This is a genomic window from Nocardioides stalactiti (assembly GCF_014180715.1).
Lineage (GTDB): Bacteria > Actinomycetota > Actinomycetes > Propionibacteriales > Nocardioidaceae > Nocardioides > Nocardioides stalactiti.
The window spans coordinates 1-93,491 of the sequence record NZ_JACEFC010000001.1; the positions used below are offsets into that span (position 1 = coordinate 1).

Sequence of the window (93,491 nt, forward strand, 5' to 3'; positions counted from 1 at the left end):
CTGCGGCGACCGCCCTCGGCGACTTCAGCCTCGCCGGTTGCACCCTCTACACGTCCTGCGAGCCGTGCCCGCTGTGCCTGTCGGCCGCGCTCTGGGCGCGGCTCGACCGCGTGGTCTATGCCGCCGACCGCCACGACGCGGCGCGCGGCGGGTTCGACGACCGGGCGTTCTACGACCTCTTCGACACGCCCCGCTCGGAGTGGAGCGTGCCGATCACCGCCCACGCGGTGCCTGAGGGGTTCACACCCTTCGCCGCGTGGCTCGCGAAGGAGGACCGGGTCCGCTACTGAGACGTCGGCCCGCTCAGCGGGTCTGCGGCAGCAGCGCGAGCTGGCGGGACTGGGCGACCAGCCGGTCCTGGGAGTCCCAGACCTCGCAGTCCTCCTCGAACATGCCGCCGGCGACGTTGCGGGTGCGGTGCCGCAGCCGCAACCAGCCCGGCGCGGGCTTGGCCCGCACGTGGGCGCTCAGCTCGACGGTCGGTGCCCAGCCGGGAAGCCCGAGGTCGAAGGTGACGGGCGGCAGCGCGTCGACCGCCATCAGGAGCGAGAGCGGATCGGGCTCGCGGTCGTCGGCGAGCCGGAACCAGGCGCTGATCTGGCCACGGCCGCTCGGCTGGCCGAGCGCCCATCCCACCTCGTCGGGGTGGAAGAGCATGGCGAACCGCTGGGTGAAGGGCGCCATCGCCTTCACCTCGTCGGGTGCCATCGTGTTGGGCACGCACTGGTCACGCGGCGGGAGCACCACCGGCTCAGCCGTGGTCCGCACGTCGTCGGTCGGGAACGCGTCGAGGTCGCCGTAGGTCGCCAGCACGGTGAGCCGCACGTCCTCGCCCTGGCGCAGATCGGCCGAGACGGTGGCCGTCCGGCCTCCGACCCGCTGCGGCCGGACGACAGCCCGGACCGGACCGGCGACCGCCGGGCTGACGTAGTAGGCGCTGACGGCGATCGGGTCGGGGTGGCTCGGCAGCGACGCGCGGATCGCGTTGCCGATCAACGAGAGCTGGAAGCCGCCGTTGATCCCGCCGCCGACGCGCCAACCGTCCGACATCGTCCCGACGTGGTCGGCACCGTCCGGGGAGACGGTGATGTCGCGGTCGAACTCGGAGGGCGCGCCGGGCGGCGCGGTGAGGTCCGTGGTCACCGGTCGAGCGTACTGAGGCCCGACCCGGTCGTCGTACCGGCGACGAGCGCCAGCACCTCCACTGTGACGGAGACCGCAATGACGGCGGGTGCCTTGCCGGCGACCCCGGCGGCGGTCGGGTCACCGATCGGCGTACGGACCCGGCCGACCACCTCCGGGGAGTGCCCCAGTGTCGCGAGCTTGTCCTGGAACCGCACCCACTTCGCCGACGACCCGATCAGCCCGATCGTGGCCGGTCCCTCGGCGCGGAGGAGGGCGTCGAGGATCGCGAGGTCCTCGGCGTGGTCGTGGGTCAGGACGAGGACGTGGGTCCCGGGCGGCAGCTCGGCGACGACGAGCTCGGGCAGCACGGGCACCTGGTGGACGTGCAGGTCCGCCGGGCCCGACCGGAGCGGCGCCAGCCGTTGCTCGTCGAGCTGGTCGGCCCGCGAGTCGACCAGGTGGAGCTCGAGCTCGTGGCGGCTGAGCAGCAACCCGATCTCGAAGCCCACGTGCCCCATCCCGAAGACCGCGACTGCTGGCCGTACCGCGACCGGCTCGAGGAGCAGCGTCACCTCGCCCCCGCAGCACTGCACCCCGTGCTCGACGGGGACCTTGTCGGACAGGGAGTGGTGGTCGGTCATCGGCAGGACGGGTTGGCCGGACGCCATCGACGCCAGCAGCCCCCGCGCACGGCTGACGGCGGCCTCCTCGAGGTTGCCGCCGCCGACACTGCCCCAGGTCGCGTCCTCGGCGACGACGAGCTTGGCTCCGGCCTCCCGGGGTGCGTGCCCCCGCACCTCGGTCACCGTGACCAGGACGCACGGGACCCGGCGGTCCCGGCAGTCCTGCAGCGCGCGCAGCCAGTCCACGGCTAACGCCCCCGCGCCCGTTCGACCGCCCACCAGACCGCCTCCGGCGTCGCGGGAGAGGCCAGGTCGACCACCGTGCCCGGCTGCCCGAACGCCGCCACCGCCTCGCGCAGGGCCTCCCGGACCGCGAAGGCCAACATGAGCGGCGGCTCGCCGACGGCCTTGGAGCCGTAGACCACGCCGTCCTCGGTCGCCCGGTCGAGCAGGGCGACGTTCATGACGGGCGGCATCTCCGAGAGGCTCGGCAGCTTGTACGTCGAGGCCGCTTGGGTGGCCAGCCGCCCGCGGTGGTCGCCGTCGGAGGTGTCCCAGCGCAGGTCCTCCAGCGTGAGCCAGCCGACGCCCTGGACGAACCCGCCCTCGATCTGGCCGATGTCGACCAGCGGCGAGAGGCTGTCACCGACGTCGTGCACGATGTCGACCCGCTGGACCCGGTAGCCGCCGGTGAACCCGTCGACCACGACCTCGGCCGCCGCGACGCCGTACGCGAAGTACTTGAAGGGCTCGCCCCGCATCGTCGTCGCGTCCCACGACAGGCCCTCGGTCCGGTAGAACCCCGCGGCCCAGAGCTGGATCCGGTCGAAGTAGGCGGTGCGGACCACGTCCTCCCACGAGGCCGTCGGGCCCAGCTTGTCGCGGACCGGCACCAGCCGGGCGAGGATCTGGTCGCAGGCGTCCTTGACGGCAGCGCCGTTGAGGTCGGCACCCGAGCTCGCCGCGGTGGCCGAGGTGTTGGGCACCTTGTCGGTGCGCGTCGGCGCCAGCCGCACCCGGTCGATCGGGAGGCCGAGCGCAGTCGCCGCGACCTGGAGCATCTTGGTGTGCAGCCCCTGGCCCATCTCGGTGCCGCCGTGGTTGATGAGCACGGAGCCGTCCTTGTAGACGTGGACGAGCGCACCGGCCTGGTTGAACGAGGTGAAGTTGAACGAGATCCCGAACTTCACCGGGGTGAGCGCCAGCCCGCGCTTCTCGTGGGGGCTCGCGGCGTTGGCCTGCTCGATCTCCGCGCGCCGCGCCTCGACGTCGGCGGTCGTCAGCACCTGGTCCCATGCGCGCAGGACCCGTTCGGCGTGCCGCACCGGCTGGCCGTACGGCGTCGCCTGACCCTCGACGTAGAAGTTGCGGCGCCGCAGCTCGTGACCGGTCAGCCCGAGCGCCGGCGCGACCCGGCCGAGGATGTCCTCGATCACGAGCATCCCCTGCGGACCGCCGAAGCCCCGGAACGCCGTCTGCGACGTCTTGTGGGTGCGGGCGACCCGGCCGTCGACCCGGATGTTCGGGATCCAGTAGGCGTTGTCGATGTGGCACAGCGCTCGCGACAGCACCGGCTCGGAGAGGTCGAGGCTCCAGCCGCCGTCGGAGGTCAGCGTCGCGTCGAGCGCCTGCAGCCGACCGTCGGTGTCGAGGCCGACCTTCCACGACGCGTGGAAGCCGTGCCGCTTGCCGCTCATCGTCATGTCCTGCTGGCGGGTCAGCCGGACCCGCACCGGCCGGCCGGTCAGCCGCGCACCGAGGGCCGCGACGGCGGCGTACCCGTGCGGCTGCATCTCCTTGCCCCCGAAGCCGCCGCCCATCCGCAGGCACTGGACGGTCACCTGGTGGCTGGCCAGGCCGAGGACGTGGGCGACGATCTCCTGGGTCTCGGTCGGGTGCTGGGTGCTCGACTGGAGGAACACCTGACCGTCGTCGTCGATCGTCGCGAGCGCCGCGTGGGTCTCGAGATAGAAGTGCTCCTGCCCTGCGAAGTCGATCTCGCCCTCGAAAACATGGGTGGAGGCGGCGAACCCGGCGGCCAGGTCACCGCGCTCCATCCGCGGCCGGGCGCCCTGGAAGCTCTCCTGCTCGATCGCCTCGACCACGGTGATGACCGACGGCAGCGGCTCGTAGTCGACCTCGACGGCGAGCGCGCCGATCCGCGCCGCCTCGAGCGTCTCGCCGAGCACCCAGGCGACCGCGTGGCCGTGGAACATCACCTCGGTCGGGAACAGCGGCTCGTCGTGCTTGTTGCCGGCGTCGTTGACGCCCGGCACGTCCTCGCCGGTCAGGACCCGGACGACCCCGGGGACGTCGTAGGCCGGCTGGGGGTCGAGCCGGGTGACGAGCGCGTGCGCGTGCGGCGCGACGACCGGGTGGGCGTGGAGGACGTACGGCGTGTGCAGCGCGACGTCGTCGGTGTAGAGCGCGCGGCCCGTGACGTGGAGTGCCGCCGCCTCGTGGGCACGGGCTTCGCCGACGACGCCCCGGGTCCCCGTGCGGCCGGTGCTCATCGGGTCTCCTCGAAGAACTTCACCAGCGAGGTGCCGAGCATCGCCCGGCGGTAGTCGGCACTGGCGCGGTGGTCGTCGATGGGGGTCCCGGCCCGGGCCAGGACGGCCGCGGCCGATGCGACGACATCGGCCGTCCACGGCAGCCCGACCAGGGCGGCCTCCGCCTCGGTCGCCCGGACCGGCGTCGCGGCGACGCCGCCCAGGCCGATCGCCGCCCGCGCGACCACGCCGTCGGTGACGTCGACAGCGATCGCGATCGCGACGGAGGAGATGTCGTCGTAGCGCCGCTTGGCGATCTTGTGGAACGCCGTCATGGACGCCAGCGGCAGCGGCAGCCGGACGGCGGCGATGAGCTCGCCGGGCTCGAGCACGGTGGCGCGGTAGCCGGTGAAGTAGTCGGCGAGCGGCACGGTGCGGCGCCCCCCGGCGGACACCAGGACCAGCGTCGCGTCGAGAGCCAGCAGCGCGGGCGGCAGGTCGCCGATCGGCGAACCCGTCCCGAGGTTGCCCCCGATGGTGGCGCCGTTGCGGATGAGGCGCGACGCGAACTGCGGGAACACCGCGTCGAGCAGCGGGACGGCACCCTCGAGGCGGCGCTCGACCTCGGTGAGCGAGAGGGCGGCGCCGATCTCCACGTGGGTCGGTCCCTGCGTGACGCCACGCAGCTCCGCCAGGTGGTCGATCGCGACGAGCAGTCCGGGGCGGGCACCGCGCAGGTTGGCTTCGACGCCGAGGTCGGTCGACCCGGCCAGCGGTACGGCGCCGGGCTCGCCGAGCAGCGCGAGCGCCTCCGCGAGGGTGGCCGGGCGGGCGAAGCCCGGCAGCCGGCCAGGGGTCACCACCGGGGGCGGCGAGGTCGTCCGGAGAGAGAGGTGGTCACCGGCGGCGGGGACCCCCAGCGCCTCCGCTGCCTCGAGGATCGGCCGGTAGCCGGTGCAGCGGCACAGGTTGCCCGACAGTGCGTGCTCGTCGAACTCCACACGGCGGGGGCGGTAGTACTCCGCGGCCATGCTGCACACGAAGCCGGGCGTGCAGTAGCCGCACTGCGAACCGCCCCGGACGGCCATCTCCTGCTGGACCGGGTGGAGCGCGTCCGGGGTCCCCAGCCCTTCGGCCGTGACGACCTCCTGACCCGCCAGCGCGGCCGCCGGCACGAGGCAGGCGTTGATCGCCGTCCACTCGGTCGGGGCCTCGAGGCCGGGCCGGGCGACGAGCACCGAGCAGGCGCCACACTCCCCCTCGGCGCAACCCTCCTTGGCGCCGGTCAGGCCGACCGACCTCAGCCAGTCGAGGGCGGTGGTCGGCGGTTGGACACCGGCCAGGCTGCGGGCCGCGCAATTGACGATGACCTGCGGCTGCTCCTCCATGGGTGAACCGTACGTCGCGCCGCGGCGCGGGTCATCCGGATCGCGGGCCCGACCCGCCGTGTCGGACGTGTCGGACGAGGTCGAACAGGGTCAGACGCGGGCGAGGCGGCGGGTCACCCAGGCGAGCAGCACCTTGGTCTGCTGGACGTAGAGCAGGGCGAGCGACGGCGACCCTGCGCGCGGCAGGTGGGACGAGGCGTGGTGCATGAGGAACCTCCTACGACCGGACTGGCTCAGCGCCGGTACCCCGTATGACGTCCGAGCAGACCGGTTGGTTGCACGAGCGGCACGAACAGGGGGCCGCGACCTCAGCGGACGACGGGCAGGGTCAGCGTCTGGTCGTTGCCCGAGGTGATGGTGACGGGGGCCGGCTCGGTACCGCCCCGGTAGTTGATCGAGCCGCCGGCGACGATGAGGCGGATCCGGTGTCCCGGCTCGAAGCGGTGGACGATGCCCGGCAGGGTGACCGTGAACGGCTTGGTCACGTCGGGGACGCGCACCGGAGCCTCGAGCGCGTTGATGAGCCGCGCTTTGCCGTCAGGACCGACGTCGGCGACCTTCACGTACAGCACCAGCATCCCGATCTCCCCGAGCGCCTGGGTGACCGCCGCCGTCGGGGCACTCACCTTGAGCCGCACCTTCGGCGTACCGACCACGTCGACCGCGGCGGTCAGCGCGGGGGTCTGCCAGGCGGCGAAGGTGCCGGGCAGGTCGGTGACCTCGTTGACCGGCTGGCCGACGTAGCTGCCGAGCACGTCGAGGGTGTTGATGCCGGTCGGGAGACCGGCAGCCGTGGTGACGAAGGACTGCGCGCCGGGCTTGGTCGAGCCGGGGACCAGGTCGCCGGCGCCCGAGAGGCGATAGACCTTGCCGCTGCCGACGGGGAACGCCGCCGCCCAGCGATAGGCCGGCGCAGCGTTGCCGGTGTAGTCGACCCAGTCGCGGAAGTAGGCGAACTCCGGACCGGTGCTGACGTTGGCACCCTTGAGGTAGTGGTCCAACCAGGCGACGATCCGACCGGTCTCGTACTGGGCCGCCGGGTCCGGGTCGCCGAGGTCGATCTCGCCCGGCGCCGCGCCACCCGAGTGGCCCCACGACTGCCAGATCATCTTGACCTCGGTGCCCTGCCTCTCCAGCGCCTGGTAGGTCGCGATCGCCTCGTTGAGGTTGAAGAGCGTGTCCTTCTGGCCCTGGATGAGCAGGACCGGAACCTTGATCCGCTTGACGTACGACGCCACCGAGGCGTGCCGCATCGACGCGACGTCGCCGGGCTGGAGATAGCCCGTGGCAGCGCCCGCGACGAGCGCGGGGCACACGAAGTCGGCGAAGTTCGGGCACGGCACCACGTCCGGCGGGACCTGCTGGTTCTGCAGGTCACCGGTCATGCCGAGGGCCGAGAAGCCGAGGGCCCACAGCTGCTTGGCCGACCCCGAGCGACGGGTCGAGACGCCGGTCGTCTGGTCGGTGCCGTTGGGCGCGAGGCTGTAGCTCAGGTCGTTCCACGTGATGAGGGGGACGATCGTGTCGAGCCGGGCGTCGACCGAAGCGATCGCGAACTGGTTGCCGCCGCCGTACGAGCCGCCGACGGTGCCGACCCGCGGGTCGATCGCCCGGGCGACGCCGTTGTGGTCGCGCGCGTCCTTGACGACGACGTCGAGCCGCGGCGCGGCCTGGGTGTGCGCGGCGTCGGTGTAGGCGATGCCGGTCGCGCCGCCGAGGTAGCTGACGAGCTGGCTGCCGGCCTTGCCGTCCCAGTCGGGGTCGTCGAGCGTGATCTTGCAGCTCGACCCGCCGAAGCCGAGGCCGGAGTAGGACAGCACGACGTAGCCCCGGCTGGCGAACGCCTTGCCGAGGGCGGACTGGTCGTCCTTGGAACCGCCGAAGCCGTTGGTCGTCAGGATCGCCGGCACCCGCCGCCTCGGCGACGCCCCGGCCGGCACGTAGAGGTCGCCGACGATGTCGCAGACCTGGTTGCCCTGCGGGCCGACGAGCACCTTGAAGTGCAGGGTCGTGACCGTGAACGGCTCGGCCGCGGCGGCCGAGGACCCACCACCTGCCGGCACCAGGGCCAGGAAGGCGAGCACGAACGCAAGGAGGGCGGGCAACCGCAGACGACGCATGCAGGTCAAACGACCCGTCTGTGACGGTGGTTACGCGCGGGTAACCGCGCGCCCGCCCCGCCTCACCGGCGGACGTGGGGCGTGATGAGGGCGGTGCGGACCGACATGCCGAGGTCCCGGTGCCGCAACGTCGTGATCCGGCGGCCGGGCTGGACCGCGTCCTTGGGGTGGCCGCCGGCCTCGCCGAGCGCCGCCGCCGCAGCGTCGACGTCGGCCACGACGTGGGTGAGGCCCCACAGGCTCGACGGACCCTCGTTCGCGACGTCCGGGGCCCCGACGACCTCGAGGATCACCTCGCCGAGCCGGTAGAAGACCTGCCGCATCGGAGCGCCCCCGAGACTGCCGTCGCGCTCCCGCCGCGGCTCGAGGCCCACCGCGGCGAGGGCGGTGATGGTCCGTGCCAGGTCGGGCGAGAGCAGGACGACGTGGTCGAGGAGGGTCACCCCGTTGGGGTGCTCCCCCGGTTCCTCGGGCGCGGCGGCGGCGACCGTGGTGGGGATCCCGTCGACCTCGCGCAGGCCGTCGTCCACCCCGCTCAGGGCCCAGCCGACGACCCCGGTCCCGCGCTCGCGACCGACCAGACGGACGGCGACCGTGCCGACCCGGCAGGTCCCGTCCGCGTCCACCGCGAACCCGGCGGCCGTCCACGCCTCCGGCGGGTCGGCGACGACCAGCCCGGCGAGCGCGACGGTCACCGGAAGGAGAGCCCGACGTGCCGGTTGACGTCCTTGTAGAGCAGGTAGCGGAAGCGTCCCGGCCCGCCGGCGTAGCAGGCCTGCGGGCAGAACGCGCGCAGCCACATGAAGTCGCCGGCCTCCACCTCGACCCAGTCCTCGTTGAGGAGGTAGACCGCCTTGCCCTCCAGGACGTAGAGGCCGTGCTCCATCACGTGGGTCTCGGGGAACGGGATCGCGCCGCCGGGCTCGAAGGTGACGATGTTGACGTGCATGTCGTGACGCAGGTCGGCGATGTCGACGAACCGGGTCGTCGCCCAGGCGCCGTCGGTCCCCGGCATCGGGACCGGCGCGACGTCCTGCTCGCGGGTCACCAGCGGCTCCGGCACCTCGACCCCGTCGACGCGCTGGTAGGCCTTGCGGATCCAGTGGAACGTGGCCGCGTTGGCCCCCGGGTTGCGCAGGGCCCACGGCGTACCCGGCGGCAGGTAGACGTAGGAGCCCTCCCCCAGCAGGTGCTCGGTCCCGGCGAGGTTCAGCGTCAGCGAACCGTCGACGACGAACAGGACGGCCTCGGCGTCAGGCTCGTCCTCGACCCCGTCCGAACCGCCGCCCGGCGAGACCTCCACGACGTACTGGCTGAACGTCTCGGCGAAGCCGGACAGCGGGCGGGCGAGGACCCAGAGCCGGGTGGCCTCCCAGTGCGGGAGGAACGACGTCGTGATGTCGCTGAGGGTGCGCGCCGGGATGACGGCGTAGGCCTCGGTGAAGCGGGCGCGGTCGGTCGTCAGTGCGGTCTGGGGCGGCAGGCCGCCGCGCGGGACGTAGTAGGTCACCGGACACCTTTCCTCAGCAGCCGGCCCCGAGGAGAGTCACCGGCACCGAGAAGTATCGGCTCCCCACGCAACCACGTCTCGCGAACGACGCCACGGAGACGTCGACCGGCGTAGGGCGACACCGGGTTCTTGTGGTGGAGGGTCGCCGGGTCGACCGTGAACTCCTCGTCGGGAGCGAAGCGAACGAGGTCGGCATCGGCACCCACCGCGATCCGACCCTTGGCGGGCAGCCCGACCCGGTCGGCCGGTGCCGTCGCCATCCAGCCGACGACCTCGGCGAGCCCGTGACCGTGCTCCCTGGCCGCCGTCCAGACCGCCGGCAGCCCGAGCTGGACCGACGCGATGCCGCCCCACGCGGCGCCGAAGTCGCCGCCGCCCTGCTGCTTCAGCTCGACCGTGCAGGGCGAGTGGTCGGAGACGACGAAGTCGATGTCGCCCGCGCCGAGCGCCCGCCACAACGCCTCCCGGTTGGCGGCCTCGCGGATCGGCGGGCAGCACTTCAGCTCGGTCGCTCCGTCGGGCACCTGCTCGGCGGCGAAGGTCAGGTAGTGCGGGCAGGTCTCGGCCGTGATGTCGACCCCCTCGGCGCGGGCCGCACGCAGCATCGGCACCGCGTCGGAGCTGCTGAGGTGGACGACGTGCGCCCGCCCGCCGGAGGCCCGCGCCCGGTCGATGACCAGGCCGATCGCGGCGTCCTCGGCGGCGTGCGGCCGCGACGCCAGGAAGCCGGCGTAGTGCGGACCGTCGAGCGCCGCCTCGTCGAGGAGGTCGCCGTCCTCGGCGTGGACGATCATCAGCGCGCCGAGCCGTGCGGTCTCCGCCATCGCCTCCGCCAGCCCGTCCGGCGTGAGCGCGCCGAACTCCTCGACCCCCGAGTCGAGCAGGAAGCACTTGAAACCGAACACCCCGGCGCCGTCGAGCGCCTCCAGCTCGCCGACGTTGCCGGGCACCGCGCCGCCCCAGAAACCGACGTCCACGCGGACCTGGTCCCGCGCGACCGCCCGCTTCACGTCGAGGTGCTCGCGGGTGGTCGTCGGCGGGATCGAGTTCAGCGGCATGTCGATGATCGTCGTGACCCCGCCCGCGGCGGCGGCCGCCGTCGCGCTGGCGAAGCCCTCCCACGCGGTCCGCCCCCGCTCGTTGACGTGGACGTGGGTGTCGACCAGCCCCGGCAGCAGCACCTCGTCGTCGGCGACCTCGACGGTCCGCGCCGCAGCCTGCGGTTCGTCGTACGGCGTCAGGGAGACGATGCGTTCGTCGCGGATGCCGACACACACGGCCACCTCCGCGTCGCCCACGACCGCCCGGCGTGCGCGGACCAGGACATCGAGCACCGGGTCGGGCATCAGCAGAAGCCGGGCAGGTGGAGCCAGGCGTCGGGCGCCGGCGGGAGGCCGTCGCGGAGCACCTGGGCCTCGATCAGGCCGTAGGGCCGGTCGGCCGCGATGAAGACCTCGCCGTCGTTGGTCAGGCCGGGCACGTCGAAGCCGCTGAAGTCGACGAGGAAGTGGTGCTTGTTGGGCGCGGAGAACCGGATCTCCGCGATGCCGGGCTGGCTGTCGAGCACCGCGCCGCCCATCGCGTGCAGGGTCTCCTGGAGGGCGCGCGAGTAGGTCCCGGCGAAGGTCTCGAGCAACGTCTGCAGAGCCGCGGCGTGCGAGGCGTTCCAGTCGACGCCGTCGCCCCCCTCCGACAGGGTGTGCCGCCATCGGGCCACCAGGGAGGTGGCGAGGATCCGGTCGTCGGTCTCGGGGAGGGTCGTGAACTCGTCCTTGAGGAACCCCCGGAACTCCGAGTCGGTGGAGTTGAGGACCACCAGGTCGGCGATCCCCGACAGCACGCTCGTGTGCTCACGGCCGACGGTGACCACCGCCGTCCGGACGGCACCGCCGCGACGCACGAACGAGTGGTCGCCGATCCGGTCCCAGGCATGCTCCTCGATCCGGACCTGCGCGCTCGACGCGGCCGGGCACGCCTCGAGCAGCCGCCGGCCGAGCGCCAGCCCGTAGTCCTCGATCGAGTCGATCCCGTGGATCTTGGCGTAGGCGAAGGCGGTGTTCTTCTGGGTGTCGGTGGGCAGCACGTCGGCCTGGTCGCCGGTGATGTGCGCCGCCTCGAAGTCCCCGCGCAGCGACGTCGAGACGTTGAGGTCACGGATCTCGTGCCGCGGGGTGTCACGCACGATGCGCACCACGCGGTTCTCGGCCTTGCCGTACTGGTTGGCTCCGAGCACGTGGGCCATCAGGCCTCCTTGAATCGAGGGTGGGTGAACCGGAAGAGGTCGTCCCCGGTGAGACCGACGGCAGCCTGGACCTCGGCCGCGTCGACGGCACCGCTCTGCAGGCCGCGCAGGAGATACGACGCCAGCGCCCGCGCCGTGGCCGGCTCGTCCGCGATGCCGCCCGTCTCCTGCGCGAGGTAGGCCGCGAGCCGTTCGAGCGCGGGGCCCAGCGCCGCGCGGTAGAACGCGAACGTCGCGGCGTAGCGGGTCGGCAGCTGCCCGGGGTGCAGGTCCCAGCCCTGGTAGTAGCCGCGCTCGAGGGAGCGCCGCACCAGCCGGTGGTGGAGGGCCCAGGCGGCGGCCACGGCGTCGGCGTCGCCGACCGGGAGGACGTTGGTCGAGCCGTCGCTCAGGTAGACGCCGGTGCCGGCTGCGGCGGCCTGCATCACGAGCTTGGCGTGGTCGGCTGCCGGGTGCTCGAGCGACTGGTGCGCGGCGACGATCCCGCAGGACGCCGAGTAGTCGTAGGTGCCGAAGTGCAGGCCGCGCAGCCGCTCACCACCGGCGTGCACCATCCGCGCCACCAGCGCCGAGCCGTCGGGCCCGAGCACCGACTGCGGCGTCTCGACCTGGATCTCGAACCGCAGGCCGCCGTGGGGCAGGCGGAGGCCGTCCTCGACCAGGGCGCACGCGTCGACCATCGCCTCGACCTGGTCGAGACTGGTCACCTTGGGCAGCGTCACCGCCCAGCCGCCGAGCGTGCCGTCGGCCTCCTTCAGCGCGGCGAGGAACGAGGTCAGGGTCCGGATCGCCCGGCCGCGGGTCGCGGCCTCCAGGCACTTGATCCGGATGCCGCCGAACGGTGCGGACGTGTTGGCCGCGCGGCCCGCTGCCCACGCTTGTGCGGCGCGCACCACGTCGGCGTCCTCCTCGTCGTCCGCTCGGTCGCCGTACCCGTCCTCGAAGTCGATCCGGAGGTCCTCGACCGGCTCTCTCGCCAGCTTGGCGCGGACCCGGGCCACGACGTCGTCGTCCGCGACGAGGTCGGCGAACCGGTCGGCGTGCGCGTCGATCAGCGCCAGTGCCGCCGCTCCGTAGGACGGCACGAGATCGGCGTGGTAGCGGTCAGCCGGCACATAGACGGTGTGGACCGGCTGGCGATCGGGCCGCTCCCCCGGGAAGTCGGCAGCGAGCGCGGCGTCGGCGTCGGCGAGCCGGACGTCGAGCCGGCTCAGCACGGCGCTGGCGAGGTCGTCGGGCGTCATCCGCGCGGCTCCTGACCCTGCTCCTGGGCCTTCCGGGCGCGCCGACGGCGGTGCAGGATCGGCTCGGTGTAGCCGGACGGCTGACGCAGGCCCTCGAGGACCAGCTCGCGGGCAGCGGCGAACGCCTCGCCGTCGTACGACGGGCCCATCGGCTCGTAGTCCGGCCCGGCCTGCTGCTCGTCGACGACGTCGGCCATCCGGCGCAGGGCGGCCTCGACCTGGTCGACGGTGACGACGCCGTGGTGGAGCCAGTTGGCGACGTGCTGGCTGGAGATCCGGCACGTGGCCCGGTCCTCCATCAGCTCGGTGCCGTGGATGTCGGGCACCTTCGAGCAGCCCACGCCGTCGTCGACCCAGCGCTTCACGTAGCCGAGGATGCCCTGGAGGTTGTTCTCGATCTCCGCGAGCCGGTCGTCCTCCGACCACGACGTCGGGTCGCCGTACGGGACCGTGAGGAGGCGGGCGAGCCCCGAGCCTCCCGCGTCGTGGCGGACGGCCAGCTCCTGCTGCCGGGCGGCGACGTCGACCTGGTGGTAGTGGAGCGCGTGCAGCGTCGCAGCGGTCGGCGACGGCACCCAGGCGCACGACGCACCGGCTCGGGGGTGGCCGACCTTCTGCTCGAGCATCGCCGCCATCTCGTCGGGCATCGCCCACATGCCCTTGCCGATCTGGGCCCGCCCGCCCAGGCCGCAGGCGAGGCCGATGTCGACCGAGCGTTCCTCGTAGGCCTGGATCCAGGGCTCGGCCTTCATCGCCGCCTTGCGGACCATCGGCCCGCCGAGGGTCGAGGTACGCATCTCGTCGCCGGTCCGGTCCAGGAAGCCGGTGTTGATGAACGCGACCCGGCCGCGGGCGGCGTGGATGCAGGCGGCGAGGTTGGCCGAGGTCCGCCGCTCCTCGTCCATGATCCCGAGCTTGACGGTGCCGCGCCCGAGCCCGAGCAGGTCCTCGACACGGGCGAACAGGTCGTCGGTGAACGCGACCTCCTCCGGCCCGTGCATCTTCGGCTTCACGGCATACATCGCGCCCGTGCGTGAGTTGCGCAGGGTGCCCCGGCCCTGGAGGTCGACCAGGCTGCAGAGCGCGGTGACGACGGCGTCGAGGATCCCCTCGGGGACCTCCGCACCGTGCTCGTCGAGGACGGCGTCGGTCGTCATCAGGTGGCCGACCTGGCGGATGAAGAGGAGCGACCGGCCGGGGAGGACGACCGGGCCGTCCGGGCCGTCGTACTCCCGGTCGGGGGCGAGGGTCCGCGTGGAGGTCCGGCCGCCCTTGACCATCTCCACGCTCAGCGTGCCGCGGTTGAGCAGCAGCCAGTTGCGGTAGGCCGCGACCTTGTCGGCAGCGTCCACCGCGGCGATGGAGTCCTCGAGGTCCATGATCGTGGAGACGGCCGCCTCGAGGAGGAGGTCCTTCACGCCGGCCGCGTCGTCGCGGCCGATGACGTGGTCACGGTCGACCTGGATCTCGACGTGGAGGCCGTGGTGGACGAGCAGGACCCCCTCGGGCGCTGTCGGGTCGCCCCGGTGCCCGATGTACTGCGCGGGGTCGGCCAGGCCCGTGCCGCCACCCGCCAGCGCGACCCACAGCGCACCGTCGACGACGGCGTAGCCCTGCGCGTCGGCGTGGGAGCCGCCCGCCAGCGGGAAGTGCTCGTCGAGGAAGGCGCGGGCACGGGCGATGACCTCGCCGCCGCGGCGCGGGTTGTACGACGTCCCGCGCTCGCGGCCGTCGCCCTCCGGCACGACGTCGGTGCCGTAGAGCGCGTCGTACAGCGAGCCCCAGCGCGCGTTCGCGGCGTTGGCCGCGAACCGGGCGTTGAGGACCGGGACCACCAGCTGGGGGCCGGCCTGGGTCGCCACCTCGACGTCGACGCCCGCCGTCGCGATCGAGAACGTCTCCGGCTCGTCGACGAGGTAGCCGATGTCACGCAGCATCGCCTCGTAGACCGCCGGGTCGGTGACCGGGCCGGGGTGGTCGACGTGCCAGGCGTCGAGCTGCCCCTGGAGCTCCTCGCGGCGGGCCAGCAGCGCCCGGTTGCGCGGCGCGAGGTCGGCGAGGATCGCAGCGACGCCGTCCCAGAACGCCTGCTCCTCGAGGCCCGACCCCGGCAGTGCCTCGTCGCGCACGAACGCGTGCAGCTCCGCAGCGACCTGGAGCCCGCTGACCTCGACCCGATCCGGCATTGGCACAGACTAGACCCGGGGGTGGTGCCCTCAGACGGGTTCGAGCGCGGGCTCCTCGTCGCGCGGCTGCACCCGTTCGACCGAGATGACGATCGCGACCGCGGCGACGATGACGAGCCCGCCGACCAGCACCGCGCCGGTGATCGGCTCGGCGAGGATCAGCCAGCCCAGGAAGACCGCGACCACCGGGTTGACGTAGGCGTAGGTCGCGACCAGGCCGATCGGCGCGTTGCCCAGCAGCCAGACGTAGGCACTGAACGCGACCATCGAGCCGAGGACGACCAGGTAGGCCCACGCCCACCAGGTCTCGGCGCCGTACGACGCGGGGTCGGGCCGCTCGCCGCGGACCAGGCCGAGCCCGACCATCATCACGCCGCCCGTCCACATCTCGTGGACAGCGAGGACGAACGGGTTCTCCGGCAGCGTGAGCCGCGGCTGGACCCACGAGCCGAACGCCCAGAAGGCGCTCGCCGCCACGACCAGCACGGCCCCGCCGAGGGGCACGTCGCCCTGCTCGCGGCCACCGAGCACCAGCCAGGCGAGGCCCACGAAGCCGACGAGCACGCCGACCACGGACCAGGGGCGGGGACGGTCGCCCGACAGGACGCGGTAGGCGACGACGAACAGCGGGACAGCCGCGACGAGCAGCGCGGCGACGCCACTGGGCGTGCCCTTGCTCTCGCCGATGGCGACGAACCCGTTGCCGAGGAGCGGGAGGAGCAGCCCGAGGAGCGCCGCCCCGAGGAGCTGGGCGCGGGTGACGCGGAGGCTCGTGCCGCGCACCTTCAGCAGCGCGCCGAGCAGCAGCCCGGCGAGCACGAACCGGCTGCCCATCCCGGTCAGCGGCGGCATCTCCTCGACCACTACGCGGATCGCCAGGTAGGTCGAGCCCCAGACGACGTAGACGATGACGAGCGCGGCGACGACCAGCCCGACCCGTGCCCCTGATCGTCCTGTGTCCATGGTGCTTCCCGCCTGTCGTCTGCTCGGACCCTACGAGGGCACAACCCCCTGCTGCGAGCCGATATTGCGGTCCCCGGCGGCGATGGCAGGGAGTCGACGGAACCTGGCAGTCGAGCGTCGCTCGGCTCAGCGCACCTCGGCGAAGGCGACCCGGCCCCGGCCGGCTCGCTTGGCGTCGTAGAGAGCACGGTCCGCCGCTCGGTACAGGTCCTCGGGGGTGCCGTCGGTGTTCTGCGACGTGGCGACCCCGACGGACGCCCCCACGTCGATCGCGTGCCCGCCGACCACCATCTCCTCGCTCGTGAACGAGTCCAGGATCCGCCCGGCGACGACGACGGCGTCGTCGGGATCGGCGAGCATCACCGCGAACTCGTCTCCCCCGAGCCGGGCGACCAGGTCGTCACTACGCACGGCCGCCTTGAGGCGTGCAGCCACCTGCTGGAGGACGGCATCGCCGGCGAGGTGGCCGTAGGTGTCGTTGACGGGCTTGAACCGGTCGAGGTCGATGAGGAGCAGGGTCACCGGCAGGTCGCCGGCGCCCAGCCTTGCCCCGAGGCCGGCCATCATGGCCGCACGGTTGCTGATCCCGGTCAGACCGTCGGTGAGCGCCGAACGACGGGCGGTCTCGGCCTCCCGCTGCAGTCGACGTTGGTCGAGGATCGACAGGCGCAGCGCCCAGGCGAGGACGCCGAAGGCGATGAGGAACGAGCCCGGAAGCAGGACCTGGAGCCTGTCGATGAGGCCCTGCTGGTCGGCGGTGGCCGCGGTGACGTCAGCCCGGCGTCGGTCGATCATCGAGTCGAGCAGCGTCCGCATGGCGTCGAGCGCCGGCCCAGCGACGCGGTCGTCCGTCGGGGTGCCCGGGTCGCTCCGATCGGCGCGAACCTGGGCGACGTAGCGAGCGTTGAGGAGCGCGAGGTTGGAGATGGAGATGGCGTCGCGGCGCTCCAGGAGCGGCTGCACCTGCTCGACCAGGGGCGGGACGTCGTTCATCGCCGCGTCGAGCTCACGCCAGGTGTCGGGACCCGGATCACGTCGGTAGGCAGCCTCGGCGAAGGCCTCGGCCGCGATGCCGTCCCGGAGGGCGGCGAGCTGGGCGAGGGTCGCGCGCGTGGTCGTCACGTTCTCGTTGGCGTTGCCGATCGCCACGACGGAGGCGCCCGAGGCAACGCCGAGCCCGATCAGCACGAAGGCGATCACCACAGCGGTGAGATGGGCCCTGGCCACGGTCGGCACCTTTCGGTCGTTCGGGACATTACATCGGCATCGCAGCGCCTCAGGTGAACCAAGTGCTGACCGAACGTTCCTCCGTGAGGAATGTGACGCTGCCCGCCGCCCTGGTCGCGGTCCTCGTGCTCGCCGCCGGATGCGGAGGCTCCGAGGAGCCCGCGGACGGGGTGACCACGATCCAGGTCTGGGCACACGACGGCACTCCTGCGGAGCGGGCGGTGCTGGAGAAGCAGGTGGCGGAGTTCGACGCCGGACGCGATGACGTCACGGTCGACCTCCAGTTCTGGCCGGAGGGCGACTACAACGACCGACTCCAGGCCGCTGTCGCCGCAGGCACCGAGCCCGACGTGTTCGAGGTCGACGGACCACTGATCGACGGGTACCTGTACCAGGGCGTCGTGGCCCGGCTCGACGACCTGATCGAGCCTTCCACCCAGGCCGCGCAGCTCCCCTCCCTGGCCTCGCAAGGAACCCGCGACGGCCACCTCTACTCGGTCGGCCTCTTCGACTCGGGCCTCGGGCTGTACGCCGATCGGAGGGCACTGCGTCGGGCCCGCGTCTCCTGGCCGACGTCGATCGAGGAGGCGTGGACGGTCGAGGAGTTCGCCCGGGTGCTGCGCCGCCTCGCCGACGGGGACGAGGACGGGAAGGTTCTGGACGTCAAGCTCAACTACGGCGTCGGGGAGTGGCTGACCTACGGGTTCGCGCCCCTGGTCGCCTCGGCCGGTGGCCGGTTGATCGATCCGGAGACGTTGGACCCCCTCGGCGAGCTCGACGGGCCGGCGACCCGCCGCGCCCTCGAGGTCGCCCGGTCCTGGGCGTCGTACCTCGACCCGAACGGCGACGACGAGGCGTTCACGAGCCGACGAGTCGCGCTGTCCTGGGTCGGCCACTGGACGTACCGCGACTACGAGGCTGCGCTCGGCGACGACCTGCTCGTGCTTCCGCTTCCCGACCTGGGGAACGGCACGAAGTCGGGGCAGGGGTCGTGGTCGTGGAGCATCGCGACCGGGGACGAGCAGCGCCAGGAGTCCGGCGCGGCGCTCCTGGAGTACCTGCTCGCCGACGAGCAGGTGCTCGAGATGGCCGACGCCAACGGCGCGGTTCCCGGCACGACGAGCGCCCTGGCGTCCTCGGAGCTCTACACCGAGGACGGGCCGCTCCGCCTCTTCGCCGAGCAGCTGCTGCGCAGCTGTGGCAACCTCGCTCCGGGCCCGGTCTGCGTCACCGTGCCGCGGCCCAGCACGCCCGGATACGCCTTCTTGTCGGGACAGTTCGCTCTCGCGGTGTCCGCGGCCTTGGACGGTCGGGACGCGGGTCCCGCCCTGGAGGACGCCGCGCAGGCCGTTGCCGACGACGTGGCGGCGAACGCGGGCTACCGCTAGGCGCTGGCCTCGGCCAGGCTCTCTCGAGGTATGCCGCCGCGCCGACCGGGTACCGGAGCCGTGCGCTCGATGATCAGTCCTGCGCACCGCAACCTCGAAGGAGCACACCATGGCCATCGGTCTCGGCATCGTCCTCATCGTCGCTGGACTGATCCTCGTCCTCGACGTCGTCAACGTCGACACGACCGCCGTCGACACCGGGACCCTCGGCTGGATCCTCCTGGTCGCAGGCGCGCTCTCGATCGTCGTCTCCCTGATCGTCAACCAGCAGCGCTCCCGCACCACCGCTGTCGTCGAGGAGCGTCGAGTGCAGCCGCCCGCCTGACGCGCGGTCTGCAGCCCCGGCCGGGCGCTCCGGGTCAGCGCCCCAGCACCCGGCGCAGCCAGGACCGTTCGTCCTCCGGGTGGCCCGGACACCACTGCTCCGGCGGCACGGTCGCACGGACCTCCGCTACGTGGGCGCCGCATCCGGCCCAGGTGGTCTTGTCACAGGTGCGGCAGCGTGCAGGTCGACACATCGGAGACCTCCTCCCTCAGGACGCGGCGTCGCCGGCGTCGTGGGCGTCGGCGAACTCGCAGAACGCTGCGTAGGCGCGAGCGCCGTGGATCGTCGCGGGACCGCCGTGCATCAGGAAGGTCACGCCGATCGCCTCGGCTGCCTCCTGGCGCGTCGCGCCCGCACGCACCGCTGCCTGGGCGTGGGAGGCGATACAGCCGTCGCACCCTTCGACGACACCGATCGCGAGGGCGATCAGCTCCTTGGTCCGCTTGCTCATCTCGCCGTCGGCGAACGCCGCCTGACTGAGCTCGCCGAAGCCCTTGTAGACGTCCGGGATGGCCCGGCGCAGGTCCCGATGGAGGGGCGAGAGGTCGCGGAGGACCGCCTTGCCGTGGCTCGTCGTGCCCTCGGAGGTGTTCGTGGTGGTGGTCATGGTCGTTCCTTTCGTTTCAGCCGTGCGAGAAGGTGATGTCGGGGAGGATCCGCCGCAGCCACCGCGGGGTGGCCCAGGCCGCGCGACCGGCGACGCGGAGCATCACCGGCAGCAGGACCAGGCGGACGAGGAAGGCGTCGAGCAGCACCGCGACGCCGAGGATCACGCCCATCTCCTTGGGCGGGAGCGGACCGGACAGGGCGAAGGTGAAGAACACCGCGACCATGACGCCGCCGGCGGCGAAGATCACTCGTCCGGAGTGGGCGACGGCGCCGACCATGGCCTCGCGCGGGTCGCCCGACTTCTCCCAGTGCTCCTTGGCCGACGCCAGCAGGAACACGGTGTAGTCCATCGCGATCGCAAAGATCATCGCGAAGAAGAACACCGGCGCCCAGGCGTCGAGGAAGCCCTGGTGCTCGAAGCCGAGCAGGTCCGAGCCGTGGCCTTCCTGGAAGACCAACCTGGCCAGGCCGAAGGCTGCCGCCGTCGACAACAGGCTGGCCAGGGTGCCCAGCAGCGAGATCAGTGGCGCCTGCAGCGCGACGAGCAGCAACAGGAATCCGAGCACCAGCACCACGCCGATCACCAGCGGCGTCGACCGGTCGAGCTGGTCCTTGAGGTCGATGTTCTCCACCGCCGCACCGCCGACCTGGGCCGAGCTCGGGAGATCGGCCCGGAGCCGAGCGACGGTGGTCACCAGCGCCGGGTCGGACGGGTCGACCGTCGGCATCGCTTGGATCATCACCAGCCCTGATCCGTCCTGCGCCGCGACGGACGGGAGCACCAGGGCGATCCCGGCGTCGGACCGCAGCTCGCGGGAGGCCGCACGTGCCTCGTCGTCGGCGACGACGACCTGGAGCATGCCGGGCGCGCCCGGTCCGAAGGCGTCCTGGACCTGGTCGTACCCGATCCGCGCGTTCGCGTCCTCCGGGAGGACCTTGATCGAGGGCATGGCCGTCTGCACGCCGAAGATCGGTGCCGCCAGGGCGACCAGCACCACCAGCGCGCCGAGCCCCCAGGCGACCGGTCGGCGCCACAGCCGCTCACCCCAGGCCGCGAACCTCGGCGACCGGTGCTCGCCGGTGTGCACCCAGGGCAGGGCGAACCTGTTGATCCGCTCGTCGAGCGTGAACAGCACGATCGGCAGCAGCGTCAGTGTCGCCGCGAGGATGAAGACGACCGCGATCATGATGCCGCCGGCCATCGACCGAAACGACGGCGACGGCACCAGCAGGACGGCGGAGAGCGAGACCAGCACGGTCGCGCCGGACAGCAGCACGGCCTTGCCGGCGGTGTCCATCATCTCGGCGATCGCGTGCCGTGGGTCCTCGTGCTGGCCCATCCGGGCGGCCCGGTAGCGGACGACCAGGAACAACGCGTAGTCGATCCCGAGCGCGAGCGCGAACATCATCGCGAAGTTCATCGCCCAGATGGAGACGGGCACGAGCTCGTTGATGAGCACCAGGGATCCGGCGGAGGCGACGAGCCCGGCGACGGTCAGCAGCAGTGGCAGTCCGGCGGCGACGAGCGCCCCGAAGGCCAGGACCAGGATCCCGAGCGTGACCGGCCACGACACCATCTCCGAGGTCAGCATCGCCTCGAGGTTCGCCTCGTTGAAGTCCGACCAGAGCAGGGAGGAACCGGTCGGGTTCACCGCGACGCTCTCCGTGGAGAGGTTCGCGACCTCTCCCTTCAGCTCGGTCGCGACCCGCACCATCTCGTTGGTGTCGACACCGGCGCCGGCGAGCACGATCGCCGTGCGACCGTCCGGCGAGATGCTCGCTCCGGGCACCGGTCCGACGACCTCGGCCAGGCGCGGCTCCGCCTCCAGGAGCGCGATGACGTCGGCGACCACCCTCGGGCCGTCGCCTTCGTCGAGCGGCGCATCCGTGCTGTGCACGACGACCTGGACCGCGTGGCTGGCGTTGCCACCGAAATGCTCCTGCGCGAGGTCACGCACCGCAACCGACTCGGAGCCGTCGGCCTGCCAACCGGCGCCGGACAGGTTGCGCTCGACGGCCGGCGCGAAGATCCCGAGCCCTACGACGACCAGCGCCCACACGATCGCGACCGGGCGGCGGTGGTCGACCACCCACGTCCCGAGGCGTCCCAACGGACCGGGGCGCTGGTCGGTTGACTCGCTCTTGTCGACTTCCTCCGCTGAGGACTTCATGCCGTCGCCTTCCGATTCATCGTTCATCCCCCCTGGGGGTTACGATCGAGAACGTAGCATATCCCCCTGGGGGGATGTAAACTCCACCGCGAGAGCAAGGAGCTGGAGATGAACGACTTCACGATGAGCGCCACGGTCGACCGGCCGTACGCCGAGACCGTCGACCGGGTCCGCGGCCTGCTGGGCGACGCCGGTTTCGGCGTGCTCACCGAGATCGACGTGGCGGCGACCCTGCACACCAAGCTCGGCGTCGAGACCACGCCACGGGTGATCCTCGGCGCCTGCCGCCCCGAGCTCGCGCACCAGGCCATCGAGATCGACGACCGGGTCGCGACCCTGCTCCCCTGCAACGTCGTGGTCGCAGCGGAGGACTCCAGCCGGACCCGGGTCGACATCTTCGACCCCGGGATGATGGCGGCGTTCAGCGATGCACCCGGGCTGGCAGAGGTCGCCGGCGACGCGAGGAGCAGGCTCTCTGGGATGCTGGCGGCGCTGACCGCCACGACCGAAGGAGCGCAGGGATGAAGCTCGAACCCGAGGAGATCAAGGCGATCATCACCCGCCTCAAGCGCGCGAACGGGCACCTCGCCTCGGTGATCCGGATGCTCGAGGAAGGCTCCGAGTGCGAGGACTCCCTCACCCAGCTCGCCGCCGTCAACAAGGCGGTGAGCAGGGGCGGCTACGCGCTGGTCGCCGCCGGCCTCCAGAAGTGCCTGGAGGAGGGCGGTCCGGACAGCGTCGACACGAAGAAGATGGAGAAGCTCTTCCTGTCGCTGGCCTGACCTCGATCAGATCTCGGTCGGCAGCCGGACCTGGAACACCGCTCCTCCGTCGTCATCACGCCGGTCGTGGACGACGTCCCCGCCGGCACTTCGCGCGACCCGCCGCGCCAACGCCAGCCCGAGACCGCTCCCTCCACTCCCACTCGCCCCGGGCTCGAAGAGATGCTCATGAAGGGCCGCAGGGACACCGGGGCCGTCGTCACGGATCGCGATCATCACAAAGTGCCCGTCGACGACCGCGTCGACCAGCACGTGGGTGCCGTGGCGCACCGCGTTGGCAACGACCGGGACCAGTGCCCGCACGGCCGTGTCGGCGCTCATCGCGAGAGCCAGCTTGCCCCCGCTCCCCAACGTGACCGCCTCAGGCCTGTCGACCTGACGGAGCACCTCGGCGACGACGTCCTCGAGCCGACAGCGCGCACTGGCACGGGCGCCGGTCGAGGCGCGCGCGATGTCGAGCAGCCCGGTGATGGTGGTCGCCATCGACCGACAGTGACTGATGATCTCGCCGAGATCGGCGCGGAGCTCGTCATCCAGGTCGGGGCTCAGAGCGATGACCTCCGCGGTCGACAGGATCGCAGCCAGCGGGGTCCGCAGCTCGTGGGCGAGCTCGGAGGTCAGCCGTTGCTCGTCCCCGATCGCCCGGGCCACCCGCTCGAGCAACCCGTCCAACGTGTGCCCCAGAGCCTTGATCTCGTCGGTGGGCGGACCGAGGTCGAAACGCCGACCGAGGTCGTGCGCGCTCCACTCGTCAGCAGTCCTCGCCATCTCGGCGACCGGCGCCAGCGCCCGTCGACTCGCCCACGCCGCAAGGCCAGTGGGAAGCACGACGATCACCAGGGCCGCGCCGAGGCCCGTCAACAGGCCGTTGCGCTCCTGCCCCTCGTAGGGCTCCAACGACTCCGACACCACGACCACACCTGCGAACGCACCGTCTGCGCTCTGCACCGGCAACGCTCGCAGCCGGTAGTCGTCCTCGTCGGAGTGGAACGCCGGCGAAACCCGCCGGGACATCTCCTCGTACTCGTGCGCCTGCGCCGGAGGCACCGACCCCGCGACCAGCCTGCCCGCGCCGTCGTACACCGCCACCCCCGGCCCGAGGAGCGACGGGGGAATGACGGGGACGCGATCTCCGCCGGACTCGACCGCTTGCGCGACCGCGTCTGCCCTGTTCTCCAGCACCCGGTCGGCGGCCTCCGCCGCAGACGTCTCGAGGACCAGCTGGATGATGAGGACGAGCAGCACCGCGACGCCGAGGCTCAGGCTCGCCGTCGCCACGACGACACGCCGTCTCAGACCTCCGTGGGGCCTGCCCGGCGCAGCGGCGTGGTCGTCAGCAGACACGGAACCCGACCCCGCGGACCGTCTCGATCCTGACGGCAGCGTCGACGGAAGCAAGCTTGGATCGAACCCTCCGGATGTAGGAGTCGACGGTGTTCTCGCTGACGATCGCACCGTCCGGCCAGGCTGCCGCGACGACCGCGCGGCGCCGGACGACCTCTCCCGGCCGGGCGGCGATCGCCGCGAGCATCCGGAACTCCGTCGGACTCAGCAGCGCCTCTCCGGACGACGTACGGATCGAGTGTGACGCGGGATCGAGGTCGAGGCCCGCCAACCCCGGCGCCCGCGTCGGCCGCGGGCGAGCGGCGAGGACACCCACGCGAGCGATCACCTCGCTCATCTCGAAGGGCTTGACGACGTAGTCGTCGGCGCCGGCGGCGAAACCTTGGAGCTTGTCGTGAAGGGCGTCCAACGCGGTGAGGAAGAGCACCGGTGCGTCCTGCCCCGCCGACTTGAGCGCCTGCACGACATCCCTCCCGTCCGCGTCGGGAAGCCCGATGTCCATCACGATCACGTCGAGCGGGACGGCCGGCGCGAACCGGATGAGCGCCTCCCTGCCGTCGTGGGCGAGGACGGCTTCGTGCCCGGCGTGCCGGAGCCCACGTGCCAGCGCGCGACGGATCGGCTCATGGTCCTCGCAGACGCCCACCGTCAGCATGCGACCTCCTCACGATCCCTGCGCTCGGATCGTAGTCAGGTTCCTGGCAGGAAGGCTCAGCCAAACTGCGAACGGGGCACGGGATCGGCCGTGCACTGCTCAGGAGGAGATCAACCGATGACAGTGACGACCATGGGGCGGGCGACGGACCCACGGCTCGGTCGGACGGCGCGGGTCGACAGCTGGGTTCGCCTCCTCTCCTCGGGTGTGCTGGCATCCGCCATGTCGCTCGTGACCTGGTGGTGGATCGGTGGCGGGGGTCTCTCCGACCTCAGCGGCTGGGCGACCGCTCTGGTGTCGACGGGGCGGATCACCGGATTCCTGGCGTCGGTACTGCTCCTGGCGCAGGTCGCACTGATGGCCCGGATCCCGGTGCTGGAGCGTGCCTTCGGCCAGGACCGGCTCACCGCGATCCACCGTGTCATCGGCTTCACCTCCTTCAGCCTGATGACCGCGCACATCGCTCTCATCACCTGGGGGTACGCCGGAGGCGCCGTGCCGCAGATCCCGCACACGGCCTGGAGCTTCACGACCGAGTACCCCGGGATGCTCCTCGCCGTCGCGGGCACCGGATGCCTGGTCATGGTGGTCGGCACCAGTGTGCGCGCGGCGCGCCGACGACTGCGCTACGAGTCGTGGCACCTGCTCCACCTCTATGCCTACCTCGGTGCCGGCCTCGCCCTCCCTCACCAGCTGTGGACCGGCGCGGAGATGACGTCCTCAACGTCGCGGACCATCTTCTGGTGGGGGGCGTGGATCGCCGCGATCACGGCGGTCCTGGTCTACCGGGTCGCGCTGCCCATCGTCAGCAACCTGCGGTTCCGGCTCCGGGTGACCGAGGTCGTTCGCGAGAGTCGCGACCTGGTGTCGATCCACGTCGCCGGACGTCGCCTCGACCGGTTGAACGTCAGGCCTGGTCAGTTCCTCAGCTGGCGGTTCGGGGGGCGGCCCGGTTGGACCCGGGCCAACCCGTTCTCCCTCTCGAGCGCACCGGACGGCTCCTCCCTCCGGATCACCGTCCAGGCCGTCGGCGACGGAAGCTCGTCGCTGGCAGCCCTGCGCCCGGGAACGCGCGTCTTCGTCGAGGGACCTTTCGGTCGTCTCACCGACCGGGTGCGGACGCGACGCAAGGTCGCGCTGATCGGCGCCGGGGCCGGCCTGGCACCCCTCCGCGCTCTCGCCGAGGGCTTGCCGTACGCGCCGGGCGACGCGGTCCTCATCGAGCGCTACTCCGACGAGCCGCTCTTCCAGGACGAGCTCCTCGAGCTGTCCCGTACCCGTGGCCTCCAGATGCTGCGCAGCCGCGGCCGGCGGCGCAGCCACGACTCGTGGATCGGCGATGGGCTGGTGGGCGCGCGCGGCCACGTCGACGACGGGGCGGCGGACCGCGACCTCCTGCGCGAGTGCGTGCCTGACATCGCGGAGCGAGACGTCTACCTCTGCGGCCCGGCCGGATGGGTCGACCTCGTGGTGGCCGATCTCGACAGGCTCGGCGTACCTCGCCGCCACGTCCACGTCGAGTCGTTCGGTTGGTGACCACATGAAGCGCATCCTGATCTGGCTCGTGAGCACCGTGGCCGCACTCGTCCTGCTCCTGAACTACAGGACCTCGACGATGGGACCGGCGGCCCTCGCGCACCCCGGCGAGTACGTCGCCGGCACCACCGGCGCCGGCCCGGGAACCGGAACCGCTACCGGGTCCGTCATCGACACCAAGTACGGACCGGTCCAGGTCGAGGTCACCGTGGAGCACGGTGTGATCGCAGGTGCCCGGGTCCTGAAGTACCCGACAGGCAGCTCGAAGGACGAGGAGATCAACTCCTACGCCCTGCCGATCCTCCTGAACCGCACCGTCGGTGAGGACGCCGTCCAGCCGCAGGTCGACATGGTCAGCGGCGCCACCTACACCAGCGAGGCCTACCGGGACTCGCTCCAGAGCGCGCTCGACGAGGCGATGCGATGAGGGCCCCGCAGGGCCAGGCCACTCCGTCCGGGGCTGCCGACACCTGGCGCGCGGTCGAACAGCTGATGGGCATGCCCGTCAGCGTCGCCCTCCGCGGCCGCCACGCTGGTTCCCTGCAGGGGCGCCGCACCTGGCAGGAGGCCGTCGCCTTCCTTCGGACGGTCGACGCTGACTACAGCCCCTTCCGTCAGGACTCCTGGGTGACCCGGGTCGACCGAGGCGAGGAAGTGACAGCAGCACCGGCGACGCTCGCACTCGACCCGGCCGAGGTGCTCGGCCGCGCGGCTGCGGCGAAGTCCGCGACGGGCGGGGCCTTCGACGTGTGGCGTACCGGCGCGGACGGTCGGCGCCACTTCGATCCGTCCGGGGTGGTCAAGGGCCTGGCGGTGCAGCGCGCGGCCGTCATCCTCCAACAGCTCCCCGACACCGACGTGTGCCTCAACGGCGGCGGCGACGTCAGCTGTTGGATGGCCCGACCGCACGGAGCGGGAGCCGAGGAGTGGCGGATCGGCGTGGAGGACCCGTTCTCGCCGAGCCGGCTGCTCGCCCACATCCCCGTACGACGGGGCGCCGTGGCGACGTCCGGGCTCGCGCACCGCGGTGCTCACGTCCGCGACGCGCGCACCGGTCTGCCGCCGCGGCACCTTGCTGCGGTGACGGTCGTGGCGGACGACCTCGTCGACGCGGACGTGGCAGCGACCTGTGCCCTCGCCCTGGACTCCGACGGACCCCAGTGGCTGCGCGACCGGGACCTGACCGCCCTGGTGGTCCGGCGGGACGGCTCCGCCGAGCTGATCGGCGCACGACCGAGCTGAGGACGCCCCGCGACGCCTGACCTTCCCCTCCGCGGACGGCGACCCGCGATCCTCGACCGAGCCCGTTCAGGCCCGGCCGAGCGCTTCCTGCATCCCCCGCGTCGCGAGCTGGTCGGCGAGCTCGTTGTCGGGGACGCCGGCATGGCCCTTCACCCAGAACCACTCCACGTCGTGCTGGGCGCACGCGGCGTCGAGGCGCTGCCAGAGGTCGACGTTCTTGACCGGCTGCTTCGCCGACGTCTTCCAGCCGTTCTTCTTCCAGGAGCTCACCCACTGGGTGATGCCGTTGCGGACGTAGGTGCTGTCGGTGTGCAGCTCGACGACGCACCGGCGGTTGAGGGTCTCCAGCGCCATGATCGGCGCGGTCAGCTCCATCCGGTTGTTGGTGGTCTCGGTCGGGTCGCCGCCGTAGAGCTCGCGGACGTGGTCGCCGTACCGGAGCACGGCGCCCCAGCCGCCGGGGCCCGGGTTGGGCGTGCAGCCGCCGTCGGTGTGGATCACTACGCGTTCGTCGCTCATCGCACCGCATCATCTCCCATGCACCCTGACGCGCTTCGCGGGACCGGGCGGACCGGGCCACCAGTCGGGTACGGGTACCACTGACGGCCCACTCGGCCGATAGTCAGTCCGGTACGAGGAGGGTGTGCTCCGGCCACCGCTCGGCGAGCCCCGCGTCCAGGGTCGCGAGGGTCTTGACACAGGTCCCCGCGACCGCGATCAGCCCATGGTCACGGCTGAGGCGGCCGTGTGATGCTGTGCCTCATGATCGGAACCTCTCGCCGCACCACCCCCGTGCTGCCGCTCCTGCTCGCAGCGGTCGCGACCGCGACCCTGACGTTCGGTTCGGCCCCTGGCGTCGCTGACGCGGCCGCCCAGGTGGCCCGTTGCGACCCGCGATTCTCCGGCGGGGACGGCAACGACACGATCGTCGGCACCGCCGCGGACAACGTGATCATGTGTGGCAGCGGAGGCAACGACACGCTGTCCGGTCGCGGTGGGGACGACTTCATGCGCGGCAACCAGGGCAACGACCGACTGTTCGGCGGCGCGGGGACCGAGTTCATCCAAGGCGGCTCGGGCAGGGACAGGATCAACGGGGGCGACGACTACGACGTCCTGCACGGCGACGGCGGCGACGACGTCATCGTCGGCGCCGGGGCTCCGGACTCGCTGAGCGGGCACGCCGGCGACGACCGGCTCGAGGGCAACGCGGGCGACGACGACCTCTTCGGGTCCGCGGGGCAGGACGTCCTCACCGGTGGGACCGGTGACGACCGCCTCGACGGCGGTGGCGGCGCGGACTACCTGGAGGGCGGGGACGGCGACGACACGTTGAGCACCTTCGACGGGACGAACAACAACGACGAGGTCTCCTGCGGTGACGGCTTCGACGAGGTCACCATCGACCCGGAGGATGTCGTCGCCGACGACTGCGAGAGCGTCACCACGGCCTGAGTGTCCTCCCGGACGCCGACGCTCCACTCCGGCGACGATCAGAGGTCGCGCGCCTCGTAGAGGTAGATCTCCGCGCCGAGCGACTCGACGGCGCCGGCGGTGGCCGCGAATTCCTGCGCCCCGATCGCGGCCAGCGCGTGGTCGAGCGTGTCGAGCTCGACGGTCACCACGACACTCGCGCCGTCGCCCCGGGCTGCCGGCCCCATCATCGGTCCGACGCTGATGCTCATCGATCCGAACCCGTCACACCCCCGGAGGAACGGCGCCATCTCGTCAACGGCGATCCGCTCGACCACCGCAGCCTCGACCGAGGCCGGGAAGATCAGCAGCATGCGATACATGTGTCAACGCTAGCCCCGTCCGAGCGGTTCTGCCTCGGGGTCGCCCCTAGAGTGCGTCCATGGCTCTCCCCGCCCCCGGACCCGACCGGACTGCACTCGTGACCGGGGCGTCCTCGGGCATCGGCGCCGAGATCGCGCGGACGTTGTCCGAGCGCGGTCATCACGTCACGCTGGTGGCGCGGTCGGCTGATCGGCTCGAGGCCCTGGCTGCAGAGCTGCCCGGCGGAGCCGAGGTGGTCGCAGCCGACCTGAGCGACCGGGAGGCTCGGACCGCGTTGCCGAGCCGCGTCCACGCGTCGGGTCGGCAGGTGGCGGTGCTGGTCAACAACGCCGGGTCGTCGACCCTGGGACCGGTCAGCGCATCGGACCCCGATGCGGAGATGGCGATGATCGAGGTCGACGTGGTCGCCGTGGTGGACCTGTGCAGTCGGTTCCTGCCCGGCATGGTCGCCCGACGACGCGGCGCCGTGCTCAACGTCGCCTCGACCGCAGCGTTCCAGCCCCTGCCCGGACAAGCGGGGTACGGCGCCGCCAAGGCGTTCGTCCTCTCCTACACCCAGAGCCTAGCCGGGGAGCTGCGGGGATCCGGGGTGACGGCGACGACGCTGTGCCCCGGGCCCGTGGACACGGGCTTCGGTGCACGTGCCGGCTTCACCAAGGAGGACGCCGAGGCGGCGCTGCCCCAGGCGATGTGGGTCTCCGCGCAGGAGGTCGCGGACCGTGCCGTCGAAGGGATGGCGAAGGGCCGGCTCGTCGTCATCCCGGGCAGCGCCAACCGGATCGCGGCCGCGCTCGCGCACGTCACGCCGCGCAGCCTGCTGCTGCCGATGCTGGCGAAGAGCCACCCCGGCCTGCGGTCGGACAGGTAGCCCCGTGTCCCGCGCCCAGATCTCACCGGAGCCGACGCTGGCCGTCGGCGTGGGCCTGCCCTGGGACGTGGCCGTCGACGACGCAGTCGACCTCCTGGCGCGCGCCCGCGAGGTCCACGGCGACACCTTCCTGGTCGAGAGCGGCCGGGACCGGGTCCTCTTCACCTTCTCCCCCACGGGGGTCGAGTCCTTCTACGCCCTGCCCGAGGAGGTGGCGAGCAAGGGCGTCGCGGACTACCTGATGTTGCGCCGCAAGCTGCCGGACGCCCTCTTCGAGGGACGACGCACGCTGCCGGGCTCGCTCTTCCGCAAGGAGGACGTCGCGTCGTACCTCGGCAACCTCGAGGAGGCGCTGGCCGCCACCGTCGCCGAGCTCGGCGACTCAGGGAGCGTGGACGTCTTCGCACTGACCCGACGCCTGGGCCATCGGATGGGCCTGGCGTCGTGGGCGGGCCCCGGCGCCGCCTCAGGAGCGGCCTTCGACGACCTGGTGGTGGCGTTCGACGCGCTCGACGGCGCGGACGCCTTCGTCCACCCCGACGCCATGGCCGCGGTCGCCGCGTCCGGGAAGGCGGCCGAGCGGGCAGCCCTGGACCGGGTCGTCGAGATCGTGGGCGTCTCCATCGGATCGGTCGAGCTCCAGGCGCATCCGCTGTTCGCGAGGATCGCCGCCGAGTGGGCGGACGAGCCACCCGAGGTCGCCCGGCTCGGGGTGGCCTACGACGTCGCGCTGATCCACGTGGCGTCGCTGTCCAACCTGGGTGCCGCGCTGGCGTGGATGCTGATCGACCTGATCGAGCACCCCGCTGCTGCCGGGGCCGTCGCCGCCGGCGACAGGGAGCTGGCCGCGCGGTGCGCCCTCGAGTCCACGCGCCTCGCCCAGCGATCGATCATGGCCCGGACCGTGCTCGCGCCTGTCACCTTCGACACCGGCGACGCGACGTACGACGTCAGCCCGGGGGCGACCATCGCGACCCTCCTTCCGCTGACCAACCGGTCCCCCGAGCTCGGCCACGACACCTGGTCCCCGGACCGCTGGACGCGGCACCGTTTCACCGACACCGCGGGACTGGCCTCCCCCCAGCTGGTCACGGCCTTCGGCCACGGCAAGCACTCCTGCCCGGCGCAGCCCTTCTCGATCGCTGCGATGACGATGGCGGCCACGCACCTGCTCACGCAGTTCGAGCTCGAACCACGATGGTCGAGCTATCCCCGACCGGTGCCGGCCCAGATCGGCGGCGTCGCCCGCGCCGCCGAGCCGTGCCTGATGACGTACCGGCGTCGCGACCCACGGTGACGTGGACCTCCCCAACGCACGGACGGTGCGCAACTCCACCGCTCATGCAGGGCGCATAAGGGGCCGCATCGACTCCAGCATGAAGTCGAGCGTCTCCACGTCCCGCCCGGGCGGGAGGATGAGCGTCGGTTGCTCGGACCCGACCGAGTACCACCTCTCCAACGCAGCACGCCCGGCATCCGGATCGCCCCACACCGTGAGCTCGTCCAGCAGGCCCCTGGCGCCGGGAGGTATCTCGGACGTGCGCGGCGTGGGGTTCGCCGCGAGGACCTCCTCGACCGCGGCGCCGTGGCCGAGGCGTTGCAACGTTCCTCGGTACAGCGGGCCCATGCTGGTCAGGTAGAAGGCCACCCACCAGGACGCGATCTCGAGCGACTGAGCCGGATCGGCGCAGACCGCCAACGGCACGCTGGGCGCGATGATCGGGCGGTGCCGTCCGGCTGCCGTCGCCCCCTCCTCCAGCAGGCCGATGCTCGTCCCGGCGCCCGAGACGGGGAGCAGGAACGGCACCCACCGATCGGCCAGCTCACCGGCCATCCGGGTGGACCTCGGGCCCAACGCGGCCAGGTCGATCTGGACCTCCGACCTCGGGAGCACAGCGAGCTTGAGCGGTCCGACCTCACCAGGCCGGGACTGCTGGATGCGCTCACCCGCAACGAGGCGACGCACCTGACGCGTCATGCCGGCCAGTCGTGCGACCGGCTCGTCGAAGGGAACGTCGTGGAAGCCCTCGGCAAGCCCCGGGCTGCCGACTCCGAGACCGAGGAAGAAGCGTCCGCCGGTCGCCTCGGACAGGCTCGTCGCCATCATGGCGATCGTGGCGGGCGACCGACCCCACACGTTGAGCACGCCGGTGCCGATGCGGATGCGGCTCGTCCTCGATGCCACCTCTGCCAACAGGACGCCGGCATCGTGACCCCAGCCCTCCGCCACGGTGAACGAGCCGTATCCGAGCTGCTCTGCCCGCTGGGCGACATGGAGGACCACGTCGCGCCGGGTCTCCATCGGCGTCAGTCCGACAGCCAGCTCCCTCATCCCCGGAGGATGTCAGCCGCTGCGACGCCCTGTCGAGGCACGCATCGCGATCGGATCCGTCGCGACGAGCGGGGTTGCTGCGCGTACCGCGGGATCAGACGTTGAAGCGGAACTCCACCACGTCGCCGTCGGCCATGACGTAGTCCTTGCCCTCCATGCGGACCTTGCCGGCCTCCTTGGCCTTGGCCATGGAGCCTGCGGCGGTGAGGTCGGCGAAGGACACGATCTCGGCCTTGATGAAGCCCTTCTCGAAGTCCGTGTGGATGACGCCGGCGGCCTGGGGCGCCGTGTCGCCCTTGCGGATCGTCCAGGCGCGCGACTCCTTGGGGCCCGCGGTGAGGTAGGTCTGGAGGCCGAGGGTGTCGAAGCCGACGCGCGCGAGGACCTCCAGGCCGGGCTCGGTGATGCCTGCCTCGGCGAGGAACTCGGCCGCCTCGTCGTCCTCGAGCTCGATCAGCTCGGACTCGAACTTCGCGTCGAGGAAGATCGCCTCGGCGGGGGCGACCAGCGCCCGCATCTGCGCCTTGAGGTCCTCGTCGTGCAGCTCGTCGGAGTCGCAGTTGAAGACGTAGATGAAGGGCTTCGCGGTGAGCAGCGAGAGCTCACGCAGCAGGGAGCGGTCGATGGAGGTCGCGATGATCGGCGTACCGGACTCCAGCGCCTCCTTGGCCTCCTTCGCGGCCTCCAGGTTGGCCACGAGCTCCTTGACCTTGCGCGACTCCTTCTCCAGCCGGGTGATCGACTTCTCGACCGTCTCGAGGTCGGCGAGGATCAGCTCGGTCTGGATGGTGGAGATGTCGTTGCCGGGGTTGACCTCGCCGTCGACGTGGGTGACGTCCTCGTCGCGGAAGACCCGCGTGACCTGGCAGATCGCCGCGGACTCGCGGATGTGCGCGAGGAATTTGTTGCCCAGGCCCTCCCCCTGCGAGGCGCCGCGCACGATGCCGGCGATGTCCACGAACTCGACGGTCGCCGGGAGGATCCGCTCGGAGGAGAAGATCTCCGCGAGCTGCGGGAGCCGCTCGTCCGGCACCCCCACGACGCCCACGTTGGGCTCGATCGTCGCGAACGGATAGTTCGCCGCGAGGACGTCGTTCTTGGTCAGCGCGTTGAAGAGGGTCGACTTGCCCGCGTTGGGGAGACCGACGATGCCGATGGTGAGAGCCACGGGCGGGCAGTCTACGAGGCCGGAGCGCCACCTCGTGAATCACAGCGAAGCGGGGTGCTCAGCGACCGCCTCGGCAGCTGAGCACCCCGCCCGGTTCCTGCGGGAGAGGGAGGGTCAGGAACCGTAGAGCGCCCGGACCCCGGCCGCGTCGGACGCCTGGAACTCCAGGTCGCTCGAGCCGCCGTTGCACTGCGGGTAGTGCATGATCGAGCTGCTGTCGTACGGCGTCAGCGGCCGCCAGTTGTTGTCCTCGAAGCAGGTGCCGGACTCGGGCCGCGTGTGCTCGTGCCGGAAGCCGAGGGCGTGGCCGAGCTCGTGGGCGATGATGTCGATCGGCTCCCAGTTGCCCGACGACCAGATCGAGTCGTCGATGAGGACGTTGCGCGAGCGCTTGGAGGTGCTCGGGAAGAACGCCCGGGCGATGTACTGCGTGGTGTTGACCGGCTCGACCGAGAACAGGACGTTGTTGTTGCGGGTGGTGCAGCTGCTGTTCTGCGCCGGCACGTAGACGAAGTTGACCTTGGTGGTCGCCGCCTCCCACAGCCCGGCGCCGCCCGCCATCGCCGCGATGACGTCGGCCTGCCTGCTGCCGAACTTGGTGCTCACGCAGTAGGTCAGGTTGGCCGCCTGGGATGCCGACCACTTGTCGTCCTGGCCGTTGACCGTGTTGACGATGAGGCCGTCCTCGTGGACCTTCCTCTCGGTCGACCGCTTGCCGACCATCGAGGTGTAGAACTGCTTGAGAGCGCCGTCGCTGCTGACCGGCTCGTCACCGTTGACGATGTACTGCCCGTCGGTGTCGACATAGGTGGCGGCCTTGAACTCCTGGTACGACGGGACGTCGCCCCCCGAGGCCGACGCCACCGGTCCGGCGACCGCGGCCGCCAAGCAGGCGCCGACCCCGACGGAGATCCTGCTGATACGCGAGAACTTCATGGGAAACCTTTCGTCGATAAGCCCGTTCTGACCTCATCGAAGTCGTCGACGGCCCTGTCGACAAGAGGTTCTCCGCCTCACAAACTGGCAGGGTTCGCTGCTGCAGCAATCAGCAAATGTCCACCGGGTGCCGGGGTCGCCCCGGCCCCGGCCCCGGACCTCGCTCAGCCGACGCGTGCGGCGTCGTACACGTCCATCGAGCCGATGTGCTGCTGAGACTCCTCGAGCCCGTCGTCGCTCGGCGCGGCGCCATCGACGAAGACCCGGTCGCGCTGCTTGGCACGGAGGTCCTGGTGCGCCTCGGCCGGGATGTCGAAGCCGAAGTGCGCCTGCGCCTCCCGCACGCCCCACACCTTGTCGCTCAGCGGCGGGATGCCGCCGATGGCGGGCGCCGCGATCGGGACAGCCGCCGGGGCGAGCAGGCTGAACAGCATCAGCCGGGCGTTGAGCGACTTCGCGAAGAACCAGTGCAGGGCCTTGTTGGGCAGCAGCACCGCGGCGTCGAGCAGCCACCCCTGGCGGATGCCCGCCATCTGCCGCATGTAGCGCGGGTAGGTCGAGATGACGCCCTTGCTCATCACCCACATCGCCGGGCTCAGCAGCGCCTTCTGCCACGAGGGCATCGCGGGTGGCAGCGCGACCTTGAGCGGCAGGATGAAGTGGATCATGTCCTGCGCGGCCTCCGAGGCCGCCAGGTGCGGGCGCCAGTCCGCGAAGTACTGCCGCACCTCCTCGCGTGAGCGCGGCACCGCGTCGGGGTCGATCGTCTGGAGCTTGGCGGCCTCACGGCACTCCGCCCAGAACTGCAGCTCCTCGGCCTCGGTCAGCCGGCCCGGGCCGAACTTCTCATAGCACAGCAGGATCGAGTGCCAGGCGGTGACGTGGATCCACAGCTGCGACGACGGCTTGTTGGCGTCGTACTCGCCGCCGGTGACGGGGTCGTGCCCGATCGCCTTCGAGTGCACCTTGACCAGGACGTCGGCGGCGCGAGCCGTCTGCTCGGCCCCGGCGAAGGAGACCATCCCGAAGTAGCGCAGTGTGCGCCCGTAGCGGGTCGACGGGCGGTACTTCACGCCACCGGACTGCACGACGGCCGCGGCGAGGTTGGGGTCGAAGTGCTCGATGGTGACCGCACGCGCGAATCCGAGGACGTAGGAGGTCGGGTGCGCCCAGACCTTCCAGGTCATCGACTCGGGGCCGAAGAAGCCGTAGTCGGGCATCGGCTCGTACGCGGCGAGCAGCTTCTTGCGGGACTTGATACCGAGCACCGTCGGTCCTCCTCGTGGGCGTCACTCATTGCTACACAACTGTAGGTTCAGCGAAATTTACAGTACTGCAATATCGTTGGCCACGTGAGTCAGCGCACACCGGAGGGCGAGCCCCGCAAGCGGCGCTACGCCAAGCGGCTGCCCAAGGAGGAACGGCGCGAGCACCTCCTCGACGCAACGCTCCGAGTGCTCGTGCGCGAGGGCTACGGCAAGGTCTCCATCGACGCGATCGCCAAGGAGGCCGGCGTCACCCGCCCCGTCGTGTACGGCGCGTACGACGGCCTCGAGCCACTGCTGCACGCACTCCTCGACCGTACCCGCCAGCGCGCGCTCACCCAGGCGATGGCCCTGCTGCACGACGCCGGCAACCCGACCGACGTGGACGCCTGGGTGCTCGAGGCGGTCTCCCTGCTCATCGACCAGGTCCGCGCCGATCCCGACGTGTGGCGCCCGGTCCTCGGCATCACCCAGAACGCCCCGGCGATCGTCCGGGACCGGATCGCCGAGACCCGCGAGGTGATCCGCCAGTACATCGCCTCCGGGCTCGCCGCCGGACTCCAGCTGCGCGGCGGACCGCAGCTCGACACCGAGGTGGTCGCCCACCTGGTTCTCGTCACCGCCGAGGAGTTCGGACGGATGATGCTCGAGGATCCCCCTCGCTACCAGAAGGACCGCCTGGTCGCGGCGCTCGCCGGACTGCTGTCGGCCGCTCCCCCGCCCGCGGCCCCCTGACCCGGCCGACTAGCCTCGTTCCTCGTGCGGATCGCCACCTGGAACGTCAACTCCCTGCGCTCGCGTATCGACCGCGTCGAGGCGCTGCTGGACCGGCACGAGATCGACGTGCTTGCCCTCCAGGAGACCAAGGCCCGCGAGGACCAGCTGCCGCTGATGGGCCTCCAGGCGCGTGGGTACGACGTCGCGGCCGTCGGCTTCAACCAGTGGAACGGCGTCGCGCTCATCAGCCGCGTCGGCCTCGACGACGTCGAGGTCGGGTTCCCGGGGATGCCGGGCTACGGTGACCCGGTCGAACCGGAGGCCCGCGCGATCGGCGCGACCTGCGGCGGAGTCCGGATCTGGAGCCTCTACGTCCCCAACGGGCGCAAGCCCGACGACCCGCACTACGTCTACAAGCTCGACTGGCTGGCGCGCCTGCGGGAGGCGGCGAGCGGGTGGCAGCACGTGCCGACCGCCCTGGTCGGCGACTGGAACATCTGCCCCACCGACGACGACGTCTTCGACGTGACCCAGTTCAAGACCTCCACCCACGTGACGCCGGCCGAGCGCGCGGCGTTCCAGGGCTTCCTCGACGACGGCTGGGCCGAGGTGACCCGCGCGCACGCTCCCGGCTACACCTACTGGGACTACTACCGGCAGCGGTTCGAGCGCGACCGCGGTCTCAAGATCGACTTCGTCCTCGGATCGCCGGAGCTCGCCGCCCGGGTCACCCACGCCTTCATCGACCGGGAGGAGCGGGCCGGCCAGGGCGCTTCCGACCACGCGCCGGTCGTCGTCGACCTCGGCTGACCGCGTCCCAAGGCGTTATCGAACCCGATACCGTCTGCCCCGTGGGTCACCCTCGCCTCGCTGCTGCCGCCGTCGTCGCCCTGCTGACCGTGACCGGTGCCGTCGTCACCGCGCCCGCCGCGGCCGACACGACACCCGTGCCGGGCACGCTGTCCAGCGGGGTGGGCGCGACCGTCGCGCTCGACGTACCCGTGCCCGCCGGGCTGGAGCCGACCCGGATCGACGCGCAGCTCAGCATCGAGTCGCCCGACGCGCGGGACCTCGCGGAGGTCCGGATCACGGCCGGCGGCCGGGTCGCCGCGACCGTGCCCGCCCGGCCGGGGCCGGTCTCGTTCCGGGTCCGACGCGCCGACGTCGACAACGGCGTCATCGCGCTGGAGATGACGCTCCTCGCCGAGGAGGGCGCCACCCAGGACGGCCGCTGTGGCGACTTCCCCCAGGGCCTCGCGACCCTCGAGGAGATCGAGCTCGAGACCGAGGGTCGGGAGAAGGCGCCCGACACGATCGCCGACTTCCTCCCCTCGACCGTGCGCGAGGTGGCGGTCGCCGTCGACCCCCTGGCCAGCGAGGACCTCCTCGGTGCAGCCCTCAGCACCATCGCAGCGGTGAGCAGCCGCTACCCCGCCGGCGTCGAGGTGACGCTGGTCCCGGACGGCGGACCGGTACGGCGACCCGCACCCGGCGACCGCCGGATCCGACTGGTCGAGGGCTCCGGCGCCGTCGCGACCGAGATCAGCCGCAGCGGCGGCGTGCCGACCCTCACGATCTCCGGGCCGGCCGAGGACCTGTCCAGTGCCGCAGCGGCGCTGACCTCACCCGCCCTCGGCCTCGCGGACGGCGCGGAGACCACCGGCCTCGGCGCGACCGCCCCCGCCAGGGCGGTGGTGGACACCCTCAGCTTCACCGACCTCGGCGCTCCGTTCGCCCACCTGGCCGGCTACGGGCGCGTGGAGCAGTTCGTGCGGGTGCAGCAGGACGCCTTCGGCGGCCCGCTCGACGGCCTGCACGTCAGCGTCCGCGGCACCCACTCGGCCGTCCCCGACGACGTCGAGGCGCGCTTCGACACCTACGTCAACGGGACCCTCCTCGACTCGGTCGCCCTCGACGGGTCCGACGACCTGAGCATCGACGTCGAGGTCCCCACGTCGCTGCTGCGGGCCGACAACAGCGTCGTGCTGGTCCTGGAGTCCACACCCCCCAACGGCGGCTGTGACGCGGTCAACCCAGCGCCGGTGGAGGTCCACCTCGACTCGGCGGCGTCGTCGGTCACCGCGACCCACGGGGACGGCCCGGGCGGGTTCGTCGCCTACCCGCAGGCGTTCTCCGGGCACCTACCGGTCGTCCTCGGCGGCGCCGCGGACCACTTCGAGGCAGCCCAGGACGGCGCGGCCCTGGTCGCCGCCCTCCAGCGCGAGGCGACCCGACCGCTGACCGTCGGGATCGAGACCCTCGACGCCGTGCTCGAGGACGAGCCCGGTGCCGCCCTGGTGCTCTACCCGACCGCGGACGAGACCGACGACCTCGGCCTTCCGCTCGATCTCGGCGCGGAGCGCGAGTTCGGCACCGACGCGTTCACCGTCGACGTGTCGTCGTCGTACGCCGCACTCCAGGCGAGCCGGACCGACGCCGGGGCGCGCGTGCTGACCCTGGCGTCCTGGAACGACGCCTCCGACCAGTCTCCCGGCGCCTCCTCGGCCCGCCTGGTCCGCTCGGTCGCGAAGGACGGCTGGACGGCGCTCTCCGGCGGCGACGTCCTCGTCGCGACGCCTCGGAGCACGCCCACGTCGTACAACTCCGGGGTGGTCGGCTATCCCCCCGAGCCGCCCGCGTCCGCGACCGACGAGGGGGACGCGGCCGGCCCCGGGACGGGGGTCCCCGACGACTCCGACGACGAGGACACGACCCTCACCCGCCAGCTCGTGGGCGGCGGCATCGGGCTGGCGTTCATCATCGGGCTGTTCCTCATGATCGCGAAGGTGGCGAGCAACCGGCGTCGCGACGCTGCCTGAGCGCTCGGCGAGGCCGATCCGCGCCCCGGCACGCCCCAGGGGTCGTACGGCGCGGCGCGCCGGTCCGGCGCGGACGCCGATCTAGCGTGGAGGCGTGACGAGCGCAGCGCGCACCTTCTGGGAGGAGGGTGAGGAGCCCGGCCACGAGGTGGCCGCGCTCGCTGTCGCGCTGCTCCTGACCGCGCTGACGATCGACCTGGCGCTCTCCGCGCGCCTCGGCCTGCTCTTCGACCTGGCCTTCGTGACGATCTGCCTCCGGGCCGCGTTGATGGTGCGCCCCGCAAGCTTCTTCACCGTCGGCGTGCTGCCGCCGCTGGCGATGCTGGCCGCCGTGCTGCTGCTGGCGCTCACCGAGCCCGCGTCGATCGCGCACGCGCAGGACGGCGCCGTCCAGGCGACCGTGTCCGGGCTGTCCGGTCACGCGATCGCGCTCGTGGTCGGCTACCTGCTGTGCCTCGGCGTGCTCGCCGTGCGCAACCAGTTCCAGCAGCGCGACTGACCGCTCAGAACCGGTCCGGGTCTCCCGCGCCGCGCCGGATCAGCTCGGGGTAGCCCTCCGACCAGTCCACGACCGTCGTCGGCTGGGCCGGGGTCTCCCCCGCCTCGACGACGACGTCGACCTGGTGGTCGAGCTCTTCCTTGATCTCCCAGCCCATCGTGCGCGGCTCGGTCTCGCCGGGGAGGATGAGCGAGCTCGACAGCAGCGGCTCACCGAGCAGGTCGAGGATCTCCCGGACCACGACGTGGTCGGGGATCCGCACGCCGACGGTGCGCTTCTTGGGGTGCATCAGGCGGCGCGGCACCTCCGGCATCGCCGGGAGGATGAACGTGTAGGGCCCCGGCGTCGCGGACCGGATCGCCCGGAACGCCGCGTTGTCGACATGGACGAGCTGGCCGAGCTGCGAGAAGTCCCGGCACACCAGCGTGAAGTGGTGACGGTCGTCGAGACCGCGGATCCTGAGGATCCGGTCGCGTCCGTCGCGGTTGCCGATCCGGCACCCGAGCGCATAGCCGGAGTCGGTCGGATAGGCGATCAACGCGTCCTCGTGGAGGGCGTCGACGACCTGCTGGAGGAGCCGCGGCTGCGGGTTGTCCGGGTGGACGTCGAGATATCTCGCCATGGGCGGGTGTCAGCGCCCCGCGGCCTTGAGGTCCTTGTGGAGCTCCTTGGGCAGCGAGAAGGCGAGCGTCTCCTCCGCCGTCTGGACCGGACGCGCGTCCGGGTAGCCGCGCTCGGCGAGGTAGGCCAGCACCTCCTGGACGAGGTGGTCCGGCACCGACGCGCCCGAGGTGACGCTGACCGCGCGGACGCCGTCGAGCCACGACTCGTCGAGCTCGGAGATGTCGTCGATCCGGTACGACGCCTTGGCGCCGGCCTCGAGGGCGACCTCGACGAGGCGCACCGAGTTGGAGGAGTTGGCCGAGCCGACCACGATCACCAGGTCCGCGGTCGCGCCGATCTCCTTCACCGCGACCTGGCGGTTCTGGGTCGCGTAGCAGATGTCGTCGCTCGGCGGGTCCTCCAGCTGCGGGAACTTGGCGCGCAGCCGGCGCACGGTCTCCATCGTCTCGTCGACGCTGAGGGTGGTCTGGGAGAGCCAGGCGAGCTTGGCGTCGGCCGGGAAGTCGAGCTTGTCGACGTCGTCGGGGTGCTCGACGAGGACGGTCTGGTCGGGCGCCTCGCCCGCCGTGCCCTCGACCTCCTCGTGGCCGGCGTGTCCGATGAGGAGGATCGTGTAGCCCTCGCGGGCGAACCGGACGGCCTCGCGGTGGACCTTGGTCACCAGCGGGCAGGTCGCGTCGATGGTCTTGAGGTCGCGCTCGGCGGCCTGGCGGTGGACCGCCGGCGAGACGCCGTGGGCGGAGAAGACGACGGTCGCGCCGAGCGGCACCTCGTCGAGCTCCTCGACGAAGATCGCGCCGCGCTCCTCGAGGTTGGAGACGACGTGCTTGTTGTGCACGATCTGCTTGCGGACGTACACGGGCGCGCCGTACAGGTCGAGCGCCTCCTCGACGGTGACGACGGCCCGGTCGACGCCGGCGCAGTAGCCGCGCGGGTCGGCCAGCAGGACCTGTCGTTCGGCGTCGTCGGGCGACAGGACGCGTGGGTTGCCCAGGTCGATGCTCATGGTGCCCAGTCTAGGTGCGCGACGAGATACCCCGAAAACGCACCGGCCCGGCTCACCTCGCGGTGAGCCGGGCCGGCGGGAGTGCGGCAGATCAGGCCTGCTCGTCGGTCTCCTCGGCGGTCTCCTCGGCGGGAGCCTCCTCGGTGGCCTCGTCAGCGACCTCGACCTCGGCCTCGGGGGCCTCGGTCTCCTCAGCCGGCTCCTCGACGACCGGAGCAGCCTCCTGCTTCGGAGCCTCCTCCTTCTTCTTCGGAGCGGACGGCTTGGGGTTGTAGGCCTCGGTCACCAGCTCGATCACGGCCATGGGCGCGTTGTCGCCCTGGCGCGGACCGATCTTGGTGATCCGGGTGTAGCCACCCGGACGCTCGGCGAACGCCGGCGCGATCTCGGTGAAGAGGTGGTGCACGACGCCCTTGTCGGTGATGCTCTTGAGCACCTCGCGACGGTTGTGCAGCGGGTTCTCACCCAGGTGCGCGTTCTTGGCCTTGGTGATCAGCTTCTCGGCGTACGGCCGCAGGGTGCGGGCCTTGGCCTCCGTGGTGGTGATCCGGCCGTGCTCGAAGAGCTGGGTGGCCAGGTTGCGGAGGATGAGCCGCTGGTGGGCCGGGCTACCGCCGAGGCGGGGGCCCTTCTTGGGCTTGGGCATTTCCGATTCTCATTTCCCCCCGGCCGTACCAGGTACCGGGGATCCAGGCCCCGACCGCGTTTCGGTCGGAAAGCCGCCAATCATCTCAACGTGTGTTTCGGTCCGCAGCCTGGGGCCGAGCTTGCGAGGGCCCTGGGCGGCGCGCACCGTTGGCGACACGCTCGCGCCATTCAGCTCAGTACTGCTCGTCCTCGACGAAGGTGTCGTCGTCGTCGTCTCCGTAGGAGGCGAGGGCGATCGACGGGTCGAAGCCCGGGGCGCTGTCCTTGAGGGACAGACCCATCTCGTGCAGCTTGGCCTTGACCTCGTCGATCGACTTCGCACCGAAGTTGCGGATGTCGAGCAGGTCCTGCTCCGAGCGGCTGATGAGCTCACCCACGGTGTGGATGCCCTCGCGCTTGAGGCAGTTGTAGGACCGGACCGTCAGCTGCAGGTCCTCGACCGGCAGCGCCAGGTCGGCGGCAAGCTGCTCGTCGACGGGCGACGGGCCGATGTCGATGCCCTCGGCCTCGACGTTGAGCTCACGGGCCAGGCCGAAGAGCTCGACCAGCGTCTTGCCGGCCGACGCGATGGCGTCGCGGGGCAGGATCGACGGCTTGGTCTCGACGTCGATGACGAGCTTGTCGAAGTCGGTGCGCTGCTCGACACGGGTGGCCTCGACCTTGTAGGTCACCTTGAGGACGGGGCTGTAGATCGAGTCGACCGGCATCCGGCCGATCTCGTTGTCAGCACCCTTGTTCTGGACGGCCGAGACGTAGCCGCGGCCACGCTCGACGACGAGCTCCATCTCGAGCTTGCCGTTGTCGCCCAGGGTGGCGATCTTGAGGTCGGGGTTGTGCACCTCGACACCGGCCGGCGGCGCGATGTCGGCAGCGGTGACGTCACCGGCACCGGACTTGCGCAGGTACATGGTGACCGGCTCGTCGTGCTCCGAGGAGACGACGATGCCCTTGAGGTTCAGGATGATCTCGGTGAGGTCTTCCTTCACACCGTCGATCGTCGAGAACTCGTGGAGCACGCCGTCGACCTTGATGCTGGTGACCGACGCGCCCGGGATGGACGACAGGAGGGTACGGCGGAGCGAGTTGCCGAGCGTGTAGCCGAAGCCGGGCTCGAGGGGCTCGATGACGAACCGCGACCGGAACTGGTCGACAGTCTCCTCCGAGAGGGTGGGGCGCTGTGCGATGAGCACTTGTTTCTTTCCTTTCCGGACCGACCGCTATATGAGGGTCCAGATGTGGTGCGGGACGGCTGAAGCTGGGGGTGTGCGGCGGGAGGCCACGTCCGAACGAGTCGGTCGAAGCCTCCCACGCGCGTCACTTCTTGGAGTAGTACTCCACGATGAGCTGCTCCTGGATCGGGAGGTCGATCTGCTCCCGGACCGGGACCTGGTGCACCAGGATGCGCATCCGCGTCGGGAGGGCCTCGAGCCAGGCCGGCACGATGCGCTCGCCGTGGGTCTCACGGGCGACGATGAACGGCGTCATCTCCAGCGACTTCTCGCGGACGTCGATGATGTCGTACTGCGTCACCTGGAAGGACGGGATGTCGACCTTCTTGCCGTTGACCAGGAAGTGGCCGTGGGCAACGAGCTGGCGGGCGTGGCGACGCGTGCGGGCGAAGCCGGCACGGTAGACCACGTTGTCCAGGCGGCACTCGAGGAGCTGCAGCAGGTTGTCGCCGGTCTTGCCCTGGCGACGAGCAGCCTCGACGTAGTACTTGTGGAACTGACGCTCGAGCACGCCGTAGGTGAAGCGGGCCTTCTGCTTCTCCTGCAGCTGGTTGCGGTACTCGCTCTCCTTGATCCGCGCGCGGCCGTGCTGGCCCGGCGGGTAGGGGCGCTTCTCGAAGGCAGCGTCGCCGCCGATGAGGTCGACACCGAGACGGCGCGACTTCTTGGTGATGGGACCGGTGTAACGGGCCATGTCCTTACGCTCTCTTTCTCAGTCTCGGGGTCAGACGCGCCGGCGCTTGGGCGGGCGGCAACCGTTGTGGGGGGCGGGGGTCACGTCCTGGATGGTGCCGACCTCGAGGCCGATCGCACCCAGCGAACGGATCGCCGTCTCGCGGCCCGAGCCCGGGCCCTTCACGAAGACGTCGATCTTCTTCATGCCGTGCTCCATCGCCCGACGACCCGCGGCCTCAGCGGCCATCTGAGCGGCGTACGGGGTGGACTTGCGGGAGCCCTTGAAGCCGACGGTGCCGGCGGACGCCCACGAGATCACCGCACCGGTCGGGTCGGTGATCGTCACGATCGTGTTGTTGAACGTGCTCTTGATGTGGGCCTCGCCCTGAGCGACGTTCTTCTTCTCCTTGCGGCGGATCTTCTTCGCGCCTGCACGAACCTTGGGAGGCATCTAAATCACTTCGCCTTCTTCTTGCCGGCAACGGTGCGCTTCGGGCCCTTGCGGGTACGAGCGTTGGTCTTGGTGCGCTGGCCGCGGACCGGGAGGCCCATGCGGTGGCGGCGACCCTGGTAGCTGCCGATCTCGATCTTGCGGCGGATGTCGGCCTGGACCTCGCGACGGAGGTCACCCTCGATCTTGAAGTTGGCTTCGATCTCGTCACGGAGCTTGACCAGCTCCTCGTCGCCCAGCTCGTGGACGCGGAGGTCCGGGGAGACCCCGGTGGCGGCCAGCAGCTGCTGGGCGCGGGTACGGCCGATGCCGTAGATGTAGGTGAGAGCGACCTCGATGCGCTTGTCGCGCGGCAGGTCGACTCCAACAAGGCGTGCCATGAATGGCTGTCCCTTCGGATGCACGGTGGTGTGGTCGTGATGCGTTCCGCGCTGTCTGAGTGCGGCTCCGGCCATCCGCTCCGGAGGTGGTCACCGTCAGCTCCGGGGAGCCGTCGGCTGAGCGATCACGTTGTTGTCGTATTCAGTTGTGGTGCAGCAGGGGTGGAGCGGTGCTCAGCCCTGGCGCTGCTTGTGGCGCGGGTTCTCGCAGATCACCATGACCCGGCCGTGGCGACGGATCACCTTGCACTTGTCACAGATCGGCTTCACGCTCGGGTTGACCTTCATGTCAGCCCTTTCTTTGATCAGTACCGCTAGCGGCTATCGGTTACTTGTAGCGGTAGACGATCCGGCCCCGCGAGAGGTCGTACGGCGAGAGCTCGACCACGACCCGGTCCTCGGGGAGGATCCGGATGTAGTGCTGGCGCATCTTCCCGCTGATGTGAGCGAGGACCTTGTGGCCGTTGCTCAGCTCGACGCGGAACATCGCGTTGGGAAGGGCCTCCACGACGGAGCCCTCCATCTCGATGACGCCTTCTTTCTTCGCCATGCCGTCCTTCTGGTTGGGGATTCGTCTTCCGGTGGCCCGGGAACCTCCGCTCCCCCTCGACGGATCGGGGCGGAGCGGTGGACCTCGTGCAGCCGTGTCGCCGCGCTCAACCCCACCGAGATGGATCCCGTCAGGGCAGCCGCGAGCATGACGACACAGACCCACGTTGGGCCGACACGCCAGTTTAGGGGAAGGAGTTCACAAACTCCCAATTGAGGAAGCGAGGAGCTCGAGCGTGCGGACCCGGGCGGGAGCCGTGCCCGGCTCGGTCCCGGCGAGGGCGCCGGCGACCGGGTTGATCATCACCTCGTCGACGCCGTACGACGAGGCGAGCTGCTCGATCTCGGCACCGGCCCCGGCGGGATCGCCGATGACCCACCGGCGCCGCATCGCCGCGAGCAGCCCCGCGTGCCCCTCGGGGAGACCGGCGGCCACGACCTGCTCGGCCTCCTCGACCAGCCGCTGCGCGGTGAGTGGCTGCCCGGTGCGCAGCGCGACCATCTGCAGCAGCTGGGGCACGGCCAGCAGCTGTGCCTGCTCCTCGGTCTCGGCGACCGCCGCGTTGACGGTCAGGAAGGTGCGGGGCTCGGCCAGCTCCGGCGAGGGCTGGAACGTGCTGCGGTAGAGGTCGAGAGCCTCGGCGGTGCCGGAACCGGAGAAGTGGTGCGCGAAGACGTAGGGCATGCCCTTCTCGGCCGCCAGCCGGGCGGAGTAGTCCGAGGAGCCGAGCAGCCAGATCGCCGGGACCGAGCGCGCTGCCGGCGTCGCCTTGAGCACGTGGGTCGCGCCGCGCACGGCGAGCCCGACACCGTCGGGTTCCATCATGGCGAGCACGTTGTCGACGTACTCGCTGAACCGTTCGACCGCGTTGTCGTCGACTCCCCCTGCGCCGTGGCGCAGTGCCCACCGCGTGACCGGGTCGGTCCCGGGCGCGCGGCCGATACCGAGATCGATCCGGCCCGGGAACGCCGCCTCGAGGAGCGCGAACTGCTCGGCCACGACCAGGGGCGCGTGGTTGGGCAGCATCACGCCACCGGAGCCGACGCGGATCCGCTCCGTCCGGCCGGCCAGCAGGCCGATGAGCACCGGCGGGTTCGTCGCGGCCACGGCCGGCATGTTGTGGTGCTCGGCGACCCAGTAGCGGCGGTAGCCGAGCCGATCGGCGGCGCGCGCCAGGTCGACCGAGGCGGCGACCGCGTCGGCGGAGGTCTGGTCGGAGCGCACCGGCACCAGGTCGAGCACGGAGAGAGCAGGGGAGGACATCTCTGGTTCCAAGGCGCGGGAGGCTCCGCGCATTCCCGCGCCGGTCAGTCGCCGGTCGCCGAGCGGCGGGTGAGCCACATCCCGACGGCGAACGTCGCCATGCACAGCACCCCGAGCATTCCCAGCCCCATGAGGTAGTGGCCGGCGCCGGCCAGAGCGATCCAGTCCTCGTCCTCGGGCGCCTGCCCGCGGACCAGCCCCATCGTCGACGCCGTCGCCGCGTAGGCCCATCGCGACGGCGCGAGCCACGCGATCTGCTCGAGCCCGATCCGGCCGGCGATGCCGAACAGCGAGCCGGAGAGCACCAGCTGGATCATGATGACGCCGACCAGGGTCGGCATCGTCTGCTCGTTGCTCTTGACCAACGCCGACAGGGTGAGCCCGACGATCGCCATCGTGAAGGCGAGCAGGGCGACGGCGGCCGCCATCCGGAGGAACCCGAGCCTGCCGTCGGGCCCCGGCAGGCCGACCATCGCGATGAACGTGACCAGGACCCCCTGGACGAACGCCGCGGTACCGAGCACGAGGACCTTGCTCAGGAAGTAGATGCCCGGGGACAGGCCGACGGCGTACTCCCGCCGGAAGATCGCCCGCTCCCCCACCAGCTCACGGATCGCGATGGCGGTGCCCATGAGGCAGGCGGCGACGAGGAGCACGATGAGGCGCTGTCGCGCCTCGCCCTGGTCGAAGAGCATCCTGACCACGTCCCCGACGGGGACGCCGTCCTGCATCGCCTGACAGCGGTTGCCGCGGATCTCCTCGGTCTTGCCGGGACAGAACAGCGACGCGTCGAGGGAGAACCCGTTGGTCCCCGGGACCAGCCGACTCAGTCCGCCGAGGACGAGCGGCAGCAGGAGCAGCATGCCGAGGAGCAGCCGGTCGGACACGACGACCGCCGCGTTGCGTCGTACCAACGTCGAGAGCTGCCGACCGGGCGACTGCCGGGGCGGTGCCGGTACGGCGGACGCCGCCGCGGGCATCGAGCCGGTGGTCGGGGCGAGCTGCGGCTGCTCGGGGATCTGCTGCCACAGCCCGGGGTCGTCGAGGAGGTCGAACACCTCCGGATAGCTGGCCCGGCGGAAGTGCGCCAGCACGCCGGACGGCGGGCCGAAGTAGGCGATCCGGCCCCCGGGCGCCAGCACCATCACGTTGTCGCAGACGTCGAGCGCCAGCACCGAGTGGGTGACGACCATGACCACGCGACCGCCGTCGGCCAGCGAGCGCAGCTGCTTCATCACCTCGAGGTCGAGCCCGGGGTCGAGTCCCGAGGTCGGCTCGTCGAGGAACAGCAGCGGCGGCGCGGTGAGGAGCTCGGTCGCGATCGACACGCGCTTCTTCTGGCCGCCCGAGAGCTGGGTGCCGATCCGGTTGTCGAGCCGCGCCGTCAGCTGGAGCTGCTCGGCGACCTGCTGCACCCGGGCGTCCTGCTCGGCCCGGGTCGTGTCGGGAGGCAGCCGCAGCTGCGCGGCGAAGCGCAGCGCCTGGCGCACCTTGAGCTGGGGGTGCTGGATGTCCTGCTGCGGGACCAGACCGATCTGGAACCGCAGCTGGTCGTAGTGGGCGTAGAGGTCGTGGCCCTGCCAGATGACCCGCCCGTGGGTGGCCGGCCGGAGCCCGGTCAGCGCCCCGAGGAGGGTCGACTTGCCCGCGCCGGACGGGCCGATGACCGCGGTCAGGCTCGAGGGCTTGAGCTGGAACGAGACGTTCTGGAGCAGCTGCTTGCCGCCGGCGACGACGGTGGTGAGGCCATCGGCGTACAGCGTGAACTCGTGGGTCGTCGCCGACGCGAGCAGCTGGGTGCCGTCCCAGCGGAAGGTCTGGTTGCCGACGATGACCTCGGCGCCGACCGCGAGCTGCACCGAGCCCTGGACCCGGTGCCCGTTGACGAACGTGCCGTTGAAGCTGCCGAGGTCGGTGAGGACCGCGAGCCGCCCCGGTCCGCCCGGGTCGAGGGTCGCATGGCGCCGGCTGACCAGTGCGTCCTCCAGGACGACGTCGTTGCCGACCTCACGGCCGATGGTGAGGACCCGCCCGGACGCCACGTGCTGCGGCAGCACGACGGAGTGCCCGTGCGCCAGCTGACCGGGCGGGACGACCGACTGAGGCACCCAGGCGTCGGCCGGGGCGGCGCCCGCAGGGAGCTGCGGCGGGGGCAGGTTGCGCCACCAGTCCTCGGCCGGCGCCGGCGGATCGGGCTGCGGCTGCTGGTACGGCGGGGGCGCCGGCACGCCGACGGGCCCGACCGAAGCGGGCTCGACGGCGACGACGACCGCTTCCGAGGCCGGGCCGCCGAGGTGGAGGCTCAACGGTGTCATCGGCACCGCCAGCCGGCTGATCCGCTGACCGGCGACGAAGGTGCCGTTGCTGCTGGTGTCGACGACGACCCAGGTCGCGCCCTCGCGCTGCAGCACCGCGTGGTGCCGCGAGGCCCCCGGCTCGGAGACGACCACGTCGCAGTCGGCCTCGCGTCCGATGACCACCCGGTCGCCGTCGAACGTGCGCGTCGCCGCAGCCCACTCCACCCGGAGACGGTCGCGACCACCAGCAGGGTGGGGGGCGTGGGACATGGGCCTCTTCGGGAGCTCAGGCGGGGCGGGCACGAGAAATCCTAGTCGTGCCCTGCCTCGCCCGCGGTCACTCCTTCCAGTCCGCCCCTGGAGTGTCGTCGAGGTCGGCGGGGACCGGCACGGCCGCGACCTCGTCCTTGCTCGTCTTGGCGAGGCTCGCGACCGCGGTGAGCACCAGCGTCGCGATGATCACCCCGAGGCTGAGCAGCGAGGAGATCTCGGGCACGCTGACGTGCTCGCCACCGTTGATGAAGCCGAGCTCGTTCTCGTGCAGGGCGTGGAGGACGAGCTTGACGCCGATGAAGGCGAGGATGAAGGCCAGGCCCAGCGAGAGGTAGACCAGACGCTGGAGCAGCCCGCCGAGCAGGAAGTAGAGCTGGCGCAGGCCCATCAGCGCGAACACGTTCGCCGTGAACACCAGGTACGGCTCCTGGGTGATGCCGAAGATCGCCGGGATCGAGTCGAGCGCGAAGAGGATGTCGGTCATCCCGAGCGCGATGATGACGATGAGGATCGGCGAGACCACGCGGGCGCCGTTCTCGACGTACCAGAGCTTGAGGCCGTGGTACGACGTACCGACGTTGAGGTGGCGCTGCGCGAACTTCACGATCGCGTTGTCCTCGGGGTGCTCCTCCTCGTGCGCGGCATAGCTCTTGACGAGCTTGACGGCCGTGTAGACCAGGAACGCGCCGAACAGGTAGAAGACCCAGCTGAAGTTCTCGATCAGGGTGTAGCCGAGCGCGATGAAGATGCCGCGGAACACCAGCGCCAGGATGATGCCGACGAGCAGCGCCTCCTGCTGGTACTTCCTCGGCACCTTGAGCGCGGCCATCAGGATGATGAAGACGAAGAGGTTGTCGATCGAGAGGCTGTACTCGGTCAGCCAGCCGGCGAAGAACTCGATGCCGTAGTCCTTGCCGTGGAACGACAGCGTCCAGATCCCGAAGGCCACAGCGGCGCCGATGTAGAAGCAGAGCGCGATCGCGCACTCCTTCATCGACGGTTCGTGCGGGTCACGGGCGATGACGACGATGTCGAACAGGAGCACGCCGATGGTGGCGGCGATGGTGATGGTCCATTCCAGGGTGCTGACGTCCACAGAGAGCCTCTCGATGATCAGGGGTCGGGCAACGGGCCCGAGGTCTCTTCCGCCGCCGATGGCGACCCACGTTCCCGGACCGGCCCGCGAGGACTGATCGTGATGACGAGAACGCAGCGGGAGGAATACTCCCCTCTGGTGCGCTCATCGTTCCACACGCGCCGCTCAACGCCACATCGCGAGACGAACCCGCACGGTTCGGCCGACGAACCCGCACGGTTCGGCCTACGAACCCGCACGGTTCGGCCTACGAACCCGCACGGTTCGTCAGTGCAGGCCGGCGACCTTGGTCATGGTCGCGAGCTTGGCGCCCGTCTCGCGGACCTCGGAGTCGGGGTCGGAACCGGCGACGATGCCGGCGCCGGCGAAGAGCCTCATCGTGGGACCGTCGATCACCGCCGCCCGGATGGTGATCGCGAAGACGCCGTCGCCGTTGGCCTCGACCCAGCCGACGCAGCCGGCGAAGTAGTCGCGCAGGTCTCCCTCGAGGTCCGCGATCGCCTCCGCCGCGGCTGCGGCAGGCACGCCCCCGACCGCTGGGGTCGGGTGCAGCATCTGGGCCAGTCGGAGCGCGCTCGGGCCGGTCGCCGGGTCCTCCAGGCGCGCGGTGATCGGCGACGCCAGGTGCCAGACCGTGTCCGTCGCCAGGAGCGTCGGGCCGGTCGGCGGCTCGACGTCGACGCAGACCTCCTTGAGCGCGTGGACGATCGCGTCGACGACGAAGGCGTGCTCCGCGAGGTCCTTGGCGGAGTCCCGGAGCGCGTCGGCCCGGCGGGCGTCCTCGCCGGGGTCGTCCGAGCGCGGGACGGACCCGGCCAGCGGCGTGCAGGCGATCCGGTCGCCCTGGCGGCTGACGAGCAGCTCCGGGCTCGCACCGACGAGAAGCGGACCCGCATCGAGGGACTCGGTGAGCGGCACGGAGAAGACATAACGACCCGGTCGGGTCACCAGCAGCCGGTCGATGATCTCCGCGGGCTCGAGGGGCGGGTCGCTGGTGACGTCGAGGCAGCGCCCGATGACGACCTTGCGCACGACGCCGTCGGCGATCTTGTCGAGGACGGCCCGCACCATGTCGGCGTACGCCTCGGCGGTCGGGAACTCGCGGACCTCGTAGGCGCGCTCGCGAGGGGTGCGCACCGGGCCGGTGAGCGGCCGCTCGGACCCGACGACCTGGTGCAGGATCCCCGGGGCGCCGGCCGCGAAGGACAGCGCACCGAGGGCCCGCTCCCCCGGCTGCAGGGCGCCGACGACCTCGTCGGCCCAGGTCGGGTCGGCCCCGTCGGGCGTGGTCCAGCTGCGCAGCACCCGGTCGGCGACGTAGGCATCCTCGCCAGAGGCGAAGAGCAGCGGTCGCGACGGGAGCGTCATGTCTCGATGGTACGTCGGAGGCAGTCGGCCTCAGACGGCTCCGTCAGGGGCACCGAACGGGACGCCGAGGCGCTCGAGGGCTGCCCGACCACCGTCGTGGGCGGTGAGGACCCACACGCCCTTCTCGGTGAGCGCGAAGGTGTGCTCGAAGTGCGCGGCGAGCGAGCCGTCGGTCGTGACGACCGTCCACTCGTCCCGGGCGATACGGGTCTGGTGGGTGCCGAGGGTGACCATCGGCTCGACCGCGAGCGCCAGGCCCTGCTTGAGGCGCGGGCCACGACCGGGGCGGCCGTAGTTGGGCACGTCCGGCGGCAGGTGCATGGCCGTGCCGATGCCGTGGCCTGTGTAGTCCTCGACGATCCCGTAGTCCCCTTGGTCACGCACGTAGTGCTCGATCGCGTGGGAGATGTCACCGACCCGGCCGCCCACCCGGGCCGCGGCCAGGCCGCGCCACAGGGACTCCTCGGTGACCGCCATCAGCGTCCGGACGTCGTCGGGGACCTCCCCCACCGCCACAGTGATGGCCGCGTCGCCGTGCCAGCCGTCGACGATGGCTCCGCAGTCGATCGAGACGACGTCGCCCTCGGCGAGCACCCGCGGGCCGGGGATCCCGTGGACGACGGCCTCGTTGACCGAGGCGCAGATCGTCGCGGGGAACGGCGGCTCGCCGTAGCCGAGGAACGACGGCACGGCTCCGCGGGAGCGGATCAGGTCCTCAGCGACCTTGTCGAGCTGGGCAGTGCTGATGCCCGGCCGGACGGCGTCGCGGACCGCCGCGAGGGCGTCCGCGACCACCAGACCGGCCCGGCGCATCACCTCGACCTGTTCCGGAGACTTGATCTCCAGACTGCTCCCGAACACCGTGGAGCGGGTCAGGCCTGCGGAACGGCGGCGTCGAGCGCCGCAAAGATCCGCCCCTGCACCTCGTCGATCGTGCCGACGCCGTCGACCTCGACGAGCAGGCCGCGCTCGCGATAGATCGGCAGCAGCACTGCCGTCTCGGAGGCGTAGACGTCCTGGCGGTGCCGGATGACGTCCTCGGTGTCGTCGGCCCGGCCGCTGGTCTCGGCGCGCTTGAGCATCCGCTGGATGAGCTCCTCGCGGTCCGCGACCACGAGCTCGAGCACGACGTCGAGGCTCGCGCCGAGGCCGGCCAGGATGTCGTCGAGCACGGTGACCTGCTCGGCCGTGCGCGGGTAGCCGTCGAGGACGAAGGCAGCGGCGTCCGGCTCCGCGAGCCGGTCACGCACCATCGCGTTGGTGACCTCGTCGGGGACGTACTGACCGGCGTCCATGTACTTCTTGGCGGTCTTGCCGAGCTCGGTCTCGTTCGCGACGTTGGCGCGGAAGATGTCGCCGGTCGAGATGTGGGCGCCGCCGATGTGCTCGGACAGGGCCACCGCCTGGGTGCCCTTGCCAGCACCAGGGGGGCCCATGATGAGAAGCCTCAACGCAGGAATCCTTCGTAGTTGCGCTGCTGGAGCTGGCTCTCGATCTGCTTCACCGTGTCGAGGGCGACGCCAACCATGATCAGGATGGACGTGCCGCCGAAGGGGAAGTTCTGGTTGGCGTCGATCAGGACCAGCGCGATCAGCGGGACGAGGGAGATCAGACCCAGGTAGAGAGCACCCGGCAGCGTGATGCGGGAGAGGACGTAGGACAGGTAGTCCTGGGTCGGCTTGCCCGCCCGGATCCCGGGGATGAAGCCGCCGTACTTCTTCATGTTGTCGGCCACCTCTTGCGGGTTGAAGGTGATCGAGACGTAGAAGTAGGTGAAGAAGATGATGAGGAAGAAGTACGTCGCCATGTAGAGCGGGTGGTCGCCGGTGACGAAGTTGTCAGCGATGAAGGACACCCACGCGGCGTCGCTCGTCTGGTTGAACTGCACCGCCATCGCCGGCAGGTAGAGCAGCGAGGAGGCGAAGATGACCGGGATGATGCCGGCCTGGTTGACCTTGAGCGGGATGTAGGTCGAGCTGCCGCCGAACATCTTGCGACCGACCATCCGACGGGCGTACTGGACCGGGATCCGGCGCTGCGCCTGCTCGATGAAGATGACGCCGCCGACGATCGCGAGACCGATCGCGATGACGACCCCGAAGGTCCACCAGCCCTGCGTCTTCTGGACCTCCCAGAGCGAGGCGGGGAAGGTCGCGACGACCTGGCAGAAGATGAGGATCGACATGCCGTTGCCGATGCCGCGCTCGGTGATGAGCTCGCCGAGCCACATGATCACGGCCGTGCCGGCGGTCATGGTGGTGACCATGATGAGGAACGTCGCGGTGGAGTCCTCGTGGAGCAGTGGCTTCTCGCACTGCAGCAGGCTGCCGGTGCGCGCGAGCGCGACGATGCCGGTGGCCTGGAGCACGGCGAGGCCCAGGGTCAGGTAGCGCGTGTACTGCGTGATCTTGGTCTGACCCGCCTGGCCCTCCTTCTTGAGGGCCTCGAGGCGCGGGATCACCACGACCAGCAGCTGCAGGATGATGCTCGCCGTGATGTACGGCATGATCCCGAGCGCGAAGACGGTGAGCTGGAGCAGCGCGCCGCCGGAGAACAGGTTGATCAGGTTGTAGATGCCGGTGTTGTTCGCCTCGTCACCGAGGCAGGACTGCACGTTCGCGACGTGCACGCCCGGGGCCGGGATCTGCGAACCCATCCGGAAGATGAAGATGATGAAAAGGACGAACAGCAGCTTCCGCCGAAGGTCCGGGGTCCGGAATGCGTTCAGGAACGCGCTGAGCACTGAGGGTCCTCTTTCTCACCAGGGGCCTCGTTCACCAGAGGGCCGTCGGGAAGCCTAACAGGATGCGAGAAAGGCGCGGCCTGCCCTGCCCAATGCTGCTGGCAGGGCCCGACCGCGCCTTTCTCGATGCGTCACAGAACGGTGACAGAACCGCCGGCGCTCTCGATCTTCTCCTTGGCGGAGGCCGAGAAGGCGTTGGCGCTCACCGCGACCTTGACGGTCAGCTCGCCCTGGCCGAGGACCTTGACGAGCTCGCCCTTGCGGACGGCGCCCCGGGCCACCAGGTTCTCGGGGGTGACGTCGCCACCATCCGGGTACAGGGCGCTGATCCGGTCGAGGTTGACGACCTGGTAGGTCACCTTGAACGGGTTCTTGAAGCCCTTGAGCTTCGGGAGCCGCATGTGGATCGGCATCTGGCCACCCTCGAAGGCAACCGGCACCTGGTAGCGCGCCTTGGTTCCCTTGGTACCGCGACCAGCGGTCTTGCCCTTGGACCCCTCACCACGGCCCACGCGGGTCTTGGCCTTCTTGGCCCCCGGTGCCGGACGAAGGTGGTGCAGCTTGAGAGCACCCATGTCAGTCGACCTCCTCGACCGTCACGAGGTGACGGACGGTCTGGACCATGCCGCGGATCTCCGGGCGGTCCTCCTTGACGACCACGTCGCCGATGCGCTTCAGACCGAGCGAACGCAGCGTGTCGCGCTGGTTCTGCTTGCAGCCGATGCCCGACTTCTTCTGCTGGACCTTGAGCTGACCCATCAGGAGCTCACCCCCACAGCGTCAGGCTTGGCGGCGGCCGCGGCAGCGGCCTCCCCCTCGGCCTTGGCCTTGAGGAGCGCCGCCGGGGCGACGTGCTCGACGGGCAGACCACGGCGCGCAGCAACCGACTCGGGCTGCTCCAGCATCTGGAGCGCCGCGACGGTCGCGTGGACGATGTTGATCTGGTTGGACGACCCCAGCGACTTGCTGAGGACGTCGTGGATGCCGGCGCACTCGAGAACGGCGCGCACCGGGCCACCGGCGATCACACCGGTACCGGGCGCGGCCGGACGCAGGAAGACCACACCAGCGGCCTTCTCGCCCTGCACCGGGTGCGGGATGGTGCCCTGGATACGGGGGACGCGGAAGAAGTTCTTCTTCGCCTCCTCGACGCCCTTGGCGATCGCCGCGGGCACCTCCTTGGCCTTGCCGTAGCCGACGCCGACCAGACCGTCACCGTCACCGACGATCACGAGGGCGGTGAAGCTGAAGCGACGACCACCCTTCACGACCTTGGCAACTCGGTTGATCGCGACGACCCGCTCGACGTACTGGCTCTTCTCCGCGCCGCCACGACGGTCGTCACGACCGCCGCGTCCGCCGCGGTCGCCACCAGAACGCTGTCCGCGCTGGGGTCCGCTCATGATTTCTCCTCAGTCCTTGCTATCGCGATCAGAAGGTCAGGCCAGCGTCGCGGGCGCCGTCGGCCAGGGCCGCGATGCGACCGTGGTACTTGTTGCCGGCCCGGTCGAAGACGACCGAGTCGACACCGGCGTCCTTGGCACGGGCAGCGACGAGCTCGCCGACCTTCTTCGCCTTGGCGGTCTTGTCGCCGTCGAACGACCGGAGGTCGCCCTCCATGGTGGAGGCCGACGCGAGGGTCTTGCCGACCAGGTCGTCGACGACCTGGACGGTGATGTGCTTGGTCGACCGGGTGACCACCATGCGCGGACGCTCGGCGGTACCGGCGATCGTCTTGCGGCCCCGGATCTGACGGCGCAGGCGCGACTTCGCGCGTGCCGAGAGGTGCCGCTGGTGCTTGAGGGTGATAGCCATGGTCACTTACCAGCCTTTCCGACCTTGCGACGGACGTGCTCGCCGGAGTACCGGACGCCCTTGCCCTTGTACGGCTCGGGCTTACGGAGCTTGCGAATGTTGGCGGCGACCTCGCCGACCTGCTGCTTGTCGATACCGATGACACCGAGCTTGGTCGGGCCCTCGACGTTGAAGGTGATGCCCTCCGGCGCGTCGAAGATGATCGGGTGGGAGTAGCCGAGCTGGAACTCCAGCTGGGTCGGGCCCTTGGACAGGACGCGGTAACCGACGCCCACGATCTCGAGCTTCTTCTCGTAGCCCTCGGTCACGCCCACGACCATGTTGTTGATCAGGGTGCGGGTGAGCCCGTGGAGCGACTTGCTGATGCGCTCGTCGTCGGGGCGCTTGACGTCCAGGACGGGGGTGCCGTCCTCGTCGTTCTTCTCCACCACGATCGGGGCGGCCACCACGTGCGACAGGGTGCCCTTGGGACCCTGGACCGTCACGCTCGGACCGTCGAGCGTCACGTTGACGCCGGCCGGGACCGGGACGGGGAGCTTGCCAATGCGGGACATTTGCTGTGCCTCTCTTCCTGGTCTCGTTACCAGACGTAGGCGAGGACTTCCCCACCCACGCCCTTCTGGTTGGCCTGACGGTCGGTCAGCAGGCCCTGGCTCGTCGAGATGATCGCGACGCCGAGGCCACCGAGCACCTTCGGGAGGCCGGTGTGCTTGGCGTACACGCGCAGGCCCGGCTTGCTGATGCGGCGCACCCCGGCGAGCGACCGCTCGCGGTTGCGGCCGTACTTGAGCGTGATCGTCAGGACCTGGCCGACGCCGTTCTCGTTGTCGGTCACGTCGAAGGAGGAGATGTAGCCCTCCTGCTTGAGGATCTCCGCGACGCCCTGCTTGAGCTTGCTGTACGGCATCGACACCGCGTCGTGGTACGCCTGGTTGGCGTTGCGCAGACGAGTCAACATGTCTGCGATCGGGTCAGTCATCGTCATGATGTGTGTTTCCTTCTGCTGCGGTTTCCGCCCGCGCTCGGCGGGTCGGACCTTCAGCTGTTAGTGGTGATTACCAGCTCGACTTGGTGACGCCGGGCAGCTCGCCCCGGTGGGCCATCTCCCGCAGGCAGATCCGGCACAGGCCGAACTTGCGGTAGACGGACTTCGGGCGACCGCAGCGCTGGCAGCGGGTGTAGCCGCGGACCGCGAACTTGGGCTTGCGCGCGGCCTTGACCTTGAGCGAAGTCTTCGCCATGTCAGTTCTCCTTGAAGGGGAAGCCGAGCTGCTTCAGCAGCGCGCGACCCTGCTCGTCGTTGGTGGCCGTGGTGACGATCGTGATGTCCATGCCCCGCTGGCGGTCGACCTTGTCCTGGTCGATCTCGTGGAACATGACCTGCTCGGTCAGGCCGAAGGTGTAGTTGCCCCGGCCGTCGAACTGCTTCGGGTTGAGACCACGGAAGTCACGGATACGCGGCAGCGCGAGCGCCAGCAGGCGGTCGAGGAACTCCCACATCCGGTCGCCGCGCAGCGTGACGTGCGCGCCGATCGGCATGCCCTCACGCAGCTTGAACTGGGCGATGGACTTGCGGGCCTTGGTCACGGCCGGCTTCTGACCGGTGATCGCGGTCAGGTCCTTGATCGCGCCCTCGATGAGCTTCGAGTCGCGAGCAGCCTCGCCGACACCCATGTTGACGACGATCTTCACGACGCCGGGCACCTGCATGACGTTGGCGATCTCGAACTCCGACCGCAGGGCCGGGAGGATCTCCTCGCGGTACTTGGTCTTGAGGCGCGGGGTGACCTTCTCGGCCACGGGAGCGTCAGTCGTCTCGGTCATCAGATTTCCTTCCCGGTCTTGCGGGAGATGCGGACGCTGCGCGTCGCGGGGTACTCCGAGCCGTCGGGGCGACGCTTGGTGACCTCGACACGCTTGTAGGCGATCCGGGTCACGCCGCTGCCCTCGACGAGCATCACGTTGGAGACGTGGATCGGGGCCTCGGTCGTGATGATCCCGCCGGTGTTGCCGGCGCGACCACCCTGGTTGACGACCTTGGTGTGCTTCTTGATCCGGTTGACGCCCTCGACGATCACCCGCTGCTCCTCACGGAGCACCTTGATGATCTTGCCCTCGGCGCCCTTGTCCTTGCCCGCGATGACCTTGACCGTGTCGCCCTTCTTGAGGGCGATCTTGGGGGCCTTCTGGGCCTTCTTCTGGGCGGTCATCACAGCACCTCCGGTGCGAGCGAGATGATCTTCATGAACTTCTTCTCGCGCAGCTCGCGGCCCACGGGGCCGAAGATGCGCGTGCCTCGGGGCTCACCGTCGTTCTTGAGGATCACCGCGGCGTTCTCGTCGAACTTGATGTACGAGCCGTCGGACCGGCGGCGCTCCTTGACGGTGCGCACGATGACGGCCTTGACGACGTCGCCCTTCTTGACGTTGCCGCCGGGGATCGCGTCCTTCACGGTGGCGACGATGACGTCGCCGATCCCGGCGTAGCGACGACCCGAGCCGCCGAGAACCCGGATGCAAAGGATCTCCTTGGCACCGGTGTTGTCGGCGATCTTGAGTCGCGACTCCTGCTGAATCATTTCTTCTCCTGGTTGTCGTGCCGGTTCTCAACGCCACTGAGGGGCGGTGAGCCTGGCCGAACTGGATTTACTTGGCGCGCTCGAGGATCTCGACGACGCGCCAGCGCTTCGTGGCGGACAGCGGGCGGGTCTCCATGATCAGGACCCGGTCGCCGACGCCGCAGTCGTTCTGCTCGTCGTGAGCCTTGAGGCGCGTGTTGCGCCGCATGACCTTGCCGTACAGGGCGTGCTTGACGCGGTCCTCGACGGACACGACAACGGTCTTGTCCATCTTGTCGCTGACGACGAGGCCCTCACGGGTCTTGCGCGAGTTGCGCTCCACAGACCCCTCCTGGTTCGACTGAGTGCTCATGCGCTCTCCTCCTCCGAGCCCGGAGCGGTGCGGATCCCGAGCTCGCGCTCGCGCACCACGGTGTAGATCCGGGCGATGTCCTTCTTGACCGTGCGAAGCCGACCGTGCGACTCCAGCTGGCCGGTGGCCGCCTGGAACCGGAGGTTGAACAGCTCCTCCTTGGCCTCGCGCAACTTGGCCTCGAGGTCGATGTTGTTGAGCTCGTCGAGCTCGTGGGCCTTCACGTCCTGGCTCATCAGAACTCACCAGCCTCTCGGGTGACGAAGCGGCACTTCATGGGCAGCTTGTGGATGGCACGGCGCATGGCCTCACGGGCGACGTCCTCCGGAACACCGGAGAGCTCGAACATGACGCGGCCGGGCTTGACGTTGGCGACCCACCACTCGGGCGAGCCCTTACCGGAACCCATCCGGGTCTCAGCGGGCTTCTTGGTCAGCGGACGGTCCGGGTAGATGTTGATCCAGACCTTGCCGCCACGCTTGATGTGACGGGTCATCGCGATACGAGCGGACTCGATCTGACGGTTGGTCACGTAGTGACCCTCGATCGCCTGGATCCCGTAGTCACCGAACGCGAGCGAGGTGCCACCCTTGGCCGCACCCCGACGCTTCGGGTGGTGCTGCTTGCGGTGCTTGACGCGACGCGGCATCAACATGGCTCAGGCCCCGCTCTCGTTGGTCGACGTTCCGGTGCTGGCCTCGGCCGGCGCGGTCTCCGTGGCGGGAGCCTCGCGGTCCGAGCGAGTGGGACGGTCGCCGCGCGACCCGCGGGTCGGACGGTCACCGCCGCGGCTGGGACGACCGCTGTTGCCACCGCGGCCGGGGACACCGGCGCGGGCAGCGGCCTGGGCCTGGCGCTCGGCACGGGTGCCGGCGACCTCGCCCTTGTAGATCCAGACCTTCACGCCGATGCGGCCGAAGGTGGTCTTGGCCTCGTAGAAGCCGTAGTCGATGTCGGCACGCAGCGTGTGCAGCGGGACGCGGCCCTCGCGGTAGAACTCCGTACGCGACATCTCGGCGCCGTTGAGACGGCCCGAGCACTGGATCCGGATGCCCTTGGCACCGGAGCGCATCGAGGTCTGCATGGCCTTCTTCATCGCACGACGGAACTGCACGCGGCCCGAGAGCTGCTCAGCAACACCCTGGGCGACGAGCTGAGCGTCGATCTCGGGGTTCTTGACCTCGAGGATGTTCAGCTGGACCTGCTTGCCCGTGAGCTTCTCGAGCTCGGTGCGGATGCGGTCGGCCTCCGCGCCGCGGCGGCCGATGACGATGCCCGGCCGGGCGGTGTGGATGTCGACGCGGACCCGGTCACGGGTGCGCTCGATCTCGACCTTGGCGATGCCGGCCCGCTCCATGCCCTTGGAGAGCAGCTTGCGGATCGCGACGTCCTCGCCGACGTACGCCTTGTACAGCTTGTCGGCGTACCAACGCGACTTGTGGTCGGTGGAGATGCCGAGGCGGAAGCCGTTCGGGTTGATCTTCTGGCCCATTACTTCTTGCCCTTCTTCGCAACAGCGTCGGCCGGCTGGACCGCGATGGTGATGTGGCTCGTGCGCTTGTTGATCCGGGTAGCCCGGCCCTGCGCACGCGGACGCCACCGCTTCATCGTGGGTCCCTCGTCGACCTGGCAGACGGAGACGACCAGGTCACCAGTGGGCAGGCCCTCGGTGGTCCCGGCGTTCGCGACGGCACTGTCGAGCACCTTGGCGACGGTCTTGGCGGCCGCCTGCGGCGTGAACGCGAGGATCGCCTGCGCCTCGGCCACGGGCAGGCCGCGGACGAGGTCGACGACCCGGCGGGCCTTCATCGGGGTGATCCGGACGTAGCGGGCGCTCGCGAAGGCACCGGGCTGGTCGCCGAGGAGCGACTCGCGACGGGCGCTGGTGCGCCGACGGTCAGTGGTAGTCATCGACGGCGTCCCTTCCGGTCTTCCTTGACGTGGCCGCGGTAGGTGCGGGTGGGCGCGAACTCGCCCAGCTTGTGGCCGACCATGGAGTCGGACACGAAGACCGGGACGTGCTTGCGACCGTCGTGCACCGCGATCGTGTGGCCGATCATCGACGGGATGATCATGGAGCGGCGCGACCACGTCTTGATGACGTTGTGCGTGCCCTTCTCGTTCTCCGCGTCCACCTTCTTGAGGAGGTGGCCGTCGATGAAGGGGCCCTTCTTCAGGCTACGAGGCATGTCAGTTACTTCCTACCCTTGCCGGACTTGCGACGACGGATGATCTGGGCGTCGGAGGCCTTGCGCTTGCGCGTACGGCCCTCGGGCTTGCCCCAGGGCGAGACCGGGTGGCGACCACCGGACGTCTTGCCCTCACCACCACCGTGCGGGTGGTCCACCGGGTTCATGACGACACCGCGGACGGTCGGGCGCTTGCCCTTCCACCGCATGCGGCCGGCCTTGCCCCAGTTGATGTTCGACTGCTCGGCGTTGCCGACCTCACCGACGGTGGCGCGGCAGCGCACGTCGACGAAGCGCATCTCGCCCGAGGGCAGACGCAGCGTGGCGCGGCTTCCCTCACGGGCGACGAGCTGCGCGCTGTTGCCGGCGGAGCGGGCCATCTTGGCGCCGCCCCCCGGACGCAGCTCCACGCAGTGGATCGTCGTACCGACGGGGATGTTGCGCAGCGGCAGGTTGTTGCCGGGCTTGATGTCAGCGGTGACACCGGACTCGATGCGCTGGCCCTGGACGACGTCCTTGGGCGCGATGATGTAGCGCTTCTCGCCGTCGGCGTAGTGCAGGAGCGCGATCCGAGCCGTGCGGTTCGGGTCGTACTCGATGTGCGCGACCTTGGCGGGAACGCCGTCCTTGTCGTAGCGACGGAAGTCGATGATCCGGTAGGCGCGCTTGTGACCGCCACCCTGGTGCCGGGTGGTGATCCGGCCCTGGTTGTTGCGGCCGCCCTTCTTGGGCAGCGGGCGCGTCAGCGACTTCTCCGGCGTGGTCCGGGTGATCTCGACGAAGTCGGCCACCGAGGAGCCACGACGGCCCGGGGTGGTCGGCTTGTACTTGCGGATAGCCATCAGTTCGGTCCTCCGAAGATGTCGATGCGGTGACCCTCGGCAAGGCTGACGATGGCGCGCTTGGTGTCCTTGCGCTTGCCCGTACCGAACTTGGTACGACGCGTCTTGCCCTGGCGGTTCAGGGTGTTCACCGAGGTGACCTTCACGTTGAAGATCTTCTCGACCGCGATCTTGATCTCGGTCTTGTTGGCGTCCGGGTGCACCAGGAAGGTGTACTTGTTGGCGTCGAGGAGGCTGTAGCTCTTCTCCGACACCACCGGCGCGAGCAGGATGTCGCGGTGGTCCTTGTGCAGGGTGCTCACTTGTCGCCCTCCGTCTTCTTGCCGTAAGCGGCGCCGGAGACGAACGCGTCGTACGCGCCCTTGCTGAACACGACGTCGTCGGCCGCGAGGATGTCGTAGGTGTTCAGCTGGTCGACGGCGACCAGGTGCACCTCGGGTGCGTTGCGCAGCGACAGCCAGGTGATGGAGTCGGCGCGCTCGAGCACGACGAGGAAGTTGTTGCGGTCGGTGAGACCGGCCAGCGAGGCGAGAGCCGCCTTGGTCGACGGCTTCTCACCGGCGACCAGGCCCTCGACGACGTGGATCCGGTCGTTGCGGGCCCGGTCGGTGAGGGCGCCCTTGAGAGCGGCGGCCTTCATCTTCTTGGGGGTCCGCTGGCTGTAGTCACGCGGCTGCGGGCCGTGGACGACGCCACCGCCGGCGAACTGCGGCGCCCGGGTCGAACCCTGGCGGGCGCGGCCGGTGCCCTTCTGCTTGTAGGGCTTCTTGCCACCGCCGCGGACCTCGCCGCGACGCTTGGTGGCGTGGGTGCCCTGACGAGCAGCAGCCTGCTGCGCGACGACGACCTGGTGGATCAGCGGGATGCTGACCTCGACGTCGAAGATCTCGTTGGGAAGCTCGACCTTCACGGTCTTGGCAGTGCTCTTGGCCATGTCGATCAGCCCTTCTTCGCAGAGGTCCGGAGGACGACGACCCCACCCTTGGGGCCGGGGACGGCACCCTTGAGCAGGATCAGGCCCTTCTCGACGTCGACGGCGTGCACGGTGACGTTCTGGGTGGTGACGGTGTCGCTACCCATCCGGCCAGCCATCCGCATGCCCTTGAAGACGCGGCCCGGGGTGGCGCACGCGCCGATCGAGCCCGGCTTGCGGTGGTTGCGGTGGGCACCGTGCGAGGCGCTCACACCGGCGAAGCCGTGACGCTTCATGACACCGGCGAAGCCCTTGCCCTTGCTCGTGCCGGTCACGTCGATGACGGTGCCCGGCTCGAAGGTGTCGACCGCGAGCTCCTGGCCCACGGTGTAGGTCGACGCGTCCGCGGTGCGGATCTCGACCAGGTGGCGGCGCGGGGTCGTACCCGCCTTGGCGAAGTGACCCGCCTGCGGCTGGTTGACCTTGCGGCCCTCGATCTCGCCGTAGCCGATCTGGATGGCGTTGTAGCCGTCCGGCTCGGGCTGGCGGACCTGGGTGATCACGTTGGTCGTGGCAGCCACGACGGTCACGGGGACGACGCGGTTGTTCTCGTCCCAGAGCTGAGTCATGCCGAGCTTGGTGCCCAGCAGACCCTTCACGTTGCGCTCAACAGTCATTTCAACAACCTCAGAGCTTGATCTCGATGTCGACGCCGGCCGGCAGATCGAGCCGCATCAGGCTGTCGACGGTCTTCGGGGTGGGGTCGATGATGTCGATGAGGCGCTTGTGGGTGCGCATCTCGAAGTGCTCGCGGGAGTCCTTGTACTTGTGCGGCGAGCGGATGACACAGAAGACGTTCTTCTCGGTCGGCAGCGGCACGGGGCCGGCGACCTTCGCACCCGTACGGGTAACGGTGTCCACGATCTTGCGCGCCGAGGTGTCGATCACCTCGTGGTCATAGGCCTTGAGCCTGATGCGGATCTTCTGTCCCGCCATAGGTCTCTCTCGTCCTTACTCGTCTGAACTCAACCGGTATGTGTCCGCTCCGACCCCCGAGGTCGGGCGTGTCGCGCCTTGTTGGGGCACACACGTCTCCCTCGGGGAAGTCGAGCCTTGTTGTCCTGAACGGTCCTCACGAGGCGTGACACACACAGACGACGCCGAGCGAGCTCAGAGCGAGCCGAAGAGGCTCACTGCAGGAGGACCGATTCAGGAGTCAAGATGTGCCGCACCCCGACGTGGCCGTCGGAGCAACCTGGACATCTTGGCAGAGATCGGGCCGCGCCACAAAATCGGAACGGCTCCCCCACCACGAGGGTGAAAGGATGCGGGGGATGACCGGGACACCGCACCACTTCCCCCCGCCGGGCGCGCCGGCACCCGAGGACCCGCCGACCGTCGGCGCCCGGTCACCGGGAGCGGTCCCTCCCCCGCCGCCGGGCGGTCCGCGCCCGCCCCTCCCCAGCTACCCCGCACCCGGCCCTGGGGGCCGTCCGGGCATGCCGGGGATGTTGGGGGCCGCGCACAAGCCGGGCGCCATCCCGCTGCGGCCGCTCACGCTCGGCAACATCTATGACGGTGCCTTCCGGATCATCCGCTTCAACCCGAAGGCGACCGTCGGTGCCGCCCTGCTGGTCACGGCGGTAGCGATGGTCATCCCGATCGTCGTCAGCGCGGTCACGGCGTTCACGGTCGGCACCGGCCTCGACACCAACGGCGAGGTGAACGAGGAGCTCAGCACCGCGGAGGCGTTGGGCGTTCTCGGGTCCTTCGGCTCCCTGCTCCTGGGCCTGTACGCCGCCCAGCTCGGTGTCATCTTCGTGACCGGGATGATCGCCCACGTCACGCACGCTGCCGCCGTGGGCCGCCGGCTCACCCTCGCCGAGGCATGGGCGGCGACCCACGGGAAGCGGGGGCGGCTGCTGGGGCAGGCGATGCTGGTGGGCGCGGTGAGCCTGCTGGCCATCGCGCTGCTCGTCGGTGTGATCGTGCTCGTCGCCGTCCTGACCGGCGACGTCCTCGTCACCGTGCTCCTGGGCATCGTCCTCGTCCTCGGTTCGATCCCGCTCGCGATGTGGCTCTGGATCAAGGTGGTCTTCCTCGCGACGCCGACGCTGATGCTGGAGCCCGTCGGGGTCTTCGGGTCGTTCGGCCGCAACTGGCAGCTCACCCGTGGCCAGTTCTGGCGGATCCTCGGGATCGGCCTGCTGACCGCGCTCGTCACCGGCGTGGCCGGCAGCATCCTGACGACCCCGGTGTCCTTCGCCGGCCAGCTCGGGCCCGTCTTCGCCCCCGAGTACGCGATCGTCATCCTCGTCGTCAGCCAGGCCGTCGCGCTGATCATCCAGAACGCGTTCGTCGCCCCGTTCACCGCCGCGGTCACCTCGCTGCAGTACCTCGACCAGCGGATGCGCAAGGAGGCGTACGACGTCACGCTCATGGGTGAGGCCGGGCTGATCCCGCGGTGACCCCCGTCCTCCTGGTGGTGCCCCGGCTCGCCGACCCGCCGCTCGACCCGAGCGCCGACGAGGCGCGCTCGCTGGTGGGCACGGAGCTGGCGAAGCCCGAGTACAACGACGTCAACCTCGCCGAACGGATCCAGCGCTGGATCGAGCGGCTCTTCGACGACGGCCTCGGCGCCGCCCAGGACCTCCCCCCGCTCGGCACGTTCGCCGCGATCCTGGTGCTGCTCGCCCTCGCGTTCGGCATCGCCCTGCTCGTCTCCCGCGCCCGCCGGACCGCCAAGGCCAGCGCCGAACGGGCACCCGCGCTCACCGGCGAGGTCGTCAGCGCGGCCGAGCTGCGGGCCCGGGCGGAGGCCGCACTCGGCGCCGGACGGTACGACGACGCGCTCGTCGACGCGTTCCGGGCGCTCGCTGTCCGCCAGGTCGAGCGGGGCCGGATCGAGGACCTCCCCCAGGCGACCGCGCACGAGCTCGCCGGCGCGCTGGGCGCGGAGTTCCTCGGGCAGCGGACCTCGATCGACCGCGCCGCTGACCTCTTCGACGCCGTGCTCTACGGCGACCACCCGGCCACTCGGGACCAGGCGACCGAGCTGCTCGCGCTCGACGACGCGCTCGCGGGTCGGCGGGAGCGCGCCCGATGACGACCACGGCACCACCGGCCCCCGCTCCGGCTGCTCCTGGCGCTCCCGCTGCCGGGGCGGCTCGCCCAGCCGGGTTCGTGCGCCGCAACCGGGTGTGGTTCATGGTCGGGGTCGGGGTCGTGCTCGCGCTGGTCATCGCGGTGTGGGCGGGCAGCGACGAGCAGCGCAACGCGACCCCGCTGGACCCGCAGAACCCCGACCCCGACGGCGCTCAGGCGCTCGCCCAGGTCCTTGAGGACGAGGGGGTCGACGTCACGATCGTCCGCTCGGCTGACGCGCTCCACGACCTCGAGGTCGACAGCCGCGCGACCGTCGTCGTCACCAGCACCGACCAGCTCGCCCCGAGCACGATCCGTCGGCTCCGCGACGACACGACCGGCGCCGAGGTGGTGCTCGTCGAGCCGCCCCATCACGTCCTGGCCGAGCTGGACCGGCGGCTCGAGGCCGGCCCGGCCGACGACGAGACCACGGGCGACTGCGACGACCAGCGGTTCGACGACCTGACGATCACGGTCGACTCCGCCCGCGCCTACGACACCGCGAACGGCTGCTTCCCCTCCGACGGCGGCTTCGTCCTCGCCGACGGTCGCGACGACGCGTCGTACCTCGGTGCCGGCCAGGCGCTCACCAACGACCAGGTCCTGCGCGGGGACAACGCCGCCGTGGCGCTGCGGCTGCTCGGGAGCAGGGACCGGTTGGTCTGGTACGTCCCGACGTACGACGACGCGCTCGACGACGAGGCGGTCAGCCTGTGGACGTTCGCGCCCGGCTGGCTCGCCCCGTCGCTCTGGCTGACGGCGCTCGCGGGTGTCGCGCTGATCCTGTGGCGCGGCCGCCGCCTCGGCCGGCTCGCGTCCGAGCCGCTCCCGGTCGTGGTCCGTGCCGTCGAGACCACCCGGAGCCGCGGTCGCATGTACCGACGCTCCGACGACCGCGGCTATGCCGCCGGCGCCCTGCGGGCCGCCGCCCGCCACCGGATCGCCGACCACCTGCGCCTCGGCCGCGGCGCGAGCGCCGCCGAGGTCGTCTCGGCCGTCGCGCGTCACCTCGGGCGGCGCGAGGAGGAGATCGGCGCGCTCCTGTCCCCCACCGCGCCCACCCCCGACTCGGACCCGACACTGGTCCGGCTCGCCCAGGAGCTCACGCAGCTGATGAGAGAGGTACGACGAGGATGACCGAGACCCCAGGCACCCCGGCCCACCCGACCGGACCCGCCGACCAGGCACTCCGCGAGCGGCTGCTCGCGGTCCGGCACGAGGTCGGCAAGGCCGTCGTCGGCCAGGACGCCGCCGTCTCGGGCCTGGTCGTCGCGCTGCTCTGCGGCGGCCACGTGCTGATGGAGGGCGTGCCCGGGACCGCCAAGACCCTGCTGGTCCGCACCCTCGCGGCCTCGCTCGCCGTCGAGACCCGGCGGGTCCAGTTCACCCCCGACCTGATGCCGGGCGACATCACCGGCTCGCTGGTCATCGACAGCACCGGCCAGGGCGGGCAGCTCACCTTCCGCGAGGGGCCGGTCTTCACCAACCTCCTCCTCGCCGACGAGATCAACCGGACCCCGCCCAAGACGCAGTCGGCTCTGCTCGAGGCGATGGAGGAGGGCCAGGTCTCCGCCGACGGCGTCACCCGCCCGCTCCCCCGCCCGTTCCTCGTCGCCGCGACCCAGAACCCCGTCGAGTACGAGGGCACCTACCCGCTGCCGGAGGCCCAGCTCGACCGGTTCCTCCTCAAGGTGGTGCTTCCGGTGCCGCCGCGCAGCGACGAGATCGCCATCCTCACCCGGCACGCCGAGGGCTTCGACCCGCGCGACGTCGCCGGGGCAGGCGTCCGGCCCGTCGCATCGGGAGCCGACATCGAGGCTGCCCAGGTGGCGGTCAAGACCGTCCAGGTGTCGCCCGAGGTGGCGACCTACATCGTCGACATCGCCCGCGCGACCCGGGAGTCCCCGTCGCTCTCCCTCGGGGTCAGCCCACGCGGCGCGACTGCCCTGCTCCGGGCGGCCCGGGCCTGGGCCTGGCTCTCGGGACGCGACTTCGTGACCCCCGACGACGTGAAGGCGCTGGCCCACGCGACCCTCGTCCACCGCCTGGGGCTGCGGCCCGAGGCCGAGCTCGAGGGCGTCGACGTCGCCAAGGTCCTGTCCGCGGCGCTCGCGTCGGTACCGGTCCCGCGATGAGAGTCGAATCCGGACCTTCCTGGATCGAATCCGGACCTTTCCGGGTCGAATCCGGACCTTTCCGCATCGAGTCCACTGATATCCCAGGACTCGACCCAGGAAGGTCCCGATTCGACGCATGGTGATCTCCGGGCGGGTCCCACTCCTCCTGCTGGCCGGCGTCGCAGCCGTGGTGCTGCGGCCGTCGGGCAGCACGGTGCTGCTCTGGCTGCTCGCGGTCACTCTCTTCGTCGCCACCGACCTCCTGCTCGCGCCCGCCCCGGGGGCGGCCGGTCTCGACCGGAAGGAGCCGGGCACGGTCCGGCTCGGCGACCCCGCGGAGTCGGTCGTCACCGTCAGCAACGACGGTGGCCGCAGCCTGCGGCTCGACGTCCGCGACGCCTGGCAGCCCACCGCGGGGGCGAGCGGCAACCGGCACCACGTCGTCGTACCGGCGGGGGAACGGCGGGTGCTGCGCACGTCCTTGCGGCCCTGGCGCCGCGGCGACCTGCGCTCGTACGGCGTCACGGTGCGGGCCTGGGGACCGCTGCGGCTGTCGGCGAAGCAGCGCACGTTCGACCTGCCGGGCACCGTCCGCTCGCTGCCGCCGTTCGACTCCCGCAAGCACCTGCCGTCGCGACTGGCCCAGCTGCGCGAGCTCGACGGCCGAGCGGCGGTGCGGGTGCGCGGCCAGGGGACCGAGTTCGACTCGCTGCGTGAGTACGTCCGCGGCGACGACGTCCGCTCCATCGACTGGCGCGCATCGGCCCGCACGCCGCACGTGGTGGTCCGGACCTGGCAGCCCGAGCGCGACCGGCGGGTCGTGCTGGTCCTCGACACCTCCCGCACCGCCGCCGGGCGCGTCGGCGGGGCCGACGGGGTGCCGCGACTCGACGCTGCGATGGACGCCGCCCTGCTGCTGGCTGCGCTGGCGTCGCGCGCGGGCGACCGGGTGGACTTCGTCGCCGGCGACCTCAAGGTCCGTGCCCGGCTGCGGGCATCAGGCGCGCGCGACATCGCGCTGCGGCTCCAGGAGGCGATGGCCGACCTGGAGCCGATGATCGCCGAGGCCGACTGGGACACGCTCGCGGGCGCGGTCCAGGGCTTCGGCAAGCAGCGGGCCCTCGTCGTGCTGCTGACGCCGGTCGAGCCTGCCGCCGTGCAACAGGGCCTGCTGCCGGTCCTCCCCGCGCTCACCCGGCACCACCGCGTGGTGCTGGCGTCGGTGCGCGACCCCGAGCTCAACCGGCTCGCCGAGGCGCGCGACTCCGTCGACGAGGTGTACGACGCCGCGGCCGCCGAGCAGGAGCTGCGTCGCCGCGAGTGGACCACCGGCGTCCTGGGTCGCCTCGGCGTCCACGTCGTCGACGCCGACGCCGAACGGCTCCCGCCCGCCCTCGCCGACCACTACCTCGCGCTCAAGGCCCAAGGGCTCCTCTGATCCGCCGACCTGCCGGGTCGCCGGCCGGAGTGCCGGGTTCCCGGGCGGCCATGGGCAACGCGGCCCCGCAAGACGGGCAAGTCGACCCCGCAAGACGGGCGACTCGGCCCCGCAAGACGGGCAAGTCGGCCCCGCAAGATGGGCAGGTCGTCACGCCTGGGTGGCGACCCGGTCCTCGAGGAGGTCGGCGTTGATGTCGCCGGTGTGGCCGGCCGCGGCGGCCTGACGGCCGAGCACGAACACGTAGAGGAGGAACGCGATCTCGGCGAGCACGCCGATCGTGATCCGGGCCCAGGTGGGGAGCGGTGAGGGCGTCACGAAGGCCTCGATGATGCCGCTGACGAACAGCACGGCGACCAGGCCGAGGGCGCAGGTGATCGCGGTCCGGCCGGCCTGGGCGAGCGAGGCGGCCCGACTGGTCCCTCCCGGTTCGACCCACGACCAGAACAGCCGGAGGCCGACGCCCCCCGCCACGAACACGGCGGTGAGCTCGAGCAGGCCGTGCGGGAGGATCAGCCCCCAGAACAGGTCCGCACGGTCGTGCCGGGTCATGATCGAGCCGATGACGGCGACGTTGAGGATGTTCTGGAACAGCAGGTAGAGGACCGGCAGCCCGAGGATGCCCAACGCGATGCAGAGGGCCGCGACCCACGCGTTGTTGACCCAGACCCGGGTCGCGAACGCGCTCGCGGCGTTCTCGCTGTAGTAGCTCTCGAAGTCGTTGTTGACCAGGTCGTCGACCTCGCCCGGGGACAGCAGCGTCTGCTCGACCTCGGGGTGGTCGACCAGCCACCACATGAGCAGGGCGGTGACGACCACGTTGGCCGCGACGCAGCCGAGCCACCACCACCGCAGGCGATAGAGGGCCGCGGGGAACTGCTCGGTGAAGAAACGGCCGACCGCGCGCCAGCTGAGCACCCGCGCGCCGAGCATCGCGATCCGCGCCCTGCCGAGCAGGGAGGACAGGTAGGAGACGACCTCCGCGTCGGGTGCCGACGTACGGACCACCGAGAGGTGGGTCGCGACGCGCTGGTAGCGGTCGACGAGCTCGTCGCTCTCGGGCCCGGTGGGCCGCCGGATCTTGACCAGCTCCTCGAGCCGCAGCCACTCGTGCGCGTGCGCGGTGACATAGGCGTCGAGGTCGATGCGCGGCACCCCCCCAACCCTACGGGCACCCGTACGACGTGCCCGTACGCTGGCGGCGATGGAATTCGCGACGATCACGTCCGACGACCTCGTCACCGGCGAGGGCGTCGCCCTGGACCTGCCGCCGGCCAGCCTGGGGCTGCGGCTGGCGTCCGGCCTGATCGACTTCCTGGTGACGATGGTGATCTTCGTCGTCTCGCTGCTGGTCCTGCTCGTCGCGACCGTCAACGTCTCGCAGGCCCTCGTCGACGTCGCCGCGGTGGCGGCCGCTGTCGTGACCTTCGCCGTCTTCCCGACCGTCCTCGAGACGCTCACCCGTGGGCGCTCGATCGGCAAGCTCGCGCTGGGTCTCCGCACCGTCCGCGACGACGCCGGTCCGATCACGTTCCACCACGCCCTGGTCCGGGCCCTCATCGGCTTCGTCGAGATCTACGCCTTCTCGGGCGTGCCGGCGTTCTTCTCGATGCTGGTCAGCCAGCGCGGCAAGCGGCTCGGCGACTACGCCGCCGGGACCTACGTCGTCCGCGACCGGGTGACGCTCAACCTGCCGATGCCGCCGGTGATGCCGCCCCCGCTCGCGCAGTGGGCGCGCAGCGCCGACCTGGCCACCCTCCCGACCGGCCTGGCCCTCGCCGTCCGCCAGTACCTCGGTCGCCTCCCCACCCTCGACCCCGCGTCCCGCCAGCGGATCGGCGAGGACCTCCTCACCGAGGTCCGCAAGCACGCCGCCCCGGCACCACCTCCGGGCGCGCCGGTCGACCAGGTCCTCGCGGCCGTCATCGCCGAGCGACGCGAGCGCGACCTGGCCCGGCTGCGCCGGGACGACGACTTCCGCTCCCGCCTCGCGGCCCGCGAGTAGGTTGTCCGTCGATGAACCACACCCGCACCGCCCAGCCCAGCGCCCCGCTCACCGCGGACGACGTCGCGCGCGCGACCGACGCGGTCGACCGGATCTCGGCGGCCTGGTCGAGCCGCGTCGTCGGCCAGGAGCGGATCCGCACCGCACTGCTGGTGACCCTCCTCGCCGAGGGCCACGTCCTCCTCGAGAGCGTCCCCGGCCTGGCCAAGACGCTCGCGGCGTCGACACTCGCGCAGGCGATCAGCGCCGGCTTCTCACGGATCCAGTGCACCCCGGACCTGCTGCCGAGCGACATCATCGGCACCCAGGTCTACGACCCGCGTCGTCACGAGTTCGAGACCCAGCTCGGCCCGGTGCACTCCCACTTCGTGCTGCTCGACGAGATCAACCGGGCGAGCGCCAAGACCCAGTCGGCGATGCTCGAGGCGATGCAGGAGCGCCAGACCTCGATCGCCGGCACCATCCACCCGCTGCCCAGCCCGTTCCTGGTGCTGGCCACCCAGAACCCGATCGAGGAGGAGGGCACCTATGTCCTCCCCCACGCCCAGATGGACCGGTTCCTCCTCAAGGAGGTCGTCGACTACCCGGAGGAGTCCGACGAGCTGATGGTGCTCGACCGGGTCGACGACGGGACCCTCGGTCAGCACTCCGAGCGGGTGGAGGCGGTCGCGACGATCGGGGACGTCATCGAGCTCCAGGCGATGGTGCGCCGGGTCTACGTCGACCCCGCGATCCGGCGTTACATCGTCTCCGTGGTCCGCGCGACCCGCCACATCGACCAGCTCCTCGGGCCCGACCTCGGCGCCTACGTCGAGATCGGCGCCAGCCCGCGCGGCAGCATCGCCTTCTTCCAGGCCGCCCGGGCGATGGCCGTCGTCCAGGGGCGCCACTACGTGATCCCCGAGGACGTCCGCGAGCTCCGCCACGCGGTGCTGCGCCACCGCCTCCACCTCAGCTTCGAGGCCCTCGCCGACCGGGTGCAGCCCGAGAGCGTGATCGACGCGGTGTTCCGCGCCGTACCCACGCCTTGAGGGACGAGGAAGGAGCCGGCCCTCTGTGTCCCACCTGACCCGGGTCAAGACCCGCCTCTCGATCCACGCGCACCGCAAGGTGCGCGGGCTCCTCCAGGGCGAGTACGCCGCGATCCAGGTGGGCCGCGGCATCGACTTCAACGACCTGCGGGAGTACGTCCGCGGCGACGACGTGAAGGACATCGACTGGAAGGCCTCGGCCCGCAGCCGGATGCTGCTGGTGCGCCGCTACGTCGCCGAGCGCAAGCACACGGTGCTGTTCGCGGTGTCGACCGGTCGCAGCATGGCGGCGATGAACGACGCACAGGTGTCGAAGCGCGAGCTGGCTGTCTTCGTCACCGGCGTGATGGGCTACCTCGCCGTCCGGCACGGCGACCTCGTCGCCCTCGTCCACGGCGACGCCCGGCGCCAGCACGCCCGGCCGCCGGACAACGGTGAGCTCGCGCTCGAGCGGCTCCTCGGCAGGATCCACGACGCGATCTCCCCCGACGCCCCGCCGAGCGACCTGACCGCCGTCCTCGACTACGTGGCGCGCGCCATCCGCCGTCGCACGATCCTCGTCGTCGTCTCCGACGAGACCCACGTGTCCGACGCGCTCGCCGAGTCGCTGCGTCGGTTGACCGCGCAGCACGAGGTGCTGTTCCTGACCATCGGCGACCTCGATCCGACCCTCGCCGCCGGCTCGGCCGTCAACGGCGGGGGCCAGCGTGCCCCGCGCCGCCTGGTCGACGTCGACGCCGGCACCGGGGGGCCGTCGTGGCTGCGCGGCGACACCCGGCTGGCCCAGGAGTACGCCGCCCTGGTCGCCGGCGAGGAGACCCAGCTCCGCAAGCGGCTCGACCAGCTCGGCGTCGTCCACGAGCGGGTCCGCGACACCGAGTCGGCGATCGCCGCCGTCTTCCGCGTCCTCGAGAGGCACCGTCATGCTCGGCGCCGCTGACCTCCGGGCCGCCGAGCTCCAGGAGGAGTTCAACGGACCCGTCGCGTACGACGACCGGTGGGTGTGGTTCGCGCTGCTGGCGCTGGCTGCGGTCACCCTCTACTTCGTCGCGGTGCTCTGGTTCACCCGGGAGCACGACCGCCCCGAGGTCGTCGCCTGGCGCCGGCCGGACGGACCGTCCGTGCGTCAGCAGTACCTCGACCGGATCGCCCGGATCGACGGCCACGTCCGCTCCGGCGACCTGGCACCCCGGGACGGCCATCAGCAGCTCAGTGACGCGATCCGGTCCTACGTCGAGACGATCACCCCGCTGCCCGCGCGGACGATGGCGCTCGCCGACTTCCGCCGGCACGCGCCGCCGCAGCTCGTCGACGCGATCGAGCTGATGTATCCGCCGGAGTTCGCACCCGACGACGTGGGCGAGGCGCAGCAGCGCTTCGAGGAGGCCGTCCTGCGGGCGCGCTACCTGGTGACGTCGTGGAGCTGAGCTGGACGACGAGCGAGAGCGAGCTGCGGTGGCCGTGGCTGGCGCTGCTCCTCGTGGTCGTCGTGGTCGCGCTGCTGGTCGGCTGGTTGCGGGTCTGGCGGAGGCGCCACCCCGCGGGCGCGTCGTACGTCGCCCACGCGGCGCGGCTGCGCTCTCTCCCCCGCTACCGCGCCCTGGTCCAGCAGCGCCGGGTCCTGGGCGGCCTGGGCTCGGTCGCCGCGCTCGTCGCCTGCGCGGGCGGCATCGTGCTCGGCGGTCGGGTGCAGGAGACGCAGACGATGGACCGCGACGAGTCGGCCCGCGACATCATGCTCTGCCTGGACGCGTCCGGGTCGACGGCGCCGTGGAACGTCGAGGTGATCGAGGAGCTCCGCGACATCGTCCAGGGCCTCCAGGGCGAGCGGATCGGCCTCACCGTCTGGAACAACGCGGCCCTCACGAAGTTCCCCCTCACCGACGACTACGCCTTCGTCCTCGACCGGCTCGCCGAGGCGGAGCGGGCCTTCGACGGCTGGAGCGAGATCTATCCGAGCGAGGAGTTCGAGGACTACACCGTCGGCACCTGGAGCGAGTCTCGCGACGCGCAGTCCTCGCTGGTCGCCGACGGCCTGGTCTCGTGCGTGCAGCGGTTCGACCGGATCGAGGAGGACCGCGGCCGCGCGCTGGTGCTCGCCACCGACGGCGAGCAGCGCGGGGTCGGCGTCTACGACCTCCGCGAGGCCGCCACGTACGCCGCCGAGGACGGGGTCGTCGTCCACGTGATCGCCAACCCGGGCGAGCCGGACAAGGACGGCGACATCGACGGCCTCCAGGCGGTCGCCTCGGAGACGGGCGGCTCGTTCTCGCAGCTCGGCACCGGCGGGTCGGCCGCCGACGTCGTCGACGAGATCAACGACCTCGAGGCGGCCAAGATCGAGCGGCCGCCACTGGTGCAGACGCTCGACCAGCCGCGGTGGGGCCAGGTCGTGGCCGGCATCGGCGTCGGCCTGCTCGTGCTGGTGTGGATCGGGCAGGGTCTGCTCACGCTCGCCGGACGGAGGCGGTCGCCATGAGCACAGCCCTGGTCCTCGGCCGCCGTGCCGCCATCCTCCTCGTCCTCGTCGTCGTGCTGCTCCAGCCCGGCTTCGGCACCCGCGCCGCGCCCGCCCAGTCCTCCGACATCGAGGTGCTCGTCGTCGTCGACCGGACCCGGTCGATGGCCGCGCTCGACTACGCGGCGGGCCCGCGGATCCTCGGCGCCCAGGCCGACCTGGTCGCGCTCGCCGAGGCCCTGCCCGGTGCCCGCTTCTCGCTCCTCACCTACGGGCACGACGTCGAGCTCGAGCTGCCCTTCACCAGCGACGGCACGACCTTCCGAACCGCCGTCGAGACGCTGCGCCTCGAAGGTCCGTTCGACGGCAGCGGGTCGCTCGCCGACCGGCCGCTGGAGACCATGCGCGACGTCCTCGAGCGCGCCGACGAGCAGCACCCCGACCGACGCCGGCTCGTGGTCCTCGTCAGCGACGGCGAGAACACCGCCGACGGCGAGCAGGCGTCGTACGCCGACCTCGAGGACCTCGTCGACGGCGGGATCGTCCTCGGCTACGGCACCGAGGAGGGCGCCCGGATGCCGGAGGCCGACGACCTCTCCGTCGAGGACGGCTACGTCTATGACCAGGAGACCGGCGAGGACGCGATCTCACGGATCGACGAGGACAACCTGGAGCAGGTGGCGAGCGAGCTCGAGATCGACTACGCCCACCGGACCGAGCCGGGCGGGATGGACCGGGTCGCTGCCGACCTCGAGGCGACCTACGCGTACGACGAGGGCGAGGGCGCCCCGGCGAAGCACGACCTGACCTGGCTCTTCGGCCTGCTCCTGCTGGCCCTCGTGCTCCTCGAGCTGCGGACGTGGTGGCGCGCCCTGTGGACTGCGCACACCACGCTCCAGCCGGCTCCCGAGGAGGCCACCCGATGAGCGCCCCCACCCTGGCCGCCCCGGACCGGACCGCGCCGCCGCCCACGACCAGCACCCGCAGCCGGGTGCGGCTGGCGCTGCTCCTGGTCGGCCTCGTGCCCGCGCTGGTCGCGCTCGGCTTCGCGATCAAGGTCGTGGTGATGGTGTCCCACGACGCCGACGGCCGGGGCAGCTTCGACGACGGCGACTTCGCAGCGTCCGCGGAGGAGTTCGCGGCCAACAGCACGTGGAACTGGTTCGAGCCGTGGATCGCCGCCTTCGACGAGGGCGCCGCCCACCACGCCGACGGCGACCTCGGGACCGCCCTCGACCTCTACGCCCGGGCCCTGCTCGACGTCCCGGCCGAGGAGGAGTGCACGGTGCGGATCAACGAGGCCCTCGCCCACGAGTCGCTCGGCGACGCCGCGCTCGCCGACGGCGACGGCGAGGGCGCCGCTGCGCAGTGGCAGGCCGGGATCGCGACCCTCGCCGAGGGGGGGTGCCCGACCGACTCCGGCCGCGGCCCCGAGCAGACCGAGCAGGCGGCGACCGTCGACCAGCGGCTGCGCGAGAAGCTCCAGCAGCAACAGCAACAACAGCAGCAGGACCAGCAACAGCAGGACGACCAGGACCCGCAGCAGCAGGAGGAGCAGCGCGAGCAGGAGCGCAAGGAGCGCGAGCTCGAGGAGCGCAACGACGAGGCCGAGGAGCAGCAGCAGGACTACGAGGAGTCCAACCGCGACCGCGACTACTCGCAGTACCACTGGTGAGCGGCGGTGCCCGGTCGGACTCCGATCAGCCGCCGAACGCCTCGTCGTACACCGCAGCCATCTCCTCGGTGTAGACACCACTGAGGCCGCAGGTCGCGACCTGGCCTCGGTCGGCGCTGATGAGGTAGCGCTCGCCCTCCTCCAGCACGATGCCGCCCTCGAGGAGGACGTCGGGCGAGGGCGCCTCGAGGACCACCAGGTCGGCCTCCTCGCCGCGGTACCAGTGGTCGGGCGTGAGGGTGGCGGTCGTGCCGTCGACCTCGGTCGCCACCCCGGAGAACGCGACCTGGACCGGCTCGAGGACCTCGGCCGAGAACTGCACGCACATCTGCATCATGTTCGGAGCCGGGAGCGTGAGGTCGAGCACCGTCGGCGGCTCCGCCGCCGTGCTCGGGTCGCGCCCGCGGTCGTCGTCGTCCCCGGAGGTCAGCGCCACGGCGCCACCCCCGACGACCGCCAGGGCAGCGACCCGAGCANACCGGGGACCGTGGTCCCGTCCTGCGCGTCGTCGTCCATCATCGTCGCCTCCACCAGGTCATCGATCCACGAGGCGGGCGCATCATCACGCGCCGGATCGGCTGCCTGCAGCCGGGCCTGGAGCTCGTCGTCCATCACCGCCTCCCTTCGCCTGGTTCCTGTCCGGCAGTGCCGGAGGTCTTTCGTCCGAGGTCGAGCGCGAGCCGCGACTTCGCACGGTGGAGCCGGATGCTGACCGCGTTGGCGCTCAGGCCGGTGACCGTCGCGATCTCCCGCGGCGCCAGGCCCTCCCAGGCCCAGAGCGTCACGACCTCCCGGTCCAGCGCTGCGAGCCGGGCCAGGGCCGCGTGCAGGTCGGCGTGCTCCGGGTCCTCGGCCGGCAGCGGCACCGGCGGGTCCATCCGGCTGATCCGCTCCACCAGGCTCAGCTGACGGCGTGCCGAGCGCCGGGCGTTGGCCAGGCAGCCGCGGGCGACCGCATAGGTCCACGGCAGCGGGTCGTCGACCGGTACGTCGTCGAGCCGGCGCCACAGCACGAGGAACACCTCGGCGACGACGTCGTCGACCAGGTCGGCCGGCGCCCGCCGGCAGACGTAGCGTCGTACCGGTTCACCGACCGCGTGCGCGATCCCCCGCATCCGGGCCTCGCGGTCGGTGCCTGCCATGGTGTCCACACTCCCACCTGTCCGGCACCTGGCCCGGTCTTTCACCGCCGTGGCGACTCAGGCGGGGCGCGCAGCCACCGCGTCCACCTCGACCAGCTGTCCCTCGTAGCCGAGGACGGCGACGCCGAGGAGCGTGCTCGGCGCGTCGTGGTCGCCGAACGCCTCCCGGACCACGCCCCAGGCCGCCACCAGGTCGGTCCGCTCGGAGGATGCGACGTAGACGGTCGACTTCGCGACGTCCGCCAGCGTGCAGCCGGCGGCCTCGAGCGCGGCCACGAGGTTCCCCATCACCACCTCCGCCTGCGCGACGACGTCGCCGCGATGGACGACCTCCCCGGCGTCGTCGAGCGGACACGCGCCGGCGGTGAACACCAGCTCCGCCACCCGCGCGGCGTAGGCGTAGGGGACGTCCTCGGTCAGGGCAGGTGCACGAAGGAGCTCGACGGCCATGGCGCCAGCCTGCCTCTCGATCCCAAGGCGACCAGCGAGGAGCACAAGGCACAGGGCCCCTCGCCGAAGCGAGGGGCCCTGTGGTGAAGCAGGTGGGCGGGACTCAGAAGTCCATGCCGCCCATGCCGCCGGTGGGGTCGCCCATGGGGGCGGACTTCTCCGGCTTGTCCGCGACGACAGCCTCGGTGGTGAGGAAGAGCGCCGCGATGGAGGCGGCGTTCTGCAGCGCCGACCGGGTGACCTTGGCGGGGTCGATGATGCCGTTGGCGATCATGTCGACGTACTCGCCGGTGGCCGCGTTGAGACCGTGACCGGCCTCGAGGCCGCGCACCTTCTCCGCCACGACGCCACCCTCGAGACCGGCGTTGACCGCGATCTGCTTGAGCGGGGCCTCGATGGCGACCTTGACGATGTTGGCACCGGTGGCCTCGTCGCCCTCGAGCTCGAGCTTGGCGAACGCGCCGAGCCCGGCCTGGACGAGCGCCACGCCACCGCCGGCGACGATGCCCTCCTCGACAGCCGCCTTCGCGTTGCGGACGGCGTCCTCGATGCGGTGCTTGCGCTCCTTGAGCTCGACCTCGGTGGCCGCGCCGACCTTGATGACGGCCACGCCGCCGGCCAGCTTGGCGAGGCGCTCCTGGAGCTTCTCGCGGTCGTAGTCGGAGTCCGACTTCTCGATCTCGGCACGGATCTGGTTGACCCGGCCCTCGATCTGGGCCGCGTCGCCCGCACCCTCGACGATGGTGGTCTCGTCCTTGGTGATGACGACCTTGCGGGCCTGGCCGAGCAGCTCGAGACCAGCGGTCTCCAGCTTGAGGCCGACCTCCTCGGAGATGACCTGGCCACCGGTCAGGATCGCGATGTCCTGGAGCATGGCCTTGCGGCGGTCACCGAAGCCCGGGGCCTTGACGGCGACGGACTTGAAGGTGCCACGGATCTTGTTGACGACCAGGGTCGAGAGAGCCTCGCCGTCGACGTCCTCGGCGATGATGACGAGCGGCTTGCCCGACTGCATGACCTTCTCCAGGAGCGGCAGCAGGTCCTTGACGTTGCTGACCTTGGAGTTGGCGATGAGGACGTAGGCGTCCTCGAGCACGGTCTCCATGCGCTCCGGGTCGGTCACGAAGTAGGCCGAGATGTAGCCCTTGTCGAACCGCATGCCCTCGGTGAGCTCGAGGTCGATGCCGAACGTGTTCGACTCCTCGACCGTGATCACGCCCTCCTTGCCGACCTTGTCCATCGCCTCGGCGATGGCGTCACCGACGGTGGTGTCGCCACCGGCGGAGATGGTCGCGGTGGAGGCGATCTGCTCCTTGGTCTCGATCTCCTTGGCCATGCCGAGCAGCTGCTCGGACACAGCGGCCACGGCGGCCTCGATCCCGCGCTTCAGGCCCATCGGGTTCGCACCGGCGGCCACGTTGCGGAGACCCTCGCGGACCATCGCCTGGGCGAGGACGGTCGCCGTCGTCGTACCGTCACCGGCGACGTCGTCGGTCTTCTTCGCGACCTCCTTGACCAGCTCGGCGCCGATCTTCTCGTAGGGGTCCTCGAGCTCGATCTCCTTGGCAATGGAGACACCGTCGTTGGTGATCGTGGGGGCACCCCACTTCTTCTCCAGGACGACGTTGCGGCCCTTCGGGCCGAGAGTGACCTTGACAGCGTCGGCGAGGGTGTTCATACCCCGCTCGAGACCGCGTCGGGCCTCCTCGTTGAAAGCAATCAGCTTCGCCATAACTCCTGCGATTCCTTCGCTAGAGATGTCTGTTGGACCCGGCTCGTCGCCCGCGACGGACGGCCAGACCGAACCGGCGGACCCTTCCCACCGACGCTGCTGACCTCGACTCCCCGAGTCAGGGATTTCTGTCACTCTCCTGATGAGAGTGCCAGCGTCATGTTTAGCACTCGACCCCTGCGAGTGCAAGCGGCGGGGTCACCGCCGGTCCGCCTGCCGGACGGTCAGGGACCGGTCGGCCGCGACCGCGACGAGGGCCAGCACGAGCATGAGGACCGTGACACCGAGGACGTTGAGCAGGACGACGCCGTACCCGTGCTCGACAACGTCGATGAACGGGTAGGGGTACCAGTCGACGAACGCGCCCCGGACCAGCGTGAGGACCAGCCAGCCGACAGGCACGACGAGGAACGGCAGCAGGTCCGCACGGGTCGCGCGCCCACGCGGGCCGAACCAGACCCAGCCGACCACCGCCAGCAGCGGGACGACGAGGTGGAGGAGCTTGTCGGCGACCAGGTCGGCACCGTGGAGGTCGAGCAGCGGGCGCAGCAGGAAGAAGTGGACGACGCCGCCCCCGAAGCAGATCACCACCGCGTCGAGCCGCAGCGCCCGCCAGACCCGGCTGTCGCGGTCGCGCCCGAACGCCAAGGTGGCGGCCGACCAGGCGACCAGGACGTTGCTCCAGATGGTGAGGTAGGACGCGAACCGCACCAGCCGCGTCACCAGGTCCGGCCGCGACGTCTCGTCGAGCACCCGACCGCCCTGGACCACCAGCACCAGCTGGAGCAGGACGGCCCCCGCGGCGACCGCGAACGTGACGAGGTGGAACCAGCGGGCTCGGGTCACCCGCTCAATCTAGGGCGGCGAAGCTCGCGACGTAGGACTCCTCGCCGGGCGTCCAGCCGACGACCTCGGACACCTGGAACAGGTCGGGGGTGCCGACGCGCCAGGCCAGCACGCGGGCGTCGTCGTGGCGGGACTCGAACAGGACGGTCTCCAGGTCGAGCCAGCCGACGACCGGGCAGCACTGGTTCCAGCGTCCGCCGCCGGTCTCGAACGGCATCGCGAGGAGGGTGTCGGGCTCGCTGTAGCCACCGGCCGCGACCGCGTCGACGCCCCTAACAGCTGCACCGTCCGGGGTGGTGACGGAACCCGCGAGGTGGCGCGCCTGCGCGCCGTAGTCCACCAGGCGCGCGACCCGGCCGTAGGGCTCGTCGCGTCGGGTCGGTCCGCGGTAGGACTCGGGGAGCTCGGAGGAGCTGTAGACGCGCCGACCTTCGGTCGTGTAGCGGGAGACGTCGAGGTCGATGCCGACGCTCGTCACCTCGATCAGGTCACCCTGCCAGCGTGCCTCGATGTAGGTGCGACCGAGGTCGAGCGTCGTCCACGTCGCCGTGCCGAAGTCGTAGATCTCCAGCGACTCGCTCTCGAGGAAGAACGCGTACCGCCCGTCCGGGGAGAGGCTCTCGGCGCTGACGATCGGCAACGGGATGTAGTTGCCGCTCCCGATGCTGATCGGCTCGACCCGGCTCGCGTCCATCGCGTAGGTCACGCCGTCCGATCCGAGCACGACCACGCCCTCGGGCGGTTCGCCGAAGCGGTGCCGGTCGTCGTCGACCTGGAACAGGGCGACCGCGCGGATCCCGGCCGGAAGCCCACCCCCGCGCGCCGACAGGTCGATCCGCTCCGGGAGTTCCGAGCCGGTCAGGCGCGGGAGATCGGCCTCCTGGTCGGCGGGTGGCGCCCACCAGACGGGTACGCCGCCGTAGGTCCCCGCACGTTCGGCCTTCGGCCCCGGCGCAGACTCGGTGGGGCTGGTCGCCGGTGGCGGCGGCGCCGGGTTGTCGTCGCCGCCGGTCACGACCGCGGTGGTCGCGCCGACGACGGCCACGACCGCGACCGCGGCGACGGCTGCGAAGGCAGCCGTGCGCCGGCTCCGGCGGACGGCGCTCGCTCGGCTCCACGCGTCGGCACCCAGGTCGATCGTGGTCACGTCGGCGACCCGCTCCTCGAGCAGCTCACGCAGGCGTTGGTCGGTCATCAGATCTCCTCGCGCAGCAGGTCGGCCAGCTCGGGCGCGGCCTCCCGCAGCCGCTTGAGCGCGAGGTGGGTCTGGCTCTTCACCGTGCCGACCGCGACACCGAGCAGCTCGGCGACGTCGCGCTCCGACAGGTCGTCGTAGAAACGGAGCACCACCACGGCCCGTTGCCGCGGCGTGAGGGCGGCGAGCGCCGCGTCGAGCAGGAGCCGCCGGTCGACCCCCGAGGCCGGGTCGGGCGTGCCGCGGTCCGCGGGCTCCGCGACGACCAGCTCGCGGCGGCGCTTGCGCCACCCCGAGATGTTGTCGCGCACGATGATCTGGCGCGCGTAGGCGTCGGGGTTGCCGTCCGCGAGCCGGCGCCAGCGCAGCGCGACCTTGGTCAACGCGTCCTGGACGAGGTCCTCGGCACGGTGGTGGTCACCGGTGAGGAGGAGCGCCGTGCGCAGCAGCGCCAGCTGGCGTTCGCCCGCCCAGCGGCGGAACGCCTCCTCGTCGCCTCGGATCTCGGTCACACCCCATCAACGCACACGCGGCCCGGGAGGTTGGAGGGTCCGCCGAATCAATCGTGCAGCCTCAGCGACGGAGCCGGGCGGCGACGACGTCGGCGAAGAGATCGGCGATCGACGGGTCGACGTCGAGGTAGAGGCCCGGCTCGATCAGCTCGAGCTCGCTGACCACCCACGCCCCTTGCCACGACATCAGGTCGACGCGCGCATAGGAGAGGTCGGCGTCGAGCCGCCCGCCCACGACCGCGACGGCCTGCTCGGCGACGGCCGCGCGACCCGGGTCGAGCGGGACCGGACGGCTGCTGCCGCCGTACTCCTCGTGGACGCGCACCTCGTCCCCGGCCACCGACTTGTCGACCTGGGCCACCGCCGTGCCGTCGAGGACGTAGACCGACGTCTCGCCGGCGGTGCGGACCGATGCGACCAGCGGCTGCACGACCCACGGCCCCGCGGCGAGCTCGAACAGACGGTGGTCGTCGATGCGATCGGCGACCACGACGCCGCGCCCGCCGGCCCCGGTCCGCGGCTTGATCACGACCTGGCCCCAGCGCTCGAGCGCGGCGGTCAGCCCGGCGACCAGGGCGGCGTCGTCGAGCAGCGCTGTCGGTACGACGGGCAGCACGCCGTCGAGCTCGACGAGGTAGCCCTTGTCGGCGTTCCAGGTGAACACGTCGGCCCCGTTGAGCAGCCGGCCTTCCCGCCCGACCTGCTGCGCCCAGGCGAGGAAGGCGGGCAGGCGCCGGTGGTAGTCCCAGGTCGAGCGCACCGCGACCAGGTCGGCCGCGGCCCAGTCCACCTCGGCGTCGTCCCAGCAGACCCAACGGGCGTCGATCCCCCGCGCCTCGAGGGCCGGGACCAGCACGGCGCCGCCGGGCTCGCCCTCGGGCATCAGGTCGAACGTGACGAGCAGGACGGTGGGCACCGCGGCACCCTACGACGTGAGCGGCGCGTGGTGGCCGAACGGCACCTCGTCGCGCACGCCGAGCGCGGCGAGCACCGACGGGACGAGCGCCTTGGCGGTGCGCTTGTAGCCGAGCGCGCTCGGGTGGAACCGGTCGAGGCTGAACATCTCCTCGGGGTTGGTGATGAAGAACGGGCCGACGACCGTCGCCAGCGTCACGGCGTGCGCACCGGCGCGGATCGCGGCCTCGCGCTGGGCCGCGGCGAGCTGGCGCGACATCCGCGAGCCGAGCGCACGCAGCGGCTGCGGGACCTCGCGCAGGGCGCCGAGGTCGGGGCAGGTGCCGACGACGACGACCGCGCCGCGGGCACGTAGCCGGGTGATGGCGGCCTCCAGGTGCTGCACCGAGTCGACCACCGGCACCCGGTGGGTGACGTCGTTGCCCCCGATCACGATGACCGCCACGTCGGGGCGGTACGACGACGGCAGGCGGTCGATCTGGCCGGCGAGCGCCGAGGACTCCGACCCGACCACCGCCGCGGTCCGCAGCTCGACGGAGCGGTGCAGCTCCTTGGCCACCCCACGGGCGATCCGCGCCCCGAGCGTGTCCTTGCGCCGCTCGGCGCCGAGGCCCGCCGCGATCGAGTCGCCGAGCAGGACCAGGTGCAGCGGGTCGCCGTACACCTTCTTCCAGACGCGGTCCGCGTCGATCGCGTCCTCCCCCAGCGGCTTCCCGATCCGCCGCCGCGCGATCGCCGCCTGCCGCCGCAGCAGCTCCCGCCCGCCATGGGCGCCGGCGAAGGCGAGACCTGCTGCTGCCACGGCCACGCCGGCCGCCGTCCGTGTGCGATTCACGGCCCCTGTCCATCAGATCCACCTGAACCGATGGTGGCGCCGCGGTGGAGGTGCGATGTCGAAGTGGTGCCTCAGCCGACGAGGATCTCCGGCTCGTGGGTGACCGGGAAGCTCACCGAGGCGGCGATGAAGCAGTTCTCGCTGGCCTCGTGGTGGATGGTCCGCGCCAGCTCGGCGTGGGCGGGGTCGGCGATCGTGACCCGCGGCCGGAGCACGACGGAGGTGAACCGACCGCCCTGGCCGACCTGGCTCATCGTGCCGACCGGGTGGTCGTCGTACGCCGTCACGACGATGCCGTGGTTGACCGCCGAATGGAGGTAGGACAGCAGGTGGCACTGCGACAGCGCGGCGAGGAGCAGCTCCTCGGGGTTCCAGCGGGTGCGGTCGCCGCGGAAAGTCGGGTCGGCCGAGCCGAGCAGGTCGGGCTTGCCGTCGGCGGTGAGCAGGCAGTCGCGGCTGTAGTCGCGATAGCCGCTCGTGCCGGTGCCCCGGTTGCCCTGCCAGGTCACGCCGAGCGCGTAGTGGTGGTCGGTCACCGACGTAGTCTCGCGTCCCGCCGGAATTCGGGACAAGAACGTGTTCCACCCGGCAGGCTGGCTCGGTGACCAGCACCACACCTCGCCCCCTCAACCTCGCTGACGTGCTCGAGGCGATGGCCGACACGATCCCCGACCGGGCCGCCGTCTTCACCATGGACCGGGTCTACAGCTATGCGGACATCGACGACCGCGCGACCCGGCTCGCCAACCACCTGGTGTCCCTCGGCGTCGAGCCGGGCGAGCACGTGGCCGTCCACGCCAGCAACCGGATCGAGTGGGTCGATGCTCTCTACGGTTGCCTGAAGGCCCGAGCCGTGCCGATCAACATCAACTACAAGTACCTGCACGAGGAGCTCTCGTACCTCTACGAGAACGCCGACTGCGTCGCCGCGATCGTCGCGCCCGAGCACGTCGAGACCGTCCGGGCGCTCGACGTTCCCCTGCTCCGCGACCTGATCGTCCTCGACGAGGGGTACGACGCTGCGCTGGCCGCGGCGTCGCCGCAGCGCCAGGTGGCCGGTCGGAGCCCGGAGGACCACTACGTCCTCTACACCGGCGGGACCACCGGGAACCCGAAGGGCGTGATCTGGCGCAACGACGACATCATCCGCGCCGCCCTCAACGCCGCTCGCTACGGCGCCCCGATCGAGTCGGTCGAGCAGCTCGCCGCGGAGGCGGCGGCCAACGAGAACCCGATGGTGCTCCTGGCCTGCGGTCCGATGATGCACGGTGGCAGCCAGTGGATCCTCGGCAACGGCCACGTCGCCGGCTACACCGTGGCCCTCTACACCGAGACCAGCTTCGACGCGACGCGGATCCTCGACCTGGTGGAGAAGGCCGGGGTGAACTCGCTGACGTTCCTCGGGGACGCGATGGGGCGCCCCGTCGCCGAGGCCATCCTCGCCGCGCCGGACCGGTGGGACCTCTCCAGCCTCGCGGCGGTGTCGAACGGTGCCGCTCCCCTGTCAGACGGCGTTCGGGAGCAGATCCGGCGCGCCCTCCCGGGCCGTTTCATCCTGGACTCCTACGGCGCGTCCGAGTCGGGCGCCACGGGCTCGCGCATCGACGACGGCACCGGAGCCGCCACCGGCGCTCCCCGGTTCGACGTGTCCGACCAGGTCGAGGTGTTCGACAGCAGCTTCGAGCCGTGTCCACCGGGCGTCGACGGCATGCTCGGCCGGTCCGGCCCGGTGCCCCTCGGCTACTACAAGGACCCGGCCAAGACGGCCGCGACGTTCCGCGAGATCGACGGCGTCCGCTGGGCGATCCCCGGCGACTTCGCGCGACGCGAGCAGGACGGATCGGTGACCGTGCTCGGGCGGGGCTCCGTGTGCATCAACACGGGCGGGGAGAAGGTGCACCCCGAGGAGATCGAGGCAGTTCTGCTGCGCCATCCCGACGTCTTCGACGCGGCCGTGGTCGGGACGCCCCACGAGCGGTGGGGACAGCAGGTGACGGCGCTGGTCAAGTCCCGTGAGGGTGCACCGGTGACGGCGGACGTGCTGCTCGAGCACTGCCGCACGCTGGTCGCCAACTACAAGGTGCCCAAGGCCGTGCTGTTCGTCGATGAGGTGCCGCGGACGGCGGTCAGCAAGGTCGACTACGCCGCGACCGCGACGCTCGCGGCCGAGCTGCTCGGCTGATCCCGCGCCCGGTCGCAGTGGTCACCGCGCCAGGCGGCCGGCGTACGCGACGTCGAAGCCGGCGCACAACGGTGCGTACCAAGCGGGCAGCCGCGAGTCGTGGCTCGGCCCCTGGAGGAAGTCGAAGAGTGCGTGCGACGCCCAGCCGGCCGCGACGATGCGGCGGCCCGCGGCGCTGTCGGCCCTCACGGCCGCGGCGGTCAGCGCGGTGGTCGCCAGCACGACGCCGGCCTCGACCCCGAGACCGGGGCCGACCTCGCGACGGGCGGCCGGATAGATCACGGCGGCACCCACCAGGGCGGCACCCGCGGCGGCGACGCCGGCGCGGCCGTCGAACCGGCGGACGGCGTGGGCCGATGCCCAGCCCAGCACCGCTCCGGCGACGAGGGCAGGGGCGGAGCGGGCGGTGCTCATCGGATCAGGAGCCGCCGGCGACGGCGGGGATGACCGAGATCTCGGTGCCGTCGGGGGTCGGGGTGAGCAGGTCGTCCTGGAACCGCACGTCGTCGTTGCCGACGTAGACGTTGACGAACCGGCGCAGCTTGCCGTCCTCGTCGAGGATCCGGCCCTTGACCCCGGGGAAGCGGGCGTCGAGGTCGTCGAGGACCTCGGCCAGGTTGGCGCCGGTGGCGCTGACCTCGCTGTCGCCGCCGGTGTAGGTGCGCAGGATCGTCGGGATCCGGACGCTGACGCTCATTCGCTGCTCGCTTTCGCTGGGGTGGGTGTCAGAGGCCCGTGGCCTTGAAGGCGGAGTACGTCGGCGCGATCGTCGCGGCCGCTCCCACCTGGCCGGACACGGCGTCGAGGGTCTTGAGGCCGTGGCCGGTGTTGATCACCACGGTCTCCTTGGTCGGGTCGAGGACGCCGGTCTCCACGAGCTTCTTGGTGACCGCGACCGTGGTGCCGCCGGCGGTCTCGGTGAAGATGCCCTCGGTGCGGGCGAGCAGCACGATGCCCTCGCGGATCTCGTCGTCGGTGACCTCCTCGACGGCACCGCCGGTACGACGGGTGATGTCGAGGACGTAGATGCCGTCGGCCGGGTTGCCGATCGCGAGGCTCTTGGCGATCGTGTCGGGCTTGACCGGGCGGATCGCGTCGGTGCCGTTCTTGAAGGCGGTCGCGACCGGGCCGCAGCCCTCGGCCTGCGCGCCGAAGATGCGGTAGGGCTTGTCCTCGACCAGGCCGAGCTTGATGAGCTCCTGGAAGGCCTTGTCGACCTTGGTGAGCTGGGAGCCGGACGCCACCGGGATGACGACCTGGTCGGGGATCCGCCAGCCGAGCTGCTCGGCGATCTCGTAGCCCAGAGTCTTGGAGCCCTCGGCGTAGTAGGGGCGGACGTTGACGTTGACGAACGCCCAGCCCTCCTCCTCGCCGGCGATCTCCGAAGCGAGCTTGTTGACGTCGTCGTAGTTGCCCTCGACGGCGACGAGGTTCTCGGTGAAGATCGCGGAGTTGACCTGCTTGGGCTGCTCGAGGTTGCTCGGGATGAAGACGACGGTCTTGATCCCGGCACGGGCGCCGGCGGCAGCGACCGCGGTGGCGGGGTTGCCGGTCGAGGGGCAGGCGAAGACCTTCGCGTCGAGCTCGCGGGCGGCGCTCAGCGCGCACGCGACGACGCGGTCCTTGAACGAGTTGGTCGGGTTGGTCGAGTCGTCCTTGACCCAGAGGTTCTCGATACCGAGCTCGCGGCCGAGGTTGTCGGCGCGGAGCAGCCGGGTGAAGCCGGGCTCGGTGTTGGGGCTGGACTCGATGTCGGTCGGCACCGGCAGCAGTGCCTTGTAGCGCCAGATGTTGCGCGGACCGGCCTCGATCTCCTCGCGGGTGATCGCCGGGAACTCGTAGGTGATCTCCAGCGGGCCGAAGCACTCCGGACACGCGTAGAACGGGCCGAGCGCCACCTGGTGGCCACACTCGCGACAGGCGAGCGCCACGGCATTGCCGAAGGCGCCCTCACGCGGACCGGACGCCGGGGTGTCGACCTGACGGTCGACCTCGGTGACGACAGCGCTCACAGTTTCCTCCTTCTCATCTGCCCCGCCGCGTCGGTCGCACCGGGTCGGATTTGGCACCGTTTCCACCGTTCCGTCCCCGTCGGCGGATACCGTGCCGGGTGGTGGAGGTAGGTGGCGGTTGCCGGGACTTCGCAGGGCCGTTCCCTCAGTCCCTCTGGATGAGCAGCACCCAAACTATCGGCAGGGACACCCTCCCTCCCAATCCAGATCCCGACATGCGAGACGCATGTCCATCATTCGAGATGAATCAGTAGCTCGACGCGGCTTGCTGGATGTCGAGGCGCAGCTGTCGCAACAGCGCGACGACGCCCGCGGGGCCGCGGACGACGATGTCCGCGAGCGGGAGGAGCGCGCTCTGCTCCTGGGAGGCGGAACAGACGCGGAGCGCCGCTACGCCCTGCTTGGCCAGGTCCGCGACAGCCTCGAACGCCTCCAGGTCACCCAGGTCGTCCCCGGCGAAGAGGAAGCCCTGGGCGTCGAGCTCGGCGGCGAGCTTCTCCACCACCATCCCCTTGTGGGCGCCGGGCGAGCGCACCTCGATCACGTTGCGCCCCGGCTCGATCACCATGCCGTGGCGCTCGGCCAGCGCTCGCAGCGGCGGCAGCAGCCGCTCGAAGGAGGCCTGCGGGTCCGGGAGGCGGCGGGTGTGCACCGCGACGGCGAGGCCCTTGTCCTCGACGAACGCGTCGGCGGCACCTGCGATGCGGAGGGTGCGAGGCAGGTCACGCTCGAAAGTCGCCAGCCCCCGGGGCGGACGTGGCCCGACGATCCTCCGGTGCCGCGAGGACCAGCGCTCGTTGCCGTACTGGCCGAAGAGGAACAGCTCCTTGCCGACCGCCTGGATCGCGTCGCCGACCTCCTCGAGCCCACCGAGGTCGAGCGCCTGCCGCGCCGGGCGGCCGGTGATCACGGCGATCGCCGCGACCTGGGGCGCCAGGTCGACGAGGACCTCGGCCGCGTCGGGGTGGATGTGCGCCCGTCCCGGGTCGTCCACGATCGGCGAGAGGGTGCCGTCGAAGTCGAGGCCGATGATGGTGCGACCGGCTACGCGGACGATGTCCGCGTAGCGATGCTCACCCTCAGCCGTCGAGAACTGCACGCGACCATCCCATCACGAAACCCCTGGTACCCGGGTTTCGGCAGGGTGAACTGAGTGCCGATCGGGTGATCGGCAGTCGTTCAGGCCAGGTCGCCGGTGAGGATGACGGTGAGGTTGGTGTCACTCATCGCCGGGTCGGCCGCGACGATCCGCTGGATGCCGAGGTCGAGGGCGAGCTTCTGGGCGGCGTCGCGCTTGCCGGGCGGGAAGTAGACGGTGGTCGCCGGGATCGTGCCGTACCAGTTGTCGGCCGCGACCGCGTTCCACCCGATCTCCTGGACCTGGGTGAGGACCTCGCCCGCGAGCCCGGCGATGCTGGTGTTGTTGAACACGACCACGCCGTAGTCGGCGCGCTCGACCGGGGGCTTGGTCTTCTTCGGCTCGAGCGGCTCGGAGGTCTCGGTCTCGGTCGGCTCGTCGGTCGGGGAGGTGACCTCGTCGTCGTCCTGCGGGGTCTGGGTGGGGGTCGTCTCGTCGGGGGAGGAGGACGAGGTCTGGATCTCGCGCTCCTCGGGCTCGGCGCCGCGCGTCGCGACGAACGCGAAGGCGGCGACGGCCACGGCGACGATGCTCAGCCAGACGACCGGCGAGGGCAGGACGGCGCCCCGCTCGTTGCGCTGGGTCCGGTCCGTGGGGGAAGGGTGACCGGTCATGGGATCAGACCTCGAAGCCCAGGCGGCGGGCGGAGCGCTGACGCTGGCGCTGGGAGCGCAGCCGGCGAAGCCGCCGGACGAGCAGCGGGTCGGCGGCCAGGGCCTCCGGGCGGTCGATCAGGGCGTTGAGGACCTGGTAGTAGCGCGTCGAGCTCATGTCGAACTTGTCGCGGACGGCCGTCTCCTTGGCGCCGGCGTACTTCCACCACTGGCGCTCGAACTCCAGGATCTCGCGGTCGCGGTCACTGAGCTGGTCTCCGGGCGCGGTCGCGGTCGCGCCGTGCCCGTCCAGGGACGGGATGCTCCGCTGCGGGTCCATGCGTTCTCCCCAGGTCGACAGTGGTCTCGGACCTACTGTAGACGCCGAATCACACGGATGTCATTCGGCCCGCCGACGTGTCTCGTCCCGACGCCGCTACCTTGTCCCCCGGGGAGGAAGCACTGCGGACGAAAGGCGCTCCATGGCAGGGCCGATCGGTCGGATCACCCGGCACACCCAGAACCTGCTCGAGGTCGCACGCTACGGCGGTCTGCGCACCGGCGAGCTGCCCTCGGCGTTCGAGGTCGCGGACCGCGGTGTCCACCACCGGCTCCGCCGCTACGAGACCGACCTGCCCGCCGATGCGCCCTCGGTCGTCCTCGTGCCGCCGCTCATGGTGAGCTCTGAGGTCTTCGACGTCTCCCCGCAGGCCAGCGCGGTCCGCACCCTGGCCGCGGACGGAGTGCAGCCGTGGGTAGTGGACTTCGGCTCCCCCGAGCACGAGCCCGGGGGCCTGGAGCGCACCATCGAGGACCACGTCCTCGCCGTCGACCAGGCCGTCGACTTCGTCCTGCGCGAGACCGGCCGTCCGGTCCACCTCGCCGGCTACTCCCAGGGCGGCATGTTCTGCTACCAGACCGCGGCCTACCGCCGCAGCGAGGGCATCGGCAGCATCACGGTCTACGGCTCGCCCGTCGACATGCACGGAACGACCCCGTTCAAGGTGCCGACGCAGGTGGCGACCACCGGTGCCCGGCTCCTCAGCGGTACGGCGAACCGCTACTCGCTCCCCGGCTGGATGACCCGCACCGGGTTCCGCGCCCTCGACCCGATCGGCGCGGTCACCGGCCAGATCGCCTTCCTCTGGGCGCTGCACGACCGCGAGGCGCTGCTGCCGCGCGAGGGTCAGCGCCAGTTCCTCATGCGCGACGGCTGGGTCGCCTTCCCCGGTCCGTCCCTGTCCTACGTGCTCGAGCAGTTCGTCCTGCACAACCGGATGCTGAGCGGCGGCTTCTCGGTCGCGGGACGCGCGGTGTCGCTGGCCGACATCGACGTCCCGGTCCTCACCATCGTCGGCGAGGTCGACGAGATCGCGCCGGCGGGGACGGTCCGGGCGATCCGCCAGGCCGCGCCGCGGGCCGACGTCCACGAGCTCAGCATGCGCGCCGGCCACTTCGGCCTGGTGGTCGGCTCGTCCTCGATCGCCCACACCTGGCCGGCCACCGCCGCGTGGGTGAAGTGGCGCGAGGGGCTCGGCGACCTGCCCGAAGCGGTCGTCGCCGTGCCGCGCACCGAGGGCACGGCCGCCCCGCGCGAGCGGCTCGAGCACAACCTGGAGCTGGCGGGCAGCATCGCCGAGCAGACCGCCCGCCGGATCGCCGCCGAGGCCGCCCACCCGGTCCGCCGGATCCAGCGGCTCTTCACCCCCGCGGCCCAGATCCCGCGCGTCGCGCGCGCCGTCGGCCTGCGCGGCAGCACCCACGAGTCGCTGGCGACGGTGTTCGACCGCCGGGCCTCGCACTCCTCCGCCACGGTCGGCTTCCTCTTCGAGGGCCTCGTCTACGACTACGGCGTCATCAACGACCGGGTGGACCGGATCGTCCGGGGCCTCGTCATCGACGGGGTGGAGCCGGGCAACCGGGTCGGCGTGCTCATGGCGACCCGCCCGACCGCGCTGGCGCTGATCATCGCGCTCAACCGGATCGGAGCCGTCGCCGTCCTCCTCCGGCCGGACGGCGACTCCGCCCGTGAGGCCGAGCTCGGCGAGGTCACCCGGGTCTACACCGACCCCGCCCACGAGGCGCTCCGGCCGGCCGGGGTGCCCGGCAAGGTCTTCCTGCTCCGCGGCGGCGCCGAGCCCGCCGACGGGATCAACGACCTCGAGGTCAAGGAGCAGGACGCTCCCCCGATGCCGAAGTGGTACCGGCGCAACGCCGGCCGCGCCGACGACCTCGCGTTCGTGTTCTTCCGCGGGCACGGCGAGCGGACCCGCCTGGTCCGGGTGACCAACGGGCGGTGGGCGCTCACGGCATACGGCACGGCGTCGTCCGCGCAGCTCTCCGACCGCGACACCCTGTTCTCGGTCAGTCCCCTGCACCACCCGGCCGGCCTGCTGACGTCGATCGGCGGCGCGGTCGTCGGCGGCTCCCGGATCGCGATGCTCAGCGACCTCGACCCGGAGACGTTCTGGGCCGAGGCCCGTCGGTACGGCGTGACCGCCGTCTCCTACACGTGGACCCAGCTCAACGCCCTCGTCGAGGCGCCGCCCAACCCGGCCGAGCGTGACCACACCATCCGGCTGTTCTTCGGGTCCGGCCTGCCACGCGGTCTCTGGAGGCGCGCGACCGAGCGGTTCGCCCCCGCCGGCGTCCTCGAGATGTGGGCCTCCAGCGAGCTGGGCGCGATCCTCGGCAACGTCGCCGGGAACAAGATCGGATCCGTGGGCCGCCCGCTGCCCGGGTCCGCACGGATCCGGCTCGCGCGCTACGACCTGGCCGCGGGCGAGGTCGTCCGCGACGACGCAGGATTCGTGGTCCCGGCCGCCGCGGGCGAGCTCGGCCTCCTGATGACCACGGACAAGGCCAACGTCGCCGGGCGGGAGCCGCAGACCGACGTCTTCGCGCCCGGGGACAACTGGCACGCCACGGCGAGCCTGTTCCGTCGCGACGCCGACGGCGACTACTGGCTCGAGGGGATGGTCGACGAAGTGGTCCGCACCGCGGCCGGCCCGGTCCTGCCGGCCCCCGTCGCGGCCGTCTTCGAGGAGCTGCCCAACGTGGTCTCGGCGGTCGCCTACCCGCTGACCGATCCGAGCGGCGCCGAGGTCGTGGCGGTCGCCCTGTCGACCCGCAAGGGGGTCGGCGCGGCAACGCTCACGGCCGCCGCGTGGCGGCTGCCCGCGGGGAACCGCCCCTCCATCGTGCAC

107 protein-coding genes and 1 riboswitch are annotated in these 93,491 nt (G+C 71.2%); of the genes, 29 read left to right on the forward strand and 78 right to left on the reverse strand.

The features are described from left to right. On the forward strand, positions 1-290 hold a 290-nt coding region (locus tag H0487_RS00005), incomplete at its 5' end, for a nucleoside deaminase (protein WP_183092174.1). A 13-nt stretch (positions 291-303) separates the two neighbouring features. Here H0487_RS00005 and H0487_RS00010 read toward each other — a convergent pair. From H0487_RS00010 to H0487_RS24080, 13 genes are all read right to left on the reverse strand, one after another. After that, the gene (locus H0487_RS00010) at positions 304-1,143 is read right to left on the reverse strand and encodes a thioesterase family protein (protein WP_312855764.1); all 840 of its coding nucleotides are present in this window, start codon (positions 1,141-1,143) and stop codon (positions 304-306) included. Continuing rightward, complete coding sequence (gene xdhC / locus H0487_RS00015) at positions 1,140-1,994, reverse strand: xanthine dehydrogenase accessory protein XdhC (RefSeq protein ID WP_183092175.1); 855 nt, start codon at positions 1,992-1,994, stop codon at positions 1,140-1,142. The genes H0487_RS00010 and xdhC overlap by 4 nt, the downstream gene beginning before the upstream one ends. Positions 1,995-1,996: 2 nt before the next feature. Continuing rightward, positions 1,997-4,261, reverse strand: coding sequence for a xanthine dehydrogenase molybdopterin binding subunit (gene xdhB, locus H0487_RS00020; RefSeq protein WP_183092176.1), 2,265 nt, complete (start codon positions 4,259-4,261; stop codon positions 1,997-1,999). Further along, a complete protein-coding gene (locus H0487_RS00025) occupies positions 4,258-5,628 on the reverse strand; it encodes a xanthine dehydrogenase small subunit (protein ID WP_183092177.1) in 1,371 nt (456 codons plus the stop codon). The genes xdhB and H0487_RS00025 overlap by 4 nt, the downstream gene beginning before the upstream one ends. 308 nt (positions 5,629-5,936) lie before the next feature. Beyond that, positions 5,937-7,748 carry a CocE/NonD family hydrolase gene (locus H0487_RS00030; RefSeq protein ID WP_183092178.1) on the reverse strand — a complete coding sequence of 604 codons (1,812 nt, stop codon included), beginning with the start codon at positions 7,746-7,748 and terminating at the stop codon, positions 5,937-5,939. A 62-nt stretch (positions 7,749-7,810) separates the two neighbouring features. Continuing rightward, the gene (locus H0487_RS00035) at positions 7,811-8,443 is read right to left on the reverse strand and encodes a glyoxalase (RefSeq protein WP_183092179.1); all 633 of its coding nucleotides are present in this window, start codon (positions 8,441-8,443) and stop codon (positions 7,811-7,813) included. After that, positions 8,440-9,258, reverse strand: a complete 819-nt coding sequence (locus tag H0487_RS00040) for a bifunctional allantoicase/(S)-ureidoglycine aminohydrolase (protein WP_183092180.1) — start codon at positions 9,256-9,258, stop codon at positions 8,440-8,442. The genes H0487_RS00035 and H0487_RS00040 overlap by 4 nt, the downstream gene beginning before the upstream one ends. Continuing rightward, positions 9,255-10,604 carry an allantoinase AllB gene (gene allB / locus H0487_RS00045; protein ID WP_183092181.1) on the reverse strand — a complete coding sequence of 450 codons (1,350 nt, stop codon included), beginning with the start codon at positions 10,602-10,604 and terminating at the stop codon, positions 9,255-9,257. Before allB ends, H0487_RS00040 begins: the two co-directional genes overlap by 4 nt. Then, positions 10,604-11,500 carry a factor-independent urate hydroxylase gene (gene pucL / locus H0487_RS00050; protein WP_183092182.1) on the reverse strand — a complete coding sequence of 299 codons (897 nt, stop codon included), beginning with the start codon at positions 11,498-11,500 and terminating at the stop codon, positions 10,604-10,606. Before pucL ends, allB begins: the two co-directional genes overlap by 1 nt. Further along, positions 11,500-12,744: a DUF6986 family protein gene (locus H0487_RS00055; protein ID WP_183092183.1), complete on the reverse strand. Its 1,245-nt coding sequence runs from the start codon at positions 12,742-12,744 to the stop codon at positions 11,500-11,502. The genes pucL and H0487_RS00055 overlap by 1 nt, the downstream gene beginning before the upstream one ends. Continuing rightward, the gene (locus H0487_RS00060; RefSeq protein WP_183092184.1) at positions 12,741-14,930 is read right to left on the reverse strand and encodes a malate synthase G; all 2,190 of its coding nucleotides are present in this window, start codon (positions 14,928-14,930) and stop codon (positions 12,741-12,743) included. The genes H0487_RS00055 and H0487_RS00060 overlap by 4 nt, the downstream gene beginning before the upstream one ends. A 30-nt stretch (positions 14,931-14,960) precedes the next feature. Continuing rightward, positions 14,961-15,893, reverse strand: a complete 933-nt coding sequence (locus tag H0487_RS00065; RefSeq protein WP_183092185.1) for an EamA family transporter — start codon at positions 15,891-15,893, stop codon at positions 14,961-14,963. 126 nt (positions 15,894-16,019) lie between these two features. Further along, positions 16,020-17,120: a GGDEF domain-containing protein gene (locus H0487_RS24080; protein ID WP_183092186.1), complete on the reverse strand. Its 1,101-nt coding sequence runs from the start codon at positions 17,118-17,120 to the stop codon at positions 16,020-16,022. A gap of 83 nt (positions 17,121-17,203) precedes the next feature. Between H0487_RS24080 and H0487_RS00075 the strand changes: the two genes are divergently transcribed. Together H0487_RS00075 and H0487_RS00080 are read left to right on the forward strand one after the other, a co-directional pair. Next, entirely contained in the window at positions 17,204-18,508 is a 1,305-nt protein-coding gene (locus tag H0487_RS00075; RefSeq protein WP_183092187.1) for an extracellular solute-binding protein, read from the forward strand. Positions 18,509-18,617: 109 nt separating this feature from the next. Further along, a complete protein-coding gene (locus H0487_RS00080) occupies positions 18,618-18,833 on the forward strand; it encodes a DUF6458 family protein (RefSeq protein ID WP_183092188.1) in 216 nt (71 codons plus the stop codon). 34 nt (positions 18,834-18,867) lie between these two features. Here H0487_RS00080 and H0487_RS24555 read toward each other — a convergent pair whose 3' ends face one another. Genes H0487_RS24555 through H0487_RS00090 form a run of 3 tightly spaced genes read right to left on the reverse strand, consistent with a single transcriptional unit; the run spans position 18,868 to position 21,613 of the window. Beyond that, positions 18,868-19,026, reverse strand: coding sequence for a DUF8730 family Cys-rich protein (locus H0487_RS24555; protein WP_512698502.1), 159 nt, complete (start codon positions 19,024-19,026; stop codon positions 18,868-18,870). 15 nt (positions 19,027-19,041) lie between these two features. Then, the gene (locus H0487_RS00085; RefSeq protein WP_183092189.1) at positions 19,042-19,440 is read right to left on the reverse strand and encodes a carboxymuconolactone decarboxylase family protein; all 399 of its coding nucleotides are present in this window, start codon (positions 19,438-19,440) and stop codon (positions 19,042-19,044) included. Positions 19,441-19,456: 16 nt separating this feature from the next. After that, positions 19,457-21,613, reverse strand: a complete 2,157-nt coding sequence (locus H0487_RS00090) for an MMPL family transporter (protein WP_220792938.1) — start codon at positions 21,611-21,613, stop codon at positions 19,457-19,459. 108 nt (positions 21,614-21,721) lie between these two features. Here H0487_RS00090 and H0487_RS00095 point away from each other — a divergent pair, with 108 nt between their 5' ends. Beyond that, on the forward strand, positions 21,722-22,138 hold the full coding sequence (locus H0487_RS00095; protein WP_183092191.1) for a DUF302 domain-containing protein: 417 nt from the start codon (positions 21,722-21,724) through the stop codon (positions 22,136-22,138). Then, a complete protein-coding gene (locus tag H0487_RS00100) occupies positions 22,135-22,395 on the forward strand; it encodes a metal-sensitive transcriptional regulator (protein WP_183092192.1) in 261 nt (86 codons plus the stop codon). Before H0487_RS00095 ends, H0487_RS00100 begins: the two co-directional genes overlap by 4 nt. Before the next feature lie 6 nt (positions 22,396-22,401). Here the strand turns inward: H0487_RS00100 and H0487_RS23020 are convergent, their stop codons facing one another. Beyond that, positions 22,402-23,673 (reverse strand): sensor histidine kinase, encoded by a 1,272-nt coding sequence (locus H0487_RS23020; protein WP_183092193.1) that lies wholly within the window; start codon positions 23,671-23,673, stop codon positions 22,402-22,404. 55 nt (positions 23,674-23,728) lie between these two features. Next, positions 23,729-24,394 carry a response regulator transcription factor gene (locus tag H0487_RS00110; RefSeq protein ID WP_183092194.1) on the reverse strand — a complete coding sequence of 222 codons (666 nt, stop codon included), beginning with the start codon at positions 24,392-24,394 and terminating at the stop codon, positions 23,729-23,731. A gap of 117 nt (positions 24,395-24,511) precedes the next feature. Between H0487_RS00110 and H0487_RS00115 the strand changes: the two genes are divergently transcribed. Genes H0487_RS00115 through H0487_RS00125 form a run of 3 tightly spaced genes read left to right on the forward strand, consistent with a single transcriptional unit; the run spans position 24,512 to position 27,172 of the window. Then, positions 24,512-25,930, forward strand: a complete 1,419-nt coding sequence (locus H0487_RS00115) for a ferredoxin reductase family protein (RefSeq protein ID WP_183092195.1) — start codon at positions 24,512-24,514, stop codon at positions 25,928-25,930. A 4-nt stretch (positions 25,931-25,934) separates the two neighbouring features. Beyond that, positions 25,935-26,357, forward strand: a complete 423-nt coding sequence (locus H0487_RS00120; RefSeq protein WP_183092196.1) for an FMN-binding protein — start codon at positions 25,935-25,937, stop codon at positions 26,355-26,357. Continuing rightward, a complete protein-coding gene (locus H0487_RS00125; RefSeq protein ID WP_220792939.1) occupies positions 26,354-27,172 on the forward strand; it encodes an FAD:protein FMN transferase in 819 nt (272 codons plus the stop codon). Before H0487_RS00120 ends, H0487_RS00125 begins: the two co-directional genes overlap by 4 nt. Before the next feature lie 66 nt (positions 27,173-27,238). On the opposite strand, the gene rnhA is transcribed toward H0487_RS00125, so the two are convergent. Then, positions 27,239-27,691, reverse strand: coding sequence for a ribonuclease HI (rnhA, locus tag H0487_RS00130; protein WP_183092197.1), 453 nt, complete (start codon positions 27,689-27,691; stop codon positions 27,239-27,241). Positions 27,692-27,934: 243 nt separating this feature from the next. Here rnhA and H0487_RS00135 point away from each other — a divergent pair, with 243 nt between their 5' ends. Beyond that, the gene (locus tag H0487_RS00135; RefSeq protein WP_183092198.1) at positions 27,935-28,627 is read left to right on the forward strand and encodes a calcium-binding protein; all 693 of its coding nucleotides are present in this window, start codon (positions 27,935-27,937) and stop codon (positions 28,625-28,627) included. Between the two features lie 38 nt (positions 28,628-28,665). Here H0487_RS00135 and H0487_RS00140 read toward each other — a convergent pair whose 3' ends face one another. Beyond that, positions 28,666-28,968, reverse strand: coding sequence for a hypothetical protein (locus H0487_RS00140; protein WP_183092199.1), 303 nt, complete (start codon positions 28,966-28,968; stop codon positions 28,666-28,668). Positions 28,969-29,027: 59 nt separating this feature from the next. Here H0487_RS00140 and H0487_RS00145 point away from each other — a divergent pair, with 59 nt between their 5' ends. Together H0487_RS00145 and H0487_RS24085 are read left to right on the forward strand one after the other, a co-directional pair. Then, positions 29,028-29,837, forward strand: coding sequence for an SDR family NAD(P)-dependent oxidoreductase (locus H0487_RS00145; protein WP_183092200.1), 810 nt, complete (start codon positions 29,028-29,030; stop codon positions 29,835-29,837). Positions 29,838-29,841: 4 nt separating this feature from the next. Further along, positions 29,842-31,134 carry a cytochrome P450 gene (locus H0487_RS24085; protein ID WP_183092201.1) on the forward strand — a complete coding sequence of 431 codons (1,293 nt, stop codon included), beginning with the start codon at positions 29,842-29,844 and terminating at the stop codon, positions 31,132-31,134. Between the two features lie 42 nt (positions 31,135-31,176). Here the strand turns inward: H0487_RS24085 and H0487_RS00155 are convergent, their stop codons facing one another. The 4 genes from H0487_RS00155 to H0487_RS00170 all read right to left on the reverse strand — a co-directional run bounded on the left by H0487_RS00155 (position 31,177) and on the right by H0487_RS00170 (position 35,541). Next, positions 31,177-32,169 carry an LLM class flavin-dependent oxidoreductase gene (locus tag H0487_RS00155; RefSeq protein WP_183092202.1) on the reverse strand — a complete coding sequence of 331 codons (993 nt, stop codon included), beginning with the start codon at positions 32,167-32,169 and terminating at the stop codon, positions 31,177-31,179. 94 nt (positions 32,170-32,263) lie between these two features. Beyond that, positions 32,264-33,337 carry a redox-regulated ATPase YchF gene (gene ychF, locus H0487_RS00160; protein WP_183092203.1) on the reverse strand — a complete coding sequence of 358 codons (1,074 nt, stop codon included), beginning with the start codon at positions 33,335-33,337 and terminating at the stop codon, positions 32,264-32,266. A 114-nt stretch (positions 33,338-33,451) separates the two neighbouring features. Next, the gene (locus H0487_RS00165; RefSeq protein WP_183092204.1) at positions 33,452-34,273 is read right to left on the reverse strand and encodes a M57 family metalloprotease; all 822 of its coding nucleotides are present in this window, start codon (positions 34,271-34,273) and stop codon (positions 33,452-33,454) included. 164 nt (positions 34,274-34,437) lie between these two features. Then, complete coding sequence (locus tag H0487_RS00170) at positions 34,438-35,541, reverse strand: oxygenase MpaB family protein (protein ID WP_312855765.1); 1,104 nt, start codon at positions 35,539-35,541, stop codon at positions 34,438-34,440. Positions 35,542-35,625: 84 nt separating this feature from the next. Here H0487_RS00170 and H0487_RS00175 point away from each other — a divergent pair, with 84 nt between their 5' ends. The 4 genes from H0487_RS00175 (at position 35,626) to H0487_RS00190 (ending at position 39,573) form a co-directional block, all read left to right on the forward strand. Next, positions 35,626-36,273, forward strand: a complete 648-nt coding sequence (locus tag H0487_RS00175) for a TetR/AcrR family transcriptional regulator (RefSeq protein ID WP_183092205.1) — start codon at positions 35,626-35,628, stop codon at positions 36,271-36,273. Between the two features lie 24 nt (positions 36,274-36,297). Then, positions 36,298-37,065 (forward strand): exodeoxyribonuclease III, encoded by a 768-nt coding sequence (locus H0487_RS00180; RefSeq protein WP_183092206.1) that lies wholly within the window; start codon positions 36,298-36,300, stop codon positions 37,063-37,065. Between the two features lie 41 nt (positions 37,066-37,106). Further along, the gene (locus tag H0487_RS00185) at positions 37,107-39,074 is read left to right on the forward strand and encodes a hypothetical protein (RefSeq protein WP_183092207.1); all 1,968 of its coding nucleotides are present in this window, start codon (positions 37,107-37,109) and stop codon (positions 39,072-39,074) included. A gap of 94 nt (positions 39,075-39,168) precedes the next feature. Continuing rightward, a complete protein-coding gene (locus H0487_RS00190) occupies positions 39,169-39,573 on the forward strand; it encodes a DUF6542 domain-containing protein (RefSeq protein WP_183092208.1) in 405 nt (134 codons plus the stop codon). A gap of 4 nt (positions 39,574-39,577) precedes the next feature. Here the strand turns inward: H0487_RS00190 and H0487_RS00195 are convergent, their stop codons facing one another. The 37 genes from H0487_RS00195 to rpsJ form a co-directional block, all read right to left on the reverse strand. Further along, positions 39,578-40,195, reverse strand: coding sequence for an L-threonylcarbamoyladenylate synthase (locus tag H0487_RS00195; protein WP_183092209.1), 618 nt, complete (start codon positions 40,193-40,195; stop codon positions 39,578-39,580). A gap of 9 nt (positions 40,196-40,204) precedes the next feature. Next, positions 40,205-41,203: a 4-hydroxy-3-methylbut-2-enyl diphosphate reductase gene (locus tag H0487_RS00200; protein WP_183092210.1), complete on the reverse strand. Its 999-nt coding sequence runs from the start codon at positions 41,201-41,203 to the stop codon at positions 40,205-40,207. 91 nt (positions 41,204-41,294) lie between these two features. Beyond that, a complete protein-coding gene (gene rplQ / locus H0487_RS00205; protein ID WP_183092211.1) occupies positions 41,295-41,849 on the reverse strand; it encodes a 50S ribosomal protein L17 in 555 nt (184 codons plus the stop codon). 175 nt (positions 41,850-42,024) lie between these two features. Beyond that, positions 42,025-43,041 carry a DNA-directed RNA polymerase subunit alpha gene (locus H0487_RS00210; RefSeq protein WP_183092212.1) on the reverse strand — a complete coding sequence of 339 codons (1,017 nt, stop codon included), beginning with the start codon at positions 43,039-43,041 and terminating at the stop codon, positions 42,025-42,027. 124 nt (positions 43,042-43,165) lie between these two features. Then, entirely contained in the window at positions 43,166-43,774 is a 609-nt protein-coding gene (rpsD, locus tag H0487_RS00215; protein ID WP_183092213.1) for a 30S ribosomal protein S4, read from the reverse strand. Positions 43,775-43,804: 30 nt separating this feature from the next. Next, entirely contained in the window at positions 43,805-44,206 is a 402-nt protein-coding gene (gene rpsK, locus H0487_RS00220) for a 30S ribosomal protein S11 (protein ID WP_183092214.1), read from the reverse strand. A 5-nt stretch (positions 44,207-44,211) separates the two neighbouring features. Beyond that, complete coding sequence (rpsM, locus tag H0487_RS00225; RefSeq protein WP_183092215.1) at positions 44,212-44,586, reverse strand: 30S ribosomal protein S13; 375 nt, start codon at positions 44,584-44,586, stop codon at positions 44,212-44,214. 174 nt (positions 44,587-44,760) lie between these two features. Continuing rightward, on the reverse strand, positions 44,761-44,874 hold the full coding sequence (gene rpmJ / locus H0487_RS00230; protein WP_004008316.1) for a 50S ribosomal protein L36: 114 nt from the start codon (positions 44,872-44,874) through the stop codon (positions 44,761-44,763). Positions 44,875-44,914: 40 nt separating this feature from the next. Further along, the gene (gene infA / locus H0487_RS00235) at positions 44,915-45,136 is read right to left on the reverse strand and encodes a translation initiation factor IF-1 (RefSeq protein ID WP_028656368.1); all 222 of its coding nucleotides are present in this window, start codon (positions 45,134-45,136) and stop codon (positions 44,915-44,917) included. Between the two features lie 198 nt (positions 45,137-45,334). Continuing rightward, complete coding sequence (locus H0487_RS00240) at positions 45,335-46,399, reverse strand: LLM class flavin-dependent oxidoreductase (protein ID WP_183092216.1); 1,065 nt, start codon at positions 46,397-46,399, stop codon at positions 45,335-45,337. A 44-nt stretch (positions 46,400-46,443) separates the two neighbouring features. Next, positions 46,444-48,921, reverse strand: a complete 2,478-nt coding sequence (locus tag H0487_RS00245; protein ID WP_183092217.1) for an FHA domain-containing protein — start codon at positions 48,919-48,921, stop codon at positions 46,444-46,446. Positions 48,922-49,033: 112 nt separating this feature from the next. Then, on the reverse strand, positions 49,034-50,065 hold the full coding sequence (locus H0487_RS00250) for a TerC family protein (protein ID WP_183092218.1): 1,032 nt from the start codon (positions 50,063-50,065) through the stop codon (positions 49,034-49,036). 267 nt (positions 50,066-50,332) lie between these two features. Then, on the reverse strand, positions 50,333-51,433 hold the full coding sequence (locus H0487_RS00255) for an isochorismate synthase (protein ID WP_183092219.1): 1,101 nt from the start codon (positions 51,431-51,433) through the stop codon (positions 50,333-50,335). 30 nt (positions 51,434-51,463) lie between these two features. Beyond that, entirely contained in the window at positions 51,464-52,294 is an 831-nt protein-coding gene (gene map, locus H0487_RS00260) for a type I methionyl aminopeptidase (RefSeq protein WP_183092220.1), read from the reverse strand. Between the two features lie 11 nt (positions 52,295-52,305). Then, positions 52,306-52,884 (reverse strand): adenylate kinase, encoded by a 579-nt coding sequence (locus H0487_RS00265; protein ID WP_183092221.1) that lies wholly within the window; start codon positions 52,882-52,884, stop codon positions 52,306-52,308. Next, the gene (secY, locus tag H0487_RS00270; protein WP_183092222.1) at positions 52,881-54,176 is read right to left on the reverse strand and encodes a preprotein translocase subunit SecY; all 1,296 of its coding nucleotides are present in this window, start codon (positions 54,174-54,176) and stop codon (positions 52,881-52,883) included. Before secY ends, H0487_RS00265 begins: the two co-directional genes overlap by 4 nt. A 131-nt stretch (positions 54,177-54,307) precedes the next feature. After that, entirely contained in the window at positions 54,308-54,751 is a 444-nt protein-coding gene (gene rplO / locus H0487_RS00275) for a 50S ribosomal protein L15 (protein WP_183092223.1), read from the reverse strand. A gap of 1 nt (position 54,752) precedes the next feature. Further along, on the reverse strand, positions 54,753-54,935 hold the full coding sequence (gene rpmD, locus H0487_RS00280) for a 50S ribosomal protein L30 (RefSeq protein WP_183092224.1): 183 nt from the start codon (positions 54,933-54,935) through the stop codon (positions 54,753-54,755). Next, on the reverse strand, positions 54,935-55,579 hold the full coding sequence (gene rpsE / locus H0487_RS00285; protein WP_183092225.1) for a 30S ribosomal protein S5: 645 nt from the start codon (positions 55,577-55,579) through the stop codon (positions 54,935-54,937). The genes rpmD and rpsE overlap by 1 nt, the downstream gene beginning before the upstream one ends. A 28-nt stretch (positions 55,580-55,607) precedes the next feature. Next, complete coding sequence (rplR, locus tag H0487_RS00290) at positions 55,608-55,991, reverse strand: 50S ribosomal protein L18 (protein ID WP_183092226.1); 384 nt, start codon at positions 55,989-55,991, stop codon at positions 55,608-55,610. 2 nt (positions 55,992-55,993) lie between these two features. Further along, complete coding sequence (rplF, locus tag H0487_RS00295; protein ID WP_183092227.1) at positions 55,994-56,545, reverse strand: 50S ribosomal protein L6; 552 nt, start codon at positions 56,543-56,545, stop codon at positions 55,994-55,996. Between the two features lie 26 nt (positions 56,546-56,571). After that, positions 56,572-56,976 carry a 30S ribosomal protein S8 gene (rpsH, locus tag H0487_RS00300; protein WP_183092228.1) on the reverse strand — a complete coding sequence of 135 codons (405 nt, stop codon included), beginning with the start codon at positions 56,974-56,976 and terminating at the stop codon, positions 56,572-56,574. A gap of 70 nt (positions 56,977-57,046) precedes the next feature. Next, the gene (locus tag H0487_RS00305; protein ID WP_056599702.1) at positions 57,047-57,232 is read right to left on the reverse strand and encodes a type Z 30S ribosomal protein S14; all 186 of its coding nucleotides are present in this window, start codon (positions 57,230-57,232) and stop codon (positions 57,047-57,049) included. Position 57,233: 1 nt separating this feature from the next. After that, positions 57,234-57,815: a 50S ribosomal protein L5 gene (rplE, locus tag H0487_RS00310; protein WP_183092229.1), complete on the reverse strand. Its 582-nt coding sequence runs from the start codon at positions 57,813-57,815 to the stop codon at positions 57,234-57,236. Then, a complete protein-coding gene (rplX, locus tag H0487_RS00315) occupies positions 57,815-58,201 on the reverse strand; it encodes a 50S ribosomal protein L24 (protein WP_183092230.1) in 387 nt (128 codons plus the stop codon). Before rplX ends, rplE begins: the two co-directional genes overlap by 1 nt. Further along, entirely contained in the window at positions 58,201-58,569 is a 369-nt protein-coding gene (rplN, locus tag H0487_RS00320; protein ID WP_183092231.1) for a 50S ribosomal protein L14, read from the reverse strand. Before rplN ends, rplX begins: the two co-directional genes overlap by 1 nt. Before the next feature lie 67 nt (positions 58,570-58,636). Beyond that, positions 58,637-58,921 (reverse strand): 30S ribosomal protein S17, encoded by a 285-nt coding sequence (gene rpsQ / locus H0487_RS00325; RefSeq protein WP_183092232.1) that lies wholly within the window; start codon positions 58,919-58,921, stop codon positions 58,637-58,639. Continuing rightward, a complete protein-coding gene (gene rpmC / locus H0487_RS00330) occupies positions 58,918-59,157 on the reverse strand; it encodes a 50S ribosomal protein L29 (protein WP_183092233.1) in 240 nt (79 codons plus the stop codon). Before rpmC ends, rpsQ begins: the two co-directional genes overlap by 4 nt. Continuing rightward, the gene (gene rplP, locus H0487_RS00335) at positions 59,157-59,576 is read right to left on the reverse strand and encodes a 50S ribosomal protein L16 (protein ID WP_149728393.1); all 420 of its coding nucleotides are present in this window, start codon (positions 59,574-59,576) and stop codon (positions 59,157-59,159) included. The genes rpmC and rplP overlap by 1 nt, the downstream gene beginning before the upstream one ends. 3 nt (positions 59,577-59,579) lie before the next feature. Beyond that, the gene (rpsC, locus tag H0487_RS00340) at positions 59,580-60,413 is read right to left on the reverse strand and encodes a 30S ribosomal protein S3 (RefSeq protein ID WP_183092234.1); all 834 of its coding nucleotides are present in this window, start codon (positions 60,411-60,413) and stop codon (positions 59,580-59,582) included. Further along, positions 60,413-60,832 carry a 50S ribosomal protein L22 gene (rplV, locus tag H0487_RS00345; protein WP_183092235.1) on the reverse strand — a complete coding sequence of 140 codons (420 nt, stop codon included), beginning with the start codon at positions 60,830-60,832 and terminating at the stop codon, positions 60,413-60,415. The genes rpsC and rplV overlap by 1 nt, the downstream gene beginning before the upstream one ends. Then, positions 60,829-61,110, reverse strand: a complete 282-nt coding sequence (gene rpsS, locus H0487_RS00350) for a 30S ribosomal protein S19 (protein WP_183092236.1) — start codon at positions 61,108-61,110, stop codon at positions 60,829-60,831. Before rpsS ends, rplV begins: the two co-directional genes overlap by 4 nt. 5 nt (positions 61,111-61,115) lie before the next feature. Then, complete coding sequence (gene rplB / locus H0487_RS00355; protein WP_183092237.1) at positions 61,116-61,952, reverse strand: 50S ribosomal protein L2; 837 nt, start codon at positions 61,950-61,952, stop codon at positions 61,116-61,118. Further along, positions 61,952-62,254: a 50S ribosomal protein L23 gene (rplW, locus tag H0487_RS00360; protein ID WP_183092238.1), complete on the reverse strand. Its 303-nt coding sequence runs from the start codon at positions 62,252-62,254 to the stop codon at positions 61,952-61,954. The genes rplB and rplW overlap by 1 nt, the downstream gene beginning before the upstream one ends. Beyond that, entirely contained in the window at positions 62,251-62,886 is a 636-nt protein-coding gene (gene rplD / locus H0487_RS00365; RefSeq protein ID WP_183092239.1) for a 50S ribosomal protein L4, read from the reverse strand. Before rplD ends, rplW begins: the two co-directional genes overlap by 4 nt. Before the next feature lie 5 nt (positions 62,887-62,891). After that, positions 62,892-63,542 carry a 50S ribosomal protein L3 gene (gene rplC / locus H0487_RS00370; protein ID WP_183092240.1) on the reverse strand — a complete coding sequence of 217 codons (651 nt, stop codon included), beginning with the start codon at positions 63,540-63,542 and terminating at the stop codon, positions 62,892-62,894. Between the two features lie 10 nt (positions 63,543-63,552). Further along, positions 63,553-63,861, reverse strand: a complete 309-nt coding sequence (gene rpsJ / locus H0487_RS00375; RefSeq protein WP_007078637.1) for a 30S ribosomal protein S10 — start codon at positions 63,859-63,861, stop codon at positions 63,553-63,555. Between the two features lie 338 nt (positions 63,862-64,199). Here rpsJ and H0487_RS00380 point away from each other — a divergent pair, with 338 nt between their 5' ends. The 5 genes from H0487_RS00380 to H0487_RS00400 all read left to right on the forward strand — a co-directional run bounded on the left by H0487_RS00380 (position 64,200) and on the right by H0487_RS00400 (position 69,564). Then, on the forward strand, positions 64,200-65,333 hold the full coding sequence (locus H0487_RS00380) for a glycerophosphodiester phosphodiesterase family protein (RefSeq protein ID WP_183092241.1): 1,134 nt from the start codon (positions 64,200-64,202) through the stop codon (positions 65,331-65,333). Next, positions 65,330-65,971, forward strand: a complete 642-nt coding sequence (locus H0487_RS24090; protein ID WP_183092242.1) for a DUF4129 domain-containing protein — start codon at positions 65,330-65,332, stop codon at positions 65,969-65,971. Before H0487_RS00380 ends, H0487_RS24090 begins: the two co-directional genes overlap by 4 nt. After that, on the forward strand, positions 65,968-67,146 hold the full coding sequence (locus tag H0487_RS00390; protein WP_183092243.1) for a DUF4350 domain-containing protein: 1,179 nt from the start codon (positions 65,968-65,970) through the stop codon (positions 67,144-67,146). The genes H0487_RS24090 and H0487_RS00390 overlap by 4 nt, the downstream gene beginning before the upstream one ends. Continuing rightward, positions 67,143-68,144, forward strand: coding sequence for an AAA family ATPase (locus H0487_RS00395; protein ID WP_183092244.1), 1,002 nt, complete (start codon positions 67,143-67,145; stop codon positions 68,142-68,144). Before H0487_RS00390 ends, H0487_RS00395 begins: the two co-directional genes overlap by 4 nt. A 118-nt stretch (positions 68,145-68,262) precedes the next feature. Then, a complete protein-coding gene (locus H0487_RS00400) occupies positions 68,263-69,564 on the forward strand; it encodes a DUF58 domain-containing protein (protein WP_183092245.1) in 1,302 nt (433 codons plus the stop codon). A gap of 150 nt (positions 69,565-69,714) precedes the next feature. Here the strand turns inward: H0487_RS00400 and H0487_RS00405 are convergent, their stop codons facing one another. Beyond that, positions 69,715-70,719, reverse strand: coding sequence for a stage II sporulation protein M (locus H0487_RS00405; RefSeq protein WP_312855766.1), 1,005 nt, complete (start codon positions 70,717-70,719; stop codon positions 69,715-69,717). Between the two features lie 49 nt (positions 70,720-70,768). Here H0487_RS00405 and H0487_RS00410 point away from each other — a divergent pair, with 49 nt between their 5' ends. From H0487_RS00410 to H0487_RS00440, 7 genes are read left to right on the forward strand one after another with little or no spacing between them, the layout of a single operon-like run. Then, positions 70,769-71,569, forward strand: a complete 801-nt coding sequence (locus tag H0487_RS00410; protein ID WP_246382821.1) for an RDD family protein — start codon at positions 70,769-70,771, stop codon at positions 71,567-71,569. 11 nt (positions 71,570-71,580) lie between these two features. Further along, on the forward strand, positions 71,581-72,600 hold the full coding sequence (locus H0487_RS00415) for an AAA family ATPase (RefSeq protein WP_183092246.1): 1,020 nt from the start codon (positions 71,581-71,583) through the stop codon (positions 72,598-72,600). Between the two features lie 25 nt (positions 72,601-72,625). Further along, positions 72,626-73,540 carry a DUF58 domain-containing protein gene (locus tag H0487_RS00420; RefSeq protein WP_183092247.1) on the forward strand — a complete coding sequence of 305 codons (915 nt, stop codon included), beginning with the start codon at positions 72,626-72,628 and terminating at the stop codon, positions 73,538-73,540. Next, positions 73,524-74,027 (forward strand): hypothetical protein, encoded by a 504-nt coding sequence (locus H0487_RS00425; protein WP_183092248.1) that lies wholly within the window; start codon positions 73,524-73,526, stop codon positions 74,025-74,027. The genes H0487_RS00420 and H0487_RS00425 overlap by 17 nt, the downstream gene beginning before the upstream one ends. Continuing rightward, positions 74,018-75,079 (forward strand): vWA domain-containing protein, encoded by a 1,062-nt coding sequence (locus H0487_RS00430; protein ID WP_183092249.1) that lies wholly within the window; start codon positions 74,018-74,020, stop codon positions 75,077-75,079. The genes H0487_RS00425 and H0487_RS00430 overlap by 10 nt, the downstream gene beginning before the upstream one ends. Then, positions 75,076-75,984, forward strand: coding sequence for a vWA domain-containing protein (locus tag H0487_RS00435; RefSeq protein ID WP_183092250.1), 909 nt, complete (start codon positions 75,076-75,078; stop codon positions 75,982-75,984). Before H0487_RS00430 ends, H0487_RS00435 begins: the two co-directional genes overlap by 4 nt. Next, positions 75,981-76,733, forward strand: a complete 753-nt coding sequence (locus H0487_RS00440; RefSeq protein WP_183092251.1) for a hypothetical protein — start codon at positions 75,981-75,983, stop codon at positions 76,731-76,733. The genes H0487_RS00435 and H0487_RS00440 overlap by 4 nt, the downstream gene beginning before the upstream one ends. 25 nt (positions 76,734-76,758) lie before the next feature. On the opposite strand, the gene H0487_RS00445 is transcribed toward H0487_RS00440, so the two are convergent. The 10 genes from H0487_RS00445 to H0487_RS00495 form a co-directional block, all read right to left on the reverse strand. Then, complete coding sequence (locus tag H0487_RS00445; protein ID WP_183092252.1) at positions 76,759-77,169, reverse strand: hypothetical protein; 411 nt, start codon at positions 77,167-77,169, stop codon at positions 76,759-76,761. Between the two features lie 175 nt (positions 77,170-77,344). Beyond that, positions 77,345-77,875 carry an RNA polymerase sigma factor gene (locus H0487_RS00455; RefSeq protein WP_183092254.1) on the reverse strand — a complete coding sequence of 177 codons (531 nt, stop codon included), beginning with the start codon at positions 77,873-77,875 and terminating at the stop codon, positions 77,345-77,347. A 57-nt stretch (positions 77,876-77,932) separates the two neighbouring features. Then, positions 77,933-78,325: a RidA family protein gene (locus H0487_RS00460; protein ID WP_183092255.1), complete on the reverse strand. Its 393-nt coding sequence runs from the start codon at positions 78,323-78,325 to the stop codon at positions 77,933-77,935. 103 nt (positions 78,326-78,428) lie between these two features. Continuing rightward, positions 78,429-80,057 carry a chaperonin GroEL gene (gene groL, locus H0487_RS00465; protein ID WP_183092256.1) on the reverse strand — a complete coding sequence of 543 codons (1,629 nt, stop codon included), beginning with the start codon at positions 80,055-80,057 and terminating at the stop codon, positions 78,429-78,431. A 198-nt stretch (positions 80,058-80,255) separates the two neighbouring features. Further along, positions 80,256-80,903, reverse strand: coding sequence for a Pr6Pr family membrane protein (locus H0487_RS00470; protein ID WP_183092257.1), 648 nt, complete (start codon positions 80,901-80,903; stop codon positions 80,256-80,258). 4 nt (positions 80,904-80,907) lie between these two features. Further along, a complete protein-coding gene (locus H0487_RS00475) occupies positions 80,908-82,098 on the reverse strand; it encodes a hypothetical protein (RefSeq protein ID WP_183092258.1) in 1,191 nt (396 codons plus the stop codon). Further along, on the reverse strand, positions 82,098-82,610 hold the full coding sequence (locus H0487_RS00480; RefSeq protein WP_312855767.1) for a SigE family RNA polymerase sigma factor: 513 nt from the start codon (positions 82,608-82,610) through the stop codon (positions 82,098-82,100). The genes H0487_RS00475 and H0487_RS00480 overlap by 1 nt, the downstream gene beginning before the upstream one ends. A 61-nt stretch (positions 82,611-82,671) precedes the next feature. After that, positions 82,672-83,526, reverse strand: a complete 855-nt coding sequence (locus H0487_RS00485) for an ATP-grasp domain-containing protein (protein WP_183092259.1) — start codon at positions 83,524-83,526, stop codon at positions 82,672-82,674. A gap of 9 nt (positions 83,527-83,535) precedes the next feature. Beyond that, on the reverse strand, positions 83,536-84,360 hold the full coding sequence (locus H0487_RS00490) for an SGNH/GDSL hydrolase family protein (protein ID WP_312855768.1): 825 nt from the start codon (positions 84,358-84,360) through the stop codon (positions 83,536-83,538). Between the two features lie 71 nt (positions 84,361-84,431). After that, positions 84,432-84,896, reverse strand: coding sequence for an OsmC family protein (locus tag H0487_RS00495; RefSeq protein WP_183092260.1), 465 nt, complete (start codon positions 84,894-84,896; stop codon positions 84,432-84,434). A 65-nt stretch (positions 84,897-84,961) separates the two neighbouring features. Here H0487_RS00495 and H0487_RS00500 point away from each other — a divergent pair, with 65 nt between their 5' ends. Further along, positions 84,962-86,542: an AMP-binding protein gene (locus tag H0487_RS00500; RefSeq protein ID WP_183092261.1), complete on the forward strand. Its 1,581-nt coding sequence runs from the start codon at positions 84,962-84,964 to the stop codon at positions 86,540-86,542. Between the two features lie 21 nt (positions 86,543-86,563). Here H0487_RS00500 and H0487_RS00505 read toward each other — a convergent pair whose 3' ends face one another. The 6 genes from H0487_RS00505 to H0487_RS00530 all read right to left on the reverse strand — a co-directional run bounded on the left by H0487_RS00505 (position 86,564) and on the right by H0487_RS00530 (position 90,625). Next, a complete protein-coding gene (locus tag H0487_RS00505; protein WP_183092262.1) occupies positions 86,564-86,956 on the reverse strand; it encodes a hypothetical protein in 393 nt (130 codons plus the stop codon). 4 nt (positions 86,957-86,960) lie between these two features. Next, on the reverse strand, positions 86,961-87,239 hold the full coding sequence (locus H0487_RS00510; protein WP_183092263.1) for a MoaD/ThiS family protein: 279 nt from the start codon (positions 87,237-87,239) through the stop codon (positions 86,961-86,963). A gap of 28 nt (positions 87,240-87,267) precedes the next feature. Beyond that, positions 87,268-88,554 carry a threonine synthase gene (gene thrC, locus H0487_RS00515; protein WP_183092264.1) on the reverse strand — a complete coding sequence of 429 codons (1,287 nt, stop codon included), beginning with the start codon at positions 88,552-88,554 and terminating at the stop codon, positions 87,268-87,270. A 10-nt stretch (positions 88,555-88,564) separates the two neighbouring features. Further along, a riboswitch (SAM riboswitch) is annotated at positions 88,565-88,719 on the reverse strand. 82 nt (positions 88,720-88,801) lie between these two features. Continuing rightward, complete coding sequence (gene otsB, locus H0487_RS00520; RefSeq protein WP_183092265.1) at positions 88,802-89,653, reverse strand: trehalose-phosphatase; 852 nt, start codon at positions 89,651-89,653, stop codon at positions 88,802-88,804. 80 nt (positions 89,654-89,733) lie between these two features. Next, positions 89,734-90,306: a LytR C-terminal domain-containing protein gene (locus tag H0487_RS00525; RefSeq protein ID WP_183092266.1), complete on the reverse strand. Its 573-nt coding sequence runs from the start codon at positions 90,304-90,306 to the stop codon at positions 89,734-89,736. A gap of 4 nt (positions 90,307-90,310) precedes the next feature. After that, positions 90,311-90,625 carry a DUF3263 domain-containing protein gene (locus tag H0487_RS00530; RefSeq protein WP_183092267.1) on the reverse strand — a complete coding sequence of 105 codons (315 nt, stop codon included), beginning with the start codon at positions 90,623-90,625 and terminating at the stop codon, positions 90,311-90,313. 142 nt (positions 90,626-90,767) lie between these two features. Here H0487_RS00530 and H0487_RS00535 point away from each other — a divergent pair. Beyond that, the coding region (locus H0487_RS00535) for an AMP-binding protein (protein WP_183092268.1) at positions 90,768-93,491 on the forward strand (2,724 nt) is incomplete at its 3' end.

Coding starts and splice junctions, on each gene's coding strand:
- rpsC (WP_183092234.1), bottom strand. CDS start 60,413: ATGGGCCAGAAGATCAACCCGAACGGCTTCCGCCTCGGCATCTCCACC.
- infA (WP_028656368.1), bottom strand. CDS start 45,136: ATGGCGAAGAAAGAAGGCGTCATCGAGATGGAGGGCTCCGTCGTGGAG.
- H0487_RS00085 (WP_183092189.1), bottom strand. CDS start 19,440: ATGACCACCACCACGAACACCTCCGAGGGCACGACGAGCCACGGCAAG.
- H0487_RS00095 (WP_183092191.1), top strand. CDS start 21,722: ATGAACGACTTCACGATGAGCGCCACGGTCGACCGGCCGTACGCCGAG.
- H0487_RS00410 (WP_246382821.1), top strand. CDS start 70,769: ATGGAATTCGCGACGATCACGTCCGACGACCTCGTCACCGGCGAGGGC.
- H0487_RS00530 (WP_183092267.1), bottom strand. CDS start 90,625: ATGGACCCGCAGCGGAGCATCCCGTCCCTGGACGGGCACGGCGCGACC.
- H0487_RS00510 (WP_183092263.1), bottom strand. CDS start 87,239: ATGAGCGTCAGCGTCCGGATCCCGACGATCCTGCGCACCTACACCGGC.
- rplD (WP_183092239.1), bottom strand. CDS start 62,886: ATGGCCAAGAGCACTGCCAAGACCGTGAAGGTCGAGCTTCCCAACGAG.
- pucL (WP_183092182.1), bottom strand. CDS start 11,500: ATGGCCCACGTGCTCGGAGCCAACCAGTACGGCAAGGCCGAGAACCGC.
- H0487_RS00390 (WP_183092243.1), top strand. CDS start 65,968: ATGACGACCACGGCACCACCGGCCCCCGCTCCGGCTGCTCCTGGCGCT.
- rpmJ (WP_004008316.1), bottom strand. CDS start 44,874: ATGAAGGTCAACCCGAGCGTGAAGCCGATCTGTGACAAGTGCAAGGTG.
- rplX (WP_183092230.1), bottom strand. CDS start 58,201: ATGACCGCCCAGAAGAAGGCCCAGAAGGCCCCCAAGATCGCCCTCAAG.
- rplE (WP_183092229.1), bottom strand. CDS start 57,815: ATGACCGAGACGACTGACGCTCCCGTGGCCGAGAAGGTCACCCCGCGC.
- H0487_RS00135 (WP_183092198.1), top strand. CDS start 27,935: ATGATCGGAACCTCTCGCCGCACCACCCCCGTGCTGCCGCTCCTGCTC.
- H0487_RS00435 (WP_183092250.1), top strand. CDS start 75,076: ATGAGCACAGCCCTGGTCCTCGGCCGCCGTGCCGCCATCCTCCTCGTC.
- H0487_RS00145 (WP_183092200.1), top strand. CDS start 29,028: ATGGCTCTCCCCGCCCCCGGACCCGACCGGACTGCACTCGTGACCGGG.
- H0487_RS00140 (WP_183092199.1), bottom strand. CDS start 28,968: ATGTATCGCATGCTGCTGATCTTCCCGGCCTCGGTCGAGGCTGCGGTG.
- rplQ (WP_183092211.1), bottom strand. CDS start 41,849: ATGCCCAAGCCCAAGAAGGGCCCCCGCCTCGGCGGTAGCCCGGCCCAC.
- H0487_RS00305 (WP_056599702.1), bottom strand. CDS start 57,232: ATGGCGAAGACTTCGCTCAAGGTCAAGGCCGCGCGCAAGCCCAAGTTC.
- allB (WP_183092181.1), bottom strand. CDS start 10,604: ATGCCCGACCCGGTGCTCGATGTCCTGGTCCGCGCACGCCGGGCGGTC.
- rpmD (WP_183092224.1), bottom strand. CDS start 54,935: ATGGGTCAGCTCAAGGTCCAGCAGAAGAAGTCGGGCATCGGCTGCAAG.
- rpsQ (WP_183092232.1), bottom strand. CDS start 58,921: ATGAGCACTCAGTCGAACCAGGAGGGGTCTGTGGAGCGCAACTCGCGC.
- H0487_RS00525 (WP_183092266.1), bottom strand. CDS start 90,306: ATGACCGGTCACCCTTCCCCCACGGACCGGACCCAGCGCAACGAGCGG.
- rpsH (WP_183092228.1), bottom strand. CDS start 56,976: ATGACGATGACTGACCCGATCGCAGACATGTTGACTCGTCTGCGCAAC.
- rpsD (WP_183092213.1), bottom strand. CDS start 43,774: ATGGCCCGTTACACCGGTCCCATCACCAAGAAGTCGCGCCGTCTCGGT.
- H0487_RS00200 (WP_183092210.1), bottom strand. CDS start 41,203: ATGAGCATCGACCTGGGCAACCCACGCGTCCTGTCGCCCGACGACGCC.
- groL (WP_183092256.1), bottom strand. CDS start 80,057: ATGGCGAAGCTGATTGCTTTCAACGAGGAGGCCCGACGCGGTCTCGAG.
- H0487_RS00195 (WP_183092209.1), bottom strand. CDS start 40,195: ATGGCGAGATATCTCGACGTCCACCCGGACAACCCGCAGCCGCGGCTC.
- H0487_RS00380 (WP_183092241.1), top strand. CDS start 64,200: ATGACCGGGACACCGCACCACTTCCCCCCGCCGGGCGCGCCGGCACCC.
- rpmC (WP_183092233.1), bottom strand. CDS start 59,157: ATGAGCCAGGACGTGAAGGCCCACGAGCTCGACGAGCTCAACAACATC.
- rpsJ (WP_007078637.1), bottom strand. CDS start 63,861: ATGGCGGGACAGAAGATCCGCATCAGGCTCAAGGCCTATGACCACGAG.
- rplV (WP_183092235.1), bottom strand. CDS start 60,832: ATGACTACCACTGACCGTCGGCGCACCAGCGCCCGTCGCGAGTCGCTC.
- rpsM (WP_183092215.1), bottom strand. CDS start 44,586: ATGGCACGCCTTGTTGGAGTCGACCTGCCGCGCGACAAGCGCATCGAG.
- H0487_RS00115 (WP_183092195.1), top strand. CDS start 24,512: ATGACAGTGACGACCATGGGGCGGGCGACGGACCCACGGCTCGGTCGG.
- H0487_RS00425 (WP_183092248.1), top strand. CDS start 73,524: ATGCTCGGCGCCGCTGACCTCCGGGCCGCCGAGCTCCAGGAGGAGTTC.
- rplP (WP_149728393.1), bottom strand. CDS start 59,576: ATGTTGATGCCGCGTCGCGTCAAGCACCGCAAGCAGCACCACCCGAAG.
- rpsS (WP_183092236.1), bottom strand. CDS start 61,110: ATGCCTCGTAGCCTGAAGAAGGGCCCCTTCATCGACGGCCACCTCCTC.
- H0487_RS00475 (WP_183092258.1), bottom strand. CDS start 82,098: ATGACCGACCAACGCCTGCGTGAGCTGCTCGAGGAGCGGGTCGCCGAC.
- H0487_RS24555 (WP_512698502.1), bottom strand. CDS start 19,026: ATGTGTCGACCTGCACGCTGCCGCACCTGTGACAAGACCACCTGGGCC.
- H0487_RS00165 (WP_183092204.1), bottom strand. CDS start 34,273: ATGAAGTTCTCGCGTATCAGCAGGATCTCCGTCGGGGTCGGCGCCTGC.
- H0487_RS00120 (WP_183092196.1), top strand. CDS start 25,935: ATGAAGCGCATCCTGATCTGGCTCGTGAGCACCGTGGCCGCACTCGTC.
- H0487_RS00110 (WP_183092194.1), bottom strand. CDS start 24,394: ATGCTGACGGTGGGCGTCTGCGAGGACCATGAGCCGATCCGTCGCGCG.
- H0487_RS00100 (WP_183092192.1), top strand. CDS start 22,135: ATGAAGCTCGAACCCGAGGAGATCAAGGCGATCATCACCCGCCTCAAG.
- rnhA (WP_183092197.1), bottom strand. CDS start 27,691: ATGAGCGACGAACGCGTAGTGATCCACACCGACGGCGGCTGCACGCCC.
- H0487_RS00395 (WP_183092244.1), top strand. CDS start 67,143: ATGACCGAGACCCCAGGCACCCCGGCCCACCCGACCGGACCCGCCGAC.
- H0487_RS00030 (WP_183092178.1), bottom strand. CDS start 7,748: ATGCGTCGTCTGCGGTTGCCCGCCCTCCTTGCGTTCGTGCTCGCCTTC.
- H0487_RS00155 (WP_183092202.1), bottom strand. CDS start 32,169: ATGAGGGAGCTGGCTGTCGGACTGACGCCGATGGAGACCCGGCGCGAC.
- H0487_RS00505 (WP_183092262.1), bottom strand. CDS start 86,956: ATGAGCACCGCCCGCTCCGCCCCTGCCCTCGTCGCCGGAGCGGTGCTG.
- rpsE (WP_183092225.1), bottom strand. CDS start 55,579: ATGAGCGGACCCCAGCGCGGACAGCGTTCTGGTGGCGACCGCGGCGGA.
- xdhB (WP_183092176.1), bottom strand. CDS start 4,261: ATGAGCACCGGCCGCACGGGGACCCGGGGCGTCGTCGGCGAAGCCCGT.
- H0487_RS00240 (WP_183092216.1), bottom strand. CDS start 46,399: ATGTCCTCCCCTGCTCTCTCCGTGCTCGACCTGGTGCCGGTGCGCTCC.
- H0487_RS00460 (WP_183092255.1), bottom strand. CDS start 78,325: ATGGCCGTCGAGCTCCTTCGTGCACCTGCCCTGACCGAGGACGTCCCC.
- rplF (WP_183092227.1), bottom strand. CDS start 56,545: ATGTCCCGCATTGGCAAGCTCCCCGTCCCGGTCCCGGCCGGCGTCAAC.
- H0487_RS00090 (WP_220792938.1), bottom strand. CDS start 21,613: ATGAAGTCCTCAGCGGAGGAAGTCGACAAGAGCGAGTCAACCGACCAG.
- rplC (WP_183092240.1), bottom strand. CDS start 63,542: ATGACTGTTGAGCGCAACGTGAAGGGTCTGCTGGGCACCAAGCTCGGC.
- rplN (WP_183092231.1), bottom strand. CDS start 58,569: ATGATTCAGCAGGAGTCGCGACTCAAGATCGCCGACAACACCGGTGCC.
- H0487_RS00080 (WP_183092188.1), top strand. CDS start 18,618: ATGGCCATCGGTCTCGGCATCGTCCTCATCGTCGCTGGACTGATCCTC.
- H0487_RS00440 (WP_183092251.1), top strand. CDS start 75,981: ATGAGCGCCCCCACCCTGGCCGCCCCGGACCGGACCGCGCCGCCGCCC.
- H0487_RS00455 (WP_183092254.1), bottom strand. CDS start 77,875: ATGGCAGGCACCGACCGCGAGGCCCGGATGCGGGGGATCGCGCACGCG.
- rplR (WP_183092226.1), bottom strand. CDS start 55,991: ATGGCTATCACCCTCAAGCACCAGCGGCACCTCTCGGCACGCGCGAAG.
- rplO (WP_183092223.1), bottom strand. CDS start 54,751: ATGGGTGCTCTCAAGCTGCACCACCTTCGTCCGGCACCGGGGGCCAAG.
- H0487_RS00255 (WP_183092219.1), bottom strand. CDS start 51,433: ATGACGCTCCCGTCGCGACCGCTGCTCTTCGCCTCTGGCGAGGATGCC.
- H0487_RS00125 (WP_220792939.1), top strand. CDS start 26,354: ATGAGGGCCCCGCAGGGCCAGGCCACTCCGTCCGGGGCTGCCGACACC.
- H0487_RS00415 (WP_183092246.1), top strand. CDS start 71,581: ATGAACCACACCCGCACCGCCCAGCCCAGCGCCCCGCTCACCGCGGAC.
- H0487_RS00055 (WP_183092183.1), bottom strand. CDS start 12,744: ATGACGCCCGACGACCTCGCCAGCGCCGTGCTGAGCCGGCTCGACGTC.
- rpsK (WP_183092214.1), bottom strand. CDS start 44,206: ATGCCTCCCAAGGTTCGTGCAGGCGCGAAGAAGATCCGCCGCAAGGAG.
- H0487_RS00400 (WP_183092245.1), top strand. CDS start 68,263: ATGGTGATCTCCGGGCGGGTCCCACTCCTCCTGCTGGCCGGCGTCGCA.
- H0487_RS00025 (WP_183092177.1), bottom strand. CDS start 5,628: ATGGAGGAGCAGCCGCAGGTCATCGTCAATTGCGCGGCCCGCAGCCTG.
- H0487_RS00060 (WP_183092184.1), bottom strand. CDS start 14,930: ATGCCGGATCGGGTCGAGGTCAGCGGGCTCCAGGTCGCTGCGGAGCTG.
- rplB (WP_183092237.1), bottom strand. CDS start 61,952: ATGGCTATCCGCAAGTACAAGCCGACCACCCCGGGCCGTCGTGGCTCC.
- H0487_RS00065 (WP_183092185.1), bottom strand. CDS start 15,893: ATGGACACAGGACGATCAGGGGCACGGGTCGGGCTGGTCGTCGCCGCG.